General features: G+C 46.3%; 97 protein-coding genes and 3 pseudogenes. 59 read left to right on the top strand and 41 right to left on the bottom strand.

Annotated elements, in window-relative coordinates; genetic code table 11:
- Positions 1-114: 114 nt before the first annotated feature.
- Positions 115-1647: a mercuric reductase gene (locus NC997_RS21570; protein WP_190524941.1), complete on the bottom strand. Its 1533-nt coding sequence runs from the start codon at positions 1645-1647 to the stop codon at positions 115-117.
- 2 nt (positions 1648-1649) lie between these two features.
- Positions 1650-2390, bottom strand: coding sequence for a TVP38/TMEM64 family protein (locus NC997_RS21565; protein WP_190524939.1), 741 nt, complete (start codon positions 2388-2390; stop codon positions 1650-1652).
- A 452-nt stretch (positions 2391-2842) separates the two neighbouring features.
- Between NC997_RS21565 and NC997_RS21560 the strand changes: the two genes are divergently transcribed.
- The 4 genes from NC997_RS21560 to NC997_RS21545 all read left to right on the top strand — a co-directional run bounded on the left by NC997_RS21560 (position 2843) and on the right by NC997_RS21545 (position 5610).
- On the top strand, positions 2843-3064 hold the full coding sequence (locus NC997_RS21560; protein WP_190430834.1) for a hypothetical protein: 222 nt from the start codon (positions 2843-2845) through the stop codon (positions 3062-3064).
- 121 nt (positions 3065-3185) lie between these two features.
- A complete protein-coding gene (locus tag NC997_RS21555) occupies positions 3186-3887 on the top strand; it encodes a class I SAM-dependent methyltransferase (RefSeq protein WP_190524937.1) in 702 nt (233 codons plus the stop codon).
- Between the two features lie 165 nt (positions 3888-4052).
- On the top strand, positions 4053-5366 hold the full coding sequence (locus NC997_RS21550) for a hypothetical protein (RefSeq protein ID WP_190524936.1): 1314 nt from the start codon (positions 4053-4055) through the stop codon (positions 5364-5366).
- Positions 5367-5376: 10 nt separating this feature from the next.
- Positions 5377-5610: a hypothetical protein gene (locus NC997_RS21545; protein ID WP_190524935.1), complete on the top strand. Its 234-nt coding sequence runs from the start codon at positions 5377-5379 to the stop codon at positions 5608-5610.
- Between the two features lie 85 nt (positions 5611-5695).
- Here the strand turns inward: NC997_RS21545 and NC997_RS21540 are convergent, their stop codons facing one another.
- From NC997_RS21540 to NC997_RS21530, 3 genes are all read right to left on the bottom strand, one after another.
- Positions 5696-5971: a hypothetical protein gene (locus NC997_RS21540; RefSeq protein ID WP_190524934.1), complete on the bottom strand. Its 276-nt coding sequence runs from the start codon at positions 5969-5971 to the stop codon at positions 5696-5698.
- Positions 5972-5982: 11 nt separating this feature from the next.
- Positions 5983-6477: an ureidoglycolate lyase gene (locus tag NC997_RS21535; RefSeq protein WP_190524933.1), complete on the bottom strand. Its 495-nt coding sequence runs from the start codon at positions 6475-6477 to the stop codon at positions 5983-5985.
- Between the two features lie 181 nt (positions 6478-6658).
- A complete protein-coding gene (locus tag NC997_RS21530; RefSeq protein WP_190412286.1) occupies positions 6659-7081 on the bottom strand; it encodes a DoxX family protein in 423 nt (140 codons plus the stop codon).
- A 198-nt stretch (positions 7082-7279) separates the two neighbouring features.
- On the opposite strand from NC997_RS21530, the gene NC997_RS21525 reads away from it, so the two are divergent.
- From NC997_RS21525 to NC997_RS21515, 3 genes are all read left to right on the top strand, one after another.
- Positions 7280-8344 carry a BMP family protein gene (locus tag NC997_RS21525; RefSeq protein WP_190524932.1) on the top strand — a complete coding sequence of 355 codons (1065 nt, stop codon included), beginning with the start codon at positions 7280-7282 and terminating at the stop codon, positions 8342-8344.
- 89 nt (positions 8345-8433) lie between these two features.
- Positions 8434-9942 (top strand): ABC transporter ATP-binding protein, encoded by a 1509-nt coding sequence (locus NC997_RS21520; RefSeq protein WP_190524930.1) that lies wholly within the window; start codon positions 8434-8436, stop codon positions 9940-9942.
- 169 nt (positions 9943-10111) lie between these two features.
- Positions 10112-11152 (top strand): ABC transporter permease, encoded by a 1041-nt coding sequence (locus NC997_RS21515; RefSeq protein WP_190524928.1) that lies wholly within the window; start codon positions 10112-10114, stop codon positions 11150-11152.
- Between the two features lie 7 nt (positions 11153-11159).
- Here NC997_RS21515 and NC997_RS21510 read toward each other — a convergent pair whose 3' ends face one another.
- On the bottom strand, positions 11160-12356 hold the full coding sequence (locus tag NC997_RS21510) for a histidine kinase (protein ID WP_190412155.1): 1197 nt from the start codon (positions 12354-12356) through the stop codon (positions 11160-11162).
- A 114-nt stretch (positions 12357-12470) separates the two neighbouring features.
- Between NC997_RS21510 and NC997_RS21505 the strand changes: the two genes are divergently transcribed.
- The 3 genes from NC997_RS21505 to NC997_RS21495 all read left to right on the top strand — a co-directional run bounded on the left by NC997_RS21505 (position 12471) and on the right by NC997_RS21495 (position 15950).
- Positions 12471-14183 carry a DUF2079 domain-containing protein gene (locus NC997_RS21505; protein WP_190524926.1) on the top strand — a complete coding sequence of 571 codons (1713 nt, stop codon included), beginning with the start codon at positions 12471-12473 and terminating at the stop codon, positions 14181-14183.
- Positions 14184-14192: 9 nt separating this feature from the next.
- Positions 14193-14315 carry a hypothetical protein gene (locus NC997_RS21500; protein WP_277877544.1) on the top strand — a complete coding sequence of 41 codons (123 nt, stop codon included), beginning with the start codon at positions 14193-14195 and terminating at the stop codon, positions 14313-14315.
- A 444-nt stretch (positions 14316-14759) separates the two neighbouring features.
- A complete protein-coding gene (locus NC997_RS21495; protein ID WP_190412157.1) occupies positions 14760-15950 on the top strand; it encodes a glycosyltransferase family 4 protein in 1191 nt (396 codons plus the stop codon).
- A 16-nt stretch (positions 15951-15966) separates the two neighbouring features.
- Here NC997_RS21495 and NC997_RS21490 read toward each other — a convergent pair whose 3' ends face one another.
- The 4 genes and pseudogenes from NC997_RS21490 to NC997_RS21475 form a co-directional block, all read right to left on the bottom strand.
- Positions 15967-16119 (bottom strand): hypothetical protein, encoded by a 153-nt coding sequence (locus NC997_RS21490; protein ID WP_190436125.1) that lies wholly within the window; start codon positions 16117-16119, stop codon positions 15967-15969.
- A pseudogene (locus NC997_RS21485) lies at positions 16046-16241 on the bottom strand (serine/threonine protein phosphatase); the annotation flags it as partial. The gene NC997_RS21490 and the pseudogene NC997_RS21485, both read right to left, overlap by 74 nt.
- Before the next feature lie 85 nt (positions 16242-16326).
- The gene (locus tag NC997_RS21480) at positions 16327-19029 is read right to left on the bottom strand and encodes a TIGR03960 family B12-binding radical SAM protein (protein WP_190524924.1); all 2703 of its coding nucleotides are present in this window, start codon (positions 19027-19029) and stop codon (positions 16327-16329) included.
- A gap of 116 nt (positions 19030-19145) precedes the next feature.
- Entirely contained in the window at positions 19146-19484 is a 339-nt protein-coding gene (locus tag NC997_RS21475) for an STAS domain-containing protein (RefSeq protein WP_190412160.1), read from the bottom strand.
- 538 nt (positions 19485-20022) lie between these two features.
- Between NC997_RS21475 and NC997_RS21470 the strand changes: the two genes are divergently transcribed.
- A complete protein-coding gene (locus NC997_RS21470) occupies positions 20023-20217 on the top strand; it encodes a hypothetical protein (protein ID WP_190412161.1) in 195 nt (64 codons plus the stop codon).
- Between the two features lie 157 nt (positions 20218-20374).
- A pseudogene (locus tag NC997_RS21465) lies at positions 20375-21129 on the top strand (aminotransferase class I/II-fold pyridoxal phosphate-dependent enzyme).
- Here NC997_RS21465 and NC997_RS21460 read toward each other — a convergent pair.
- Positions 21117-21500, bottom strand: coding sequence for a hypothetical protein (locus NC997_RS21460; protein WP_190412162.1), 384 nt, complete (start codon positions 21498-21500; stop codon positions 21117-21119). The pseudogene NC997_RS21465 and the gene NC997_RS21460 overlap by 13 nt on opposite strands.
- On the opposite strand from NC997_RS21460, the gene NC997_RS21455 reads away from it, so the two are divergent.
- From NC997_RS21455 to NC997_RS21445, 3 genes and pseudogenes are all read left to right on the top strand, one after another.
- Complete coding sequence (locus NC997_RS21455) at positions 21492-21635, top strand: hypothetical protein (protein WP_190412163.1); 144 nt, start codon at positions 21492-21494, stop codon at positions 21633-21635. The two genes, NC997_RS21460 and NC997_RS21455, sit on opposite strands and share 9 nt — an antisense overlap.
- Positions 21636-21788: 153 nt before the next feature.
- A pseudogene (locus NC997_RS21450) lies at positions 21789-21956 on the top strand (tetratricopeptide repeat protein); the annotation flags it as partial.
- Positions 21957-21966: 10 nt separating this feature from the next.
- On the top strand, positions 21967-22176 hold the full coding sequence (locus NC997_RS21445; RefSeq protein WP_190412164.1) for a hypothetical protein: 210 nt from the start codon (positions 21967-21969) through the stop codon (positions 22174-22176).
- Between the two features lie 122 nt (positions 22177-22298).
- Here the strand turns inward: NC997_RS21445 and mutY are convergent, their stop codons facing one another.
- The 3 genes from mutY to NC997_RS21430 form a co-directional block, all read right to left on the bottom strand.
- On the bottom strand, positions 22299-23423 hold the full coding sequence (gene mutY / locus NC997_RS21440) for an A/G-specific adenine glycosylase (protein WP_190524922.1): 1125 nt from the start codon (positions 23421-23423) through the stop codon (positions 22299-22301).
- Positions 23424-23453: 30 nt separating this feature from the next.
- Entirely contained in the window at positions 23454-23801 is a 348-nt protein-coding gene (locus NC997_RS21435) for a DUF760 domain-containing protein (protein ID WP_190412166.1), read from the bottom strand.
- 383 nt (positions 23802-24184) lie between these two features.
- Positions 24185-25144, bottom strand: a complete 960-nt coding sequence (locus tag NC997_RS21430; protein ID WP_190524920.1) for an RNA polymerase sigma factor, RpoD/SigA family — start codon at positions 25142-25144, stop codon at positions 24185-24187.
- A 494-nt stretch (positions 25145-25638) separates the two neighbouring features.
- On the opposite strand from NC997_RS21430, the gene NC997_RS21425 reads away from it, so the two are divergent.
- Genes NC997_RS21425 through NC997_RS21415 form a run of 3 tightly spaced genes read left to right on the top strand, consistent with a single transcriptional unit; the run spans position 25639 to position 27569 of the window.
- Positions 25639-25827, top strand: coding sequence for a hypothetical protein (locus tag NC997_RS21425; RefSeq protein ID WP_190524918.1), 189 nt, complete (start codon positions 25639-25641; stop codon positions 25825-25827).
- A gap of 46 nt (positions 25828-25873) precedes the next feature.
- Positions 25874-26518 (top strand): histidine phosphatase family protein, encoded by a 645-nt coding sequence (locus NC997_RS21420; RefSeq protein WP_190524915.1) that lies wholly within the window; start codon positions 25874-25876, stop codon positions 26516-26518.
- 4 nt (positions 26519-26522) lie between these two features.
- On the top strand, positions 26523-27569 hold the full coding sequence (locus tag NC997_RS21415; RefSeq protein ID WP_190524913.1) for a glucokinase: 1047 nt from the start codon (positions 26523-26525) through the stop codon (positions 27567-27569).
- An 88-nt stretch (positions 27570-27657) separates the two neighbouring features.
- Here the strand turns inward: NC997_RS21415 and NC997_RS21410 are convergent, their stop codons facing one another.
- On the bottom strand, positions 27658-28992 hold the full coding sequence (locus NC997_RS21410; RefSeq protein WP_190524911.1) for an ABC transporter substrate-binding protein: 1335 nt from the start codon (positions 28990-28992) through the stop codon (positions 27658-27660).
- Between the two features lie 435 nt (positions 28993-29427).
- Here NC997_RS21410 and NC997_RS21405 point away from each other — a divergent pair, with 435 nt between their 5' ends.
- The 3 genes from NC997_RS21405 to NC997_RS21395 all read left to right on the top strand — a co-directional run bounded on the left by NC997_RS21405 (position 29428) and on the right by NC997_RS21395 (position 32601).
- On the top strand, positions 29428-30201 hold the full coding sequence (locus NC997_RS21405; RefSeq protein ID WP_190524909.1) for a YebC/PmpR family DNA-binding transcriptional regulator: 774 nt from the start codon (positions 29428-29430) through the stop codon (positions 30199-30201).
- Positions 30202-30404: 203 nt separating this feature from the next.
- Positions 30405-30860, top strand: coding sequence for an orange carotenoid protein N-terminal domain-containing protein (locus NC997_RS21400; RefSeq protein WP_190412172.1), 456 nt, complete (start codon positions 30405-30407; stop codon positions 30858-30860).
- Positions 30861-31254: 394 nt separating this feature from the next.
- Positions 31255-32601, top strand: coding sequence for an FAD-dependent hydroxylase (locus tag NC997_RS21395; protein WP_190429826.1), 1347 nt, complete (start codon positions 31255-31257; stop codon positions 32599-32601).
- On the opposite strand, the gene NC997_RS21390 is transcribed toward NC997_RS21395, so the two are convergent.
- Positions 32567-33400, bottom strand: a complete 834-nt coding sequence (locus NC997_RS21390) for a slipin family protein (protein ID WP_190429825.1) — start codon at positions 33398-33400, stop codon at positions 32567-32569. The two genes, NC997_RS21395 and NC997_RS21390, sit on opposite strands and share 35 nt — an antisense overlap.
- Before the next feature lie 650 nt (positions 33401-34050).
- Between NC997_RS21390 and NC997_RS21385 the strand changes: the two genes are divergently transcribed.
- A complete protein-coding gene (locus NC997_RS21385) occupies positions 34051-35463 on the top strand; it encodes a hypothetical protein (RefSeq protein ID WP_190524907.1) in 1413 nt (470 codons plus the stop codon).
- A gap of 351 nt (positions 35464-35814) precedes the next feature.
- Positions 35815-37221 carry a CHAT domain-containing protein gene (locus tag NC997_RS21380; protein WP_190524904.1) on the top strand — a complete coding sequence of 469 codons (1407 nt, stop codon included), beginning with the start codon at positions 35815-35817 and terminating at the stop codon, positions 37219-37221.
- Between the two features lie 11 nt (positions 37222-37232).
- On the opposite strand, the gene NC997_RS21375 is transcribed toward NC997_RS21380, so the two are convergent.
- Positions 37233-38822: a glycoside hydrolase family 57 protein gene (locus NC997_RS21375; protein WP_190412177.1), complete on the bottom strand. Its 1590-nt coding sequence runs from the start codon at positions 38820-38822 to the stop codon at positions 37233-37235.
- A gap of 194 nt (positions 38823-39016) precedes the next feature.
- Between NC997_RS21375 and NC997_RS21370 the strand changes: the two genes are divergently transcribed.
- A complete protein-coding gene (locus tag NC997_RS21370) occupies positions 39017-39799 on the top strand; it encodes a hypothetical protein (RefSeq protein ID WP_190436095.1) in 783 nt (260 codons plus the stop codon).
- A 200-nt stretch (positions 39800-39999) separates the two neighbouring features.
- Positions 40000-41238, top strand: coding sequence for an EcsC family protein (locus NC997_RS21365; RefSeq protein ID WP_190524893.1), 1239 nt, complete (start codon positions 40000-40002; stop codon positions 41236-41238).
- A gap of 144 nt (positions 41239-41382) precedes the next feature.
- Here NC997_RS21365 and NC997_RS21360 read toward each other — a convergent pair whose 3' ends face one another.
- Positions 41383-41607, bottom strand: coding sequence for a hypothetical protein (locus NC997_RS21360; protein WP_190412179.1), 225 nt, complete (start codon positions 41605-41607; stop codon positions 41383-41385).
- 245 nt (positions 41608-41852) lie between these two features.
- On the opposite strand from NC997_RS21360, the gene NC997_RS21355 reads away from it, so the two are divergent.
- Complete coding sequence (locus NC997_RS21355) at positions 41853-42644, top strand: cobyrinic acid a,c-diamide synthase (protein WP_190524891.1); 792 nt, start codon at positions 41853-41855, stop codon at positions 42642-42644.
- A 205-nt stretch (positions 42645-42849) separates the two neighbouring features.
- Here NC997_RS21355 and petA read toward each other — a convergent pair whose 3' ends face one another.
- Positions 42850-43839: a cytochrome f gene (gene petA, locus NC997_RS21350; RefSeq protein ID WP_190412181.1), complete on the bottom strand. Its 990-nt coding sequence runs from the start codon at positions 43837-43839 to the stop codon at positions 42850-42852.
- 175 nt (positions 43840-44014) lie between these two features.
- On the bottom strand, positions 44015-44554 hold the full coding sequence (petC, locus tag NC997_RS21345; protein WP_190412182.1) for a cytochrome b6-f complex iron-sulfur subunit: 540 nt from the start codon (positions 44552-44554) through the stop codon (positions 44015-44017).
- A gap of 236 nt (positions 44555-44790) precedes the next feature.
- On the opposite strand from petC, the gene NC997_RS21340 reads away from it, so the two are divergent.
- Both NC997_RS21340 and NC997_RS21335 read left to right on the top strand, forming a co-directional pair.
- Complete coding sequence (locus tag NC997_RS21340; RefSeq protein WP_190412183.1) at positions 44791-45108, top strand: DUF3067 family protein; 318 nt, start codon at positions 44791-44793, stop codon at positions 45106-45108.
- 230 nt (positions 45109-45338) lie between these two features.
- Positions 45339-45677 (top strand): hypothetical protein, encoded by a 339-nt coding sequence (locus tag NC997_RS21335; RefSeq protein WP_190524889.1) that lies wholly within the window; start codon positions 45339-45341, stop codon positions 45675-45677.
- Here NC997_RS21335 and tatC read toward each other — a convergent pair.
- The 6 genes from tatC to NC997_RS21305 all read right to left on the bottom strand — a co-directional run bounded on the left by tatC (position 45658) and on the right by NC997_RS21305 (position 53316).
- Complete coding sequence (tatC, locus tag NC997_RS21330; protein ID WP_190524887.1) at positions 45658-46461, bottom strand: twin-arginine translocase subunit TatC; 804 nt, start codon at positions 46459-46461, stop codon at positions 45658-45660. The two genes, NC997_RS21335 and tatC, sit on opposite strands and share 20 nt — an antisense overlap.
- 242 nt (positions 46462-46703) lie before the next feature.
- Positions 46704-48968 (bottom strand): transglycosylase SLT domain-containing protein, encoded by a 2265-nt coding sequence (locus tag NC997_RS21325; protein ID WP_190524885.1) that lies wholly within the window; start codon positions 48966-48968, stop codon positions 46704-46706.
- Entirely contained in the window at positions 48965-49174 is a 210-nt protein-coding gene (locus tag NC997_RS21320; protein ID WP_190412187.1) for a hypothetical protein, read from the bottom strand. The genes NC997_RS21325 and NC997_RS21320 overlap by 4 nt, the downstream gene beginning before the upstream one ends.
- Before the next feature lie 72 nt (positions 49175-49246).
- Positions 49247-49369 carry a hypothetical protein gene (locus NC997_RS21315; protein WP_277878931.1) on the bottom strand — a complete coding sequence of 41 codons (123 nt, stop codon included), beginning with the start codon at positions 49367-49369 and terminating at the stop codon, positions 49247-49249.
- Between the two features lie 560 nt (positions 49370-49929).
- Positions 49930-52161: a transglycosylase SLT domain-containing protein gene (locus NC997_RS21310; RefSeq protein ID WP_190524883.1), complete on the bottom strand. Its 2232-nt coding sequence runs from the start codon at positions 52159-52161 to the stop codon at positions 49930-49932.
- A gap of 48 nt (positions 52162-52209) precedes the next feature.
- A complete protein-coding gene (locus NC997_RS21305) occupies positions 52210-53316 on the bottom strand; it encodes a class I SAM-dependent methyltransferase (protein ID WP_190524881.1) in 1107 nt (368 codons plus the stop codon).
- Between the two features lie 145 nt (positions 53317-53461).
- On the opposite strand from NC997_RS21305, the gene NC997_RS21300 reads away from it, so the two are divergent.
- On the top strand, positions 53462-54937 hold the full coding sequence (locus tag NC997_RS21300) for a leucyl aminopeptidase (RefSeq protein WP_190524879.1): 1476 nt from the start codon (positions 53462-53464) through the stop codon (positions 54935-54937).
- A gap of 101 nt (positions 54938-55038) precedes the next feature.
- Here the strand turns inward: NC997_RS21300 and NC997_RS21295 are convergent, their stop codons facing one another.
- Positions 55039-55230, bottom strand: a complete 192-nt coding sequence (locus NC997_RS21295; protein ID WP_190428861.1) for a hypothetical protein — start codon at positions 55228-55230, stop codon at positions 55039-55041.
- A 901-nt stretch (positions 55231-56131) separates the two neighbouring features.
- Here NC997_RS21295 and hpsE (NC997_RS21290) point away from each other — a divergent pair.
- From hpsE (NC997_RS21290) to NC997_RS21200, 19 genes are all read left to right on the top strand, one after another.
- A complete protein-coding gene (hpsE, locus tag NC997_RS21290) occupies positions 56132-57160 on the top strand; it encodes a hormogonium polysaccharide biosynthesis glycosyltransferase HpsE (RefSeq protein WP_190412193.1) in 1029 nt (342 codons plus the stop codon).
- A 124-nt stretch (positions 57161-57284) separates the two neighbouring features.
- Complete coding sequence (gene hpsE / locus NC997_RS21285) at positions 57285-58262, top strand: hormogonium polysaccharide biosynthesis glycosyltransferase HpsE (RefSeq protein ID WP_190524877.1); 978 nt, start codon at positions 57285-57287, stop codon at positions 58260-58262.
- A 167-nt stretch (positions 58263-58429) separates the two neighbouring features.
- The gene (locus tag NC997_RS21280) at positions 58430-59617 is read left to right on the top strand and encodes a glycosyltransferase (RefSeq protein ID WP_199306032.1); all 1188 of its coding nucleotides are present in this window, start codon (positions 58430-58432) and stop codon (positions 59615-59617) included.
- A gap of 74 nt (positions 59618-59691) precedes the next feature.
- The gene (locus NC997_RS21275) at positions 59692-60558 is read left to right on the top strand and encodes a glycosyltransferase family A protein (protein WP_190524875.1); all 867 of its coding nucleotides are present in this window, start codon (positions 59692-59694) and stop codon (positions 60556-60558) included.
- A gap of 40 nt (positions 60559-60598) precedes the next feature.
- Complete coding sequence (locus tag NC997_RS21270; RefSeq protein ID WP_190524873.1) at positions 60599-61903, top strand: hypothetical protein; 1305 nt, start codon at positions 60599-60601, stop codon at positions 61901-61903.
- 361 nt (positions 61904-62264) lie between these two features.
- Entirely contained in the window at positions 62265-63467 is a 1203-nt protein-coding gene (locus tag NC997_RS21265) for a glycosyltransferase family 87 protein (protein WP_190524871.1), read from the top strand.
- Positions 63468-64031: 564 nt separating this feature from the next.
- Positions 64032-65012 (top strand): decaprenyl-phosphate phosphoribosyltransferase, encoded by a 981-nt coding sequence (locus NC997_RS21260; RefSeq protein ID WP_190524869.1) that lies wholly within the window; start codon positions 64032-64034, stop codon positions 65010-65012.
- A 67-nt stretch (positions 65013-65079) separates the two neighbouring features.
- Positions 65080-65664, top strand: coding sequence for a YqeG family HAD IIIA-type phosphatase (locus NC997_RS21255; protein WP_190412200.1), 585 nt, complete (start codon positions 65080-65082; stop codon positions 65662-65664).
- 45 nt (positions 65665-65709) lie between these two features.
- Positions 65710-66057 carry an SMR family transporter gene (locus NC997_RS21250; RefSeq protein ID WP_190524867.1) on the top strand — a complete coding sequence of 116 codons (348 nt, stop codon included), beginning with the start codon at positions 65710-65712 and terminating at the stop codon, positions 66055-66057.
- Between the two features lie 308 nt (positions 66058-66365).
- Complete coding sequence (gene rfbF, locus NC997_RS21245) at positions 66366-67139, top strand: glucose-1-phosphate cytidylyltransferase (RefSeq protein ID WP_190412202.1); 774 nt, start codon at positions 66366-66368, stop codon at positions 67137-67139.
- A gap of 53 nt (positions 67140-67192) precedes the next feature.
- Positions 67193-68407: an L-2-hydroxyglutarate oxidase gene (gene lhgO, locus NC997_RS21240; protein WP_190524865.1), complete on the top strand. Its 1215-nt coding sequence runs from the start codon at positions 67193-67195 to the stop codon at positions 68405-68407.
- 11 nt (positions 68408-68418) lie between these two features.
- Positions 68419-69468, top strand: coding sequence for an SDR family oxidoreductase (locus NC997_RS21235; RefSeq protein ID WP_190524863.1), 1050 nt, complete (start codon positions 68419-68421; stop codon positions 69466-69468).
- Complete coding sequence (locus NC997_RS21230) at positions 69455-70696, top strand: class I SAM-dependent methyltransferase (RefSeq protein WP_190524861.1); 1242 nt, start codon at positions 69455-69457, stop codon at positions 70694-70696. The genes NC997_RS21235 and NC997_RS21230 overlap by 14 nt, the downstream gene beginning before the upstream one ends.
- On the top strand, positions 70693-71241 hold the full coding sequence (gene rfbC / locus NC997_RS21225) for a dTDP-4-dehydrorhamnose 3,5-epimerase (RefSeq protein WP_190412206.1): 549 nt from the start codon (positions 70693-70695) through the stop codon (positions 71239-71241). The genes NC997_RS21230 and rfbC overlap by 4 nt, the downstream gene beginning before the upstream one ends.
- A gap of 104 nt (positions 71242-71345) precedes the next feature.
- Positions 71346-72287 (top strand): hypothetical protein, encoded by a 942-nt coding sequence (locus NC997_RS21220; protein WP_190524859.1) that lies wholly within the window; start codon positions 71346-71348, stop codon positions 72285-72287.
- A gap of 313 nt (positions 72288-72600) precedes the next feature.
- Positions 72601-73878 (top strand): DUF4910 domain-containing protein, encoded by a 1278-nt coding sequence (locus NC997_RS21215; RefSeq protein WP_190524947.1) that lies wholly within the window; start codon positions 72601-72603, stop codon positions 73876-73878.
- Between the two features lie 31 nt (positions 73879-73909).
- Entirely contained in the window at positions 73910-74635 is a 726-nt protein-coding gene (locus NC997_RS21210; RefSeq protein ID WP_190524857.1) for an SDR family oxidoreductase, read from the top strand.
- Positions 74636-74799: 164 nt separating this feature from the next.
- Positions 74800-76143, top strand: coding sequence for a glycosyltransferase family 87 protein (locus NC997_RS21205; protein WP_190524855.1), 1344 nt, complete (start codon positions 74800-74802; stop codon positions 76141-76143).
- A 311-nt stretch (positions 76144-76454) separates the two neighbouring features.
- Positions 76455-77000: a hypothetical protein gene (locus NC997_RS21200; protein ID WP_199306031.1), complete on the top strand. Its 546-nt coding sequence runs from the start codon at positions 76455-76457 to the stop codon at positions 76998-77000.
- 44 nt (positions 77001-77044) lie between these two features.
- Here NC997_RS21200 and NC997_RS21195 read toward each other — a convergent pair whose 3' ends face one another.
- The gene (locus NC997_RS21195; protein WP_190524853.1) at positions 77045-77743 is read right to left on the bottom strand and encodes a hypothetical protein; all 699 of its coding nucleotides are present in this window, start codon (positions 77741-77743) and stop codon (positions 77045-77047) included.
- 561 nt (positions 77744-78304) lie between these two features.
- Between NC997_RS21195 and NC997_RS21190 the strand changes: the two genes are divergently transcribed.
- Genes NC997_RS21190 through NC997_RS21180 form a run of 3 tightly spaced genes read left to right on the top strand, consistent with a single transcriptional unit; the run spans position 78305 to position 85211 of the window.
- The gene (locus NC997_RS21190; RefSeq protein WP_190524850.1) at positions 78305-79105 is read left to right on the top strand and encodes an alpha/beta hydrolase; all 801 of its coding nucleotides are present in this window, start codon (positions 78305-78307) and stop codon (positions 79103-79105) included.
- Positions 79090-82821, top strand: coding sequence for a response regulator (locus NC997_RS21185; protein ID WP_242031248.1), 3732 nt, complete (start codon positions 79090-79092; stop codon positions 82819-82821). Before NC997_RS21190 ends, NC997_RS21185 begins: the two co-directional genes overlap by 16 nt.
- 2 nt (positions 82822-82823) lie before the next feature.
- Complete coding sequence (locus NC997_RS21180; protein WP_190524848.1) at positions 82824-85211, top strand: response regulator; 2388 nt, start codon at positions 82824-82826, stop codon at positions 85209-85211.
- A gap of 22 nt (positions 85212-85233) precedes the next feature.
- Here NC997_RS21180 and NC997_RS21175 read toward each other — a convergent pair whose 3' ends face one another.
- Positions 85234-85902 carry a hypothetical protein gene (locus NC997_RS21175; protein ID WP_190412213.1) on the bottom strand — a complete coding sequence of 223 codons (669 nt, stop codon included), beginning with the start codon at positions 85900-85902 and terminating at the stop codon, positions 85234-85236.
- A gap of 62 nt (positions 85903-85964) precedes the next feature.
- Entirely contained in the window at positions 85965-86921 is a 957-nt protein-coding gene (locus tag NC997_RS21170; RefSeq protein WP_190412290.1) for a glycosyltransferase, read from the bottom strand.
- A 471-nt stretch (positions 86922-87392) separates the two neighbouring features.
- Here NC997_RS21170 and NC997_RS21165 point away from each other — a divergent pair, with 471 nt between their 5' ends.
- The 3 genes from NC997_RS21165 to NC997_RS21155 are packed head-to-tail and all read left to right on the top strand — an operon-like array spanning position 87393 to position 91061.
- Positions 87393-88949 carry a serine/threonine-protein kinase gene (locus NC997_RS21165; RefSeq protein WP_242031247.1) on the top strand — a complete coding sequence of 519 codons (1557 nt, stop codon included), beginning with the start codon at positions 87393-87395 and terminating at the stop codon, positions 88947-88949.
- Positions 88930-89064, top strand: coding sequence for a hypothetical protein (locus NC997_RS21160; protein ID WP_277878929.1), 135 nt, complete (start codon positions 88930-88932; stop codon positions 89062-89064). The genes NC997_RS21165 and NC997_RS21160 overlap by 20 nt, the downstream gene beginning before the upstream one ends.
- An 8-nt stretch (positions 89065-89072) precedes the next feature.
- On the top strand, positions 89073-91061 hold the full coding sequence (locus NC997_RS21155) for a pentapeptide repeat-containing protein (RefSeq protein WP_190524846.1): 1989 nt from the start codon (positions 89073-89075) through the stop codon (positions 91059-91061).
- Between the two features lie 25 nt (positions 91062-91086).
- On the opposite strand, the gene NC997_RS21150 is transcribed toward NC997_RS21155, so the two are convergent.
- The 5 genes from NC997_RS21150 to NC997_RS21130 all read right to left on the bottom strand — a co-directional run bounded on the left by NC997_RS21150 (position 91087) and on the right by NC997_RS21130 (position 95229).
- On the bottom strand, positions 91087-92157 hold the full coding sequence (locus tag NC997_RS21150; RefSeq protein ID WP_190412215.1) for an LOG family protein: 1071 nt from the start codon (positions 92155-92157) through the stop codon (positions 91087-91089).
- A 375-nt stretch (positions 92158-92532) separates the two neighbouring features.
- A complete protein-coding gene (trxA, locus tag NC997_RS21145) occupies positions 92533-92856 on the bottom strand; it encodes a thioredoxin (protein WP_190412216.1) in 324 nt (107 codons plus the stop codon).
- Between the two features lie 314 nt (positions 92857-93170).
- Positions 93171-94334: a GuaB3 family IMP dehydrogenase-related protein gene (locus tag NC997_RS21140; protein WP_190412217.1), complete on the bottom strand. Its 1164-nt coding sequence runs from the start codon at positions 94332-94334 to the stop codon at positions 93171-93173.
- A 227-nt stretch (positions 94335-94561) separates the two neighbouring features.
- On the bottom strand, positions 94562-94849 hold the full coding sequence (locus NC997_RS21135) for a hypothetical protein (protein WP_190436022.1): 288 nt from the start codon (positions 94847-94849) through the stop codon (positions 94562-94564).
- 11 nt (positions 94850-94860) lie between these two features.
- Complete coding sequence (locus NC997_RS21130; RefSeq protein ID WP_190436019.1) at positions 94861-95229, bottom strand: hypothetical protein; 369 nt, start codon at positions 95227-95229, stop codon at positions 94861-94863.
- A 951-nt stretch (positions 95230-96180) separates the two neighbouring features.
- Between NC997_RS21130 and NC997_RS21125 the strand changes: the two genes are divergently transcribed.
- A complete protein-coding gene (locus NC997_RS21125; RefSeq protein WP_190436016.1) occupies positions 96181-96744 on the top strand; it encodes a Uma2 family endonuclease in 564 nt (187 codons plus the stop codon).
- Between the two features lie 286 nt (positions 96745-97030).
- Here NC997_RS21125 and NC997_RS21120 read toward each other — a convergent pair whose 3' ends face one another.
- The 3 genes from NC997_RS21120 to NC997_RS21110 all read right to left on the bottom strand — a co-directional run bounded on the left by NC997_RS21120 (position 97031) and on the right by NC997_RS21110 (position 100673).
- A complete protein-coding gene (locus NC997_RS21120) occupies positions 97031-97483 on the bottom strand; it encodes a hypothetical protein (protein WP_190524844.1) in 453 nt (150 codons plus the stop codon).
- 190 nt (positions 97484-97673) lie between these two features.
- Positions 97674-99797: a flotillin domain-containing protein gene (locus NC997_RS21115; RefSeq protein ID WP_190524842.1), complete on the bottom strand. Its 2124-nt coding sequence runs from the start codon at positions 99795-99797 to the stop codon at positions 97674-97676.
- A gap of 171 nt (positions 99798-99968) precedes the next feature.
- The gene (locus NC997_RS21110) at positions 99969-100673 is read right to left on the bottom strand and encodes an OB-fold-containig protein (RefSeq protein WP_190524840.1); all 705 of its coding nucleotides are present in this window, start codon (positions 100671-100673) and stop codon (positions 99969-99971) included.
- A gap of 609 nt (positions 100674-101282) precedes the next feature.
- On the opposite strand from NC997_RS21110, the gene NC997_RS21105 reads away from it, so the two are divergent.
- The 4 genes from NC997_RS21105 to NC997_RS21090 all read left to right on the top strand — a co-directional run bounded on the left by NC997_RS21105 (position 101283) and on the right by NC997_RS21090 (position 106485).
- Complete coding sequence (locus NC997_RS21105) at positions 101283-101522, top strand: hypothetical protein (RefSeq protein WP_190524838.1); 240 nt, start codon at positions 101283-101285, stop codon at positions 101520-101522.
- A gap of 102 nt (positions 101523-101624) precedes the next feature.
- Complete coding sequence (locus tag NC997_RS21100) at positions 101625-104081, top strand: endonuclease MutS2 (RefSeq protein WP_190524836.1); 2457 nt, start codon at positions 101625-101627, stop codon at positions 104079-104081.
- 143 nt (positions 104082-104224) lie between these two features.
- Positions 104225-104815, top strand: a complete 591-nt coding sequence (locus tag NC997_RS21095; protein ID WP_190524834.1) for a DUF3038 domain-containing protein — start codon at positions 104225-104227, stop codon at positions 104813-104815.
- Between the two features lie 41 nt (positions 104816-104856).
- On the top strand, positions 104857-106485 hold the full coding sequence (locus tag NC997_RS21090; protein WP_190524832.1) for a DUF4335 domain-containing protein: 1629 nt from the start codon (positions 104857-104859) through the stop codon (positions 106483-106485).
- A 163-nt stretch (positions 106486-106648) separates the two neighbouring features.
- Here NC997_RS21090 and NC997_RS21085 read toward each other — a convergent pair whose 3' ends face one another.
- The 3 genes from NC997_RS21085 to NC997_RS21075 are packed head-to-tail and all read right to left on the bottom strand — an operon-like array spanning position 106649 to position 107737.
- Entirely contained in the window at positions 106649-107167 is a 519-nt protein-coding gene (locus tag NC997_RS21085; protein WP_347276043.1) for an ISAs1 family transposase, read from the bottom strand.
- A gap of 14 nt (positions 107168-107181) precedes the next feature.
- Positions 107182-107439: a hypothetical protein gene (locus NC997_RS21080; RefSeq protein ID WP_190524830.1), complete on the bottom strand. Its 258-nt coding sequence runs from the start codon at positions 107437-107439 to the stop codon at positions 107182-107184.
- Positions 107414-107737, bottom strand: a complete 324-nt coding sequence (locus NC997_RS21075; RefSeq protein WP_190524827.1) for a transposase family protein — start codon at positions 107735-107737, stop codon at positions 107414-107416. Before NC997_RS21075 ends, NC997_RS21080 begins: the two co-directional genes overlap by 26 nt.
- Positions 107738-108112: the final 375 nt, after the last annotated feature.

Below are 108112 nucleotides of genomic sequence, written 5' to 3'. Positions count from 1 at the left end.
GTGAAATACCAGTGGCTTTCTGATTCCTTGATTGAGGAACTGAAACATCCTTCTATTCCCATGCAACTTGTGTAACTTGTACGCTATATCTAGCGCCTTTGCGTAAGTCCTGAGCTATCTCGTCCAAGCCAACCAATTAGAAAATAACTTCTTCACAAACGGCGTTAGCCGAGTACGGTTATAAGCATCTGCTGCCTTGCGAATCGCTTCGGCTTGCGTGGGATAGGGGTGAATAACCGTGGCAAGAGTTTTCAAGCCAACATTTCCTACCATCGCCAACGTGACTTCGCTAATCATGTCACCTGCGTGTCTCGCCACAATCGTTGCACCTAAAATTTTATCAGTGCCTTTCTTGACGTGAATTTTAGCAAATCCTTCTTCTTCGCCGTCTGCGATCGCGCGATCCACCTCACTCAATGGAATGAAGTAAGTATCCACCTCAATTCCTTTTTCCAACGCCTCTTTCTCGTACATCCCCACATGGGCAATTTCTGGAGCAGTGTAGGTACACCAAGGCATTGTCAGCGTACTAAGTTTTTTGCGCCCAAAAAACAAACTATTCTGAATAACAATCCGGGCAGCGGCATCAGCAGCATGGGTGAATCTCCATTCCATACAGATATCACCAGCAGCATAAATGCGAGGGTTTGTTGTCTGAAGCTTGTCATTGACAATGACCCCTTTTTTGGTGTCATATTGCACGCCTACCGTCTCAAGATTTAAGCCTTCAACATTAGGCGCTCTCCCAACTCCAGCTAGGATTTCATCAACTGTTACTGAAGCTTCTTTTCCATTCGCTTCGTAATAAATAACTTTTCCAGCGCTGCTTGTTTCAACTCGCTTAATTTTGGACTGCAATATTAACTTAATCCCCTCCTGAATAAACGCTTGTTGCACAATTTCGGCTGCATCAGTATCCTCTTTGTCAAGAATATGGGCATTTTTATGTAACACCACTACTTCTGAACCAAGCCGCTGGAACGCCTGAGCCAGTTCGCAGCCGATAGGGCCACCGCCAATTACTGCTAGTCGTTTTGGTCGTTCTGTGAGGGAAAATACGGTTTCGTAAGTGAGATAACCTGCCTCTTGTAACCCTTCAATCGGGAGATTAGCTGCACGCGCACCTGTAGCAATAACTGCTTTTTTAAAACGTAACTTCTTTCCCGCGACTTCGATAGTGTCAGAACTAGAAAACCGAGCATCTCCCAAAAATACATCGATACCCAACTTTTGAAATCTTTCCGCAGAATCGTGATGACTAATCCCGGCACGAATTCGCCGCAGCCGCTCCATCACGGCAGAAAAATCGACTTCTGTACCTTCAGGAATGCGAACACCAAATCTCTCTGCATCCCGAATATCTGCAACAACACGAGAAGAGCGAATCATGCATTTCGAGGGAACGCAACCCACATTGAGGCAATCTCCACCCATCAAATGCTTTTCAATTAATGCGACTTTAGCTCCTAACCCGGCTGCACCTGCCGCTGTCACCAGTCCCGCAGTACCCGCTCCAATTACAACCAAATTGTAACGAGGTGCAGGTTCGGGATTCACCCAATCGGGCGGATGTACGTGAGCCACCAAAGTTTGGTTATAGACATCCATTGGCGACACAGTTACCCGATCAACTCCTAGCTGTGGCATTATCATTCCTCCTGATTAACGCTTTTTTCTAATGCTTTTCGAGCGATGCGCGTAACATAAATCGTCACAGCAACAGTGGCAACAAATCCAACTACACGAACTACCCATTGGGCTATTTCAGTTTCGGTATTTTTGGGCTGTACTGCTCCAATTGTGGCAATACTACCAGCTAAAGAACCGATATAAACATACATAATCGTTCCTGGAATCATGCCGATAGAGGCTAAAAAATAATCTTTCAGGGAAACTTGGGTGATTCCAAAAGAGTAGTTTAAAAGGTTGAAGGGAAAGATAGGTGAAAGCCGAGTTAAAAGAACAATTTTGAATCCTTCCTTGGCAACAGCTTGGTCGATGACTTTAAATTTGGGATTGTTTTCTATTTGCTTGGAAACCCACCCACGAGCCAAATAACGCCCCACGAGGAATGCAGCAGCGGCTCCTAAAGTGGCTCCGATGAAGACGTAAATTGAACCTAAAATTACACCAAAAACCACACCCGCTCCCAAGGTGAGGATGGAGCCGGGGATGAAGAGTACGGTGGCTAGGATGTAGAGGACAATAAAAGTCAGGGGTGCCCAAAATCCCAGGCTGTCAATCCACGCTAAAGCGCTCTTCAACTGTTCCTGGACATTAAAATATTTAGCTGCAAAGATGAGAGCAGGGATAAGAGCAGCAACTAGAAAAAAACCAAAAATCCGTTTTATCTTTGAACTGGAGGGGCTTTGTACTGATTCATTCTCCATAACCTACCTCAATAACACAGATATGGAAGCTGACTCTTAAAGATTAAGCTAATTTTTATAATAAAATTTGGCTGACAAATGATTTTTAGCTGAGAATTGATAATGATTTTATTAAAAAAATGTTAAATTTTTCTAAAAAGAAGCTTAAAATGTCTCGTAAAAACTATTCCTTTAGAAAGATGTGAAAAAGAAAAAGTAGAAATAGACAAAAGCTAGAATGGATGAAAGCTGAGATGTGTGGGGGAGTAAGGAGGCTACAAAATACTAGCTTCACCCAGATGCGATCGCTTGCGTCGGCGATTTAGTTATACCATTTTCATTTTGATGTACTACATGAAGCTCCTCCTAACCACCCAAGAGAATAAACGGAGAACAGATGTGTAGTATCAGCACCTTGAATTGGAATTGACTGTACGTAAAAAATCTAAGATGTTAACCGGAGACCTAAGGACATGGATGAGGAAATCATTAAACAACTAAATATGGAAGTTGAAGCGATGAGCTTCAATGAGTTAAACGAACTTGGCAATAGAGCAGTTAGTTTAGGGCTGATTTTGGGTCACGGCTATCGAAGTAACCAGTACGAAATCCTTCGCAAAAATGAGGTAGTCATGCTAACACCCAAAGAAGCAGCCGCTTATCTAAAAAAATTGATTGGAGAAGTTGGGGGCTAAATGATAATAGGGAATGGGAGTAAAATTGGGGATAGGAAAAGTGCATCTACCATTTACTTCCTAGTAACAGCTATCAATGACCCGAAATTAGCAATTATCAGTTTTTTATAAATTTGCAGACATGACAAATCAGCATGTATTTATTTTCGAGGGAGAACGCGCCGGAAATTATGATAAAGAAATTCTTTTCTGGGTGCCTGGATATGAGCTGATACACGATTTGTTGCAGGCGGTGCTTCAAGTGCGCCTCCCGGAAGAGTCCTCACTGTTAATTTCTGGTTCGGGTTCGGGTAAAGAACTTGAGATTCTGGGTAAGGCAAATTCTTCATGGCGGCTGCTGGGAGTAGATCCGTCTCCGGAGATGATGAATATTGCTAGCGATCGCATCCAGAAAGCCGGACTCCAGGACCGCGTCAGCCTGCATCAAGGCATTGTGTCTGACTTACCTGAAGATATTTTGTATGACGCCGCCACGTTGATTCTAGTCATGCATTTTTTTCCCGATGACGGAACCAAGCTGGCAATGCTTCGCAGTATCACTCAACGGCTCAAGCCAGGTGCTACTTTTCTGCTAGTCGATTCCTACGGGGAGTCGAATTCGGGTCAAGTTGAACGAAAGCTTGAAATCCTGAAGAATTACGTTCTCAAAAAAGGTATTCCTCCAGAACAGGTACAGCAGAGACTCGAAAATATTCCCAGAAATATCCACTTAGTGCCGGAAGAGCGGATCGTTGCGCTGCTTGAAGAGGCTGGTTTTGGGATGGTGGAACGCTTTTATAGTGCCTTACTCGTCGGTGGTTGGATTGCGAAACGTGGGGAATAAATAGCGCGATTGCTCTCGTTGAGAAGTATCGTAGTTAACTTTAGTCATCTGATTAAAAAGATGCTATGAAAGTAAGTGTAGTAGACAAGCAATAACCCTTTGTTCGGTTCGCGGAAAAGATTTTATTTTACAAGTTAATTAAAATTATATTAGGAGTATATACGGGTGAAATTCGGAGCAATTTTGCGATATTTGGGCAATTCTGTGGTCTATTACCCTAATATGGCTAAAGCTACTGGTGGTGTGACAGCTTCTATTTTTTTTTGCAACCTTATTCACCGCCAGTCTCAACTGAGTCATGCAAATGAGTGGATAAAAATAACTTTTAATGAAATTGAAGATGAAACTGGTCTAAGCCGCACTGAGCAGGAACTGGCTCGGATTCAGCTTGTGAAGCGAAATATTCTAAAAGAACGAATGGTTCGTGGTAACAATAATGCAATGGAATTTTTGCCGGATATTGATGCTCTTGAAAAGAGATTGGATGAGTTTTGGCAGGAAGTTTCTAGTGTCTCTTATTTCCCTACAAAAAACACAATTGCTTTACGTCAAACTGGTTCGTCCAAAGTTGACTTTGAAAATAGTTCAAACAATTTAGATTCAGAGCTAACAACAGAAACTCTAACACGTACCCCTGTGGAAGTGATTAAAGGTTCACAGCCTCAAGCTCAAACTAGCAAAACTGATAAATTTTTCCCAGTACAGCGTCAGCAAATTGCTGTGAAAGTTGCACCTAATTACCAATTTAGTGGTCCTTGGAAATCTCCTGAGCAATTCGAGGAGTTTCAAAGAGCTTTATTAGAATATTTCAAGAATCAGGGAGTTCATAACCCTTCTGGATGGGTATTTAAAATTGTAGATGGAATGACAAAAGGTGTGGTGTCACCATTCTGGGATGAATTTGCCACTGGAATTCCATTAGGAGAAAGTCAGAAAATAAAGCGGGACTGGGAAATTGAGCCAGGGGTGCCATATCCAGCTTTTGAGGAAGAGCGTATTCAGTATTACGTCCACAAAGGAGAGCCGCTAGAAGTGGCAGTATCTAAAGCACGTTCTGAACTTAGAGATCCAGTTGTGGGAAAAGATTTATGGGATGGTTTTTTGAGAAAGTGCGATCGCATTGCAGATGAGGCAATAAAAGCGAAAAAATTAGGCGTTGCTACGCCATACCTGCCACCGTCTTTTACAGAGAAACCTCCAATCACAAAACAGAGCGTAATGGATAAGCTAGCGGTGGTTTCTCCTCAATTTTCGCTGGCATCATCTAGTTCCGACAACATTACTAATCTAAGTTTAGAGCAGAAAAATTGTGAGGAGGAAATGCAAAATTTAGGATGCAGCATTCCTACTCTTGCTTCTTTACAAGAAGCTTACGAAACCCCTATGGGTAGAACTCTGGTTGAAAAACAAATTGCCGAACACCCAGAATGGGGTTACGGAATTGTTGATAGTCAAGTGATAGATTTAGTTCCTTTTTAGGGTGGTAAACATGAAACGAATTGGTGAAATTGATGCGTTTTCTTTAGGGCGTCCTTCTCTTTCAGATGAGGAAAGGAAAAACATAAATCGAGCGAAATCTCAGCAACAGAAAGAGGATGGATATCAACATCTTGCTGAACTTTGTCGTTTAGGGGAGTATGACGCAGCAAGGCAACTTGCAAATCGCAATCCTAGCTGGGGTTATGAAATAGTTGGCGGCGAAGTGATGGACAAGAGCGAGTAGTGGAGCTGTTGTCATAGCTATGGAGTATGAGTAGCCGTAATTGGTGTGAAGTTTGCTTATTGAGGGTTGAACAAAAAAAGTAACTTCACTGACACCATTCCAGCAGCTCCCAAAAGTCTAGGTCGCAATTTTCTATCCAAAACCTGGCTGAATCTGCTAGTTTTAGCTGCCGGAGAGAGTCATCAGGTAGAAACCTAGTTTCAAGTTCACTAAGATAAATTTCCCAGTTTTCTTCAAGCCAGGGAACTTGTTTAAGCTTTTCAGCTCTAATTTGTTCAGCCTCCTGGATTTCTGCCAGAGTCCCCACTAACGGAGGGAGGCCTAAACCCATAGAGAAGTTTCTTGCTTCATCTATATTCATTGTTTATTTACCTAGACAATCTCAAACTCTAGCGTATGACTTTCCTGAAAGTTATGGGTGAAATGATCGACTACATTGGTATCGCTGAGTTCAAGATTGTAGAAATCTACAAATTCATGCTCAAAATATGGCCCAGCGTGCCAGGTTCCGACTTCTAACTTGATAAAGCAATTCCCTGGAATGCGGAAAGCGGTAATCTCCTCTAATGCCGGTTGGTCAGTATTATTATTTGGGGGCGCAACCGCGATTAACCAGTCTTTTCCTTCCAGCGAACCCAGGCATTGAGTACATTGGACGTGGCGTGTGATTTTGTGAAACTTGCGACCTTTGTGGTGCAGGCGCATAATGTAAAATCGGGGAATTCCATTTTGCAGGTTTAACTGCGCTTCTTCGGAATCATAAAGTTTGCCGTCAACACTTGCAGAGATTACTTGACCATAACGCCGAAAATTTTCTGGTGTTATCAATTCTGCGTGTAATTGTTGCACTGCTTTTGATGTATTCATATCAAATTTGTTTGTATTTTCATCATCTTAACGGTCATTGTTATCCGAAAAAACTAAGCAAATTACCCACAGACTGGAAGTCTGGGGCTATACAAACTAAGTTCGCCTACGCGGACTCAATTCAGCCTGGGTCGGCAGGCTTTGTTTGTGTAGCCGCGATTTCAATCGCCAGATATTTTGCTTACTCAGTTTTGGGTTTGTATGGAATAATTGAAGCTTGCTTCTCCCCATCACTTGGTCTTGTATACCACCAAGCCCAAGCAATTAAGACTGCTTGGAAGGGAAGTCTTATTGCTTGGAACCAAGGTGAGTTTGGAATAGGATTGAGGTCGATACTATTCACTGCCATATTGATATTTGCAGGGAAAACAAAGATGAAAAGAGTCAGCAGTCCCCAAGCCGCGGCATGACTTACGGGAGGAACTAATAATCCAATCCCACCCAGGATTTCAAAAAAGCCGCTGATATATACCAGTTCCAGAGGGTAAGGAAGTTGCGACGGCACGAGTTTAACAAATGGTGCTGGGATGGCAAAGTGCGCTATGCCGACGCCGATGATACACACACACAGAATCACTCGCAACAGTTCTTTGTTCTTTTTGATGTATTCCATCTCACCCTATACAGACTAACGATTAGAATTTGCTGACAAATTTTGTCGCTTCTTCAGTTTATTCAGTTTGATGTTACTTTGTTTTCAGCCAACAGTTGGAAAAATAGACTGGCGTTAGCATAGCGATCGCGTCACCGAATCGCTCAAAATAAGTAACTACATTAAAACTATTTATCTGAGGGCGATCGCATGATGGAATATAGTCGGCGCAAATTTCTCCTGTATGGTTCAGCTACCTTGGGTACCAGTCTATTGCTGAAGGCTTGCAATAGCAGTCCTACCCCGACAGAAACAGCAGCTAGTGGGGATACTTCTGCTAAAACGGGTAAGGATTTCAAAGTTGCTATCGTTTTGCCAGGGATTATCACAGATAAAGCTTGGAACCAGGCTGGCTATGAAGGCGTGACAACTGCTAAAGAAAAGCTGGGAGTTGAAATTGCTCACGTTGAGAAGGTGGAACAAGCGGATCAGGCAGAAGCTTTGTCAGACTTTGCGCGTCGTGGCTACAACTTAGTGTATGCCCACGGGGGACAATTTGATGCAGCAATTGAGCAGGTAGCAGCGCAATTTCCGAAGACGTTCTTTGTCGGTGTCAATGGTACGGTGAAAGGCGATAACATGGCGTCTTTGCGAATCGATCATTTGCAAACCAGTTATCTGTGCGGCATCATAGGTGCCTTGATGACAAAATCAAATAAAATGGCTTATCTAGCGGCTCAATCTTTTCAAGCAACTGATGAAGAATTGCGGGGATTAGAGTTAGGCGCGAAGTCTGTTAAACCAGATATTAAAATCGCTGCCAGTTATACGGGCGATTGGAATGATGCGGCTAAGGCGAAGGAAGCGACGCAAGCGTTGATTTCTTCAGGCGTTGATGTGATTTATCAGTGGCTGGATAATGCTTCTCCTGCGGTGCTGCAAACCGCCGCTGAGAAGGGAGTTTTTGCTTTCGGCAATACCACAGATCAACTGGATGTTGCGCCAAAGGCAGTATTAACCAGTGCGGTGAAGCGAATTGACTTAGCGATCGCATACTTAGCCGATCTTGCTGTGAAAGGCAATCTAAAAGGTGAGATTTATACAATTGGTTTGGAAAATCCTGAGATTCTCTATCTTGGTAAATTTGGGGCAATGGTGCCAAAAAATGTAGAGGAAAAAGCACTTAATACGAAGCAGGCAATATTAGCTAAGAAAGTTACATTTGAGGCGTGTAAAGAGGGGGGAAAGGATACTCGGTGTGTGAAGCAAGCTTAATTCAGTTGATATCTCTTCGCTTATCACCCGTCGGGGAATCAATTCCCCGGCGGTATATTGGCTAAGCCAATTAGCAAAAAATATTAAAAATGACTTATTTACGTCTTGAAGGTATTACCAAACGCTTTGGCACCTTTATCGCTAATAACAACATAAATTTGAGCGTTAGTTGCGGATCTATTCATGCTCTGCTGGGCGAAAACGGAGCTGGTAAAACTACTTTGATGAATATCCTTTGCGGACTTTATCAGCCAGATTCCGGTCAAATCTACTTGCAAGATAATCTAGTGCAAATTGCTTCAGCAAGTGACGCGATCGCGCATGGAATTGGCATGATTCACCAGCATTTTATGTTGGTGCCGCAACTGTCAGTAACCGAAAATATTATTCTTGGAACTAGCTTCGATTTGCGGCTAGATATAAAAGAGAAAGCGCAGGCGAGCGCGCAACTCGCTCAGTCTTATGGTTTAGATGTAAATCCATTTGCAAAAGTCGGAGATTTACCTGTAGGAGTTCAGCAACGGGTAGAGATTCTCAAGGCACTTTACCGCAACGCAAAGTTGCTGATATTGGATGAACCAACAGCGGTGCTGACGCCGCCAGAGGTAAAGATTTTAGCGTCTATCTTGCGCCAACTTGCTAAAGATGGACATACGATTATTTTTATCAGTCACAAGCTAGAAGAGGTGATGAATCTTTGCGATACTGTCACCGTATTACGCCGAGGTGCAGTGGTGACGACAACTAAAACCGCAGATACGAACACTCAAGAATTAGCACGTTTGATGGTAGGGAGAGAAATCTTACTTCATCTAAATAAATCTGCTCGTTCTTCTAGTGAAGTAGTGCTAGAAGTACAAAAGTTGCAGGTTGAGGATGAGCGGAATTTGCCGGTTGTGAAAGATATATCCTTTCAACTCCACGCAGGCGAAATACTAGGCGTTGCGGGGGTTGATGGCAATGGACAGCGAGAGTTAGCAGATGCGATTGCGGGTTTGCGTACTATTACTTCGGGAACCATCCGGAGATCCCCCTCTAACTCCCCCTTAAAAAGGGGGAGGACAGGAAGAATTACAGCTTATATTCCAGAGGATAGGCAGAAAATGGGTTTGGTGATGGGGTTTAGTATTGCCAGAAATCTCATTCTCAAAGCTTTTATGTTTCTGCCATTTTGCCGCCGTTGGTTCCTCCAGTATGAGGTAATTAATCATCATGCGACTGAGGCGATGGAAAACTTTGATATTCGCGCTGAAAATCCATCGATTAAAGTTAGCCAATTGTCCGGCGGCAATCAACAAAAAGTGGTGTTAGCACGAGAACTTTCTGGCAACCCAGCTTTAATTGTGGCAATGCAACCGACACGCGGTTTAGATGTCGGTGCGACAGAATATGTACAGCAGCGCTTATTAGCTGAACGAGAACGAGGTGCGGCAATTTTATATGTTTCGACAGAATTAGAAGAGATTATGGCAATGAGCGATCGCATTGCCGTCATGTATGAAGGACAATTCGTGGATATCTTAGATGCTGCCACTGCCACAGTGGAACAAGTTGGTTATTTAATGACTGGTGGTATTTCGGCGGGTGTTGAAGGGTAGCGATCGCTGCTAAGTTCAACTGTTGCCTGACGGCTGAAATCGTAGCTACACAAATAAAGACCGCCTGCGCGATCTAAAATACAAAAATTATTCTCAGCCTGCGTAGGCAGGCTTAGTTTGTATAGCCCCAGACTTCAGTCTGTGGGAGTCTTGGCGAAGTCCCACAGTTATGACAACAAATCGGATTCAACCTGTACTTCTGCCACTATTATCGCCGCTTGTCGCGATCGCATCCGCCCTCATCGTCGGCGCTATCCTCATCTTGCTGGCAAAGGCGAACCCCATCACCGCCTACGGCATTCTCTTTAAAGAATCTCTCGCAGACTACTACGGCTTTGCCAATACCATTGCAAAAACCGCACCGTTGCTGTTAGCGAGTTTGGGGGTGCTGGTGCCGTTGAAGGCGGGTTTATTTAATATTGGCGCTGAAGGGCAAATATACATGGGGGGACTCGGTAGCGCCTTGGTGGGGCTGTCTCTGCATGGATTACCCGCATTAATTCACGTACCGCTGGCGCTGCTGGGGGGATTTTTATTGGGGGGAATTTGGGGATTAATTCCGGGTTATCTGAAAGCAGTGCGCGGTGTAAATGAAGTGATTACCACGCTGCTACTCAATTATGTGGCGCTGAACTTTGTCGGATATCTGGTGAATAATCCTTTGAAGGCACCAGGTGCGCCGAGTGCCTTTTCTCCTTTAATCGCAGAATCCGCCCGATTACCGATTATTTTGCCGCAAACTCAAGCTCATGCGGGGATTTTTATCGGATTACTCGCTACAGGAATATTGTGGGTGGTACTGACGCGATCGCCTTTAGGATACCAAATCGAAGCTGTCGGACAAAATCCCACAGCCGCCCGTTACGCCGGGATGTCGGTAGAACGCACTATCATCGCTGTAATGGCATTTGCTGGAGGATTCGCAGGATTAGCGGGTGCGGGTGAAGTCATGGGGCTGAAATATCGACTATTCGACCGTTTTTCACCGGGGTATGGATTTGATGCGATCGCGATCGCACTCCTGAGTCGTGGTAATCTCGCCGGTATCGTCCTTACTTCCCTATTCTTCGGTATCCTCCGCAGCGGCGCAAACGTCATGCAACGCAGCGCCAACGTCCCAGTCACCGTCGTTTACGCCATCCAGGGTTTAACCGTTTTATTCATTGCGATTAGTTTTGCAGTTGAACGTCAAATAAAGCTAAAGAGTTAATTGTTAATTATCTGTAAACTGGCAGCGTGAAGTGAAAAATACTGCCCTTATCGAGATTTGAGTCTACCCAAATCTGCCCATAATGCGCCCGAATAATCCGCTGGCATAAGCCAAGACCAATCCCATACCCGTCTCTTTCTTGGTCTCGCTCTAGGCGATAGCGATCTTCAAAGATGCGCTCTTGATTCTCCGCAGGGATACCAAAACCCGTGTCGCCAACGCTCACCTGAATTTTCTGAGTCGTGCGGTGCAGCATTGCAACTTGAATCTTGCCACCTTCCGGCGTGTACTTAATCGCGTTATCCAGAAGGTTGACTATCACTTGGCGCACCCGTTCTTCATCCGCATAGACATAGGGCAAATCCTGGGGAATATCGGTTTCCAAAGATTGAGATTTCCCCTGACACCGAGCTTTCAGTGAATTAATGACCTCATGACAAAGTGCCCCCAAGTCCAACTTATGCGGTTGAATATGCAATTGGGCACTCGTACCCCTGGCGGCTTGCAGAATATCTGCGATCATCCGATCCATCACGCGGATTTGGGTACGAGCCTGCTTGCTTAACTGCTCGGTCAGTGCTGGTGTTAGCTTGGCGTGTCTGTTGCTATTGTTTGAATTTAAGCTTAATTCCAAGGTTTCCATTGCTAGAGAGGCGGCTGTGAGGGGACTCCGCAGGTCGTGAGCTAACATAGCGAGTACCCGGTCTTTGAACTGTAGCTGCTCTAGCAGTTCTTCTTTTTCTTTCTTGAGGCGAAAAATTTCGTCAGACAGTTGAATCAGTTCTGCGGAATGAGCAACAGACCGAATCGCTGAGGTTTCTGCGGTGGTCGGTGAATCTGTCTCCCGGTCCTGTGCTAAAGTCTCCTGATATTCTTCGGCACACAGCTGCCAGCGAGGCCAACAATTCTTCAATTGAGCGATCAAATTACTCCCAGCTAGCGTCTGTCGGGGTTCCGGATGAATCTTGATCAAAGCTGGGGTTGCCACCAGTTTAAAGTGTTCGGCTAAATACGGCTGCTCTCCGACCTCGACCATCTGAAGTTCAAAAGGAACCTCGGTCTTTAAGCTCTCCAGATACGTTTGGATTTGCTGGATCTGTTTACGCGAACTCGGACGCTCATCGACAAACAGCAGTAGCTGTAGCGATGCTTCAGAATGGGTAGGTTTTTCAAGAGCTGCCTTTATGTAATCTGGTTTCAGCACTGGGAACCAACCGATGACACTTTAATTCTTAGGGGTATTGACTGAGAGTGGACGAGAAGCGAAGATCCGCTTTCAATTTAATATCTATTTAACATTTATAAACGATTGTGAGTGATGTTGTTGAAATTACACAAGCAGCCAGCGTTACGGATGGTGATGGGTGCAGCGATCGCATTTTTTTTGTTTGCTCTCTTTTTGACCCTGCATCGGCACTTCACCTTTTATTCCTCCTACGATCAAGGCATCTTTAACCAAGTTTTCTGGAACGGCATTCACGGTCGCTTCTTTCAGAGTTCCCTTTCTTCGCAGCTTTCTACCAACGTCGTCCACAATGGCGAAGTCCCAGAAGTTTTTTATCACCGCTTAGGGCAACATTTCACCCCAGCCCTTTTGCTGTGGCTACCCTTGTATGCCCTGTTTCCTTCACCCGCAACGCTCACTGTTTTGCAAGTTACGCTCGTAACCGCTGCCGGTTTGGTTCTATACGTCCTTGCTCGACAGCATCTGGAACCGGGGATTTCTGCCCTAATTACTATCAGCTTTTATGGCGCTAACGCCGTTCTTGGCCCTACCTTAGCTAATTTCCACGATATTTGCCAAATTCCCCTCTTTACCTTTGGATTGCTCCTGGCAATGGAAAAGCGCTGGTGGTGGCTATTTTGGGTGCTGGCGGTTTTGATTCTGGCGGTTCGGGAAGATTCGGGTGTGAGCCTGTTTAGTATCGGGTTTTACATGGTTCTGAGCAAACGCTATCCCAAGGCGGGTCTTGCCGTCTGTACTCTCAGCTTTGCTTACATGATTGTCCTCACCAATCTGATCATGCCGCTGTTCTCCGAGGATATTTCTCAGCGGTTTATGATGGAGCGGTTTGGGCAATATGCGGATGGCGAAGAAGCTTCTACGCTGGAAATTATCTGGGGAATGGTAAGTAACCCCTGGCGGCTCATCGTCGAGCTGTTTTCACCCTTCTTTGGCACGATTAAGTATTTATTAGGTCAATGGTTGCCCCTAGCTTTTGTACCAGCAATTTCTCCTGCTTCTTGGATGGTTGCGGGATTTCCCCTCTTGAAACTTTTATTAGGGAAGGGACAGTCGGTTCTCGCCATTAATATTCGCTATGCGATGACAATCGTGCCGGGGCTATTTTACGGGGCGATTCTCTGGTGGGCAGGGCAAAGCGACTTTAGAATTTGGATAAGAGATTTTAAAGGGGGGCGAAAAGCTCAGACATCAGAGAGGGATGAGGCTGAGAGGGATGAGGCTGAGGTTGCAGATAATTATCCCAAATCGGTTTCGCCGTCGTTTCGGCGTTTTTGGATCGTCTGTCTCTGCCTTTCAATATTTTTTACGTTCACTTCAAACCCTAATCGGACTTTTTACTTCCTGATCCCAGAGTCGATTCAGCCTTTGGTTTATATTCCCGTGACGCGGCAGTGGGAACACGTCAGCCAAGTTCGCCCTTTATTGGCTCAGATTCCGCCTGACGCTAGTGTAGCGACTACCACCTATCTTGTACCCCATCTTTCGGGTCGCCGCGAAATCATCCGCTTTCCTTCTTTGCAACTCCGCAATGATGCTGGTGAAGTGGTCAATGTGGATTACATTATTGCTGATTTGTGGCAAGCACAGCAGTATCAAGCTGCTTTCAACGAAGAACGGGGATTATTGCAACAGAGTGTTCCCGCGATCGATCGGCTATCTGGTAGTGGGGAGTATGGCATCATTGACTTCAAAGATGGCGTTATTTTGATGCAAAAAGGAGTTGCCTCGAACGAGCAAGCGATCGCGGCTTGGCAGGCATTTCGCCAACAGATTTCTCTAACTTAAATTCGTCTTTTGTCCCATCTAGCGGCAGACTATGCGATCGCACGTACCGAGCAATTCCATATCAACCCGGCAACATCCGCATTCCCACGGAAGTCAGAGATGTTCCCAAATGGCAATATAGATGGCAAATAATGCCTTCTTTTTCACTATTAAACCAATGGGTAAGAGCATCGTTCTGGGGTGCTTAATTAATCTGAGAATTATTGTGGAAAAACCGGATAGGCAATTGAAGTGTCTTTTAGAGTTTATTTAGGGACAAATTTTGTTATTGAAATTTCTATTTGCCGTACATCAAAAGCTAGCGTTAGGCTGAAAGCGATTGAGGTATAGAGCCAGAAAAGGGATAAATTCTAGGCTTCACATTTCATAATTTATTCTTTTCTTACTTCTTATTGTATTAACTGTTTATCCCTCAAATAAAAGCAACAATAGAAATAGATTGAGTGTTTATGTTTGCTCAGGGTTAAAAGATTATTTAAATCTATCACACCCTCATTGTCCCAACTAGGAGACTATAATTTTTAGAACTATGTCGATCTGTAGCGATTTGTAACTGAATTGAGGGGATTGGGGGAAATGAAGATTCTAGTCCTGACTTGGGAATTTCCGCCGCGCATTGTCGGAGGAATTGCCCGCCATGTAGGGGAGTTATATCCAGAACTGATTAAACTAGGGCATGAAGTCCACTTGCTAACAGTGGAGTTTGGTCACGCGCCGCTGTACGAGGTGGTAGATGGCGTCCACGTGCATCGGGTGCCAGTGGGCTACGGTTATGACTTCTTTCACTGGGTCGTGAATTTGAACCAGAGCATGGGGATTCACGGCGGGAAGCTGATGATGGAAGATGGCCCGTTTGATTTGATCCATGCCCACGATTGGCTGGTGGGAGATGCCGCGATCGCTCTCAAGCACAATTTTAAAGTGCCGCTGATTACTACGATTCACGCCACAGAATTTGGTCGTTACAACGGCATCTACAACGACGACCACCGCTACATTAGCGGCAAAGAAAAACTTCTCGCCTATAACTCTTGGCGGATTATTGTTTGTACCAACTATATGCGCCAAGAAGGAGAACGAGCGCTAGAAACTCCTTGGGACAAAATGGATGTAATTTACAACGGCATCCGACCGGAAAAGAAACCGCGTTGGCACGAGTTTGATGCGTTGAACTTCCGTCGCCAGTTTGCCGACGATCGGGAGAAAATTGTCTACTATGTGGGTCGAATGTCCCACGAAAAGGGCGTTTCCGTGTTGTTGAATGCTGCCCCTAAAGTCCTTTGGGAAATGGGGGGCAATGTCAAATTTGTGATTATTGGCGGCGGCAATACTGACCCCTTGAAGCAGCAAGCTTGGAATTTAGGCATTTGGGACGACTGCTATTTCACCGGCTTTATGTCAGATGCCGACCTAGATAAATTCCAAACGGTTGCCGACTGCGCCGTATTTCCCAGCCTCTACGAACCTTTTGGCATTGTTGCCCTAGAAAGCTTTGCCGCCCGCGTGCCCGTTGTGGTATCGGACACGGGGGGTTTACCGGAAGTCGTGCAACACACGAAGACTGGGGTTGTTACCCAGACGAACAACTGGGATTCTCTCGCCTGGGGCATTTTAGAAGTGCTAAAAAATCCAGGTTACGCCCAGTGGCTAGTTGACAACGCTTATGAAGATTTAGAGCGTCGGTTCAGTTGGTCGAAGATAGCGAAACAAACTGAAGCAGTTTATCAAAGAGTAGTGCAAGAGCGATCGCACACTCACTGGGCTTAATCATCATTGGACTTAATCAAAAGTTGAAGGTTTGTTCTTCGTTCCCAAACTTAGCCAGAGAACCAGAATTTGGATACTCTGGATCGCAACTATCGCTAAAATTCAACAATTCCAGCCATCCGAAGCTGACCGGCTTGATTTGCCTGCCAGACTTTCCCGCTGGTTCCATCCAGGCAAATCAGCCAACCTTCATCGTAAACTCAGGTATCGATACAGACAGATGGCGTAACCGAGATTGACTGGCACGCTACTTCTTTGGCTGGTGTGTCCGCCAGCAACCATCGTTTTGCCAAACGTTCCCAAGAACAACATAAACTCAGGTTGTTCGGATAGCGGTAGGGGAATGTCGCCAATGGCAGGAATCCCGATTCGGCAATCAATCCTTCAGAAGCAGCTGACGTCGGTGAGCGTGCAACATCTGAAACTCCCGCCCCGTCACTTGCTCCAACATCAAGACGATATGCTCTGGTCTTAGTACAGTTCCATCATTTTGACAACTGCCCAAATAACGCAGAACAACGCCTTCTGCCGCTTTTTCTTGGCAAGCTAATGGGATATTACCCTTCGCTCCGCTGGCGCTTCTTTGAGGCTCATTAACCTCCAATTCAAACAAGCGATCGCGCAGATTTATCTGTTTCTTCTTCCCAGACTTCGTCGTTTGCTCAATTAAAATGCTCTCAGTGGCTTTAATCGCCTCTACCCAGCTTTGCCACTCCTCTGGTGACGCAGACTTAACCGCTGCCACCGCAATCAAATACTCGGCTTTTTCCAACAACTGAGTCGCGGAAGGAGCCTTCAAATCAACATCTGCCACCCGATAAACCGGGATATCAGACGGCAACTGGGCAGCTAACTTCTCCTGGAATGTCGCCACATCCATCGCCTGGGTTAGCTCAAAGTCCACAATTTCACCTTCACTGGTTGATCCCAATGACAGCGCACTCGCTGGAGAAATGCGGGGACTGGGATGAAACCCGCCCGTAAAAGCAACTGGCAATGCCGCCCGACGCACAGCACGGTCAAACAGGCGCACCAAATCTAGATGACTCACCAGCGCCATATCGCCCAGCTTACCCAACCAAACCCGCAACCGCTGCACCCTATCTGTATTCGGCGTGAAGTGTCCGGCAAATTCTGGAATCGGCAGCGGCTTGATAACAATATTGTGCCCAAAGTCAGACCCGCAAATGCCACAGTGAGAACAGCCTTCAAACGAGCAATCCGGCACTATCGCAGCTTCTAAAGCCCGTTTCAGGTCAGCGATTAGCCAGTTCTTATCAATTCCCGTATCGATATGATCCCAAGGCAACGGCGCATCGAATTGGGGATTGGGAATTGCGGATTGGGAATCGTCAATGGGTAGCGGTTGATTCCGATTCTCCACCCAGTTCCATTCGCCATTTTCAACAAGGCGGTATTTCCAGGTTAAGCCTGATTCTGCGATCGCGTCTCCCCAAGCCGTAAAAGCCCGCTCCACACTATCAAACCAGGCATCCATCCCCGCACCCAGTTCCCAAGCACGACGCAGCACTGATGCCAGACGCCTATCGCCCCGTCCAATAAAATCTTCCATCGCCGAAAGTCGCACATCGGTGAAGTTTACCTTCACCCCCCTCATCCCGCGAAACTCGTCGCGGAGAAGTTTCTGCTTCTGTTGAAACTCAGTTGTAGACACAGAGTGCCACTGGAAAGGCGTGTGAGGCTTCGGCGTAAAGTTAGAAATCGTCAGGTTGAAATGCAGACGCTTTCTGCCTTCAGTTCGACATTCTTGGTGTAGCCAACGGATAGTTTCGGCAATGCCGACCACATCTACATCCGTCTCTCCAGGCAGACCAATCATAAAATACAGCTTAATTTTTTCCCAGCCCTGCTCGTAGGCGGTTTTCACCCCTCGCAGCAATTCTGCGTTCGTCAACCCCTTGTTGATAATGTCCCGCATCCGCTGGGTTCCCGCTTCCGGCGCGAAAGTCAGCCCACTTTGTCGCGTCCCGCCCAGAATATTCGCGATATCTTCATCAAATCGGTCTACCCGTTGACTGGGTAAAGAGAGAGAAATATTTTCATCTTTGAGGCGATTTTTGATTTCCATCCCCACCGCCGGTAGAGATAGATAATCCGAACAACTCAAGGAGAGTAGGGAAAACTCGTTATATCCCGTCGCCCGCATTCCCTTTTCAATTGCCTCTACGACTTCCTGCGGTTCCACATCCCGCGCCGGACGAGTCAGCATTCCAGGCTGGCAGAAACGACAACCGCGAGTACAGCCACGCCGCACTTCAATGGTCAGTCGGTCGTGGACTGTCTCTACATAAGGCACTAGCCCGATGGAATAAGCTGGCAGGGGGGCAGCAACTCGCCGTAAAATCCGCTGGGGTACATCCGGGCGATTGGGATGGACTGAGCCATCTTCTGCCATGTCGTAGAACTGCGGCACATATACGCCTGGTACTTGTGCCAAATTCAGCAATAGTTGTTCTCGACTGAGGTGAGCTTTTTTGGCTTTTTCCACTACCCAGCCAATCTCTGGTAGCACTTCCTCGCCATCTCCCAGAGCCAAGAAATCGAAAAAGTCTGCGTAAGGTTCGGGATTCGAGGTTGCGGTCTGTCCCCCAGCAAAAATCAGGGGATAATTCCAGAGAAAATCTTCACTTTCCCCTGCGTCTGTGCTGGTGAGCCTTTCTCGCCACGTCAGAGGAATCCCGGCCAAATCAAGCATTTCCAGGATATTGGTGGCTCCTAGCTCGTAGCTGAGACTAAAGCCCAAAATGTCAAAATCTGTAAGACTTCGCCGCGATTCCACGGCAAATAGGGGCGTCTGTGTTTCTCGGAGTTTCGCCGCTAAATCTGGGGCTGGTAGATATGCGCGATCGCACAGCTGCCCCAATTGAGCATTCAATATGTTGTAGAGAATAATATGCCCAAGATTCGATGCACCCACTTCATAGATTTCTGGGTAGGTCAGAACCCACCGTACTGCCGCCGCTTCCCAAGGTTTGTGGACGGCTCCTAGCTCGTTTCCCAAATAACGAGCTGGTTTCTGTATCTCTGCTGTAAGTAGTTTCTCGACTGCGATTGCCACTGCAAAACGCTCCCTGCTTCCAGTGCCTCAGATTCAACCCTAGCACCAATTCAGGATTAGCACTCAGCAACAGCGCTCAACCTCTCAGTTTTTCCTTTAGAAGTATTTCCTTGTTCCTATACTCCAATGTTTGCTTCCAAGGCGGCAGGACTTTCTAAAATTTCAAAGACTCCGTCAAGTTGAGCCAGTTCAAAAATCATCCGAATGGAGGGCGACACTGAAGAGAGGCTAAACCGCCGTCCTAGACTGTGTGCTAAACGGTGAGCCGAAACAAACGCCATCAAGCCAGCACTATCGAGGAACTCTACTTGCGCCATATCAACTAGCACAATGGATTGCTCGGGTGAAGAAACAGCTGCTGTCAGTTGACCTTGGAACTCAACCGCATTCGATGCATTGATATGACCTTGGGGGCGAATAACTGCAACGTTGGGGCGAACTAGCGTATTTTGCATGACAATATCCTGTTTCAACTCTAAACAAAAATTTGTGTAATAGCTTCGACAATAAACGGTAAATATGATATTGCCTACCCCCTTTTAGGTAATTTGCTAAATCTTCATTAGTTACCTCCTTTTATATAAAGTTTTCAATAAGATTGCCTGAGAACGTGTTCTCTAATACGGACTTTCTAGAAGTTCTATATTAAGAAAATCCTTCTATTCATCTTTTACAATCGCTGCATCTAACCAAAGACAGATGTATTCTTTGTATAATCCTATGCGAAGCGCATTTCTGCAAGGCAGGGGCTTAGGTCTTCAAACAGACATCTGCGGCTATTCTTCACAAGATTAAAACTCATCAACGATAATATTATTGCTATAAAGCATCAACTCCGAAGCTTCATGGAGTTGTCGGAAATTATTTAAAAAATCAGCTGCAATTGGGGCGAAACTCACAGTGATTTAGATCACTTTACAGTCTAGTTTTAGATCACTGGTTCATCTATATATTCAAACGATAATTTTTAAATGCGGAGTTCTATCGGTTTTTATGAGAACTACATACGCGATTCGTCAACTGGTAGAAAAAGCTCTCTATATTAAGAAATTAACTCCAGATATAGAGAACGAAATAAATTATGAATTGACCAGAATGGGTCACATTTCTGACGTTGATTATGAGGCACTGGAATTACTCATGTCAGAGATGGATGCCGGTCGAATTCAACTGGTACCAAGTGCATAAAAGACATTAAAAATTCAAGGTAGATTTAGTCGATGGCACGAGACAATATTTGTGCCGTCGGAATCTTTCTAAATCAATCTTCTCATCCGTTTGACTCACCTGGCGGTCAACTGTCTAATTGTTTCCACTTGCTCTTTTTTTCAGTTGTTAAATCGTCGTGCAGTTTGCCAAACGTTTAGAAAAGACCCCGTCCTACCTATTTGCCAAGATTAATCGCAACCAGCATGAAACGGTCACCAAAGGGGTGAACATCATCAACATTGGAGTTGGCGATCCAGACCGTCCGACGCCAGCGCATATTGTCCAGGCGATGCATGAGGCGATTAACGAGCTTTCGACTCATAATTATCCCCCCGATTGGAGAACTAAAGAATACCGCAAAGCTGCTGCGGATTGGATGGAACGCCGCTTTGGTGTCGCTGGCTTAAATATAGAATTTCAAAGTTTATCTAAGTCTTACAAGATGACCGTCGGGCGGGTTGGTTTTGTTGTGGGGAATCCTACCGAAATTAAGGGGCTGGGACAAGTTAACACCAATGTAGATTCTGGCATCTTTAAGGCAATTAACGAGCAGCGATCGCTGCCTATGAAACCTCAGAAGAAGAACGCCAAGCGGTGATGTCAGTTTACCAAAACCGTCGTAATATCATCGTCGAAGGATTGCAATCTTTAGGATGGCCTATTGAGCCTCCCAAAGCAATCCTCTATATTTGGGTACCCGTCCCCAAAGGTTATACTTCAACGGAATTTGTCACCCTGTTACTGGAGAAATGCGGTCCGATCGTGCCCCCTGGAAACGGGTCTGGTGCTGCTGGGGAAAGCTTTTTTCGGATTGCTCTCACCGTGGCAGATGAACGGATGCACGAAGCGATTCAACGCATCAGAGATGCTGAAATTCGCTACGAAGCCTGAAAATCACTCTGATTGGCTTGCCAAACTTGGCGGACAAACCAACTGAGTTGCCGATGGGCCTCAGAGGCGTCCGCTGTCGCATCTGGGGCGTCCAGTTGCATTAACAGGGGAATCACCTCGGTATCCAGTGCTGGTCGAAACAACGTTACAGGCCATACTAAATCGGCACCCTGACGCAAATCGTACAGCGTTGGTAACACGTTGGCATTATCGTCTGAAACGATAGTAAGCATCAAAGGACGCACCCAGCATATCTGCCGTGAATCGACAACTTGTATCACGTCAGCGTACAGACGAGTATTTTCATGGTCTAAACAAACAATCTGACAAGGCTGAAAGTTAGGGGCGGAACCGCTTGAGGCTTGCTTCACAATCAAGAATGGCTAGTGCGAGTTGCTTCTTTATTGTACGAAGTTGGTTGGGTGGTCTCAGAAGCACCGGCGATTATAAATCGCGGCTATACAAACGAAACCCGCCGTCGCGGGTTAAGAGGGCGATCGCTTTGACTTTAGTTCGGTTGATTTACCTCTGAAGGTGATGAGAAAGCCGAACCGTTATACAAGCAAGCATTGGAAATGCGGAAACGCCTGGATGGAGAGAAGCATCCTGATGTAGCTAAAACCCTCAACCACCTAGCTTAGCTCTGCGAATTTCAAGAGCGATATGATGAGGCTGACACCTTTTACAACCAATCCTTAGAGATTTTTGAGGGATGCTTAGGGACAGAGCATCCAAGAACTATTAAGGTGAGTGAAAAGCTGGAACGTTGCCACGCCCAAGCAGATGAGCGATCGCTTCAAAATCCCATAGAAACAACTGAGGATTAAATCAGCCGTTATGGAAGAACTATTAGACCTGAAAGAATTACTGCTAAAGGGTGACATCCAAGGATCGTTAGCGATTGTAGAAGAAGCCTACTTGAATGCTATTGATGAGGCTTCCCTAGAGGTAGAAGAAGGACGTTATGAGCCAGAAGAATTAGAACAACTCATTAATAAAAAAGAGATTCTAAATCGTGCCTTGGCTTTAATCTTACCGCCAGCGTAAAGTCGTCTGGAAGTCAGAATGATACTAAAAATTTTATAAAAAAGATTGAGTGCGATCGCCCTCTTCCCTCTTCTCTTTGCGTCCTTTGCGTCTTTGCGGTTCATAAATCGAATTAGAAATTTCTAAGCCTGCCGCAGAGCATCGATAATTTGGACATTCGCTTTGGGAAAGGGAAACTGATCGATTTCGTCCAGTGTCACCCAGCGGATTTCATCGGATTCGATCGGTTGGGGAATGCCTGTGAGGTGGCGACAGTGATGGACGTTGAGGGTGACGCGGAAGTGGGTATAGGTGTGGTCAATGGTGATGAGATGTTTGCCCACTTCAATTTCAATGCCCAATTCCTCCTGAATTTCTCTTTTAATGCATTCCTCGACGGTTTCACCAGGCTCTAATTTGCCGCCAGGGAATTCCCAAAGACCGCCCAGAAGACCGTTCTGGGGTCTACGATCGATAAGAATTTCTTTCTGCTCGTTCCAGATAACGGCAACGCCAATGTTTTTGTGGGGGATGGGGGAGGAGGTTTCGCGCATGGGTAAAGTTGACTGAATATTCAAATTGTATGCACGACAGTGGGACATCCAGGGACATCTGTTGCAGGCTGGGTTGTGGGGAGTGCAGATAGTGGCTCCCAAATCCATCAGCGCCTGATTAAAATCTCTGGGCTGTTCGGGGTCGAGGAGGCTCTCTGAGAGCTGCCAGAGCGGTTTTGTTGCTTTTGTTGGTGGCATTGGCAATGCTACCAGCCGCGCTAAAACCCGCTTGACGTTGCCATCTAGAATCGCCACGGGTTGATTGAAGGCGGCGCTGAGGATGCCTCCGGCGGTGGTGCGTCCAATCCCGGATAAAGCTAAAACGTCTGATAGGTGGGTGGGAAAAATTCCGTTGTGACGCTGGATAATTTCTTGAGATGCCTTGTGCAGGTTACGGGCGCGGGCATAGTAACCGAGTCCCTGCCAAGCTTTGAGGACTTGCTGCAAGTCAGCGGCGGCGAGGGTTTCAATTGTGGGAAATTGGGCTAACCACCGCTGGTAGTAAGGAATAACTGTTTTTACCTGGGTCTGCTGGAGCATGATTTCCGATACCCAGATGGCGTAGGGGTCGGGGTGGTGACGCCAGGGGAGGTCTCGACCGTTTTGGGAGTACCAGGCTAGAAGCGATCGCCTAAACTCCAAAATAGCAGAACTCGGCAGACTGACTTCCCAGTCTGCCGAGCCGCTTTGTTGCTGCAATTGCAGTACAATCATCGGAACTGGCGCTGATGCCGCTCAACTTGCCTATTCAGCATCAGATACATTGACTTCAGTAGCACCTGTCAAGGCATTTTCAAAGGTCATTCTTTGTTCGGCGTTCCGCAAGAAATAGCCGCTAATCATCGCCGAAGCCAGCATACGCCCTAAGTTTTCACGATTGGTGGTGATCGTTACACCAAAATGTTCTGGTGGTAGGTGCCCCAACAGCCCAACAATATTGCGTTCCATCACCTGAAATACTTCCTGAGACGCGGGTTTGGAAAGCTGAGTAATCGTCTCTGGACTCATGGATTGGACGTATTGCCAAAGCAAGTTGCCGCCTTCCGACTCACCTTCAAAGAACTCTGAGACTCGATTTGACGGGTTGTTCACTTGGTTTCTCCGTACTTTCTAGAGGCAGCTACTCTCAGATCCTTGTACCAGGGTAGATCGCTGCTCAATACTTGTTCTATCGATCGACTCGGAAACGGGTTCCGAGAGGTGTAAATCCTTCTAATACCCTTAATTTAGCAGGCTCCTTCCGGGGTCACAGTGGGCAGAACCGAACTTTAAACGGCGGATTCTTTTACCTTTATTAAGTGCTGAGAAAGTTCATACTCAAAACTTAAAACTGGCTACTCAGTCCTCAGCCCTAACTCCTCAGCCCTGACTCCTAATCCCTGACTCCTCAGTCCTCAGTCCTCAGCCCTCAGTCCTCAGTCCTAACTCCTCAGTCCTCAGTCCTCAGTCCTAACTCCTCAGTCCTGACTCCTCAATTAGCTAGCCGCAATATATTCCCGCATATCGGCTTTGCGCTTGCGAAGCTTGGAGAGGGCTTCCCGTTCGATTTGCCGTACTCGTTCCCGACTGATATTGAGAAGTTCGCCAATTTTTGCCAGCGTCATGGCTTGTCCATCGGCTAAACCAAACCGCAGCGCTAATACCTCGCGTTGTTGAGGCGTTAAGTCTGACATTAGTTTTTCTAAGTCAACTTGGAGGGAAGATTGAGTTGCGAAGTCTTCTGGGGAAGGGCCGGTGTCTTCCAGTAGTTCTACCAGTTCTGTATCCTGATTATCTCCGACACGCAGATCCAAAGAAAGGGGCTGACGCGCCCGCTCTAGGTACTCCCGAACTTGCTTGGGGGTCAATTCTAGTTCGGCGGCGAGTTCGCTGACTGTAGCAGCTCGTCCCAGGTTTTGAGCAAGTTGGCGCTGAGCTTTCTTAATTTTGTTGAGTTTTTCGGTGATGTGAATGGGGAGGCGAATGGTGCGTCCTTTTTCTGCGATCGCGCGAGTAATCGCCTGCCGAATCCACCAATAAGCATAAGTGGAAAATCGGTAGCCTTTGGTGGGATCAAATTTTTCGACGCCCCGTTGCATTCCCATTGTGCCTTCCTGGATCAAGTCCAAGAGGTCTACGTTACGTTTGATGTACTTTTTGGCAACCGAGACGACGAGCCGCAAGTTGGCTTCGACCATCTTGCGCTTGGCGATTTCACCCACTGCGATCGCCTGCTGTAACTCTTTCTCTGACAACCCAGTTGAAGAAGCCCACGCCTCGTCGGTTGGCTCGTGTCCTAACTGCAACAAGAGTGAATTTTTTACTTCCTGCAAGGTGGCTAAGCGCTGTACTTGTTTTCCATAAAGGATTTCCTGCTCGTGAGTAAGCAGGGGAACGCGCCCAATTTCTCGCAAGTAAGCACGGACGGTATCTGTAGAGGTCTGAGCAGTTTTCATAGCGCTGAGTCTTGAATCAGAGCGATAATTTAAAGCGATCGCAATTGTAAACTATTGTAACCTTTCTGAAAGATGCTGTGTCTATCCCAAGAGGGGGGTTCCCGTGCCGTTTCCTTCAACATCAGCTAGTAAAAGGGTACCCACGAATCCATCGGATAATTGCATCTTGAGAAACAAAATGAGAAAAATCTTGCAGATGCTTACTGACACTCAGCGACATTGATAGGTGGGGGTAGGACGATGCTCGCGGCACCTTGGTCTCCAGGAAAAAGTATTACGAAGCGTTAGCAACTCCAATTGAGCAATTGCTCTCATCAGTGAGGGACGCGATCGCGGTATTACATTATTGCACCAGGTCTGAGAGCGAAAAGCCGAAAAATAGGGATTTTCTTAAGCAAAAGGATGACTTTCTGGGCGCAAAGTGCCAGAAAACCTGGTAATCGCAGTTTGAGGAGAATCCGGTCTGTCTATTCCGCTTGGAAAACTTGGGAGAAATGACTGAGATTGATTTTGCAGAGTATATTAAATTGGCAGCTTGCTCAAGAGGCTGCGATCGCCATCGCCTTATACCATTTTGGATTTTAGATTATAGAAGACGAGCTAGCGATAGCGAAGCGCTGACTTGTCAGTTCGCGTCTGAAGCCAGCAGCCACTTCCAACAATTGATTGGCGGCGGCCTTTAGGTAAAATCGTATCCGGCTTGCTCTTTGCTCATTATTTCCTAAACCCATGACCCAAACCGTCTGGATTGCAAGACACGCCAACCGCCTCGACTTCGTGAACCCCGACTGGTTCTTAACCGCCGAACGTCCCTACGATCCACCCCTGTCTGAGGACGGCGTGGAACAAGCCAAACAACTCGCGCAGCGCCTGAAGGGAGAAAAGATTGCCCATATTTTTGCCTCGCCCTTCCTGCGAACGGTACAAACGGCGCACCAAGTTGCACAAGTGCTGAATTTACCAATTAAACTTGAGTCTGGCTTAAGCGAATGGTTAAATCCTCACTGGATGCCAGCGATGCCAGAAAGATTGTCAATAGAAGCATTACACGAGCAATTTCCCCAAATTGACCTGAGTTACACTTCTCGCGTAATCGCGAATTATCCCGAAACTGGGGAAGAAGTAATGGAACGCTCTGGGGAAGTCGCAAGACGCCTTGCATCTGAGTTTTCCGAAGATATCTTATTGGTGGGTCACGGTGCATCAGTGCTGGGTGCAACTCTCGGTATCCGGGGGGGTACAGCCGAAACTGAAGTAAACGCCGCGCTGTGTTGTTTGGTTAAGCTGGTGCGCGATGGTGAAGAATGGGTGATGGAACTCAATGGAGATGTTTCTCACTTGAGTCAAACTGAAAAAGTCATCCGGTTTAATTAAGGTCATGGGATTGTTATTAGCAGGGGATATCGGGGGTACTAAGACGATTCTGCGCTTGGTAGAAGCGTCTGATTCTGGGGAATTATTGCAGACTCTGTATGAGGAGATTTTCCCCAGTGGCAATTTTCCCGATTTGGTGCCAATGGTGCGGCAGTTTTTGATGGCGGCGGCTGGACAACTCGGCGAGACACCGAAACCGGAAAAAGCTTGTTTTGCGATCGCGGGTCCTGTTGTCAACAACACCTCTATCCTGACCAATCTATCTTGGTCGCTTGATAGCAAACGGCTGGAGCAACAATTGGGAATCGCTGCGGTTGGTTTAATCAACGATTTCGCCGCAGTTGGCTATGGTGTCTTGGGTTTAACTGAATCAGACTTGTACACTTTGCAAGCTGGCAAGCATCAGGAAGACGCCCCGATTGGCGTGATTGGTGCGGGTACCGGCTTAGGACAAGGGTTTTTAATCCGCTTAGCATCCAACGCCCATAAAGTGTTCCCCTCGGAAGGCGGACACGCTGACTTTGCACCTCGCTCGGAGTTAGAATTTCAGCTGTTGAAATATCTGCTCGATAAGCACAATATTCAGCGAATTTCAGTCGAGCGAGTGGTTTCCGGTCTAGGCATCGTCTCAATTTACCAGTTCCTAAGAGATCGGAAAATTGCTGAGGAATCGTCAGAAATTGGGCAGATGATTAGAAACTGGGAACAAGAGATCGGGCAGAAAGACAAGACGATCGATCCCGCTGCGATTATTGGTAAAGCTGCTTTGGAAAAGCGCGATCGCTTGTGCGAACAAACGATGCAAATCTTTGTGGAAGCTTACGGTGCCGAAGCCGGGAATCTTGCCATCAAACTATTACCTTATGGCGGTCTTTACGTTGCTGGTGGCATCGCCGCCAAAATTCTGCCGTTGATTCAAGAAGGCAGTTTCCTCCATGCCTTTCTGAACAAAGGTCGCGTGAGTCCGTTACTCGAAAGAATGCCGGTGCATATTGTGCTAAATCCGCGAGTGGGACTGATTGGAGCCGCCGTCTGTGCTGCTAGATTGTAGCCAGTGTCAATAATGGGAAACGCTTTCGGATTGCCAAGAGGGGATACTTTGGCGTCTTGACAAATTTGCTGTACCGAAAGCGTTTAAATTACTTAAAAATCAAATCTAGCCGCTGCTGGGCGTTTTTGAGTGCTTCCTGGGGCGAACTTTTGCCGAGTAAGACAGATTCCAGCGCTCTGCCGACATTTTCGGAAACCCGATTATAACCCGTGAAGATAGGACGCGATCGCCCAAACTTTGCTTGCTCTAAAAACACTTTCACTGCCGGTTGTTCCGCGACAAAGGCTTGATATTTGGCACTTTGCCGCGCCTTCAGATTTACGGGTAGGTAGCCGGTACCGAGTGCCCATTCGGTCTGAAATTCCTCTCCCGCAACATATTCAGCAAACGTCCATGCCGCTTTTTCTCGGTCTGGGGTTGTTTTTAAAATAAACAGATTCTCGCCCCCCGTCGCCGTAGCTTGTTCTTTTTGTGCTGGGATGGGGAAAACGCCAAAATCAACGCCAGTGGCTTTCAGTTGCCCCAGCGTCCAAGGGCCAGTCAGTTGCATTGCGACCTTTCCGGCAAGGAAGTTATCGGTTTCATAGCCTCGTTCTGGTAGAGACAGAATGGTTGAGCCGTCTTCAATTAAATTGCGCCAAAATTGAAGGGCAGCGATCGCGCCTTGATTGTTGGCTAAAGCGATCGCAGAAGCTTCTTGCCCTTGAGCATTTCCCAACTCACCGCCGCCACTCCACATAAATGGCAACCAAAGGAATACTGCAAATTCTCCCTTTCCTAAGGGCAAAAACATCCCGTGTTGGTCGATGCGCTTGTCGCCATTTGTATCGCGGGTTAAAGTACGAGCAACTTGCCGCAATTCGTCCCAAGTTTTGGGCAACTCGGTGATTCCCGCTGCCTTAAACAAACTGGGACGATAAAAAACTCCGACATTATTCGTCCCAAACGGCACTGACCAAGTATGGCCTGCGTACTGCATTGATTCAAACAACGCGGGGTCAATTTCGTCGCGGACGGGGGATTGCGCCAGCCAATTTTCCATAGGCGCGATCGCATCCAATTCTACTAACTGACCCGTCAGCGTTGCGTTAAACCACAACAGATCCGGCGGCGCATTTCCCACTACCGCTGCCAAAATCTTCGGTAACTGCTGATCCGCTTGTCCCACATAAAGGGATTCCACCTGAATCTTCGGATGCGCCTGATTGAACTTGTCCACCAGCGACTGCAACACATCCCGATTCGGCGGCGGATTCACCCCTTGCCACAACGTCAGTCGGATGACATCCGCGGCTTCCGAACGCCCCGACTGTAGCTGACATCCTGCCAATCCTAACAGAACAATGCTTAATAGCAACCCCCGGCTCAAAAAACTCCACAGGTTTTGGAAAAAATTACTAGACCCGTTAAATCCAACTGACATAATTGAATGCCCAATTTTGAACCGAAACAGCTTTAAAATACTCATCATCAGCGACTAAAAGCCATCTTTTTGCTTAAAAACAATTGGTTTTTGCAAATATTTTTTACACTTATAATTTTCTTGCTTAAACTAAAACATCTGCTTGATTGATTTAAAGTAAAGCTTTAGCTATTGGCTACGCAGGGTATAGAAACAAGATTAAGAGGATGTCTGAGAAGTGTCAAAAGTTGATTTTATCCTCCCAGTCCCCCTTAAAAAGAAGGGATAAGTTTCTCAAAGACCCCCAATTTATCGGGAGATTTAGGGGGATCTCTACCGTTTAAGCGTCTCGATTATGACTTTTCAGGCATCCTCCTAAGCGGATAGGCTTGGTATGAAGTACGGTTGATTTTTGTTTATCCTATGTTTGGACGATCGTATAAATAATTTCAGTCTATGGCTGGACATAGTAAGTGGGCAAATATTAAGCGTCAGAAGGCGAGAGTGGATGCAGTGAAGGGCAAAACCTTCACTCAGCTAGCTCGCGCGATTATTGTGGCAGCTCGCAGTGGTATACCAGACCCAGCAGGTAATTTTCAACTCCGCACGGCGATTGATAAGGCGAAGGCGGCTGGGATTCCGAATGAGAATATTGAACGAGCGATCGCAAAAGGTGCGGGGACTTGGGGAGCGGATGGCGCTCAGCTAGAAGAAATTCGCTACGAAGGTTATGGTTCCGGCGGCGTGGCAATTTTGGTGGAAGCGCTCACCGATAATCGCAATCGTACTGCCGCTGATTTGAGAGCGGCTTTTAGCAAAAATGGCGGTAATCTCGGTGAAACCGGCTGCGTCTCGTGGATGTTTGAGCAGAAAGGTGTCTGTATCCTGCAAGGAGTGGTTGACGAAGAGGAGCTATTGGAGACGTCCCTGGAAGGGGGTGCTGAGTCCTACGAACTGACACAGGAGGAGGATACGGAGGGAGCCGACGTGTTTACCTCTGTGGCAAATTTGGAGAACCTAGAGCGAACCTTAAAGGAGAAAGGCTTTAAAGTCACCGAGGTGGAACTGCGCTGGATTCCTAACAATACGGTGGAAGTTGGCGATTCACAGCAGGCGCGATCGCTCCTCAAATTGATTGACACCCTAGAAGGACTCGATGATGTGCAAAACGTTACCGCTAACTTCGAGATGGCGGATGAGCTGATGTCTCTGAGTTTAGTGAATGGCTAATTGATGGGAATTCTGTTTTCCCTGCCTTAAGAGCGATCGCGTGTCTCTACATCCGTCTTCAGGCGCGATCGCTATCTCTGTCTTAAGCGAGGTTAATCTCCGGTCGCCAGCTTATTAAATCTTAATATTGAGGCAAAACGAACTTGTTTCAGCGGCTCAGTTCCCTGAGCTGTCATTAAAGCAAAACAATCGGAGATTCATAAATGACATTTACTACCAACGACACCAGCAAACAAGCCTTACAAAAGTTTCAGGGCTTTGATGTAGATACTCAGCTTGCCATCCTGTGGTTCGGCTACCTTGACATCAAAGACCAACTGACACCAGCAAATGCCACTTCTGCCCAAGAAGAAGCTGCCGCCTTATACCATGCAATCCTGGCAATGCCCAAGGAAGAACAGCTACAGGCGCAACGCGACATCGCTTCACGAGCCGATACTGATATTAGCCGTGCCTATAAAGCTGTAAGTTCTAGCTCTAAGCTGGATGTGTGGCTCCGGTTAGCACAAGGCATGGACAAAGGTGAAATCATTACGGTGCCTTCTGACTATCAACTGCCCGAAGAAACCAACGATTTTGTTGCTCAAATCAAGCAACTGGACTTTGAAGAGCGGATTAATTTCACCCGCAGTGCTGTAATCGAAATGGGTGCTAAGTAGTCTGAAGTTGTGCCCTTTGAGAGTATGAAATCAGTCTTAAACATTGCACCGATTTTCAAAACACCTCTTCTAGAGACCGCTAATAAGAAAGAGGAAGCTTCTTCAGATGCCTAACCTTTAGCAAGCTTCCTCATTATGCATCCCCCACTAATTGTTTTGCAATTAGTGGGGTAATTTTTTATTCTACCAAACTGCATCCAGAGCATCGGTGTGTTGTCCTCTCCCTAACCCAATACTTGTTGGCGTCCAAAAACCGAATCCCCAGCCACCAAGGGCAAGGAAAGAGCCTGGGGATTCGGTTGTTTACTAGACATCGCGCTTCTCAACTTGATTGCTCCATCTGTTCGCGTCACAATAGTAAATATTCTTATTGTTTTGACTAATTTTGTTAACAATGGCGCTGGAACAGACCGTTCAAACAATTTCGTCGCCGCAGACATCGGCAGCCCAGCAAGGCTTTGACTACGACTTAGCAATTGTGGGCGGTGGAATTATTGGGGCAACTCTCGCTTGTGCCTTAAAAGATTCTGGGCTGCGGGTAGCGTTAATTGAGCGATCGCCCCAGTCTGCTGCTGTTGCCATCGGACGCGCTTATGCCATCTCCCTCATGTCGGGGCGCATTTTCGAGGGTATGGGGGTTTGGGATAAAATACTGCCTCAAATCAATGCATTTCAACAAATTCGCTTATCTGACGCCGATTATCCTGGCATCGTACAATTTTCTCCCCAAGATTTAGGGACAGAAAGGCTAGGGTATGGGGCGGAACATCGGGTGCTGCTGACGGCTTTGCAGGATAGCTTGAGAGATTGCCCGAATGTGTCTTGGTTGTGTCCGGCGGAAGTGGTAAGTGCAGACTATCAAGCTGACGCGGTAGAGATCGAAATTGCTGTCAGAGGGGAGATCCCCCACTCTAAAATTCAATCTTCTCAAGCCTCGGAGATCCCCCCCAATCCCCCCTCAAACAGCGGGGGCGATCAGGGGAAGCAAACATCCAAAATCAGAACGCGCTTGCTGGTAGCGGCGGATGGGGCGCGATCGCCCATCCGCGAAGCCGCTGGTATCCGCACTCAAGGATGGCATTACTGGCAATCCTGTGTGGTGGCAACGATTAAACCGGAAAAACCCCACCAGAATATCGCCTACGAACGCTTTTGGCCGAGTGGCCCGATGGGGGTTCTACCGCTACCGGGGAACCGCTGTCAGGTTGTTTGGACTGCCCCGCATACAGAAGCGAAAGCTTTGAAGGAAATTGACGAAAAAGAGTTTTTGGCGGAACTGGAACGACGCACTGCTGGACTGTTGGGGCGTCTAGAACTAGAAGGCGATCGCTATGTTTTCCCGGTGCAATTGATGCAAAGCGATCGCTACACGCTTCCCCGACTCGCCCTGATTGGCGATGCTGCCCATTGTTGCCATCCGGTAGCGGGACAAGGCATGAATTTGGGGATTCGGGATGCAGCAGCGATCGCTCAAGTTTTAAAATCTGCCCATAATTTAGGGGAAGATATCGGGGATATACAGGTACTTAAACGTTACGAACACTGGCGTAAACAAGAAAACCTGACCATTTTAGGTTTTACCGATTTCCTCGATCGGATGTTTTCTAATAATTGGTTGCCAGTCGTGGCAATTCGCCGCTTGGGTTTATGGATGCTGCGGCGAATTCGTCCCGTTAAGACCTTTGCTTTGCAGCTAATGACAGGGCTTAGAGGGCGTCATCCGGAACTGGCTTCTCGGTAAAAATGACCTCTGGTTGAAAAGGACGTACCTCGGCTTGATTGCCATTCGAGATTCCAGTGGTCAAATTCTTTGCTGCTTGAATGATATCGGACGGCATCATAATCACTGTCGTCGTATTATTTTCTGCCCCAATTTCTGTCAGCATTTGTAGACGTCGCAGCTCCAATACAGCGGGGTTCTTCATAATCATTTGCGAAGCTTCTGCTAGCTTAATTGAAGCTTCCTGTTCCGCCGCCGCTTTAATGAGCCTGGCTCGTTTTTCTCGAATAGCTTCCGCTTCTTTTGCCATTGCCCGTTGCATCGCTAGGGGAATTTCCACGTCTTTCATTTCCACCCGTTCAATCACAATCCCCCAAGGTTCTGTGATTTCATCGACTATTTCTTGGACTTTGGTGTTAATCTTATCGCGGCTTTGTAAGACATCATCCAGGATATTTTGACCTACCACATTCCGTAAAGTCGTCAAAGCGATTTGGTAAACCGCCATATTGTAATCTTCAACCCGATTGATCGCCTTTGACGGGTCAAGAATTCGGTAATAAAGAACAGCATTCACTTTAATCGTCACGCTGTCCGCCGTAACAGTTTCTTGGGGTTCAATATTCACCGTTTTGGTACGGACATCGATCTGCATTTTTTGATCGATCCAGGGAATAATCCAATACATCCCCGGCCCCATAACGCCCTTTGTTCGACCCAGTCGAAAGATGACGCCGCGTTCGTATTCTCGATCTAGTTTAAGTCCAGAAGCTGCTAGAACGAAAAAGAAAACTAAAAGTGTGCCTAGAGTGGTGCCCATATTTGGCAAAAGGAAATCGTTACTAAGCCCATTCTAGACTCGCTGACAGAGTTATAGCAGGATACTGATTACCAGCCGGATCTGGCAAACCAAAGCAGCAGTATGGATGCCACGCACAAAGTAATAAATTGCAAAACAATTATTTGAACTAACCACCGAATTGTTAAGATAATTTTCATAGCCTTCCCCTCACTTATAACTGGCTGAAAAATCGCGGATGTCTTCAATATTAGCGATTGATTAATGGAGATTTGTGATGAAAGGGTTGCCCAAATGTGACAACGTTTGTCCAGGTTTGTGATGAGTGTCACTTCCGCCTCGTCTCAGACGCTGAATTTGGCTGTGTCGAAAACTGGAATAACCAAAAACAGAATCATTGTGGCATACCGTTTCATGCGAACAGCCCTTCCGTACACTATCGCTGAATCATAACCATACTCTTTTTTAACACGATGCTGGAGGTTTCCCCTAACCCCCCAATCATCTCGGATTTATGAGGAATTCTAAGTATAATAAAGCCCGATGAACCGGATTCATCTTGCCTGATGGCAGCCAAAGTATTACCAATTCGTCAACTTTCTTAGTATAGATTGCGAGTTTTTCGAGAGAATTCCATACTTTTTTAAGGAATAGACTCACTGTACAGATTTATGCAATTAACATTCGCGATGAGAAAGCCTCCAGTCCGCCGCCACCGCTGGTTTGAAAGATTGATGGCAATCATTGCCACGATCAACTTTGTTTTAGTGTTGTTTGACCTCAGTTATATACCCTGGCGTGATTTCTACCTTCGGGAAATCCCCAGTCTGATTCAGGTGTACGATCCAATTAAAGGAATTGAACCGCATCGAGAAACACAGGCTTATCTCAATCGGGTGAACGAACTGGAACAGCAAGTGATGCAGACTGGGCTAGAGTCAGCAGAGGTAGAAAGCTTGCTACAGGACTTGCGTAGCCGCAGTAATGAAATGATTGAGGATAATCCATTTGCGCTGGCGAAGAAAAGCGGTGCTTTAGAAAAAATTAAGAATCAAGTGCGCGATCGCGTGGGTAAGGAATCTGCACATCAAGCCTTTAATGAATTTTGGAGTCAAGCTTATCTTTCCCAAGCCGGTTGGCAGCAAGAACTCAACTTCTTTAATACAGAAACTCGCCCCCTGATTCAGACTAACTACTATCGCAGTTTGGGAATCAATGGGAAATTTTTTGATGAATTTTGGTTGCTTGACTTACCGTTTACAATTTTATTCGCTCTAGAATTTTTGGTTCGCACTTTCTATATCAGACGCCAATATCCTAACTTTAGCTGGCTACAGGGAATGCTGCGGCGATGGTATGACCTGTTTTTGCTGCTACCCTTGTGGCGGTGGCTGCGAGTCATTCCGGTAATGGTTCGCCTCTATCAATCTGAATTACTAAATTTTGAGCCTGTACGGCAGCAAATTAACCATGATTTTGTAGCTAACTTCGCTGAAGAATTGACTGAAATTATGGGGATACAGGTAATTAACCAAATGCAAGGAGCGATTCAACGCGGCGATCTCGCACGCAGGCTGTTTCATCCGGGGAATAGCCGCCCCTATATTAATATCAATAACACTAATGAGGTGCAAGCGATCGCAACCCGCCTGATTAACCTCAGTGTCCATAATGTTCTCCCCAAAATTCAGCCTGATTTAGAAGCTTTAGTACATCACAGTCTAGAAAGTAGTCTCAAGCAATTTCCGGTTTTTCAGCAATTCCAAAATGTTCCGGGTTTGAGCCGTTTACCTAGCCAGATTAGTGAAAATCTCGCTAAAAATTTATCTCAAACTGCTTACAGCAACGCCCTGAAAGCAGTTGAAGATCCAGTCGGGACAGAATTAACAACTCGGTTAATTGATAGCTTTGGAAAGGCATTAGAGGTGGAATTACAGAAAAAAGACAACTTTAAGGAAATCGAATCTTTACTTGTAGATATGTTAGAAGAAATCAAAATTAACTACGTCAAAGGCATTGCCGAAGCCGGAATGGATAAAATCTTAGATGAAGTGGAACAATTGCACCAAATTGTTCGGCGATAGATTAAGAATCTACACAGTTTTTTTTTACTTAGCCTGGAACGAACTAGGGACACGGTATTGTCGTGTCCCGGAGAGTAGCATCTACGCAACTGAGATGTTGCTATATTTCTTATATTCCCTCCGGAAAACGAGAGAATAGTAAAGATAAGGGGAGGGGAAAATCCTATTTGCGATGCTTAAAGAGAAGATAGAAACCCTTCTATGTAAATTTTTACAATTGAAATGCTCCCAAATAGTAGAATTTTGGCTGCCTTTGCTGTTACTCGAGAAAATATGCGCTAACACTATCTATTAGTGAAGTGCATCGCCTAAGCTTAATCTTCCAGTCATCTCAAAATTAGCGAGGCTGCTATGAAATTAATCGTGAGTAGTGTTAGCTTATTGCTAGCAGTACTACACCTGGTAGCAATCAGCACAGAACAAGTGCAGGCACAAGTAATCATTCCAGCACCCAATACTACTGCCACCGTATCTAGTGCGGAAGGGAAGATTCTTCTGGCACAAGCTGCTACCCCCACCAAATTAGACAATGCTTTCGACCGAGAAAATTTAACGGAGATAGTACCGCAAATTGAGCAAACGTGGGAAAAACAATATGAAGATTACTTTCGGCTCAATTTCTCCGACGAGTCAATTACAGCAAAGGATGTCGCCGATACTCTAGGCAAAATCGCGGTTCAAACGGGTCAAAAGCCTGCTCTAATTTATGTAGTGCCTAGAGCAAAACAACTAGAACTGGTGTTGATTACTCCGGGGAATCAACCGATTCACAAGCGCATCCCACAAGCGAAGAGTGAAATCCTGCTCAAAGAAGCGGCAAAGTTTAGAGAAAATATCGTAGATCCCAGACATCGGAATAGTACCCGCTATCTGCCAGCAGCGCAGCAGTTATATCAGTGGATTATTGCGCCACTGGAGGCAGATTTAAAAACAAATAAGATAGACACGCTAATCTTTTGTGTGGGTGCTGGTCTGCGGACGATACCGCTGGCAGCTTTCCATGATGGGCAAAAGTTTCTGGTGGAAAAGTATAATATTGGGCGCATTCCTGCCTTCAAATTGACAGATACCCTCTATGTCTCTCTAAAGAATTCGCAAGTTCTGGCGATGGGTGCGTCAAAATTCAAGGAGCAAACTCCCTTGCCTGCGGTGCCAGTGGAGTTATCTGCGATCGCGCAAAAGCTATGGCAGGGTAAATTCTTCTTAAACCAACAATTCACCCTGGCGAATCTGCAATCGCAACGCGCCTCAGAACCTTATAAAATTATTCACTTGGCGACTCATGCTTTCTTCGAGCCGGGAGACCCGAGCAACTCCTACGTTCAGTTATGGGACGCGAAACTAACACTGGATAAGATGCGGCAATTACGGTGGAACTCTCCACCCGTGGAACTGTTAGTCCTGAGTGCTTGTAGAACTGCTCTCGGCGATAAACAAGCAGAATTAGGCTTTGCGGGGTTAGCCGTTAACTCTGGAGCGAAGTCTGCTGTCGCCAGTTTGTGGTCTGTTAGCGATGAAGGAACCTTAGCGCTGATGACAGAGTTTTATCGGCAACTGAAAGCTGCGCCGATTAAAGCAGAGGCGCTCAGGCAAGCTCAGATAGGGATGTTGCAAGGGAAAGTACGCTGGCAAGATGGTCAGTTGCACAGTTCTAGAGGGGAGATATCCCTGCCGCCAGAACTGGCAGGAATTCAGAACGTGAATCTATCGCACCCCTACTATTGGGCTGCCTTTACCTTAGTCGGCAGCCCCTGGTAATTTTTGATGAATTAGAGAGGTCGATAGACGCGATAGTTGATTTCGGGGAAGATGTTGTCTATTTCCTCGACTTTTTCTAGCCAACCGCTGTCGATTTTGCCATCTTTGATTTCGTCGTAGAGCTTGTGGAAGCGCATCAAGTGCGATCGCGTTCTTCTCACCGCATAAGGCACCATCGTTCCGGTTCGCATAATAAACGCCCAGTCAGAAGATTGTGCTAGCAGCACTTCCCGCGCCGCTTGATTAAGCGCTTTCCACTCCAGCTCATCCGCTGGTTCCCGCCGCGCCAGCTCGATCATCCGCTCTGCTGCCTTATGCAAGTGCGGGTAAATCCATGCGTTCGTTTCATTCAGCCAATACTCGTGGAAGCCTTTATAACCCCAACTCGACTGAGAAGGACGGCAGACTTGCTGCGTAGGATTCTCTTGTAAATAATCAGCCAAATGCGTCATCCGATACGTGCCTTGGTCATACCAAGACTTGCGGAACAGATAATCGATAAACCAAGGACCTTCGTACCACCAGTGACCAAACAATTCCGCATCGTAAGGCGAAACAATGATTGGCGGACGCTGCATAATGTGGTGCAAATGCTCAACTTGCCGCTCTCGGTTATAGGTAAAGTTAGCAGCGTGTTCAGCAGCCTTTTCCCGCGCCCAATAAGGGTCATAAAGTTGCTTATCGCCCAACCCTAAACCGCGCCCAGTAATCTTGTGATATTTGATGCCCGTATTCTTCCGCTGACCGTTTGGCATGATGTAGGGCTTAATGTATTCGTATTCCGCTTCCCAGCCCAAATCTTTGTAAAATTCCCGATATTCCGCCGCACCGGGATAGCCGACTTCCGAAGACCACACCTGTTGCGAAGACTCGTGATCTCGACCAAAGGCAGCCACTCCGGTTTCTGTAAAGATAGGCGCATAAGAGCCAAAGCGGGGACGGGGACGGGCGTAGAGAATACCATGTCCATCCGTCAGGAAGTAGCGCAATCCCGCATCAGCGAGCATCCGCTCTAACCCTTCATAATAGGCGCATTCCGGCAACCAAATCCCTTTAGGAGGACGCCCAAAGTTTTGCTCGTAGTGTTCTACTGCGACCTGAATTTGTGCCCAGACTGCCTGAGGATACATCTTCATCAGCGGCAGGTAGCCGTGCGTTGCGCCGCAGGTGATGATCTCCAGGTTGTTACTATCTAAAAATTGCTTAAACGCCGTTACCAAGTCGCCGTCATAGCGTTCCCAGGTTTGACGAATCTCGCTAAATTCATGAACGTAATGTTCGGCAAGATAGCGAATATGACCGTTATTCGCATTATGCTCAACTTCTAGTTCAACGAGTTCTTCCAGTTTCGCTAAGTGGTCATCGTAGCGCTCTTGCAGTAGCGGATCGCGCAGCATCGACACCAAAGGCGGTGTCATGCTCATGGTGATCTTGAAGTCAATGCCGTCCCGCTTTAAGCCTTCAAATACGTGCAGCAGAGGAATGTAGGTTTCGGTGATGGCTTCAAACAGCCACTCTTCTTCCAGAACGTAGTCACTTTCAGGATGCCGCACGAAGGGCAGGTGGGCATGGAGAACAAGAGCAAGATAGCCGATGGGCATAGTAATTCTGGGGTCTTAGATGGACATGAAATTGAAGCAGGCTGGGCAAAATTGAATTTATTTTAAGATTTTACGGCGAAAGCGAGTCAGCATTCGGCGGGGATTCCCAATAAGTTCCGGTGGTGGTTCGCCTATCCTGGTAATTGACGATCGATTTGCCTGCTCTGTTTTGAAATCAGCGTAAAGTTCAACCTGTGCTAAAAAAAGTAACTTTGACACTTAGCCTGTTAACCGGCGCTCTTTGCGTTGGTGGCTCTTTTCAATCTACGTTCGCCACTCCCCTTATTGTTGCCCAAGAAGCACCTGTCCAAACACCCGCCCCAGAACCAAAAGTCGCTCCATCCGCACCAGCTTCAGAAGCCTCCCCGGCAGCCTCCCCAGCACCGACCACTCAACCAGCGTCGTCTGAGGTAAAGCTGACTTTAGAAGATTTGCCTGCTGGGTTTCAGGAACTCCCACCGGATGTAGCCGTTGAGATTGCCTCCAAATTGGATGTTCTCAGACAACAGCTTACGCAAGCGAACATGAAGCCGGAGAACTTCTTTGCTTTCGTTAATCCGGAGAACTACCAAATCGTTTTGGGCTTCACTGGAAATATGCCAAATCAGCCCGAACAAGCTAATTTTGATGCGGGTCTGCAAGAAATGCAGAACCCTCAGAAGCAACAACAGATGTTGAGCCTACTGCGGGAGAGACTCAAAGCATACCAGGGACTAGAAGTTGTAGAATACAAACCCCTGCCGGAACTGAATAACTTGGGGAATGCTTCTAGTGGGATGACGCTGGCTCTGAAGATACAACAGCAACCTGTGCGGATGGATATCGCTGCTTTTCGCCGAAATTCGACAGGAGCGCTAACAGCGGTGATGTACGTCAATGGGAAAAAGCCCGCGGTGCAGGTAGGAGATGTGGTTCGCAAGCTAGACAGCCGGATTTTGCAGGTGTCTCCTGCTGCCAATCTGCCTCGCGCCCGCTAAAGATCGATAGAAGGCGATCGCGCTGAGCTTTCTCTCTTATGCGATAGAAGGCGATCGCGTTGCCCAACCAGATTTAAATCCCTTTCGGGGACTTAAATCTGGTTGAAAGCTCGCGGTTTTTCTTTCCCCCGATACAGGCGGAATCGAATTTGAGTGAGATATGCTCGCAGATAAACCCACCGGGCAATAGGAATTAAACGATGGATGACAAGCCGGGAATCGTGTCTGAAGAGACAGAAGCAAACTCCTCAACTTCTGACTCAAAAACAGACCATGCGGAATCTTTAACGCAATCCACGGATGTCAAGAAGCCATCGTTCTTCGATTCAGTTGCGACTGCTGGGCAAGCAGTGGCGAAAACAGTAGCCGGAGTCGGCATGGCAGTTGGTAACACTGCCTTCCAGACAGGGAAAGCTGTGGCGACAACGACGACTGGGGTAGCCCAAGCGGCGGGAAAACAAGCGCAAAAATTGCTCGAACAAACCACACAAGGCGCAGGGCGTGCAGTGACTTTTGTGGGCGACAACTCATTTTTGCGGCACGTCACAAAGGCGTTACCTACGAATTGGTTGCTGGGGATTATCAATCAAGTTGATGTCGTAAAAGCTGAAGCGGATGTTAAAAAGCTACAGCAAAAGTATCCCGACGAAAAACCGAATCAGATTGCCCATCGTCTGATGATGGAGAAAGCGGTTTATGGAGGCGGGATGGGACTGGCGACTAGCTTGTTGCCGGGAGCAGCATTGGCGTTGCTGACGGTTGATTTGGCAGCAACGACGCTATTGCAGTCAGAGATGGTTTATCAGATTGCGGCGGCTTATGGATTAGATTTGAAAGATCCCGCGCGTAAGGGTGAAGTGCTGGGAATCTTTGGTTTGTCTTTGGGCGGTTCTCGTGCAATTAAGGCGGGTTTGGGTTTGTTAAAAGCGACGCCAGTGGCGGGTGCTGCAATCGGTGCTAGCGCGAATGCGACGATGATCTATGCGCTGGGGTATGCGGCTTGTCGCTTTTATGAGGTACAGTTGCATTCTGAGGCATCGACGGAAAAGCTGGTAGAGTCTCAGGCAGCAAGCGAGAAGTATTTAGAAACTGCGATCGCGCAACAAGCGATTATGGATCGGATTCTGGTTCATATCATCGTGGCGAGTCATCCAGGCAAATCTTGGGAAGATATCTTACCGTCGTTACAAGCTGCCAAACTTAGCCCTGCTTCTCTAGAAGCGATCGCCAATAACATCAATCAACAACAGCCTTTAGATACGCTTCTAGATCAACTCAATCGGGACTATGCGTTGCCGCTGTTAGCTCAGTGCCATACAATCTCCCAACTAGATAGCGCAGTGACACCAGCAGAATCCCAAGTCATTGAAAAAATTACCCAAAAATTTGATGTTGACGTAGAAGCAATTAAAAAAATTGCCAGTTCGATACAAGGCTGACAGACTCTACTAACGCTTGTGCGCGATCGCTCTAATCACTCCAGTCTGCTTCAAAAAGCGAAGATTGGGGAACGAATCTAGTGCGTTTTTGTCTTTTGAGTGTTAGTCAGGCTTTTGATCTGGGAATCCTAGGAGGGAGACGAACTAAATTTCTCTCCTGCGATCGCTGCTAGCCATGACGAAACAGTGGAATTTTCGAGAACAAACCAGCGCCGGGGAAGAAGCACGCACTAGCGTTGCAGCTTTGATGAACAACAAGGCGTGCAACCAGGGGTACGACTTCTCTGCTCGGACTGGATTCTGTAGCGCTACGTCAGCATCAATAAGTTTAAGTTTGATTGCCTCATCTCTTGCATCTGAAAAACTCACCCCTCAGCTTCTTTCCCTTGTAATCAAAGCAGAGAATTACTTCTCTTTCCTGGCAGGATAAACGTTGCAGGAAACGTTTCCTGGTACAAGAGACGAGATTCATGAAAATTAGGAACTCCAAGTAACTAAATAGGCAGGTAAAAATAAATTTAAAAAATTAATTTTTAACTCAACTTAAGAATTGTTCGGTTGTTTGAATTTCTTGATGATTAGGTTTGTATACTTACTGATAACTCTTTCTGGTTATGACTGAACAAATCTCTCAAATAGCGGCGATGTTTGAACTTGGAGAATCAGAAAGTATTCTTGATAAACTCCCGCCCGAAGCCAAAAAATGGGCCGAAAGCTTGCCTTGGAGCCAGCGCCGTTATGTGCTGTCATTGTGTCATCTAATGTGTGCGGCTACTCCAGAAATGCAAGCCGAATTTCTGGATGATTATACGGCTACTGGCTTAGTTGCCAAAAGACTTCAAGACAAAAATACTCAGCAACGGGTCCAAGACTATTTAACACAATTTCACCTTAAGTTAGACTTAAATGAATCAGTTTTAAGAAGTTATATTAGACAGTTTTATATTCATTCAGCTCAAGATGTAAGTAGGCAGCCTGAATTGTACTTAGAATCAGCTCTGCGGCTAGTTCTAAGTTCAGAAGAACGCAACAACGTATTTAACTACATCTTGGGGTTTGAACTGATTAAAATGATGTTTAAAATGAGCTGGTTGCAGCATGAAAGACTATACCAGCTACAAATTAATCAAGAAGAGTTTTTAAATACTTATATAAAACCCATTCAACATGCTCATCGAATTAATGCAATCGTTGTTCCTAGCCCTAAAAGTCGATTTTTTGACAAACGTAATTATTTCGTACAAAAACCTGTGATTAGTGAGAAGAAGTTAATACAGCTAGTCATCGCTACTTTTAATACGGATTTAGTTACTCATTTTGGTTTTACAATTATTCGACATCTCAACTCTTTAGTTTTTGACTATGAATATATCTTTGAAGATGAACAAGAAGGTGTATTTAAATAATCCTAATTTGCTTTGGGCTGAAAACTTTATTAGGTTGATCGCCTTAGCCAAGCACAGGGTATGCAGTGCTATAGCCTGGGATGACCGAAACCTCCCTACTCCATAAAGTTGCAAAGGTAGAGGAGGCTTGCAAGTACGTTATTTTTGAGCGCAAAAAAAGACAGGCATTTTGCCTGTCTCATAATGATTCAGTACAACGCCAAACTTAGAAATTCATCTCAGCAGCTTGCACTCTTTCAACTTGCTTCTTCTTCAGGACTAGCAAGACTTGACACAACATGATTGCAGCAATAAATGCCATCAACCACTTGATCCGGGTGGGGCTTTGCAAAACGATTTCGGCGTCCATTTGACCAAATCCACCGACGTTCGGATTGGAGGTCAGCGCTTCGCCAGCTTTGACTTCCTGCCCTTCGGAGACAACTAGCTCTGGACCGGCGGGAATTGTATCAACAACTGCATTGCCTTCTGCTGGTTGAATGGTGACTTCAGAGCCACCTTCTTCAGCTTGGGTAATGGAAGTGATGCGACCCGCTACGGAAGCGCTATAGACGGAATTGTTGCTCTTTTCACCTGTGGGGTAAACCTGACCGCGACCCCGGTTGCCACCCACGTGAATCGCGTATTTACCGAAGAAAACTTTCTTATCGGTCTGTGGATTGGGAGACAGAACGGGGAAGATAATTTCCTGATATTGATCGCCTGGAATGGGACCAACAATGACAATATTTTCTTTGTCTTCGCTGTAGGGTTGGTAGTAGAGTTCCCCAATTTTTTCCTTCATTTCTTCAGGAATTCTATCTTCGGGGGCAATTTTGAAGCCTTCTGGCAACATTAACACAGCACCCACGTTCAAGGGACCTTTGCTACCATCCGCTTGCACTTGCTGCGTGTTGGTGTCGTAAGGAACTTTTACGACGGCTTCAAAGACGGTGTCTGGGAGAACCGATTGAGGAACTTCGATTTGTGTGGGTTTGGCACCGAGGTGACAGTTAGCACACACAATCCGCCCCGTTGCTTCGCGAGGGGTTTCAGGATAGGTTTGCTGTGCCCAGAAGGGATAGGCACTGGCTGATTGGGGAAGGACTAGATCGCTGGCGAGGAATATTGACACGGTGGCGATCGCAACCAGGACGGTTTTGCAAATCGCCTGTTTGCCTATTTTGGATATCGCCGATAAAGAAACTTTTCTCATCTCTCAAGAAGGGATTCTGGGTCGAATTTCAAACAATATCTATCAGTTCTTTGTCCTTAGGTTTCGTTCTTAGTTTTTTGTCCTTTTCATCCTTCGTTTTTGGTCGGTTACAAATAACCGATGACCCATGACGACTAACTGATGACTGATAACTAAGCACCGATGACTAATGACCTTATGTCCACCAAGGATTTTCGCCGGTACGGAAGTCGGTTTCCGTCCAAGGCGTTAATGTAACCTTGTCCTCCGCCACGGTAGCGTGAACCAGTGCCAGAGACAGCGGTGCTGGTCCCCGTACCACCTTGCCGGTGCTGTCATACTGGGAACCGTGGCAGGGACACATAAACTTGTTCTCACCAGAATTCCAAGGAACAACGCAACCCAAGTGGGTGCAGACGGCGTTTAAGCCGTAATTGTCAATGGTTTTCTCCTCGGTCACGACAATGTAGGTGGGGTCGCCTCTGAAGCCTTGAACCAAGGTGCGATCGCCTGGATTATGATTAGCTAAAAAATCACTCACAATGACATCGTTGCCGATGGCATCTTTGGCAGTTAGACCACCACCCGTTCCACCACTCGAAGGGGGGACAAAATACTTAATAACGGGATACAGTGCCCCCAGAGCTGTTCCTGTAATGGTCCCAAAAGTGAGCAAATTCATAAATTGACGACGCCCCATATCGGGAACGTCTGACGAGCTAGAAAGTTGAGCCATGAGTAACGTCTGAGTGTATAGCTATGTGAACAACCCTGGGCTAAGTCCCAGATTTTGTTAAAACTTGCCCAATAAATATATACCAAGCAAGTCGCAAGCCTGTTCGCCACAAACCCTTTTGTAGAAAGGTTTACAGCCTTGCTAAGGGTATTATTACATTCTTTTGCACCGTATCATTAATTTAAGAAGCGCTCCATTTATGACGAAATGTAAAGAAAAGTAATTGCGATAAAACTATGACAGGACAAGACCTTCGCCAACTCCTGATCGACAAGTGGGGACGCTCATACGATATCCAGATCAGGCGGACTCAGGGCAAAATTTTCCTCCAGGTAATGTGGAAATACTTAGAACAGGCGTCTTTTCCGCTGTCGGAGGCAGACTACATAGCGCACTTGGAGACTGTCGCCGAGTATCTTCATGCTTGGGGTGGAGCTGACCAAGTACAACATTATATTGAACAAACGCGCGATCGCCCTCGACTCGGTAAAGCAGTCAGCATCCCCCTAGACCTGGGCGAGCGAGCCTCGGAGTGGATGCTCGAACAGTTTTAGGAGCCGTGCGTGCGATTCTCACTCAATAGAACGACAGCTTCCTGTTGCCACTATTGTCGCATTCACTGCATACCTAAACTATCTTTTGATTCGCAATAGCGACACCTGTTGTCAAGTGCTTTGTCAATTATTTTTTAAAAGATTTTGATGTATGAGGGTTTTTGGGTTGGGAAGCTCCTACTTCTCAAATCAACGTTGACGAACTCATTGCAGAATGGGTAAATTTCTGAATGGAAATTTACCGCAGCACCACAATTATCCCAGGGCAAGGTGTAAGACGAACCCTCTTGCAAGCTCGCTTCAGCCAAGACAAGGCAAAGCAAAGGGTTTCAATTCGCCCTCGGCTTTGTAAGGTATTTTCATCTGAAAATGTTTCTGAAGACAAGATTGAAAATGTTCAGCTCAGCCATTTCACCCTTGAGGTTCGTCGAGTGCAGCTATTCAGGGCGATTCCCAATACAGCAGCACTCCAGAGAGCCGAAGATGAGGCAGTTCAAAAATTAACCCGTCCAGGTTGCATAGTCCAGGTTGCATCGTATTTTGCCGATCTCAGCGCCCTACGAGCTTAACTAAGCCAATCCCGCTGTAGTAGAGTCCCAAGACGGCACCCGCGAGGAGGCTTTGGGTGAGGGGGTCGGTGGAAGGCGTCAGGATGGCACCCAAAATTGCTGCTCCCAGGATCACAAACCGCCAGCCAGATAGCATTTGCCCAGAAGAGACAATTCCCAAAAAGCCGAGTAGCAGCTGAACGATCGGAATTTGAAATGCCAATCCGGTGCTAAACATCAGCAGCAACACGAATTCAAAATATCGGTCAATTGACCACAGCTGCTCGACGACATCTGCCCCGTAACTGATGAAGAAATTCAGAGCGGCTGGAATTAATGCTACATAGGCAAATGCCAGTCCCCCCACAAACAAGACACCCGACCCTAAAACAACGGGTCCTACTAAGCGGCGTTCGCGGCGAGTGAGTCCTGGGAGAACAAACAGGATGAGCTGGTACAGGATAAAGGGGCTGGCTACGAGCAAGCCACTGTAACCAGCAACTTTAATGGAGACAAAGAAGTATTCTCCCGGTGCCAGCTGGAGGAACTTGACTCCCTGCGCCGGTACTTCCAGCAGCTGGACAATTGGCTTGACAAACAGGAAGCAGCCAATAACACCTAAGGCAACTGCAATCAGCGCATAGAAAATCCGCCGCCGCAACTCCTCCAGATGGTCGAATAGAGACATCTCGATCTCAGCGGGCAGCTCATCAAGGTATTCATCTTCTAGATTGCGGTTCGCTGATTCCGGCTCCAGGTCTGGATTTAGCTGGGATGCGGTATCGACTTCTGAAGGAAGCGTCATCGGTCAAGTTTGATTTGAAGATTTCTTGACTATTGTATCCGGGTCATCCGTACCGTGCGATCGCGCATGGCTCACCGACCCTTAAAAATTGAACAAAGCACACAAATGGAAATCAACGCCACTCTTAAAAGCTGGTAATGGGGAATCGGTCATCGAAAATGGGTTTTTACCAATTTCCAATTCCCAATTCCCGATTCCCTAAAAAGCGATCTTTAATCGCGCCTAAGTGCAAATTCCAATTTTTAATTTTTGAATGCGGTTGGCTGACCTTCGGAGTATTTTGCTACCTGCTGGGAGATTTTCGGATTGTACAGGCGTAAGTAATTCCAGTAGTTGCCAAATACATTTTTGACATAACCCTGCGTTTCATCAAAGGGAATGGCTTCGACGAATTCATCTGGATCGCTGACTTTTTTGCCTTGGAGCCACTTTGACAGATTACCAGAACCGGCATTGTAACTTGCGATCGCTAACATGGAGTTATTTTTGTAGCGATCGTGAATTTCATCCAGATACCAGGTGCCTAATTTAACGTTGTCGTTAGGATTTTCCAGGCTATATTTCTTGAGGCCAATGTTTTCGGCAACCCATTTACTGGTTTCCGGCATCACCTGCATTAAGCCAACCGCACCGGCAGTGGAACGGATTTTTGGCTCAAAGCGGGATTCCTGTCGGATGACAGAGATCACGAGCAAGGGATTGAGTTGACGTTGTTGAGACCAGTTTTCAATCGCTTCGACATAAAGCGTCGGATACAAAGCCTGCCAGTAAGCAATTTGTTGTGTTAGAGCTTTGTACTGTGCTTGCTCCTCCGGGTTCTCACGGTCTTCTAAGCTGGAGATTTTAGCAATTCCTTGCAAGTGGTCTCCCATATTGAGCCGAAGCAAACCATCGGTAAATTGTTCTGCCACCGTTGGGTTGACCCGGTTTTCAAACTCCGCTTGCCAGAGCCTCCAGGCATCTTTGCCTTGACCCATTTGGTAAAGTTCTTGTAAAGCAGCAGAACCCACGGGCAATGACGGTCGCTTGGCAGGCCATTCTACTTTAGGATCTCGCTGACGCACGCTGTTAAAGTCTCCCACATCCCAGCCCAGCATGACGGCAGACCGCCAAGCATAGTAAGACTGGGGATACTTCGCCACGACGTTCTCAAAAGCTGCTTTCGCCTCCTGCTTGCGTCCCAGCTTGTTTGACCATTTACCCACCCAAAAAGCCGCCCGACGAGCTAATTCGCTATCAGGATTCTGAGTGGCGATCGGCTTGGCGATTTGCAGCGCCTCTTGGTAATTTCCACCCCGCGCCTTCGATTGAGCTAATTTCCACCGATATTCTGCCGCGGCATCGGTATTGCCATACTTGGTGAGTAATGATTGACGCGCTTCGGCTGCGGACTCAGAACTTTTAAGACTATCGAGAATTTTCGCTTCTAATAGGATGGCTTCGCCAGCTCGGTCGGGGAATTGACTGATAACTTGGTCGAGATAAGGAACCGCCTCGATAGCGGGACCGATTTTGGCGATCTGGATGAGCGCGGTTGCACTTTCGTTCGCATTGGGGAAGTCTTGCACCACCTCTTTATAAGCGCGGAGGGCTTTTACTTTCTTTTCAGCGAGATCGAGTCCCCTCGCGACCCGGTAAGCGTTGTGAGGGGTGCGGGGGGCTTTGGCATAAGCAGTACTGGCTTGACCGTATTTCCGGTTTCCCCAGTAGCCTAAAGCGATCGCTTCCCATACTTCTGGCTTGAGTTGCTCTGCTGGCAAACCTATCAACTTATCTAGCACTGAAGTAATTCCTGGAGTGTCAAAGGCATACTTTGCCAGCGACACCATCAATTTTGCTTGGTTAGGATTGTCTTTGAGTAAGGCGTGGGCGATTTCCAGGCTGCGGGGATGACTGGGAAATTTCTCAACGGCTTCTTCCCAATATTTCGGTTCCGTCTTCCCCAGCACATATAAAGCTTCGACTGACACGGGATCTTGAGAATGGTGTTTTAACAAACCTTCCCAAGCTGCCTTGGCTTTTCGGGTGTTGCCGGTGAGTTCGTAAGCTTGCGCTCTCCGAAGAGCAATGTGTCCGTCTAGGACGCGATATTCAAACTCTAATCCTTTTAACCATTCCAGTGCTTTTTCTCCCTGTTTGGAGGCAATCAGATCGCTTGCCAGGAGATAACGGGCGCGGCTGCGGTCGAGGGATCTTGGCCCTGTAGCGATCGCTTCTAGTTGTGATGCCCGCTTTTGTGGGGGTAGCGAGATTAAAGACACAATCGCAGAGTTGTCGATCTGATTTCCCGACATCAAGAAACTGCCGTACCCATGCATCGGCACCCAGCCAACTACTTTTTCCAGCCAGACGCCATACTTAGTTGGTAAAAAGGTGGCTCCCAAAAGGATTGCGCTTAGTCCCACACCCGCAGCGATCGCGACTTTGTTTCCCCGTCTAGATTGATAGGGGCGAGAAAAACTAAACTGTGACTTTCTCCGAGCAAAAATCGAGCGTGACTTCCTCATGTAACCTCCTGGCGGCGGACATTGCTCCCTCCATCTGGCATTTCAGTAACGTCGATTTCGTTATTTGCTTTTTCCAGATGGAAGACCAAACTGGTCGTATTATTGACAAGCCATCCTTCTAATAACTGGCGGCTCGTTGACTCTTTATCGCTAATAGGTAAAAATCCTTTAGAGAAAAAAGAATGGAAGGAAAGCGTGACTGACACGCCGCGTTTGCACTTGAGGGAGATCCCCTGGCATTTGGATGATTTAAGGAAGCGATGGAATTGACCAGCATTCTAAATTTGAGCGATGAGAAGATCGCGAGTATTTTGCAGCCCCTGATTTGAGAGCCTAATTTTAAAGTTGGTAGCCGTGCCATCATACGCTTGGGTTCCGGTAGCCTGATTCGCGGTCATCATGCTTATGGAACTAAACAATAAACGTTGAAATTAGACAGCTCTTACAAAGCAGCCGCGGCTTGTGCCCGATTAATGAATGAAGCACAAGCGCAAAACTCTTTGAATTCGCTGGTTATTGGGTGATACAAGCTCCCGCGCTGACTGCTTTACTCAGCAGCCATTGACATGGAACTCTATCTAAACCAGGATAATCGATTTAAGCGAACAGCCGAAGATTAGTGATCCCCGTCAGTGGGCGCGAGGAAATTTTAGGCAGCAAGCGATCGCTTCTATGAGAACAACAGTGTTCAAAATTGATTAACACAAATTCATGAAAAATTTATATTATCCCCTCACATCTGGGAGAAAATCCCCCAACAGAGAGTAGACACGCGGATGTTTCAGCAATCACTGGATAGCCGCAGATATTACCTGCTAGAAGCTGCCCAGAAATGCTTAAAAATTCTTCAAGTTTTCAGGATATATGAAACTTCTTGCAAAAATGACAAAGCCAGACGAGAGCAGGCTAAATAAAATTGTGCTTTTACACGATTTAAAAGATTTTTGCAAGAAGTCTTTGATTAATTTTTGAGTGCAGTTGGCTGACCATCCGAATATTTGGCGACCAACTGGGCAACCTGTGGATTGTACAATCTAAGGTAATTCCAGTAGTTCCCAAACACCTGTCTGACGTAGCCTTTAGTTTCCTCAAAGGGAATTTCTTCGACAAATTCATCAGGATCGATAGATGGCCCTTTCTCTTTTAGCCATTTCGATACATTACCGGGACCCGCATTGTAACTGGCAACCGCTAACAAGGAATTATTGTTGTATTCCTTGTGGGTAAAATCTAAAAACCAGGTACCCAGCTTCACGTTATCGTTGGGATTTTCGGTGTTAAATTGCTTGACGCCAATTTTATCCGCCACCCATTTGCCGGTTCCGGGCATGACCTGCATTAAGCCAACTGCACCCGCAACCGAACGAATTTTTGGCTCAAATCGGGACTCTTGCCGAATCAGGGCGGTGACAAGCAGGGGATTGAGCTGGCGCTGTTGCGACCAGTTTTCGATAATTTCCAAGAACGGGAACGGATACAAGGTGTGCCAGTAAACTGGTTGTTTGCGGATTGCTTTGTATTCAGCTTGCTCTTCGGGTGTTTCTCGGTCTTCTAGAGTCGAGACCAGGTTCATTCCTTTCAGGTGGTTGCCCAATCCCACCTGCATGATGCCGTTAGTAAATTGTTCGGCAACGGTTGGCTGCATCCGGTTCTGAAATTCTGCCTGCCAGAGCGTCCAAGCATCCCATTTTTGACCGAGCTGGTACAATTCCTTCAACGTTTCAGACCCAGAGGGTAAGATGGGATGCTCGTCGGGTCGCACCACTTGCGGGGACAATTGACGGACGGTGGTAAAGTCTCCAACGTCCCAGCCCAACAAGACGGCAGATCGCCATGCATAGTAAGACTGGGGGTATTTTGCCAGGACGTGTTCGTAAGCGGCTTTTGCATCCTGCTGACGCCCTAGTTTGGCAGCCCATTTGCCGACCCAAAAGCCAGCTCTGGGAGCCAATATATGATTGGGGTTTTGGTTGGCGATTGGTTGCGCCCATTGCCAAGCCCCTAAGAAATCCCCTAGAGTCGCCTTGGCTTGGGCGACTTTCCAGCGGTATTCTGCCGCGACATCGGAACTGCCATGTTTAGTCAGGAGCAATTGACGAGCTTCTGCGGCTGATTTGTCGCTGTTGAGACGATCGAGGATTTCGGCTTTGGCGAGGAGTGCCTCACCGGCTTCGTCGGGAAATTTGCGGATGACGATGTCGAGATAGGCGATCGCTTCCGGTGGCTGGGATGATAAAGAAGCCAGACGCCTCAAAGCGAGTCCGGTTTCTTTGGCATCGGGAAATTGCTGAATCATCTGTTGATAAGCAATTTTCGCTTCGGTTCGTTTCTCGCCCAGATGGAGTCCGCGCCCAATGCGGTAGGCGTGGAGGGAGGTGCGGGGGGCTTTGGCGTAGGCTTGTCCGGCTTTGCGGTACTGACCGTTTTCCCAATAGCTATAAGCGATCGCTTGCCAATCTTCTGGCTTGAGTAGCCCTGTACCTTGCTGTTTGAGCGCCGCTTCATGAGAAGTCACCAGCCGATCCAGAATCGGGAGAATGCCAGGGTCGCTTGGAGCATTTTTGGCTAAATGTAAGAGTAATCTGGGTTGATTGGGATTCTTACTCAGGGAAGAACGCACAATTTCCAGGGTGCGCGGATGGCTTTTGAACTGAGCGATCGCTTGTTCTCGATACTTCGGATTCGTTTGCCCCAGCACAAACAACGCTTCTGCGGCGACGGGATTATCGGGATAACTTTCGAGTAAATTCTGCCAAGCTGCGGTAGCTTTTGCTTTGTCCCCGGCAAGTTGGTAAGCTTGGGCGCGTTTCAGGGCGATGTAAGGGGCAAGAACCGGATAGTCTGCCTCCAATCCTTCCAAAGACGCGATCGCTTTTTTAGGCTGCTGTTGTTGGAGCGAATCGTTCGCCAACAGATAGCGGGCGCGATTGCGTTCTGGGGATGGGGTGCCATTGGCGATCGCTTCGAGTTGTGCGGCCCGCTGTGCCGCCGGTAGCGACGCCAATGGCAAAACAGAATTCTTGGATTGGCTCCCCGGATTCAAAAGGGTTTTATCGGGGGACTGACCGTTCGGGGTTAATTTCTCCAGCCAACTGGTTAATTGCGGGACTGACAGCGTTGCTCCAGCGACTAGCGCTAGTAGTCCGGCTCCAACACTTAGCAAAATTTTATTTTTCTGTGCAAGCTTTAGCATCGATCCTTATCCTTACCAACCCAAAAAGGGCAACAACCTTGTATTCCGTTAGTACCGTCTACAGAGAATCCAACGCAGCTCCATCGGAGGGGTTTCTTGGATGGGAAACACGTCACGTCCGCTCGTCCAGGATACAAACCAATTAGTTGGGGGCCATGCCTCTTGCGGAAGGTGAGCGCGCTCATAATCAAGCACAGACTCATCTGACAGCATTTCCAGAGGTAAGTCCTCCATCGCTCGCTTCAGCTCCGATCGCGTCATGATATACGATGCCGCTACCTGTGACATTTCCCGCACCCGATCGTTTGGCTCATATCCATCCACAGCTAAGAAGAGGTTGAACAGCAACAGACCGCTACCTTGGATAACATCGCACATTTTCGCCAAGAGTAAGCGGACTTGATCGTTATCCCGGAAGTGAGACACCACTTCCGCCACAATTGCGAATTTGTAATAAGCGGGTCGCATTCTCACGAGGGGATCGAGGATATCACCCTGGATGACTCGAATCGGTAAATTTTCCGCAACTGCCGCATTTAGCAGTTGTTCCGCCAAACCGGGAGTCAATTCTAAAGCATCAACCGGATGGCCTTTTCGCGCCAAGGGAAGGCTATTGCGACCTGTTCCTGCTCCCACATCAAGAATTGGGTTCCGAGCCGGATCTCTAAATTGGGCAGCCGTTGCCATGACTTTCGCGTCTGGGTGACTACCAAATAGGGGCGGCTCTCGGTTCTGAATCCACTGCTGGTACTCCTGGGCAACCGATAAAATCCTGGTTGAGACGTTACAGGTGAGGCTATTTAAGGAAGTAGGATCGGGTTGGTACTGAATGACTAATCGAGCATGAGGAGAAGCCAGAAAACCTTCTTGAATATTAGATGCAATCAAATCGCGCAATTTTTGCAGTTCTTCAGGAGAGAGTTGGCGACCAATCGCCTCAAACAGCCGCACTAGCCGATTGAGTGCATAATCTAGCATTGATGGCACGCAGGGCATCGTCAGTTCACCGCGGGCAGAGGAATGATGATTAAACTGTCTCTGGAGATCTTGCTGTAGCACGCTCGGATCGGGGCGGGCTACCGACTGGTTGCTAGGAACTGGCGCATTGGATGGCGACGAAAGAGGTTGAGGTTCTCCCCTAGCTTTTGAAACCATCAATCCGCTCCTAAGTCCAATCGGAAAAAGTGTATTCCTATAAAGTGTATCTACAGGGGACAAGTTACGCGGGTGGGCAGACGAGTCTTGTTGATGATTTTTGAGCAATACTGTTACAGGTAGTGCTTTAAGGTAAGAGCCGGGGATGGATATTCGAGCGATTGATACGCCGCGTTTGGACTGGGCTGGGGACGCTCTCGCCCTTGGTTTTTTTGAGGATGCGGTAGAGGTGACAGACGATTTAGCGGTGCTGGATGAGAAGTTTGCCGGTACGCTGAACGAACTGATTGCAGAAACAGAATTTAAGGGAAAAGAAGGGAGTAGTGCCGTCACCCGCGTGGGTGCGGGTAGCCCGGTTCGGAAAATTATTCTGGTAGGACTGGGGAAAGCAGAGGCGTTTCAACCGGATACTCTGCGGCGAATTGGTGCGGCGATCGCGCGGTTAGCGAAGAAGGAAAAGAGTAAAATCCTGGGGATTAGCCTGCCGGTGTGGAATCAGGCACCCGATGCAACGGCTGGCGCGATCGCTGAAGGGATACTGCTAGCTCTTCATAAGGATAATCGCTTTAAGTCAGAACCGGAGGATAAGGAGCCGCAGCTAGAGCGGGTGGATTTACTCGGATTGGCAGGTCAGGAAGAAGCCATTAATCGCGCTCAATTCCTATCTTCGGGGGTGATTCTGGCGCGGGAACTGGTTGCTGCACCGCCGAATGAATGCACTCCCATAACGATGGCTCAAACCGCACAAGCGATCGCGTCTAACCACAACCTCCAGTTGGAAATTCTGGAACAAGAAGAGTGCGAAAAATTGGGCATGGGGGCGTTCCTCGGTGTTGCCAAAGCTTCCGATATGCCCCCTAAATTCATCCATCTCACTTACAAGCCAGAAGGAACACCCCGCCGGAAAGTGGCTATCATCGGCAAGGGTCTGACTTTCGATTCGGGTGGTCTGAACATTAAGGGCGCGGGTAGCGGCATCGAAACCATGAAAATGGACATGGGAGGTGCTGCGGCTACCTTCGGTGCGGCGAAGGCGATTGGTCAACTCAAACCAGATGTTGAAGTTCACTTTATCTCAGCCGTCACTGAGAATATGATCAGCGGTCACGCCATGCACCCAGGCGACATCCTCAAGGCATCCAATGGCAAAACGATTGAAGTGAACAACACGGATGCGGAAGGTCGATTGACTTTAGCCGATGCGCTGGTATTTGCGGAAAAGCTCGGCGTTGATGCCATTGTCGATTTAGCCACCCTGACGGGTGCTTGCGTCATTGCCCTAGGCGATGATATTGCTGGGTTGTTTACCCCCGATGACACAGTTGCTCAAGAGTTGCTGCAAGCATCAGAAAAGGCAGGGGAAAAGCTGTGGCGGATGCCGATGGAAGAGAAATACTTTGAAGGCATCAAGTCTCCGATTGCCGATCTGAAAAATACCGGCCCTCGTCCGGGTGGTTCGATTACGGCTGCCTTATTCCTAAAGCAGTTCGTCCAAGAGACACCTTGGGCACACCTCGACATTGCCGGTCCTGTCTGGGCGGATAAAGAGAACGGTGTCAACAATTCCGGTGCTACGGGTTACGGTGTCCGCACTCTCGTTAACTGGGTCCTGAGCCACTGATATCTCAGAGACATCCCGATTATCCAAGGCTTGGTAATCGGGAATGGTGAGTTGTCGTAGGGACACAGGCAATGCCTGTGTCCCTACTTTTCCTCAATCACTCATTCGTTCCCGTCTTTTGTTTTTTGCTTTTCACCCTCAACAGCTTGTTGAACAGCAGGGCTATCGAGAATCTCTTTTGCCATATTCATAAATTTCAGGCTGTCTGGATGAACGGTGCGCTTGAGCTGCGGCACTGGTTCTGGCTGCGACTGAGATTGTTCCGGTGTAAATTTGCGGTTTTCTGAATTCATCAAATACTTGCGCGACCTACACCCCAGTTTGTTCGGGATTGAGAACTGAGCCAAGCAAGAGAATGCTCAATACTCAGCACATTTTGAGGGGAGAAGCCGCACCCTCCAACTCAAAGACATTAAAGATTTACTTTTCCAAATATTTTAACGGAACGAGCCTAATTAGGTCGTGTCTCCCGCCAGGGTGAAGTAGACGGCTTGCCGTGTCCCACGTCCAGGGATTCGCTAATTTCTGCTGTACCCTTGGAGTCGGTCACTGCTGAACCCAGACTCACTGCCAGAGGATGCCTGCGGGCTACCCCCAACACCACGAGAATTTAGGCAATTTATCTGCTCGCTCGCCACGGTGAAGTATATGGGTATACCCAAAGGCTCGATTGCCGAATCCCATTTATGTCTTATTACAGATGATATTACGTGCGCATCTCTTCTAAGATATGGACTAACGATAAAAGTCGTTTTTGGCGAGCCTTTTAATCTAACTTTATCTAAACTTCACAAGAGTCCCCACAAAACCCGGAAATTTAAAGCTTGAGTAAAGATACTTAACCCATGTGTAGATGAGTTCCTAAGTATTGGGTAAAATCTTATGAAGCTTTAAGAAAGTTTTCCGTAAAAACCCCGATCCAATGGTGTAGATTTAACCAAGATAACTGAGGTTGACTGCAACGAGAGAGCGATCGCTCAACCCAGCAACCGCTTCGCTGTCAGTCTACTTAAGCATTATCGCGGGGAAGATTTAGTAGGCCTTCTACAAAGCTCGACGTACCCCACGCCATTCAGGGGAAAGTGCAAGAGCAGTAGGTACTACTAATCTGCATCGTTTTGAAGTTGGTGTTCTCACCCAAGCTCTACTAACACAACATCGGCATCTATCTACTCAAAAAACCGGTCAAAACTTATGGTTGACGTTACAGTAGCCATTCCCACCTTTAATAGTGAAAAGCGTTTACCCGAAGTTCTCGATCGACTCAGAGAGCAGATCAACACCGAACACTTTTCGTGGGAAATTATTGTTGTTGATAACAACAGCACCGACAAAACCGCAAAAATTGTTCAAGAATATCAAGCCAACTGGTCAGAAGTTGCTCCGCTACACTACACGTTGGAAGTTGAGCAAGGAGCTGCATTTGCTCGCCAACGGGCTGTTGAAGAAGCCAGAGGCACTTTAATTGGCTTTTTAGATGATGACAATCTGCCTGACTCTAACTGGGTTGCTGCTGCTTATGCCTTCGGTCAAGCGCATCCAGAAGCGGGTGCCTACGGTAGCCAAATCCAAGGAAATTTTGAAATCGAGCCACCTGAAAATTTTAAAAAAATTGCTTGTTTCTTGGCATTAGTGGATCGAGGTGCGGAAGCCAGCCTTTACGAACCACGCAAGAAGATCCTGCCTCCAGGGGCAGGATTAGTGGTTCGCAAGCAAGCTTGGCTTGCGAACGTGCCTAAGCGCCTCGTCCTCAATCACAAGGGGAGAGAAGCTAAGTTAGCCAGCGAAGATTTGGAAGCCACATTGCATATTCAGCGCGCGGGTTGGGAAATCTGGTACAATCCCGAAATGCGTGTTTACCATCAAATTCCCCGCTGGCGATTGGAAAAAGATTACCTAATTTCTCTCATCCGTTGCGTGGGTTTAAGTCGGTACCACATACGGATGCTCGGTCTGAAGAACTGGCAAAGACCTGTAGCTTTTCCAGCTTACCTGCTCAACGATCTCCGCAGACTAATGCTCCATCTGATTAAATATCGAGGAGATCAAAGAGATTTGATTGCGGCTTGCGAGCGGGAACTACTGTTATCTAGCTTGATTAGTCCCTTTTTCCTTTTCAAAAATAAATACTTAGAACTTGGACAAGCTAAAATATTTGGCTTGAGAGAAGACATTAATTCTTTACCGGGACTGGTAGATCGCAAAGTATCTACTGCCCCATAAGAAAGGTTGGTTAAATTTAAAATTGGACTGGAGACAACAATTAGCCGTGGGGGTTGACGCTAGCTCAATCCACGGCTACTCTGAAGGCAACTTCTGAACCCCAATCAGGGCTGGGCTTATAGATATGTCTAAGGTAGACTTTACTGTAGCAATTCGCACTTACAACGGGGAAAAGCTTCTACCAGCCGTTTTGGAGCGATTGCGATCGCAGGTAGGCACCGAGCAGATTTCTTGGGAAGTGGTTGTCGTCGATAACAATAGCACTGACAACACCGCCAAAATCATTCAAGAATATCAATCTAACTGGCCTCAAGCATATCCGCTCATGTATTACTTTGAGCCACAGCAAGGCGCAGTGTTTGCAAGATTACGCGCCATTAAGGAAGCAAGAGGTACTTTTATTGGTTTTTTGGATGATGATAATTTTCCGAACCCAAATTGGGTAGCAGCAGCCTACTCCTTCGGGAAATCTCATCCAAAAGCAGGTGCTTTTGGAGGTCAGATAAAAGGCGAATTTGAAGTTTATCCGCCAGAAAACTTTGAAAGAATTCAATCTTTTTTGGCACTGAAAGAAAGAGGTTCAAAACCTAATCTATACGACCCGGAGAATTTAAGCCTTCCTCCAGGAGCCGGATTAGTTGTCCAAAAGCAAGTGTGGCTAGACAACGTTCCCGCTCAACTTGTTCTTCAGGGACCAGTTGGGTCATCCTTGGCAGCCAAAGGAGAAGATTTTGAAGCGCTACTCTACATCGGACGCGCTGGTTGGGAAATTTGGTACAACCCCGAAATGTGTATTTATCATCAAATTCCCAAGTGGCGGCTAGAGAAAGATTACTTAATAACCCTGATTCGAGGGGTAGGCTTAAGTATTTGTCAGCTACGCATGATTAATGCTAATAATTGGCAAAAGCCAATTATTATTACCAGAATCCTTTTAGGAAACCTGCGTAGAGCCATTCTTCAACTAATTAAATATAGAGGTAAGTTAAAAACTGACCTGGTTGCTGCTTGCGAAATGGAATTTTTCTTGAGCAGTTTAGTGAGTCCATTTTATTTTTTGAAAAAAAGTATGCAAATGAAATTTCTAACGGGGAAAAATTAGTAAAAATACAAGAATTACAACTAAGTAGTTCGAGGAATTTTGTTAATTGATTTTATTAAGCTCATAACCGTTGACTTTTAATAAGGTTCAATTAATCAAACGAACGTCTATTGAACTAAACTTGACATAGACGTGCTAAGTTTCGCCTGGTTGAACTGGTTTTTTAAATGGTAGCTGCATCAACCATGTCAATTTTCAAGAAAAAAATCAAGGTTTTGCTCTATGGAAATGTACATGGAGCTTATCGTTGCGAAAATTTGCTCAAGTTTTTGTTGGATTCTGGATACTATGTTTCCTTCGTCTATCCAGATTTTTACCTCCGAGGAAGAGGAAGACAAACCTTTTTTACTCAATTTATTCGCAAAGTTTTCTCTAAATTTTATCTTATAGAGCTTTTTGTAAAAGCTGCTTTGGCAGACGTAATCTACGTATTGCCAATGAGCGCTAATTTTATTCAAAGTGCTTTGTGGGTGTCAAAAATCTTTAAAAATAAAGTGGTCATAGAACCATACATATCGATGTATGACACTTATGTAAGAAATAAAGATGACATCCAAGAAGGAAGTAAAGCAGCCAAAGAAATATTGAAGAAAGATATCCTAGCGTTTACAAAAACAGATTATATTATTCACCTGTCTGCTTATGAACTTGCTTACTGGGCAAAAGTTTTAGACGTTGAACTCGATACAAACAAAGTTTTTATTGCTCCTTTATTTACCGAATCTAGACTAAGCCTTAAAAGACAATTTATGGAGGATGGTATCCTAAATATCTGCTGGTGGGGAACAATTCTTCCTTTACACGGAGTAGATAATATATTACAAGCCATGAAAATTTTAAAGGAAAAAGAGATACCGTTTACTTGCAATTTATTTGGTGCTTATGGATCTGGATATGCAGAACGGTTTCATGCCTACGAAAAGAAAATCAAGGAAGAGGAACTAAGCGATCGCGTTTTTCTTAGAAAAGATTTAAAGTTTTCTGATGGATCTCTACCTAAATATTTAGTAGAAAATTGCGACCTAGCCCTAGGTGTATTTGGTAATAACGAAAGGGCGCGTAATAGTGCAACCCCCAATAAATTAGTCGAATCCCTTGCAATGGGAATACCAACCTTGAATATGAACTTTCCTGGTTTAAAAGAATTCTTCGACCCAGAAGTGGACTTTTGGACTTGCGAACCAACAGGTGAATCAATCGCCCAAACAATTCTTGCGATTGTCAATGGTACAACTCCTCCTGTGGATTGGGAACAGACTCGCATGAAAGCGTTGAATACTTTTAGCCTAACTCGATATCAGGAGGTTGTGACTAAAGTCTTAGATAAAGTTGAAGATGACTTGCAAAGAGAATAAGTGTCAAATATATTAAGTAGCTAGTACATAAAATTACTTAATATAGCTATGGGTGCGAAGCGGAAGATTGATTTATGAAGTTAAGTATTATTATTCCCTGTTTTAATGCAGCAGATACCCTTGCAATTCAACTTGAAGCATTGGCAAACCAAGACTACTTTAACTCATGGGAATTAATTATCTCCGATAACGGCTCCACTGACGATTCATTAGCAATTGTGGAACAATATAAAGAACGGTTACCCAATCTCCGCATCGTTGATTCATCTAAACAGCAAGGGCGTTCCTATGCACGGAATACTGCTGCAAAAGCGGCGACTGGCGACGCACTGGTGTTCTGCGATGCTGACGACGAAGTGGCTCCTGGATGGGTTGCTGCTATGGGGGAAGCGCTCTCGAAGTATGAATTTGTAGCAGGTCGCCTTGAATATCAAAAGCTTAACGAACCTTGGGTACAAAAAGTTTATACACTTAAGCAGCGAAATGAGCTTCTTGAATACAAATATCCTCCTTATCTGCCTTTTGCAGGTAGCTGCAATCTTGGTGTTAAACGCTCGCTGCACGAATCTATCGGCGGTTTTGATGAAAACATGATCCGGCTGCAAGATGTAGACTATTGTTGGCGGCTCCAACTTGCCGGGGTAAAACTTCACTTTGTAAAAGACGCAGTCGTTCATTACCGGCTCCGCAGCACTCTGAACGGTATGTACAAGCAGGCACGCCTGTGGGGAGAGTATGATGTTTTTCTATATAAAAAGTATCAACCCTTGGGTATGCCCCAGCTTTCATGGAAGACCAGTGGAAAAGCTTGGTTGCACTTGTTAAAGCGCCTTCCAAAAGAAGTATTCACTAAGGAAACCCGTAGTAAATGGGTAAAAGATTTGGCTTGGCGTATAGGACGTTTACAAGGTTGCGTTAAGTACCGAATTTTAGCCTTCTAAGAATTGCAATTATTGTCTGAGATACAGGACAGAATCTTAAATGTTTTCAAGAATTAGAGTTGGAACATTTCTAACCTTTTGGATACTTTACCTTTTCTCCAGTTTGTCTCTTTTTTTTACCGGAGTACTTGGAGTCAAGCGTTCCGACTTACTATTTCATTCAGATTATCATCGAGTTATTACTCAACTAACCACGTATAAAATTAATTTTTGGCGCACTCATACTCATCCTTTATTTATTCTTGTCTTTAATCCTCTAGGATTTTTACTCAAAAAAATAATTGGTTCTGGGGAAATTGTTGGCATACTATTTAGTACCTTTTTTGGAGCTGTTTGCGTTGTTTTAACCTTAGTTTTTTTCCAAAAACTGGGGTTTAAGCCTTTTCACGCCATTCTCTACTCGGCTATCTTAGGATTATCTACATCTCATATATTTTTCAGTTCGGTTCCCGATACGTTTATTTTCGCTGCCTGTAGTCTGATTATTATTTATTTGCTGGCAGTTGCTTACCCAGGCAGCTTAATCTACATGGTTCCAGCAACTATTTTTGCGCTCGGCATGGTAATAAGTAACGTAGTGCAGGGGATTATTGCCTATTTTTTCAGCATCTATCAGGGTAGCTTTAATAAAAAAGTTTTTACAAAACTGATTATTTTCATCGGGTTAGTTTTGTCTGGTGCTATTGCTTTGAACCTCTTGCAGAAGTTGATATATCCAAGTGTCGATCTATTTTTTATTCCAGGAAGTTATTACTCTAAAGAGGGAGATTATGTAAATTTGCCCGCTCAATCTAGCAGTATTTTTTCGAGAATCCTAAAATTGCTAGGATATATTTTTATATTCAATTTTATTGCCATTAAGCCGCATATATGGAGAACTATTGAAGATAACCCACCTTCTTGGGTAAAACTTAATTCTGCACCTGCACCTTGGGTGAACTTCGATCCTCCATCTATTACAGCACTTTACATACCAGGCATTATCGCTTTTTTGCTGTGGACAGTTTTACTCCTTTGGAGTCTTTATGCCTTTATTAAGTTTCGCGCCGATAAAATGCCGATAATGAGGAGTTTAATTTTTTGTATTTTATTTAATTTTTTACTACATAATATTTATGGAAAAGACTATGAGCTGTTCTTGTTTACTCCGAATTGGACTTTTTTAGTATTGAGTTGGGTGGCTCTTTCTCTAAAATTCTATAGTCATGCAGAAGGGATTAGCTCAAAAGTATTAAATGCCTTGTTATTACTGTTTGTAATCACCCAACTTTTAAACAATGCACAATTCGTTGACACGTTAGTTTCCTTGTATCAACAATCAAATTTAAGCTTGAACAAAGTATAACGAGTTTCGTAGTCAAGATAGGGCATGTTTAAGTATTGCGAATTTGCCGTAAGCTAGCTTGAACTGATTAAAGGAGTTGATAGGGCTAAAAAAGCGAACTAACAAAAATCTCAAATTCAAATCTAATCAAGGAGTATAGAAGAAGCATATGTATTTTTCGCTTATTTTAGTCAATTTACTGAACTATTGGCGAAGATTAAATCCTTTAACTCGAAACCTCTTGCTCTTTACGTTTGCTAATGTTGTCGTCGTTAATTTTATATTAATAACCCTGTTTTCTACAGAGTGGAAAGACCTAGGATTATCTAGAACTGAAATCTTCTTGCGGTACGGGCGAACCATCAATGATTCATGGGAACCCATGCTAGAAGCGTTCAACTATATTCAATCCGAGCATCAGCAATTATTATACTCTAAGGTTTTTTTTGAAGAACAAACAAAATTTCAGTATCCCCCTACCTCTCTGCTGGTCTTCTATTTTCTAAAAATAAATGTAGTTGAGGGATTTCTAAGAAATATTGGATTATCTATATTTAATACTTTAAAATTTATTTCATGGAATTTTATTATCCTAACGATTTTTTTTGTTATTCAAATATTTAATTTAAGTTTAAAAAAGCACAAATGGAAAGAAAACGGAGCAATACCGAGATTCGAGCGAATTGCTATCAATTTTTTCCTAGTTTGTTTAAGTTTGAGTTTTTACCCGGTAGTGAAAGCCTATACATTAGGGCAGATTCAGTGTTGGCTTAATGCTTTGTTTGCTGTGCTTTTTTGGTGTTGGATGACAGATAGGAAAAAAATCGCAGGCATTTTAGGAGGAATAATGTGCCTGATTAAGCCCCAGTATGCTCTGATTTTGATATGGGGAATTTTGCGTAAGCAATGGAGCTTTACTCTGGGATTTATCGCCACAAGCTCGCTTGGATTGATAGTTTCAATATCCTTAATTGGCTTTGCAGATCATGTTAACTACTTAAGCGTATTATCATTTATTTCCAAGCACGGCGAAACTTTTTTTACAAACCAATCAATTAATGGTGTTTTAAATAGATGGTTATTTAACGATCCCATTCTTAACTTTAATCATAATTCTTTCCCGCCCTATAACCCTTGGGTTTACTTGGGAACAGTACTAAGTTCAATCGCTTTAATTTCAGCAGCTCTATTCTTGCCAATGCTAACGAGTGAGAAAGGAAGTATCACGGATTTCTCTATTATTGCATTAACCTCCACAATTGCTTCTCCAATTGCTTGGGAACATCATTATGGGATTCTTTTGCCAATTTATGCTTTTTTACTTCCTTATTTATTAACCAAAAAAGTATTAGGAAAGTTTACGATTTATTTCCTGGCTATAAGTTATTTCTTAACCAGTAATTATTTTGCGATCGCTAAGGATTTAGCGTACAAAAAAATAGCTTTTCTCCCCCTAAACATTTTTCTGTCTTATTTACTGGCTGGCGGTTTAATGGTTTTAGTATGTCTATACATTTTAAGGGGTACGAAATATGAGATAAATGAGGGTAACGATAACCCTCAAAATAACGTAGCTATTGAGTAGTAACAATTAGTGGCGATTTGCTGCAAATAACCTTTGAAATTATCAGAGCTTACTTAAAATCCTGGTTATCAACGATTGTGCAACTTACCTGGGTATTTTTTTTGAATGCTCTTACGAAATTAGGGAGCTACGTGAGAAATTGCCTGCTTTGCCAAATCTTTATATAAAAGAATGCATATTTATGGAGTCTTGATAGTTTATTAACGATTTTTCGACTAAAATCATTACGGAATAAGCGATTAAATTTTTTCTTATTTAATCTCGGCTTAAACTGGTACATCTAGATAAAAAAGCTACTCTCTGTGAGAATTACGAAGTTATTGCATGAAAGCAGCGCTGCTTACTGGAGGACTTGGTACTTAGGAGAGTAAAGTGGGTATTGAGTCCTAAAGTCGGAAATCATTGACTACATACAGATGCATCCACAGATTGGGAATAAAAGTCATTTAAACCGTGGTGTTGTTGACTGTAGTATTTACTACAAGCTGGGTTACTTTAAAACGAAGTTTTGCAGTGAATCTGCCTAAAAAAATTATTTCTATCAGAAAAAAGGTTTAAAAGCAAATGAAAATTCCCGGATTTCCTAGTGATAAACAAAATTCAACTAAGCTAGCTGATAATTCTATAAAATTTCCTTATATTAAAGCTTTAAGACCACGCCAGTGGACAAAAAATCTGATTGTTTTTGCAGCGCCCTTGTTTGCTTTCAGTATTAATCTGGAATCTTTGCTAGGCTCTTTACTGGCGTTTGCTTTGTTCTGTTTGACTTCGAGTAGCTTCTATCTACTCAATGACATTGCAGATGTAGAAGCTGACCGTCTACATCCAGTCAAGAGTAAGCGACCCATTGCCGCAGGCTTAGTCAGCGTACCAGTGGCGATGGTAATGGCAGTCTGTTTGCTGGGTACTGGTTTAATTGTCGGCTGGTTGCGATCGCCCTACTTGGGAGCAACCATCACCGCATACGCACTGCTGCAAATTGCCTACAACCTGCGGCTGAAGCGGACTGTGATTTTGGATATTATTGCGATCGCAATGGGTTTTGTCTTGCGAGCCTATGCAGGTGCTGCTGCAACAAACATTGTTTTATCCCCCTGGTTTCTCCTGTGTACTGCTATGCTGGCTTTGTTTCTGGGTGTGGAAAAGCGCAAAGCAGAACTGCGGCTATTGTCAATTAGAGGTGGCAAGACCCGGTCTGTATTGAAGCGCTACTCGTTGCCTCTACTCAGCCGCATGGAAAATACAGTGACAACCGGCGCAGTCATGACCTACGCGATCTGGAGTTCCGGACCTCAAGTTCGTGGAGCATCAACACCTTGGATGTTACTTACATTACCCTTTGTTGTATACGGGGTTTTCCGCTATCAGCTACTGAGCGATCCGCAAGAAATCGCTCGGAGAAGCGATATCGATGACGAAGGAGGACAGACTGAGCGTCCGGAGGAAATTTTATTAAAAGACGTGCCGATTCTCCTGACGGTACTCTCTTGGATCGTTACCAGCTTTGTCATTCTATTCCTGAAACGTCAAGGGCTAATCGAGTAATTTTTGAGTTGTTAGTCTCTGAACTTGTTGTGGCTGAACTTGTTGTGGCTGTGAGTGAAATGACCAAATGTTAAACCGAGTGTCTCTGTTCTTTTCCCGCTCTGTTAAACAAAAATCTAAAAAACCGGCTGTCAACCAGGGGCCTTACAGTTTTCCGAGAGAGGCGTACAGCTTGGCAGCCATAGAGCTTGACTGGCTAAAGCTTTGCGGAATTCAAGGGATTATTATCGATTTAGACAACACCATTGTTTCTGAAGACGATCGCTACGTGTCTCCTGGTGCCGAAGCTTGGATCGAACAGGCAAAATTACAAGGATTTCAATTTTTCATTCTCTCGAATGGCAAGCGCCGGTATCGGGTAAAGGCTTGGTCCCATCGTCTAGAGATTCCAGCAATCAACCCAGCCAAGAAACCCTTTCCTTTTGCCTTCCGTAAAGCCATCAAATATATGCGGCTTAAACCAAAACAAGTTGTCGTTATTGGTGATAGCCGTCATACAGATGTGTTAGGGGCATGGCTAAGCGGCTGTGCGAGCATCCAAGTTGCCACGCTTCCTCATCCCTTTCGATGGTGGGAAAAACTCCTGGGAAAACGAGTCCAAACACCGTGGCCTAACGACCGCGAGCTTTGGGATTTTGATTCTTTTTATTAAGCGATGGCTTAAGCAAGCTGAATATCCAAGAAAGTGTCGTTGTTTATGTTAGCTAATCTTCTATTTCCTTTTTTAATCTTGCTGACCGTTGGCTTAAATACTCTCGCACAAACATTGTTAAAATTGGGAGCCGGTCAAAATCCCTTAAATCTTTACTTGCTGGGTGGGATTTTAGTTTATGGTCTCAGTACAGTTTTCTATATTTTAGTTTTGGGGAAGTTTAATTTATCAGTTGCTTATCCAGTGGTGATTGGCTTAACGGTGGTAGCAACGACGATTGCCGGAGCAGTTATTCTCAGGGAGAAAGTTTCTCCGGTTGATTGGGTGGGAGTGGGATTGATGCTCAGTGGAATTTGCGCGATCGCTTTTGGCAGATTGTCTTCAATAACATAGTTAGTATTCTATCGGCAACCTTCTAAGCTACTGCTCTAGCCTACAAGCTTGAATCGCAAAATTAGTCGATTTTGCGATTTTTTTGCTGTTTTTATGAGTTAAAAATTTAAAACTACTAGAGGCTCAACTTTTTAAAGTTTTAATAAAGACCCTCTATTTGTTTACTGTATCTTTACAGATATCTCAGTATTTTCCGCTTAGAATATTTAATTAGAGAAAATTGATTTTTTCGACTAAGAATACATTTCTATTATACATGAATCTATCTAAAGGTATAGATTCATTTTCATGAAAAAAGAGGCGATCGCATGAAAGCAGTGATACTGGCTGGAGGCCTTGGAACTCGACTCACGGAAGAAACCACAATCAAACCAAAGCCGATGGTGGAAATTGGTGGACGACCTGTGCTGTGGCATATTATGAAAATTTACGCAGCTTATGGAATCAACGATTTCATTATCTGCTGTGGTTATAAAGGCTACGTAATTAAGGAGTATTTTGCCAACTACTTCTTACATATGTCCGATGTCACGTTTGATATGCGGTTTAACCAAATGAATGTGCATTGTGGCTATGCCGAACCCTGGCGAGTCACGTTGGTAGATACCGGAGATCAAACGATGACCGGAGGACGCTTAAAGCGAGTTAGAGAGCATATTGGGAATCAAACCTTTTGCTTTACTTATGGAGATGGCGTAGCGAATGTCAATATTCAAGAGCTAATAGACTTTCATCGAGAGCAAAAGTGTTTGGCAACCTTGACTGCAACTCAGCCACCGGGACGTTTTGGAGCGATTTCTTTAGAACCCGATCAACATAAAATTACCACTTTTCGGGAGAAGCCTGAAGGGGATGGTGCTTGGATTAATGGGGGTTACTTTGTTCTAGAGCCGGAAGTCATTGATTATATTGAAGATGACTCCACAATTTGGGAGCAAGAACCCCTGAAAAAATTATCTCAAGATGGACATCTGGCTGCTTACAGACATCCTGGTTTTTGGCAACCAATGGATACTTTACGAGATAAGAACTACCTAGAAGAACTTTGGAAGAGTGGGAATGCTCCTTGGAAAGTTTGGTAACAAATTTTTAGGATAAACACTCATCCATTTCAGTTGCAGGGGCAAGAACTCTTATGTATGATTTTGCAATTATTGGCGGCGGGATTGTTGGACTTTCTACAGCAATGGCTTTGGGCAAACGCTATCCCTCTGCCCGTATAGTGGTGCTGGAAAAAGAGAGCCAGTGGGCTTATCACCAAACTGGCAATAATAGTGGCGTGATTCACGCTGGCATTTATTACAAACCAGGAAGTTTCAAAGCTAAATTTTGCCGAGAAGGAAGCCGCTCAATGGTAGAATTCTGCCGAGAGCATGGCATTGCACACGAAGTCTGCGGCAAAGTAATTGTGGCAACGGAGGAAAAAGAGCTGCCACGATTAGAAAGCCTCTATCAACGCGGCTTGGAAAATGGGTTAAAAATTAGCAAGATTAGTGCAGAGGAAGTCAAAGAAATTGAACCTCATGTCGCCTGTATCGCGGGTATTCGGGTGTACGCAACCGGGATTGCCGATTACAAGCAGGTGGCTCGGAAATATGCTGAGCTAGTTGAAGCCCAAGGTGGAGAACTTCGCCTCAATACCAAAGTTGAGAAAATTGTTGGAACGGGGGAGAATCAGGTACTTGAGACAAATAACGGCACGTTTGAAACGCGCTTTGTCATCAATTGTGCCGGACTGCATAGCGATCGCGTTGCCAAATTAGGAAACGTCGATCCACAAGCGAAAATCGTCCCTTTCCGGGGAGAATACTACGAACTCACGCCAGAAAAACGCTATCTCGTCAAAACCCTGATTTATCCGGTTCCTAACCCAGATTTTCCTTTCCTGGGCGTTCACTTCACCCGGATGATTGATGGAAGCGTCCACGCAGGACCCAATGCCGTTCTCAGCCTCAAGCGTGAAGGCTACAAAAAGACAGACTTTAATCTGCGAGATTTTGCTGAAGTGATGACCTATCCCGGTTTTTGGAAACTAGCGGCAAAACACGCCGACGAAGGCATTCAGGAAATCATTCGCTCCTTCAGTAAAGCCGCCTTTGTGCGGAGCTTGCAAAGACTGATTCCGGAAGTGCAGTCAGATGACCTAATTCCCACCCACGCCGGGGTTCGCGCTCAAGCTTTGATGAACGATGGCAAGTTAGTGGACGACTTTTTAATTGTCAAAGGCGATCGCTCCGTCCACGTTTGCAATGCGCCTTCCCCCGCGGCTACCTCTTCCCTGGAAATTGGCAAAGCAATCGTAGAGCAAATTCCGGAACCCCAACCCCTACAAACAACTGTTAGCGTTTAGGAATTGAACGAATGAAAGTATTAGTAACCGGAACAGAAGGCTATCTTGGCTCGTTACTCGCCCCCCTTTTGATGAAACGCGGACACGAAACGATCGGGGTAGACACCGGCTTCTACAAAGTAGGTTGGCTGTATAACGCCACCGATTTAACTGCCAAAACCCTCAACAAAGATTTGCGGCACATCACACCAGAAGACTTAGAGGGGGTCGAGGCAATTGTTCACATGGCAGAACTTTCCAACGATCCCGCCGGACAACTCTCACCCAATATCACCTACGACATTAACCATAAAGGTTCAGTTCGCCTTGCCAATCTAGCGAAGGCAGCGGGTGTGCGGCGCTTCGTTTATATGTCTTCTTGCAGCGTCTACGGCGTCGCCACAAAAGATGATGTGACGGAAGAATCTCCCGTCAACCCCCAAACTGCTTATGCAGAATGTAAAACCTTCGTAGAAAGAGATGTCAAGCCACTCGCCGATGACGATTTTTCTCCGACCTTTCTGCGAAATGCCACTGCTTTTGGGGCATCTCCCAGAATGCGGTTTGATATTGTTTTAAACAACTTGGCGGGCTTAGCTTGGACAACGAAAGAAATCAAAATGACCAGCGACGGAACTCCCTGGCGTCCGTTGGTTCACGCCCTTGATATCTGTAAGGCAATTATCTGCACCTTAGAAGCGCCCCGTGACATCGTTCACAACCAAATTTTCAACGTCGGAGACACCGCTCATAACTATCGAGTGAAAGAAATTGCGGAAATTATTGCCTCAGTCTTCCAAGGATGCCAGTTAACTTTTGGAGAAAACGGTTCGGACAACCGCAGCTATCGAGTTTCTTTCGAGAAAATTAACAAAACCCTACCGGGATTTAAGTGTGAATGGGATGCCCGACGGGGTGCCCAGCAGTTATTCGATTTGTTCAAGCAAATTGATATGACTGAAGATATCTTCTTGTTCCGAGGTTTCACTCGCTTGAAGCAGCTAGAGTACCTAATTCGCACCCAACAAATTGATCGAGATTTTTTCTGGAGTAAGGAGTTATTAAATCATGGCGATCGCTAAGTGTCGTTTTTGCAGCAAATCCCTTGAGCACACCTTTGCCGATCTAGGGATGTCACCCATTGCCAATGACTACCTAACACCAGAACAGCTGCGTCGGGCAGAAAAAAGTTACCCACTTCATGCCTATGTTTGCGAAAGTTGCCTTTTGGTGCAGCTAGAAGAGTTTGAATCTCCCGATCATATCTTTGGGGATGGAGACTACGCTTACTTTTCTTCTTACTCAGACAGTTGGTTGCGTCATGCCAAAGCTTACACGGACTTGATGGTAGAAAGGTTTGGGTTTGACAAAAATCATCAAGTCATTGAAATTGCTAGTAATGACGGCTACCTGTTGCAGTATTTCCATGAAAAGGGAATCCCGGTTTTAGGAATCGAACCAGCGGCAAATGTAGCAAAAGTCGCAGAGGAAAAAGGAATTCCCAGCTTAGTCAAGTTCTTTGGGGTGGAAACAGCTAAGGAACTGGCAGCAGAGGGGAAGCAAGCCAATCTGTTGTTGGGCAACAACGTCCTCGCCCACGTTCCGGATGTGAATGATTTTGTAGCGGGAATGAAGATAGCCTTGAAGCCAGATGGCATCTTGACAATGGAATTTCCCCATTTGTTACAGCTGATGCAGCAAAATCAGTTTGACACAATTTATCATGAGCATTTTTCCTACTTCTCCTTCTTAACCGTCGAAAAAATCTTTGCAGCTCACGGTTTGACCTTATTTGATGTCGAAGAAATCCCGACTCACGGCGGTTCGCTGCGAATTTACGGCAAGCATGACAATGCGGCTGAGCCAGCCATGAGCGATCGCGTCAATCAATTAAAATCCAAGGAAACCCAGGCAGGCTTAGATAAGATAGACACCTATCTGACCTTTGGAGAAAAAGTCAAAGAAACCAAGCGCAAGCTACTGACTTTTTTGATTGAAGCGAAACAACAGGGGAAAGCGATCGCAGGGTATGGTGCCCCAGCCAAAGGCAATACCCTCCTAAATTATTGTGGAGTTCGCACAGACTTTGTTGATTTTACGGTAGATCGCAGCCCTCACAAGCAAGGAACCTTTCTACCCGGCACTCATATCCCCGTCCTCAACCCCGACGAAATCCGCGAAAGACAGCCTGACTACCTGCTAATTTTGCCTTGGAACCTCAAAGAGGAAATTATGCAGCAGATGGCATTTATTCGAGAGTGGGGAGGCAAATTTGTAGTCCCAATTCCAGAAGTGCAAGTTTACCTATGATATTCACCGAAACCAAACTCAAGGGTGCCTTTATTATTGACATAGAGCAACGAGAAGATAATCGAGGATTATTTGCTCGGACTTTTTGTGCCAATGAATTTGCAGATCGTGGATTAAAGCCAAACGTTGCCCAATGCAACCTATCCGTGAACTACAAAAAAGGGACGTTGCGGGGTATGCATTATCAAGCAGCCCCCGCCAGCGAAACAAAATTAGTTCGCTGTACCCGTGGTGCCATATACGATGCAATCGTCGATATGCGTCCAGAATCGCCCACGTATTTGTGTCATGTTGGCATCGAACTAACCGCTGAAAACCGGCGTGCCCTGTATATTCCTGAAATGTTTGCCCACGGTTTCCAAACCCTAACCGATGACGCCGAAGTGGTATATCAGATGAGCGAGTTTTATACACCAGGGTATGAGCGCGGGCTGCACTATGACGACCCCATCCTGGGGATTGAATGGCCCTTACCCGTCAGTGAAATTTCCGAAAAAGATTTATCCTGGCCTTTGTTCAGCTCTTATGTTCTTGTCGGGGCATAATTTTTTTCTAACTATTGAGCGAGTTGTTCGATACAGAACTACCCGCTCAATGTTTGGATAATGTAGAGTGAATTGAGCGCTACAACCCTTAAGGAAATAGCAAAGTGAACACAATCTTTTTCGATTCTGATGTTAACGATGAGGTGAGGCGAAAACATCTTTTCAACGGACAGATTTTTGTCTTCTCACCCCGTCCAAGTGCGATCGCGCTGTGCGAATTAGCTCGCGAACTTACCCAAGAAGCGTTTGGTTCTCTAGATCCACGAGAAGCACAATTTAGCCTCCCCGTCGAAAAGTTTGTGGAGATTGTCGCTCCGCTCAAGCCCAGATTTATCCATCACCCCAAGTCAAAGCAGCTGATTCGGGAACTGCTAGAGGATCTTGGCTGCGAAATGAACAAAACCTATTTCGACGTTCCGCGCATGAGGGTTGTGTGTGATGGCACCTACCTCAACGCAGGGGTTGCTTATCCGCTGCACCCGCATCGTGACACCTGGTACGCCGCTCCCCTCTGCCAGATGAACTGGTGGCTTCCCATCTACGACTATGAATCCGAGAGTTCGATGGCATTTCAGCCCCGCTACTGGAGCCAGCCAGTAAAAAATGGCTCTAGCGAGTACAACCACTATGAGTGGAACCGGGAGGGGCGGAAAAACGCCGCCCAGCATATCAAGAAAGATACCCGGAAGCAACCCCGCCCATTAGAACACGTCGATCTCGATCCGCAGATCCGAGTCGTTACCAAACCAGGCGGAATCATCCTCTTCTCTGGCGCACAGCTGCATTGGACAGTGCCCAACACCTCCGGACGCACGCGCTTTAGCATCGACTTCAGAACTGTACACCTCGACGATGTTATCGCTAAGGGCGGCGCACCGAATCTCGACTCCGCGCCTCAGGGCACTACGCTCAGAGAACTCATGCGGGGTAGCGATCTCACTCGCATTCCTGATGACATCATTGCGCTCTACGAAAACGAGCCACCACCCAGTGAGGAGGGGCTTGTGTTCCAACCTCCGGCGGAAGTCCTAAACTCTGTTCGTTAGAAGTTAACGAGCATTCAGCAAACACTTCCAGCTCCAGATGATGCCCTCTTCGGTTTAGGATCTCCCCCAATCCCTTTTTAAAAGGCAATTGGGGGGATCTCCGAGAGCTGAAATGACCGACTCAGATGTATTGCCATCTGATGCAGCAACTAACAATCCTGTAAAGGTCGCTAAAATCAGTGCTAACTTTACGGGTGCTGAAGCTAGTATTAAGGACGTTCGAGTTGCCCTTGATTTTTTGCAAAAGAGGCTTAAAGTTGTGAACCTCACCGATCTGAAGAGAGTTCTTAACCCTAATGAGATTGGCAACGAGATGTACCAGGTGATCTCAAAGCTATATCCGATTTGCCGCAGTATTACGGGAAATGGCTTTCGAGAAACTCTCAAAATTATTCAAGAACTCATTCCCTTAGAAATTCACGAGGTACCGACGGGAACAGAAGTGTTTGACTGGACGGTTCCGAAAGAGTGGAATATTAAAGATGCCTACATCAAAAATTCTCAGGGTGAGCGAGTCGTAGACTTCCAAAAATCTAACTTGCACGTTGTCAATTACAGCGTGCCGGTTCGGAAAAAAATGCCCTTGCAGGAACTGAAAGAACACCTGTTTACCCTACCAGATACTCCTGAGTGGATTCCTTATCGGACTTCTTATTATAAAGAAACTTGGGGCTTTTGTTTGAGCCACAAGGAATTTTTAGAACTAAAAGATGAAGAGTATGAAGTCTGCATTGATTCATCTTTAGAACCGGGAAGCCTGACTTATGGCGAGTATTACATTAAAGGAGAAAGCCCAGACGAAGTTTTAATCTCCTGCCATGCTTGTCATCCATCTCTGTGTGATGATAATCTATCGGGCATCGCTCTAAGTGCCTATTTAGCAAAACATCTCAGCTCGATTTCTCTGAGAAACTCTTACCGATTTCTATTTATTCCAGGAACGATTGGTTCCATTACTTGGCTGTGTTTAAATGAAGCCCAAGCCCAAAAAATTAAACACGGATTGGTCGTAACGTGTGTGGGAGATCCAGGCAAAGTTACTTATAAGAGAAGCCGCCAAGGCGATGCCCAAATCGATAGAGCCAGCCTTCACGTTTTAAAGCATTCGGGGCAAGAGCATGAGATTATAGATTTCTTCCCCTATGGCTACGATGAGCGGCAGTATTGTTCGCCGGGGTTCAATCTGGCTGTGGGTTGTTTTATGCGATCGCAGCACGGTGAGTTTCCCGAATACCACACATCGGCAGATAATCTAGATTTTGTACAACCGCAATATCTGGCTGACTCATTCTCTAAATGTTTGTCAATTTTCCACGTTTTGGAAGGCAATGGGACTTACTTAAATCAAAATCCTAAATGCGAGCCGAGACTGGGAAAAAGGGGTCTATATAAAGGAATTGGCGGGCAGAAAGAGGGGGCACTGAATGAAATGGCAATTTTGTGGGTTTTGAATTTAGCCGATGGCAATCATACCTTGCTAGACATAGCAGACAGGTCGGGTTTAGCATTTGATGAGATTAAAAGAGCAGCAGATGCTTTACTAGAACATGATTTATTGAAAGAGTGTTTGAAATCAGCAGCCGTCGGCTGAGATTAATCTAAATCCTTGCATCCAAAATTGAATGTCAACCTTAAAAGACAAAATTGCAGTTGTAACGGGAGCGAGTAGCGGAATTGGCAAAGCGATCGCTCTCGGTTTGGCAGAGCAAGGAGTAACGCTTTGCCTAGTGGGACGTAATTTAGAAGCTCTAGAGGCAGTTGCCGAAACTGCCAGAGCAACTGCATCCAAAGTTCTGCTTTATCAAGTTGATCTGACGCTAGACGAAGACATTCAGCAGCTAAAAACTCGGCTTGAGCAAGATGTAGGAGATGTTGATCTGCTTGTTCATAGTGCTGGTGTCATCACTTTAGGACACATGAAAACCGCCTCCCTGGAAGACTTTGACTGGCAGTACCGCGTCAATGTTCGCGCTCCTTATGCGCTGACACAAGCTTTGCTCAGTGCGATCGCACTTCGTCAGGGTCAGATCGCGTTCATCAACTCGACCGTGGGTTTGAATGCGAGAGGCGGTGTGGGACAATATGCTGCAACCAAGCACGCACTGAAGGCGATCGCTGACAGTCTGCGAGAAGAAGTCAACGCAGATGGCGTGCGCGTTCTCAGCATCTACCCCGGACGCACCGCTAGTCCCATGCAAGCATCGGTTCAAGAGATAGAGGGTCGAGAATACCAGCCAGATCGCTTGCTGCAACCAGAAGATGTAGCCGCCGTGGTACTCAATGCCCTCAGTTTGCCCCGCACCGCCGAAGTAACTGACATCAACATTCGACCTTTGAGAAAAGCTTAAATTTCCTTGAGGTTCATAGAATCAAAGACACATTTGGGTAATAACCAAAGGCTTAATAGGCGTCATAATCCTCAACTTTATGTTTTCACGAGCTGAGATATCATTTGTCTGACCTTATCTTCAGAACTTTTTATAGCATTTATAGGAGTTAAATCAGGTTTTCTATGAAAAATTACTTGATTTTCATTCTTTTAATCTTAGGGGCAGTTGGGCTAAATAGCCTTGCTGATAAATACTTAAAAAAGCAATGGAATTTATGGTTAGGCTATGGATTCCCTGTCTTACTTATGATGCTATTTTTATGGAATATTTCTAATCCACCTGCACAAAATTTATTTGCTGACTTTGACAAAGCTTATTACCCAGCGGGTCGTCTTGTACTAGAAAATCCCCCAGATTTATACCTACCAGATAAAAATTGCTTAGGACAACCTGATTGTCCGGCTGGGACTTTTGTAAATATTCCAATAATTGCCTATTTATTTACTCCTTTTTCATTGTTAAGTAAGCAAAATGCCCACATTTTGCTGATGTTTTTAAGTGGCATTGCGATTCTCTTCACTTACTATTTACTAATCAAGCTAGGCGAACTAACAACCGAAAAACAAAAAATCGCCCTACTCGGACTATTTGCGATCAATGGTCCTCTTTATTACAATTTGCGAGAAGGAAATTCGACTCATTTTGTCTTGTTGTTGCTAATCGCAGCTTTTTTTTGCATCCAGGCTAAACGCGAAATTTGGACGGGTGCGCTCTTAGCGATCGCTGCTTTGATTAAAATTCCCTTGTTCCTTTTTGGTGTTTACTTTGTAATGAGAAGTCGATGGCGAGTAGTGGCGGGGTTTAGTGCAGCGCTACTGGCAATTGTCGGAGCATCAATCCTTTTGTTCGGTTTCGATTTACATCAGACTTGGTTTGAGATGTGCATTCAGCCTTACGCTGGAAAGCCAATCGCCGCCTACAACAGTCAGTCACTTGATAGCTTCTTAGCTCGTTTGCTAACTGACGGTGGTCTTACTAAGTGGCTGCCTCTAGAGGTAGGATTGGGGTTCAAACTGGTGCGGTACGCATTGCTCTCACTGCTGTTTGGTGCGACTATTTGGATTTGCTGGCGCTCAAAAAAACCTGTCACATTAGAAGAAGAAAATTTAGAGCTTTCTGTTGTCCTTTGTTTAGCACTGCTTACAAGTCCTATCTCTTGGACTCACTACTATCTCTTGTTGCTACTACCTTTATCTCTCTATCTAGGCAACAAATTAGCAGTCCCTAATAAACAGCTTTGGTCTAGCCTAATAATATTAGGCATTTTATTGATATCGTTGCCTGTTACCTATACTCTGGCTTACTTCAAACCAGGAAATGCTCAATTTCTGAGTTATTTAGTATCCAGGGTGTTTATCTCTCATTACTTCTTCGGCGGCATCTTACTACTGGGAGTCTTGTTGGCTGCTCGATGGCAGAATTCAAAACGCTTTCAGCAATCTCAAAGTAGTCTTGGTTCTCTGTAACCCTGCTTTGTGACCATGCTTTATGGCATTAATTCTTAAGGTGTCAGTATGATTGTTTTTGTTATACCGCTCAGAAGTCAGCAATCTTCAAATTCTTGGGAGCGCGTTTTTAAGTTATTTGAAAGATGTATCAAGTCAATCTGCAATCAAACTTCACCAGATTTTAGGGTGATTTTTGTTAGTCACAAAAACCAAAATATTGAGTTGAATCATCCTCACATTACCTACATTGAAGTAGATTTACTACCGCCAGGTCCAGCTTTAAAAACTGCGGCTATGGAGAAATAGACAGCTCCTGATTTGGCTGATAAGTGTTTAGACAAGTTGCAAAAAATGATGGCAGGTTTCATCTATGCTCAACAGCTAAAACCCTCTCATATAATGCTGTTGATGCCGATGACTGTGTAAGTAAGCATTTGGCAGAATTTGTCAATCAGCATCCTCAATCTAATGGATGGTTTGTAGATAAGGGCTATGTATATCAGGAGGGTAGCCAACTCATATATTACAAAAAATATGCTTTCAATAGATCGTGTGGAAGCTGCCGAATTGTCCGGTACGATTTGTATAATTTGCCTGAAAAGATGGAAGATGCCAAGCTAACTTCTCTTATTCGCCTTGATTCTCATAAATTAACCGAGATCAAGCAGGGAGAAAGACTTAAGCAATTACCCTTTGAAGGTGCTGTTTATATTATCGGAAATGGAGAAAATATTTATCAGACAGGTTTCGACACCTTCTTTGGTGCTAAGGCGGGAATCACGTTAAGCCTTCGCTCTTGGATAAGAGAAGCCTTCAATTATCGATTTATAACGAAATCAATTCGTAGCGAATTTGGCTTATATAAACTGAACTAGCAATTCTAAATAAGCCTTACAAGGAAAAATAGTTATAAAGCAGTTCATTCATTTGATAGGTTGCGCGATCGCATTACTTCTTTTTCGCATACGTCCCAAAAATAGAGAATAATATTCACTAAGCCTAATATCTTGCTTCCGTCTTCTAAAATAACTGGAGTTCCTTCACCCTTAATAGGCAATAAGTCCGCCATACCAGAGATTATAAATAAACTAAACCCGACTAGCAACAGAATATAGGGCGTTGATAATATTCTGCGCCAAAATGCAACGATATAGCTCACTAAACCAAGACCGTATAGGGAATACATAATTACCTTTGGGATACCCACTAATAAATCCAGCGTCAACGTGAGCCGAAATATATCATCCAGTAGAAAGATAGTCAGCGCAATCGCAGAGAAGAAGATAAATGGATCGCCTTTGTGACTATGACGAATTCTTTTTAGTAAGGTAAAGCTAAATAAACAGATCGTTAAAGAGATGCACCAGAGGATTTCTGAAAAGTGAGTGAAAAGAGCCAGGTAAGGGATGTCTTTACGAAAAGGTTCAGCAAATAGAAGTTTTATGAAATTAACTCTGGCATAGTAGTCTGAACCGTAGTAGGTGCCTGCCATTTTGACATAGACTGTCATTCCCAGAAACAGTAACAGCACTAGACCATTAAAAACGAGAACGGAGCGGTCTTCTAGGATTTGCTTTTTGATGTCTTGCCAGATTTTTTTTATTTTTAAATTACGCATTTTTATTCAGCTTGTTCTATTAATTTTATACTGGAAAAATGCAATCAACTTAAACACTTAATTTATTGTACATTTTTATGTACTTGAGTATAAATAATTTTGAGCGAACAAGTCTAGAGAACCGGGTAATCTCTTTAATTTATCCCCGGACTGAAGCTTTCTGTACTTCAAGGAATACAGCAGACGAATAGATAGCTTAAGCAGCTAAAAAGAGTTGGAGCCACAAAGGGTTAGGGAGACAATCAAGCGAAATTCTGTAATCTAGTCATTGGGTCAGCTTAAGTTATGTTCGTTTTATCGTTACTGTTTATTTTTGCATTAGGCTTAGTATGCCTCAACCTAAAATATTTAAAGGATCGTTAGGTTATTGTCTTTAGTTCCGGCTTGGAACCGTGTTAAGAAAGTCGGTATAGTAATTGACAGCTTCTCGCATGGCTGCTGTTACATATCTGAGCTTTTAGGGAACGCTAAAATATAACCTCAATGAGGTAAGTCTTTTAGTTTGGTTTCGGTACAGTTTTTGTCTTGGATTAAGGTAATAAAGAGAAGGAGTAACTACCTATGGCAACAAGCATCATGCAGCGTAATAATGTCCAGATGCTGGGTGATGGCAGCCAGACAATCATCTTTGCCCACGGTTTTGGCTCGGATCAGACTGCTTGGAGACATCAGGTAGCAGCCTTCGCGCCCGATTTTCGCATTGTACTGTTCGACCACGTAGGGGGGGGTAAGTCAGATTTTTCTGCCTATAGTCCGCGCCGCTACAGCAGCTTGTATAGCTATGCTGAGGATTTGCTGGATTTATGTGCCGAGTTAAAGTTAACCAAGAGCATCCTGGTGGGGCACTCGGTCAGCGGGATGGTTAGTTTGCTGGCAGCATTAGTCGAGCCTGATTGCTTTAGCCAACTGATCTTTCTAGATGCGTCCCCCCGTTATCTCAACGATGACGGATATGTTGGTGGCTTCGAGCAGTCTGACTTAGATACACTCTATGCAGCCATGTCAACCAACTACTATGCTTGGGCTAGCGGTTTTGCGCCGATCGCAATGGCTACTCAGGATAAACCTGAATTGGCAGCGGAGTTTGCTAATACGCTAGCCGCTATCCGTCCAGATATCGCGCAAGCGGTCGCTAAAGTGATTTTCCAGTCTGACCACCGAGATGATTTACCGCGATTGAATGTGCCGACTGTGATTTTACAGGCAAGCGATGATATTGCCGTACCGCCTGAAGTTGGTCAGTACATGGCAGATAAAATTCCTCAAGGTAAGCTGATGAATATCGCTGCTAGAGGACACTTACCGCATATCAGCGCTCCCGACGTGGTAACGAGTGCAATTGCCCAATGTATCGCCGCTTAAACTTAAATCTTCTTCGATCGCGGTTGCTGCTTTGTCCTCCTGACCGACTACCGACATTTAGAGCCGTCCTAATCTGGCTAACCCTCTTTTTCGTAGGACTGGGCGTGCTGGATGGATGGAAGCCTATGCAGATGGTCGCCCCAGTCATCTTGATAATATGCACGCTTCTGCCCCTACCAGCGGTGCAAGTCGCACCCGCCGCAGGTCTTTGCATTCTCTTCTTGGGACTGCTGCATGGTGATTGGCGGCTAACCCGCCAGTCACTTGAGCTGGGCAGTGTGGCTGTGTTCGGAACGCTTGTAGGCTCTTTCCTGCGGGGAATCGAGTGGCGGTTGGCGTCCCAATCGGTGCTGAGTACTCTTACCAATACCGATACCAGAAATTCTCCCGATATACCGATCCGGCAAGCCCTGATCTTACTGCGAGAGTTTGTTTGTGCCGATGCAGCGATCGCGCTACGCCAACTTGATGATGTCACCGCTGAAGCCTTGGTGTGTATTCCCCAGCAGGCGCTGCCAGATCAATTGACAACGCCCACCTTGTTTGAGAAAGCGATCGCTCAAAATCGCTGTCTCTACTATCCAAACTACCCCGCTACTCCCGGTGCTTCTCATGTCTTGGTCGCTAAAGGGACTCAATCCCTCGCCATCCTTCCATTTCAGTATCCCGGTAGGGGCACGACTTTATCAGCGCCCCATAGCGGTGCAATTTTGCTGATCTGGCATCGCCAGACCAGTATCTCCCCACGTCTGCGCCAATTTATTGAGTCGCTACTTGGCGAGTTACGCACCCTTCTACAGTTCAGCGATACCACCTTGCGGCTGGAGAATCTACAAGCCCGCTTCGGTGCCATGTTAGAGACAATCCATCAGGGAGTGGTATTTGTAGATGAAAGTGGGGAGCAAGGGTGGATCAATCAAGCCGCTGCCGAGCAACTGGGACTCACCCCAGGGGCTGTAGAACCCCCCGTGCTAGCTCAGGCGATGGCATTGCTACGCACTAGCGCTGATAATCAACAGGAAATCGTGGCGCAGGCAGCAAAGTTTTTTTCCCAACCTCAAGCAGTCATTCGCAACTGGATCTGGGTGTTCAAAGGCGACACGCCAAAAACCCTGAGTATCTCTAGCACAGCGACGCGGGTACACGACGTGCCCGGTCGCCTCTGGATATTCGATGATATTACCGAGCGGTATTTCGCGCAACTGGCGCTTGTCGAGCGTACTCAGGAATTATCCCAGGCGAATCTGGAACTGGAAAAGGCAAAAGCAGCTGCTGAAGCAGCGACTCGCATTAAGAGTCAATTCCTCGCCAATATGAGCCACGAAATCCGCACCCCGATGAATGCAATTATCGGCATGACGGGACTGCTACTCAATACTGAGCTAACCTCCCAGCAGCGAGATTTTGTAGAAACAACCCAAAGCAGTGGCGATGCATTGCTAACGCTAATCAACGATATTCTTGACCTTTCTAAAATTGAGTCAGGCAAGCTGGAATTAGAAAAGCATTCTTTTAATTTGCGAGTTTGTGTTGAAGAAGCCCTGGATTTATTAGCTTTCAAAGCAGCCGAAAAAAATCTGGAATTAGCATATTTAATTCATCCAGGAACCCCACTCTCGATTGTGGGAGATGCCAGCCGGTTGCGCCAAATTTTAGTGAATTTGCTCAGTAATGCGGTCAAGTTTACTCAAACTGGCGAAGTGATTGTATCGGTCAGTGCAAAAGAGGCGATCGCTCAGGAAGAATCGGAAATCGGTCATGAGCAAACCCACTCATTGCCCGATTACCAAATCCAATTTGCGGTTAAAGACACCGGCATTGGGATTCCCGCCAACCGGATAGACCGCCTGTTCAAGTCTTTCAGCCAGGTCGATGCTTCTACAACTCGCCAGTATGGGGGCACCGGGTTAGGACTCGCGATTAGCAATCATCTGAGCGAAATGATGGGCGGTCAGATGTGGGTCGAGAGCCTGGGAGCGATCGCGGGAAATCCTCCTTCTAACTGGCAACCTACAATCAAAAAAGATCCGGGTGCAAGGAACAACCCTGAATTTCATTCTCCCCTTCCTCCTCCCCTTCAAGAAGGCGAAAGCGTTGCGGCGGTAAAGCCGCTAGGACCGACATCCCTTGCTACGCTCTCGGTCGCGAACAGCCCTCATCCAGACGTAGGCGCTACTTTTTATTTCACCATTGTTGCGGCATCAGCTCCCAATGTCTCTGCGATCGCTTCTCAAAATCCTCAACCTCAGTTAGATGAAAAGCGGCTCCTAATCGTGGATGATAACGCTACAAATCGCCAAATATTGACGCTACAAGCCCAATCTTGGGGAATGCTGACTTGGGCGGCTGAATCTGGTTTTGAAGCCCTCGACTGGTTGAACTTAGGGGAACCGTTTGATATCGCCATTCTGGATATGCAAATGCCACACATGGATGGTCTGACTTTAGCGGCTAAAATCCGTCAGCTGCCTAACTATGAAAAATTACCCTTAATTGTGTTGACCTCCATCGACAGGCCAGAAAGGAGTCATGATGTCCAAGCCGTCGATTTCGCGGCATTCCTCACCAAACCCGTTAAACAATCCCATCTCTATAATGTCTTGAGCCATATCTTGGGCGAACAGCCGATCCCGGTGAAACCCTCGCGCCCAAATCTACCGGCAATCAATCCCCAACGAGGGGTACAATTTCCCCTGCGGATTCTGTTAGCAGAAGACAATATTGTGAATCAAAAGGTAGCCTTGTATTTACTATCACAGATGGGCTATCGAGCAGATATTGCCAGTAATGGATTAGAAGTGCTAGAAGCTCTACATCGCCAATCCTATGACGTGGTACTGATGGATGTGCAGATGCCAGAAATGGATGGATTGACAGCGACTCGCCGCATCATTGGGGAATGGTTGCCTGCTTCTCGTCCCCGCATCATTGCCATGACAGCGAATGCGATGCAAGGAGATCGAGAAGAATGTCTCAAGGCAGGCATGGATGACTACCTAAGCAAACCGATCCGAACCGAGGAACTCATCCAAGCTTTGAGCAAGTGTCAGCCTTTAAGCGAGGCTGAGAAACCAGGATTGTTAGCGAAGCAGCACGTTAGCGAAGCCAAGAGCGATCGCGCCTTAGTCCAGACTGAGGCAGAAATAGACAGTTTAGTGCAGACTGAGGCAGAAATAGACAGTAGAAGAATTCCCCCCGTCATCCCGTCACCCCCTCACCCCTCTCTTCCGACTCCCCAACTCAGTCCTCAGTCCTCTGTCCTCAGTCCTTCTATCGACAGTGGGAGAATTCCCCCCGTCATCCCGTCACCCCCTCACCCCTCCCTTCCGACTCCCCAACTCAGTCCTCAGCCCTCTGTCCTCAGCACTTCTATTGATGCCAAAGTGTTGCAATCATTTCGCAAAATGGTCGGTGAAGATGCCGAGGCGATTTTAGGAGAGATGATCGATTGCTACCTCGACGATGCGCCAAAACTCTTAGAAGCGATCGCGATCGCAGTTGCCCAAGCAAATGCACCCCAGTTGCAACGCACCGCTCACACCCTCAAGTCAAGCAGTGCCACCCTAGGTGCCACAACCCTCGCCCAACTCTGTAAAGAGTTAGAAATCATGGCTCGGACTGGAAATATTAAAAATGCATTAGACAAATTGCCGCAGCTTGAAGCTGAGTATGAACAAGTTAAGGCGGATTTGCACTCTCAACGCCAGCCAAATTAGCTATGAACACCACCGACGCTAATCAACATACTCCCCTCATCCTCGTTGTAGATGACGACAAATTCATGCGGCTTCAACTTCGCCGAGCGATGGAACAAGCCGGATACGAGGTAGCAGAAGCAAGCGACGGAGAGGAAGGTTTAGCCGCCTACACGCGCCTACACCCAGATATTGTGCTGCTGGATGCCATGATGCCAGTGATGGATGGTTTTACCTGCTGTCATCTATTGCGTACCCTTCCAGAGGGTGATTCTCGTGGAGAGAAGTTTGGCGATTCTCCTACAGCGACGGGAACTGCTGAAAAAAGTCGCCCCCCTAGAGGATCGCGGAACACACCCGTATTGATGATTACGGCTCTTGAAGATCAAGAATCGGTCGATCAAGCATTTGAGGCAGGTGCCATCGATTACATTACCAAGCCGATTCACTGGGCAGTTCTGCGCCAGCGCGTGCGTCGTGTCCTCCAAGCTAGCCAAGCAACAGAGGAATTGCGACAGCAAACTGAGCGGGCACAAATGAGCGAGGAGCGACTAAGGTTAGCCCTAGAAGCTGCCCACATGGGCACCTGGGACTGGAATATCCATAACGGCAAAGTTGTTTTCTCCGCAACCGCAGAAGCGAATTTTGGTCTTCCCCCAGGTTCCTTTGACGGCACCTATCAAAGCTTCCTCACCAAAATCCATCCTCAAGACCTAGAATTAGTCACTCAAGCTTTAGTACGCCCCGTGGAAGAAGGGGCGGACTATGACATCGAATACCGGATTATTTGGTCGGATGGTAGCGTTCATTGGATAGCCAGCAAAGGTCAAGTTTATTACGACCAAACCGGCAAACCCATCCGTGTGAACGGCATCAACATGGACATCACCGAGCGCAAGCACTCGGAACAAAAAATTTGCGAACAAGCGGCTCTACTGGATATCGCCACAGATGCAATTCTGGTTCAAAATCTAGACAACCAAATCTTATTTTGGAACCAAGGTGCGGAACGTCTCTATGGCTGGAAGCAAGAAGAAGCCCTCGGCAATAACACTGCTGAGCTGTTGCATAAGCAAATTTCACTAAAACTTCGAGCCGCCCAAAAAACTCTCATCGAGGAAGGAGAGTGGTATGGGGAGTTGTATCAAATGACCAAATCTGGTCGAGAAATCATTGTTGAAAGTCGCTGGACGCTCGTGCGCGATGAGGCGGAAAACCCAAAAGCAATTCTGATTGTCAACACCAATATAACCGAAAAAAAACAACTAGAAAGGCAGTTTCTCCGCGCTCAGCGTATGGAAAGCTTAGGAACGCTGGCTAGCGGCATTGCCCACGATTTAAACAATGTGCTAGCGCCTATTTTGATGTCAGTTCAACTTCTGCAAATCAAGATCCAGGATCGCCAGAGTCAACAGCTGCTTTCCATCCTCGAAACGAATGCCAAACGTGGAGCTGATTTAGTTAAACAGGTGCTTTCTTTTGCGCGAGGCATGGAAGGCGAACGGACAAATCTCCAAGTCGGGCACCTAATTTACGAGATTGCGAAGATCGCAAATGAAACTTTCCCTAAATCAATCGAGATTCATACGCATATCCAGACAAGAGAGCTGTGGCCTGTTTCTGGCGATGCTACTCAACTACATCAGGTACTGATCAATCTTTGCGTCAATGCTCGTGATGCCATGCCAGATGGCGGGACGTTGAAGATTTCCGCCGACAATACAGTAATTGATGAAAACTATGCCAGGATGAACTCAGGTGCAAAAGTGGGTTCCCATATTGTGATTAGTGTCTCTGATAGTGGAGTGGGAATGCCTACTGAGATGCTTGATAGAATCTTTGAGCCATTTTTCACAACTAAAGAAATTGGCAAAGGTACGGGTCTGGGTCTTTCAACTGTTCTTGGCATCATCAAAAGCCACGGTGGTTTTTTGAATGTATATAGCGAAGTGGGAAAAGGCACAGAATTTAAGATCTACTTGCCAGCAATCGAGGGAGAATTAACATCGCAAGCTCTAAAAAAACCATCTAATCTGTTAACTGGAAACGGCGAGTGTATTCTGGTTGTTGATGACGAAGCTTCAATTTCTCAAGTGACTCAAGCATCTCTAGAAACTTATGGCTATAAAGTTTTAACTGCGAGCGATGGGATTGAGGCAGTCGTACTGTATGCCCAGCATAAAACGGAAATTAGTGTTGTACTCCTCGATATGATGATGCCGTCTATGGACGGGCCAACAACGATTCGCACGCTACAAAAAATTAACCCGCAAGTTAAAATTATTGCGGTTAGCGGACTCTTATCTAACGATAGGGTGAGTGAGCTGGCTCGCGCTGGGGTCACAACCGTTTTGTCAAAACCCTACACTACAGAAGAGTTGTTGAAAGCCTTACATGAGATAATTATCTAATGCAAGACTTAACAGCAACTGCTCAACTGATGCCATACTTCCTCTGCATGACTTCCTGACGACAAACGTGCCAAAAGTAAAATGCGATATTGAGGATTCCCAGTAACTTCGTGCCATCTTCTAGCATTGCCGGAGTACCATTTCCTTTGATGTGCAAGATGTCCACTAAGCCAGAAATGCCAAATAAGATACCCGCAATTATCAGCAATACATAAGGCGTTGATAAAAGTTTGCGCCAGAAGCATAAACCATAAGCGATCGCGCCAGTACCGTATACTAAGTACATCACCCCTTTGGGCACCTTAGCTACATCTCTCAAAATTAAGGTAATCCGAAATAAATCGTCGGCTAATAAAACAAAAATCCCAATCGCAGAACATAAGATAAATAGATTTGCTTTGCGATTGGGAGAAATTATGTTTAGCAAGCTAAAGCTAAACAAACAAACTGTACCTGAAAGGCACCATAACACTTCAGAGACACTCGTTAATAAGCCGTAGTAGGGTCGTCGGATTGAGAAGGGATCTGCAAAAAGAAATTCAATCCCTTGACCTTTTCCCAGAAATTTTGCGTAAACTGACAGCGCCAAAAATACTAATACAGTTCCGCCATTCAAGAAGAGGATCAGGCGATCGGCTTCTATTTGCTTCTTACTTTCTTGCAAGATTTTATTAAATACGTGAAGCTGCATTCTTATTCAAATCAGTTATCACCTATTTAACATAGCTGATAACTGATTGTACCGGCTACAGTTTAAATAGAAGCCGTTCTGTAGGTTACAACTTCTTGAGGCACGGTAGGAGCCTGAGTATTGATTTTTCTGGAATAAGTAACTCTCGCTAAAGAAATCCAAGCGGCAAGCGAAAACATGGCTGGATATGCCATCTTGAGTGCCATTAAGATTTTTCCTTGCTTGAGTCCTACCAAACTCCAATGCAGTTTGAGAAACGCCTTAATTTCCTCAAGTTTCGGAATAGACGAGCGATATTTTTCATGCACTAACGGGTAGATTCTTTCCTTGATTAAGATATTGGTTTCTAACCGTTTTTGCAGTGAAAACTTCTGATTGCATCCACCCGGCCATAATGTCCGGAAGGTAAGGTACTGATTAACAAATGCGGCATCCCCATATTGGGCAATTTTAACCCAAGAGTCGATGTCATCGCAGTTACCATCTAAAGCCGAATCCCAACCGCCTGACTTGATAAAGGCATCTTTTTTGAAAGCAACTTGAACGGGTGTCCCAAAAGGAACCACTTCCATCAACATCCCGTAGTGGATATCCTCTTGTTTCACGTAAAATAGTTTGCCAGGACCGCTCGGCTTGGTGCGGGTAACTTCTTCACCGTTGACATCAACTTGAACGGCTTGACACGAGCAAATCGCTGCTTGAGGACGTTGAGCGATCGCTTTTACCATTTCCCAGACACAGTTGGGTGCCAGATAGTCATCATCATCCAGCGGTTTGATCCAGTCTCCGGTTGCCACGGCAACCCCAGCATTTACGGTAGCGGAGTGACCGCTATTGACTGGGTTGCGGTAGTAAACTACGCGATCGCCCAAGCTGCGGACGTATTCTTCGGTACCGTCCGTGGAACAGTCATCTGCTACTACCACTTCGCAGGGCAAAGTTTGCGCGAGCGCTGATTCAATCGCCCGCCGCAGCAGCGGTAAACGATTATAGGTTGTAATTACGATGCTAAATTTCAGCATATAGAGCAGCTCCTGAGCCGTTATAAAGTTATTTGTTATCAGCGCAGCTTTCTACTTAAGCCACAAAAGTCAGGTACTTTTTCAATCCATTAGTTTACTTTTTCAGCCTTTAGGGGGATGAATTAGCCGATTTTACTTACGTAAGTACACTAACATCTACCCGTAGATAGAGAATAGACTTGCAAAATTTATCCGTATAAACACTTATCTTAAGCAATTTTTTTGAAGAAAGCATCAAGATAAGGTGAAGAAAATGTATATCCCGGATAATCTTCTTAAAGTTTTCGTAAAGATATCGGCAACCCGCTATCAATTCATCGGTTTGTATCATTAAATACAAACAAATTTCACAAAAGACGCGATCGCTCGAAAACCCGATTTTACAGTATCAACTATAAACTCACCGTGCTTTTAAGGATGATAACTTCGGCAGGTTTTGGGGAACTCAGTTAAGGAAAGAAGTTTCTATTGCTGTTAGAGACGCTGCCGCCAGTGAGTCGGAGCGATGTCCCATCATCTGCTTTTACAGGCAGCTATAGTGGGAAAAGTGCCAAAGCCTACAGCACGCTGCGCTTACCGCGTAGCGATACTTGTAGGGGTTATCGTCGCCTAACCATCATGAGCGAATTCCCAGATTTTTCCGATTTAGGCTATCAAATCGAAAGAGAGCTAGGGCACAACCCTTGCGGGGGTCGAGTTACTTACCTGGCAAGCCGTACCAATACACAGCAGCGCGTCGTTATCAAGCAATTTCAGTTTGCCCATTCGGGTGCCCGCTGGTCAGACTATCAAGCTTATGAGCAAGAAATTAAGGTGCTACAGCAGCTGAACTCACCCAGCATTCCCCAGTACCTCGATTCCTTTGAAACTCCCACTGGCTTTTGCCTGGTTCAAGAATATAAACCGGCTCCCTGTGTCTCTACATCGCGTCACTTTACCCCAGAGGAAGTCAAGCAAATTGCGGTTGCCCTGTTAGAAGTTTTAGTCTACTTACAACAGCAAAATCCCCCGATTATTCATCGAGATATTAAGCCGGAAAATATCTTAGTGGATGAACAATTGAAGGTTTACCTGGTAGATTTTGGCTTGGCTCGCATCGGAGGTGGGGAAGTCGCCGCCAGCAGTACCGTCAAAGGCACGTTGGGATTTATGCCGCCAGAACAGGTGTTCAATCGTCAGCTAACCCAAGCATCTGACTTATATAGTCTCGGCGCGACGCTGATTTGCTTGCTCACCCAAACCAAATCTACTGGAATTGGCAATTTAGTTGATGAAGCTTATCGGATCGATTTTAAGCAGATGGTGCCGCATCTGAGTCGGCAATTTGTAGACTGGCTCTCAAAAATGACGGCACCCAGCCTCAAAAATCGCTTCGAGCGTGCAGCGGATGCCCTAGAAGCTCTGAGGTCGATTGATGTTCGCCGCCGCGTACTCAAGCCAAGTGATATTGTCCGCTATGCCAAGGCATTCGGAACTCTAGACCGTCCCACAAAAACTAAGATTCTTGCCGCTGGATTAGTGTTAACATCCCTGGGGTTTGCCACGGTCAAAGACAGGCCCAGTTTAGTTAAAGCGGATCTCGTCAGGCAGTTGTTGGAAACTAACCACTGTGACAGATGCGACTTAAGCTATGTTCATCTGAGTCGAGCCGATTTGAGTAACGCCTATCTAACGGGTGCCAACCTTCGGGATGCCTATCTCAGGGGTGCCAACCTCATCGGTGCCGACTTGACGGGTGCCGACCTCAGGAATGCTTACTTGGCAGTTGCCGATTTAACCATTGTTAAGTTCAGGGGTGCCAACCTCGAAGGTGCCGACCTCCAGGATGCTTACTTGGGGAGTGCCGACCTTAGAGGAGTCAAACTCAGGGATGCCAATCTGGAAGCGGCTGACCTTGAAGGTGCCGACTTGACGGGTGCTGACCTCAGGGGAGCGAACCTCAAAGATGCCAACTTAGAGGGTGTCACGATAACCGGAGCCAAGCTGACAGACACCATCATGCCCGATGGCTCGGTTCATCGATAGCTTAATGCAAGTGGTTCCAACGAGCAATCTGGATGATAGCAAAAACAGAGCGATCGCATCCGTTACTTTTGCAGCCATCTGTTATAAAAGACTCACCACCTACATCTATCGATAGGTAGGCTCATGGGTAATTTAGCAGACTTTTCTAGCCAAGGCTATCAAGTAGAACGAGAGCTAGGACAAAATCGCGCTGGGGGTCGAGTCACTTACCTGGCAACGAGTCTGGCAACGAGTACAAAAACCCAGCAGCACGTTGTGATTAAGCAGTTCCAGTTTGCCCAATCCGGTGCTACTTGGTCGGATTATGATGCTTACGAGCAAGAAATTCAACTATTGCGCTGTCTGAATCATTCCAGCATTCCCCAGTACCTCGATTCCTTTGAAACTCCCACTGGCTTTTGCCTGGTTCAAGAATATAAACCGGCTCCCTGTGTCTCTACATCGCGTCACTTTACCCCAGAGGAAATTCAGCAAATTGCTGTTTCCCTATTACAAGTTTTAGTCTACTTACAACAGCAAAATCCCCCAATTATCCATCGAGATATTAAGCCGGAAAATATCTTAGTGGATGAACAATTGAAGGTTTACCTGGTAGATTTTGGCTTGGCTCGCATCGGAGGTGGGGAAGTCGCCGCCAGCAGTACCGTCAAAGGCACGTTGGGATTTATGCCGCCAGAACAGGTGTTCAATCGTCAGCTAACCCAAGCATCTGACTTATATAGTCTCGGCGCGACGCTGATTTGCTTGCTCACCCAAACCAAATCTACGGAAATTGGCAATTTAGTTGATGAAGCTTATCGGATCGATTTTAAGCAGATGGTGCCAAAACTGAATCCACAGTTTATCCGCTGGTTGGAAAAAATGACGGCACCCAACTGTAAAAATCGCTATCCCAATGCGGTCACTGCTCTGGAAGCACTCAAGCCGATTGATGTAGTCCGCCGTACCACAATTCCCAAGATTCTCCTGCGTCCTACAAAACAAGGGGTGCTGGCAGCTGTAGCATTGCTAACCCTAAGTTTTGTCACTCTCAACACCGTGACTCGTCTATTCCAAGAACATCAAATCACGCAGTTGAGAAAACAGCACCTTCGGCAGTTGCTCAAAACAAAACAGTGTCGAGGATGCGATTTAAGCGGTGCCAACTTAGCTGGAGCAAGTCTGAATGGTGCCGACTTAAGCGAAGCCAAGTTGATAAAAGCGAACCTGAAGGGTGCTGAACTCAGAAATGCGACGTTGAATCAGGCAAACCTCGCGGGTGTATCCCTAAGCAGTGCTGACCTGAGAGGAGCCAGTTTAGTTGAAGTGCAGTCAAGTTCGGGTCAATCAAGCCGAAGTGATTGTGCCGATTTTAAAGATGCCAACCTGAGCCAAGCTAACTTAAGTGAAGCCAATCTGGGATGTGCCTCCCTATACAATGCCAACCTGAGCAGTGCTGAACTCAGCAGTGCAGATTTAACAGGAGTTGACCTGAGGCATGGCAATTTGAGAGGAGCAACTCTGAAACTGGTGCGCCTCAACACTGCCAATCTAGGCAGTGCCAGCCTCATAGATGCTAACTTAAGCGGTGCTGACTTAGGGGGTGCTAACTTAAGGAACGCTAACTTAAGTAGTGCCAATCTCAATGATGCAGCTTTAGTGGGTGCAAGCTTATATGGTGCCGACCTCAGTGATGCCAATCTTAGTCATGCCAACCTCAGCACAGCGAATCTGAAGGAGGTCAACCTCAGTGGTGCCAACCTCAGCGGTGCCAATCTCAAAGATGCAAACTTCAGCTTGAGTCAGCTATTGGGTGCCAATTTAATCGGTGTAAACCTAGAGTCGGCTGATTTGAGTTTTGCTAAGCTGAGTGACACCAACCTCAGCCGCGCCAACCTAAAGTTCGCTAATTTGAGTTATGCCACTTTAACGCAGGCCAATCTGAGGGGTGCCAATCTCAACCAAGTGAATCTGAGTCAGGCGAACCTGAGCCAAGCGAACCTGGAGTATGCTGACCTGAGTTACGCTAACTTAAAACACACTAACTTGAGCCGTGCCAACTTGAACCAGACCAAGCTGCACCAGACTGACCTGACAAACACAAGAATGCCCGATGGTAGCATTCACAAGTAATCAACATTTAAGTTGACTGAACCCATTACTTAAGCTCTGGATGCGCTGCTACAGAGGGTGGCGGAGTTACCATCTGGTTAATCGTAGAAATCATCTGGTACAAGCGCCCCAAATCCCGTTGGTTGAAGTACAAAACCAGACGAGGCAAATCCAATGTTTCATCGACTGCTTCTTGGGGTAATGCCTGAGTTTTTTCAATTCTTCCCTTCACCAAGATGTCGCTGAAATCAGCATTCAGCTGTTCAACCGCTGCATCCGATATTTCCGACTTAAGACGCAGAACAAATTTATCCTCAACATAACGGCTGGAGTGATAAACCCGGTAAAAGCGATTGATCGCTTCACAAGCGACATCTAAGTTATCTGTAATGGTATACAGGTTTGGATCGTCATGACTCACTAAACCGGGTTCGACTAAATGCTTGCGAACATAAGCATCCCAGGACGACCAGTAATCGCCGCCAGGACGGTCAATTAAGACCATCGGCACAGGACCATATCTTCCCGTCTGGCAAAGCGTCAAACACTCCAAGGCTTCATCCTGCGTGCCAAAGCCACCGGGAAAGAGAGCGATCGCATCGCTTTCTCGCAGGAAAAACAGCTTCCGGGTGAAAAAATACTTAAAAGGAATCAGCTTGGGGTCGCCTTCAATAAACGGGTTTGCTCCCTGCTCAAAAGGTAGCTGAATATTCAAACCAAACGATTTTTCAGCTCCCGCGCCTTCGTTTCCCGCCTGCATAATCCCCCCACCGGCACCCGTCATCACCATATAACCGAGCTGGGTGACACGGCGAGCAAACTCAACCGCCATGAGGTATTCGGGACTATCAGACGCAAGGCGAGCCGAACCAAAAATCGTTACTTTGCGGACGTGTCGATAAGGATAAAAAACTTGAAATGCCCGCTCCATATCTTGCATAGAAGCGCTCAAGATTTTCCAGTCCAGCCGGTCGATTTCCTCCCCAGCCAGTCGCACCAGCACTGACAGCGCCCGTTGTATCCATTTTCCGTGTTTCAGGTTCGGTAGCTGGTGAATTAGATCGGCTACGTCTGATTGCAGTGACTCAAGGGCATTAGAAGGAGGAGTGATGGTCATAATTTATGCAAGCACCAGCGGCACTCTATTCTAACGGGATTCGCCCCAGCATCGCCGCTACTGGTATCATCCTATACGATTTTCTCCCCAACCGGCTTTCAGCGCCTGTCTAACAGAAAGGTTGAAGCTTCCATTAAGGGGGCGGAACTCCTCAAAAAAACCCGTTTTCTACAAGAAAACGGGTTTTTTCAGATCGTGCATATCTTTCGTTATTTAAAACAACCTACTGAATGGTTCAAGAAGGCGAGTAAAAAAGACAAATGACAAGCAGAACTGTCAACTCAACTTAGAGAGTCTGGGTTGATAAGCAGCGATTTCCCGCAAAAATAGGTAACTATGCTGACGGTTTATCCATTCTTGCTGGGAAAAAGTTGGTTAGAGATACTTTTCCAAAGTATTTGCCAAAGTGGTTTTGGGAACCGCTCCCACCACCATATCCACCCGTTGACCGCCTTTAAAAATCATGAGCGTGGGAATGCTGCGAATCCCATACTGGCTGGCAACGTTAGGGTTTTCATCGGTATTGAGTTTGACTACTTTTACTTGACCGTCGTACTGCTGGGCAATTTCATCCACCACAGGCGCAACCATCCGGCAAGGTCCGCACCAGGGTGCCCAGAAATCTACTAGAACGGGAACTTCACTGTCAAGTACTTCTTGTTTAAACGAAGCGTCTGTAACTTGTGCGGCTGATGACATGCCTAGAAATCCTTAAGCGTAACAGTTTCTAATTTTTAGCAAATTCTACCATAGGCAAAACAGACATTTTCTGACTCAAAAGGTATACATTTAGACATAATTGACGAGTCAGTGGGTTTGACTGCTGGCTGGCTGGCGGTGATTTTAACCCCAAAAAAGGAACCGCCCGAACAGTAGTCCGGGCGGAGTGTGGTGTGAGGAGTGAACGGAAACATTCGTCTCCGCTTTCTCTATTCTAAGCGACAGCTTTAGATTTTCCAGCCCTCTAAGCAGGAGTCCGGAATTTCTTAAGGAACGCAAATGAGTCAGTGAGTTTATTTACCCATTCCCAACTGCTGTGCTTTCTGGTAGACCTTCCCTTCGGTCAGCAAAGAGGGTGCGATAACGACTTCAACTTGCTGCATCTCCTTGATATCTTTGGCTCCCAGCGTGCCCATACTGGTTCTCAAGGCTCCCAGCAGGTTATGGGTGCCATCATCCAGACCAGCGGGGCCGCGCAGGATTTGTTCGCACGTTCCCGTCGTGCCGACGCGAATGCGTGTACCACGAGGGAGAACGGGGCTAGGTGTTGCCATCCCCCAATGATACCCCCGTCCGGGTGCTTCTTTGGCTCTGGCAAACGGAGAACCAATCATCACGCCGTCAGCACCGCAGGCAAGCGACTTGCAGATATCGCCGCCAGTGATTAAACCGCCATCGGCAATCACGGGGACATAGTTGCCGGTTTCGTGGAAATAGTCATCGCGAGCGGCTGCACAGTCGGCAACCGCGGTTGCTTGGGGAATCCCTACTCCCAAAACGCCGCGAGAGGTACAAGCGGCACCGGGACCAATCCCCACCAGCACGCCAGCCGCACCCGCCTTCATTAAGTTCAGCGTCACGTCGTAGGTGACGCAGTTCCCTAAAATGACCGGGATGGGCATTTCTTGACAGAAGTGAGCCAAATCCAGGGGGGTCACTGACTCAGGCGAGAGGTGAGCGGTGGAAACCACCGTCGCTTGCACAAAGAACAAGTCTGCACCCGCTTTTGCCACCGCTGCGCCGTACTTTGTCGCTCCCGCTGGTGTGGCGCTGACGGCTGCGATGCCGCCTTGTTGCTTAATTTCTTGAATCCGTCGTTCGATTAATTCTTCCTTAACGGGTTCTGCATAGAGTTCTTGCATCAGCGCGACAAACTCTTCTTTGCCCACAGAGGCGATGCGATCTAAAATCGGCTCTGGGTTTTCATAGCGAGTTTGAATTCCTTCTAAGTTGAGGACGCCTAATGCCCCCAGTTGAGAGAGTAAAACTGCCATGCGGACATCTACTACCCCATCCATCGCACTGGCAATAATCGGTATTTCTCGCTCGATGCCGCCGATGCGCCAGCGGGTATCTGCCAAACTGGGGTCTAGTGTCCGATTTCCAGGCACTAGCGCGATTTCATCGATGCCATAAGCTCGGCGAGCTGTCTTACCCCGCCCAATTTGAATGTCCACTCTTAACTTCCCGTTCCCAAGACTATTTAAGTTAGAGTATCAAATTCAATGAGGAATTTGTTCTGGGCGGAGGGTCAAGTTAGGTTGGGCGAGCGCGATCACAGCTAGACAAACGAAATCCGACGAGAGCGGGCTGTGGGAGCGATCGCATCTTTGAGCAAGGATTAAAGGAAGTAGGGGCGAGCGCATCCTTGGCTCAGGTTCAGTTGCAGCGGGGCGTGATCGCATCAGATTTTTTGCAAATGTTTGAAAATTCTTTCCCTTAGCTCAGGATTCTCACACTCAATAGAAATTCCTGCCATAGAATCCCAGGCTATTATCAGTAAATTGTCCTCAATCTTGAGGTCAATATAGATTTGATCGAGTCCAACTAATTCGTCAGTTTTTATAGCGGAAAAAGTTGCCACAATAGTTGCTTCTATTTTAGCAAGGCAGGAAACGTTTTCATCTTCATCGACGACTATTATAATTACATCATCAGACCTTATGTAATGTGTAACTTGTCTAACCTTCATAGTATTAAATTTTATTCTAAACCAAATTTTTTATTGTATTCGGCATTTGTTTTTGTGGCACTTTCGATGATTTTTTCCCAAGTTTTATTTTGTACGGTTCGGAAATAGTCGATAGTTGGACCCAACTCGTCACCATACAGTTGAAGGTTTCGCCTGTAAATTTCTTCTCGTTCTTTAGGGGGTGTTAGCTTTTTATATTTTACCCCTATTTCTCGCCGTCGCCTATGTACCTCAATAGCTATTTCTTCGTTAGTTCTGCCAGCCGCCTGAAGTTCTTCTACTATCGATGATAGAGCCTGCACTTCCCCTACGTAAGCGGATCGAAGCTGCCTAAGTTCTGATTCATCAGGCTCTTGGCTATTGGAAGAGTCATTAGTCATGATGGTATTCTTTGATTCCAGCATAAGTTTAGTTAGTAGCGATGACTAAGAGAGCGCCATGGTCATTGAAATTGGGGCTATAGAAAGAAAACCCGGACGGTATGCGGGTTAGGAAGATGAGGGTGCGAGCACGTTATTGAGCATTCCAAATAAGAAATTGATCGCAGGCTCTTGTTAGGTAGTCATAGGTAATTTACTTTTTCGTTATTTTCTCTTTGCCTCACTCTCGGTTTGGTGGGGCAATTTATTTTATTATCTGCACACATTTCCTTGGCATGGGTAAAATTAGATCACTTCTTCATTAATTTTGTAATTTCTTTGGGATCACTGCAAATAAAGTCGGTTTTGGTTACAATCTTCATGTTTTAGGAGACTGTAAAAAGAGAGAATAATTGCTGTATCCAGTAATATTGGTAGAGTCTTCACACTCTAGAAAATAAGTAAACGTTGAAAAAAACAACCATAAAACCGTAGATTTTAGGTCAACAAGTGTTAAAAAAAGCGAAATTTTAGAAGAGGTTAAATCAACGAAAATGTTGCAAGATTTGGGGAACAGTTGACTGCATCACCTCAAAATTTTTCACTAATGGCTGAAATAATTTCAGCCACTGATGATTCTAAAAAAATATTCACTTTCCTGAAGATAAGTCAATATCTACAATACGACTGTCAAAAAGTCTGACTAATATTGCCTAAAAGTAAGGGGATTGTCGGAATTAATCAATAGCAAAGATTTTTATTTACTACGGGTGAAGTGGTTAGCACTCAAAAGGTTTTACAAAGTTTTAACGTGGCGGTTGATGAATTATTGGCTTGAGGTGATGGAACGCGATAGCGAAGCGCTGACTTGTCAGTTCGCATCTCTCCACAAAAGCGCGAGCGCTCCTCTATGGAGAGTCATTAGTAGGGAAGAGTCAAGTTATACTTAAAAATAAAGGAAGATGAACTAAAATGATAAGTTCAATCATTGAATCAACCGAGGCAAAAGTTAGCGAATCTACCCACATTTCTCTAGAGGAATGGATGCAAAGTCCACCTGATAATACAGAATGGGTGGATGGGCAATTAATAGAGAAAAAGGGCATAACAGCAAAGACTGGGCGGATTCAATCAAGACTCTCTTTTTACTGGAGAAGTTACATAATTTCCAACGGACAAGGCGGAGAAGTTTACACAGAAACATCTTGCCGTACTGTAGGACGAGGGCGTTGTCCTGATGTCTCCTACCTGATACCAGAACTTGTCGTACAATTTGGCGAATTTACCGTACTCCCCCAGAGTTTCTCGCTAATTGCTGAAATAATCTCTCCTACTGATGATGCTGAAGAAGTATTTACGAAGGTAAATGAATATCTACAATCCGGTTGTCAAGAAGTCTGGCTAGTATTACCTGAAAGTAAGTGGATTGTCGTAATTACTCAAGAGCAAAGATTTTTATTTACCACGGGTGAAGTGGTTAGCACTCAAAAGGTTTTACAAGGTTTTAACGTGGCGGTTGATGAATTATTGGCTTGAGGTGATGGAACGCGATCGCGCTCACGCGAAGCGAGGCGTTAGCCTAGCGCTGACTTGTCAGTTCGCGCTTTTGTGGAGAGATGCGAACTGACAAGTCAGCGCTTCGCTATCGCATTCTCAAAAAAGCCCTTAGCACCGATTATTTTGTTCAAAATTCACATCATTAATGCGCCGCAGTATTTTGTCATTTTTACCCAGTACCCGCATTTGGCAAGAATGATTAGCTCCTGGTGATATTAGGACAAAAACACCGTTAGTGGCTTCGTCGCGCAGAATCTTCCCGTTATCAAAGGTTATATTCGACAGCAGCAACTTTTGGCGAGAGTAGCTTACCGTAAGTGAGGGCGTAAGTCTCACCTTTATTATTCGAGTAGTTGCTGCTTCCATACCACACCAGTTCCTCTGGCGGTAACTGTGGGCGGTCCGTAAAGAATTCAGCGCTGTCATTACCAATCTGTTCCCAGCCACTTCCTTTACTGACAAGCACGCTGTAACCAAATATCTGTGGCGGCGCTTGCTTGCGATCGCTACTGGGGCAGATGGCGCTATAGAGTACCACTACACCCTGCGACCATTGGCGGGTACCCAGCACGCGAAACTCCTGAGCTTGGGTTGTGGGAGAGGGACAGAGGTTGTTTTGGCGTATAACTTGTTCTGGGGTGGCTGCCACACGCTCAGAACTACAGCTAGAGGCGAAAAGCGCCAGCAACCCTATTAGGGGGAGGATTAACCGTCTCATTGTCGTGTGGCTGGATTCGCCTGAGTAAGAATTCCATTCAAACTTGGCTCAGCCGTGAGTGAGTGGCATCTCCCCAAAGTAGGGTGGCTATGCCAATACTTCTCAGACAAGAAGACCTAAACGCCTTCCCAATTACGGAAAAGAGACGCGATATATCGCGTCTCTACAGGAGAGGGGTTGGAAAGACGGGTTAACTAATTTGCATACCGTCTTGGTTGTTATTTTGGCTTGGCTTTTCTACTGAGGAAATCATGGCAGTGAGAGCTTCTGGCGGAATGCTGCCGTTGTTGCTGCGAACCAAATTACTAACTTGACCAATTAATGAGCCTAATTTGCCATCTTCAAGCAAGGTGTTAATTAAGGCTAAACCGCTGGTGGATAGTAACATTTTGTTAATGTCACCGGCACCGTTGCCGTTGCTGCCATTTGCGCCGGGGAAGGAGTAAATTCGGGCATCGCCGATAACTCCTGGTTGAGGTGCCAGTGCCTTAACAATTTCTGGTAGTTTATCGGCTAGATCGGGCCAAATTGTGGTGATAATCTTGGCAGTGAGGTTAGCGTCGCTAATTGTATTTTGGGCAGAAATTTGGGCTTGAATCCCTTCAGCTTCGGCTAAAGCTTTGTCGCGGTTGGCATCGGCTAGGGTGCGAATTGCTTCGGCTTCTAGTTCCGCTGCTTGTTGGGCGATTTCTGCTTGTCGTCTGCGTCGGAACGCATCAATTTCGACAACGTTGCGATCGCTAATACTCTTCTCTTGGGCTTCTCGTTCGGCGGCAATAATTGAAAGCTGTTTATCCCGTTCGGCTTTTTCAATCGCGCTTGCAGTCGTTACAGATGCCTCTGCTCTCGCTTGTTGTGCTTCGGCGACAAAGCTTTCGCGTTTTTTGTTGGCGACTGCGATCGCTACCTCTTCTTGGGCAATTCTTGACAGTTTTTCAGACTCCGCTACCTGCACTTGCGCTTGCAATTTCGAGGATTCTACTGTCTGTAGACGAATAATTTCCGCCATTTCTGCTTCTTGTTTTTGCAGTGTTTGCGCCACTTTGAGTTGTTTATTGCGTTCCTCTAGGGAAATATCCGCCTCAATTTGGCTTTGTTGTACTGCCAGTTTTTTGTTAATTTCTTCCTCCTGAATGATGCGTTGACGGGTTATTTCCGCAACTTCCGCTTCTTGTTTTTGCAGTGCTTGCGCCACCTTGAGTTGTTTATTGCGTTCCTCTAGGGAAATATCTGCCTCAATTTGGCTTTGTTGCACCCCCAATTTCTTGCGAATTTCTTCTTCTTCAACGGATTTAAGCTGCAAAATCTTGGTACGCTGCACGGTTGCAGCTTCTCTGTCTTTCGATTCTTGTATTTCCCGCTGTTTTTGAGCTTTGAGTGCTTCTACTTGTAACTGTTGCTCTTGTTTGGCGTTTTCTTTTTCTTGCTCGATTTGGAGCGATCGCTTTTGGGCATCCAGTTCTTTCTGCTCAATGGTAACTTGAGTCGTTAATTCAACTTCTCGTTTTTGTTGAATCGAGCGTTGAATTGTTTCAGTCCGCAGTCGCACGCCTTGAGCATCGAAGAAGTTATTCGTATCGTAGGTATCGCTTTCTTCTATTTCTGAAATGGCAATATTGTTCAGCGTCAAACCGACTTTCTTCAAATCTTGCTGAACCAGGTTTAAAACAGCATCAGCAAACCCAATCTTGTCTGAATCAATTTCGGCTAGACTCTTATTTTTTGCTGCTGCCCGAATCGCATCGTCCGCCCGTTTTTCTAGGGCATCTTTAATATCTTCCGGCGTAATTTTTCCTGCTCTAGACAGCCTAGCCGCCGCTGTTAAAACATCTTGTTCGTCGGCATTAATGCAGACATAGAATGTTACCCGCATATTTGCCCGGAGGTAATCTTGGGTACGAACAGCCAGCTTCCCGGTGCGCTCAACGTCAATCGAAATTTCTCGCAAAGGGACGCGGGTAAGCTGATGAAAGCCAGGTAAGACAACGCAACCGCCATAGAGAATGACGGATTTACTTTTAATGAAAACGCCGCCTGTTCTCACAAAAGCTTCGTTGTTGGGTGTAACAACATAAACTCGCGTATACGCCCAAATGCTAAATAGCAGTAATAAAACTAAAGCCCCAATAATTCCTGGGAAGACAATCCCGCTTCCCAGTTGGGCAATCGTTGGTTGTATCGGGGCAGGAAGGGTTTGAGCGATTAAAGTAGACTCATTTTTGGGTAAACTCGCCTCGGTTTGCCATTGTTGCTCCGAGAGTTCAGATGTGGTAGCAATTGGTAATGATTGGATGAAGGTAAGCCAAAATAGCATAATTTTGAAGAAATTGGTTGTTAGCTGTTAGTTTCTCTAGCAATTGAAAGTTGCGGCTATACAGATGAAACCTATCTACCTAGGCAAGTTGAAATTCTAAATTCAGGGTTAGCGTAAGCGCGTAGATAGACTTTGCTTGAATCGCGGTGAATCCTATTTTTTAGAGATTTCCTACTTGATTTTGTGTGCATTTTCTAGCCAATGTTCTTGATCGGGACTATCTTTGGCGACGACTAAATAGTGGTGTTCCAAACGTTCAATGACTAAGACTTTTTCATTGCGACGCGGGAGAACAGTTGCCCAATCAGGTAAAGTGGCGCTGATGGTGACTAGATTGCGCGCTGAATCGATGACATCTACCTGACCAATTTTGCCTCTGTGTTTATGGGGAATAAAGGCAGAACTTACCGTACCGAAACAACCAATTAAGCGATCGCTACTGGCATCTTCCCCAAAGGCAGCAAAGATTTTTCCCAGAGGTCGAGAAATCAACCCCCCTAGAAACAAGCTGATTGCCATTGAACTTAATAACACCACTCCCCCTAACCCAAAAAAACGGTAGGGGATGCCACCTGTGAGGCTACCAACCCAAACATTGAGCATCCAGCCGATGACACCCCATAGGCTAAAGTCAGTTCCTAATAATAGGATTAGCGGCGCTTTGCCAATGCCTAACCATCCCAAAATTTCCAAGGAGTTGAAGCTACCAGCCGTGTCGGTGTCTACGTCGATAACATCTACGTCGGTATCTATGTCAGCGTCTATGTCGGCATCTACGTCGGAGTCTCCTCCACCGGAAACAATCACCAATAGGAATAAAAGGACTCCCATCCCTAGAAACATCCAGTAGGGTAGGTTGGCTGAATGAAACAGCATGAATGCCTAGTGTCCTTAATTGAGTTGAGTTGGAAATTCCATCGTTTCAAGACTTACGCAAGAAAGCCCTTAATGAAGAAGTTCGTCTTTGCGCTTCATCGATTAATTAAGCTGACTGCACTTCGATCGTCTCAGAGCGGTATTGGCGATTCAGCTCACTTTTTGGCTCACTTTTTAGCTCAGTCCGCCTGAAGCTGAAACTATAGGTTTCACCAAATGTAAGTTGTAACCAGCCCAATATGGTTCGCTAAGAATAGTTGTCACCTCTTGACTTTTAAGACAATCGCTACGCAAGTTTTGGATTGTTTGCTTTAAGGGAACCGTATTGATGATAAGCCTCGCTCAAACGGCTGTCTTAAAGTTGTACATTGGGCGATCTGAGATAAAACATCACCAGCCTAGCCGCAATTCCTGAAAAACAAAAAAAACGATAACTTTTTTTTAATTTGTATTCTCTATAAAAAGAATTTAGGGGTTAAATCAAAGTAATTTTATAAATAACATCTCCCTAAAGGAAGATTTTAAGAGCAATAAACTTCACTAAAGGGATAGAGGTAGGTAGCCCAAGCCTGTTTTAGGTTGAAACAATTATCTTCATCAGGAACGCAAATGTCTGCATCTACCAACAAGTCAGCGCTGGCTTGCTATTTCACAGTGATGCAAATGCCGATGAGGCAGCGCGACTTGCAAGCACTCACTGAAATATTTGATGATTTTGACACAGAGGAGCTGATGCACTTGGAAGCGATCGCTCCCTTAGAGTCAGCCGGAGTTCTGGAACCTTGGGAGGAAACCGGGTGGGAGACACTTACCGAAAGCCAGTATGAGATGGAAGGTGCCTTTGCCTAAAGAAAGCGGCGCTGGCGGATGTTTGTTCTCGTGCGGTCAGTTAATCAGAGCTTAAAATTAATATAGATAAGCACTTGAATATTTAGATATAGCTTTTAAGCTTTGATTCAATCTGAGACCTTAGAATTACTCGAATGGCCCCGCCTGTGTCAGCATTTGTCTACCTTTGCTGCCACGAAGTTGGGCGCGATCGCTGCCAATCATCTGCAAATCCCAGCGACTCAGCCAGAGAGCCTGCAACTGATCGCCCAAACTCAGGAAATTTACCAGTTGGAGAATCGTATTTCTCCAGGGTTGAGTTTTGAAGGAATTCAGGATATCGGAGATTCTCTGGAACGGGCGGAACTTCAGGGAATTTTAGCGGGGGAAGAGTTGCTAGCGATCGCGACCACTCTGGCTGGAGTCAGGCGTCTGCGGCGCATTATTGACGATCAAGAAGACGTGCCAGTGCTGAAAGCGCTGGTTGCCGATATCCGCACCTATCCAGAATTAGAGCAGGAAATTAACCACTGTATCGATGAGCGGGGAGACGTAGCCGATAGGGCGAGTGCCAAACTTGGCGGAATTCGCATCCAACTGCGACAGCTGCGCGCTCGCATTCATCAGATATTACAGGGGATTTTGCAGCGCCAAGCGAATGCAGTGCAGGAACAGACGATCAAACAACGGGGCGATCGCTTCGTGATCCCCGTCAAAGCACCTCAAAAAGACGCCATTCCCGGCATCGTCCACGACACTTCCGGTAGCGGCGCGACGCTATTTATCGAACCGAATGCGATCGTGCAATTGGGAAATCAATTGCGGCAGGTACGGCGTCAAGAACAAGTGGAAGAAGAAGCCATCCGCCAAGCGTTGACGGTACAAGTGGCAGCTGTGAAGCCAGATTTAGAGCAGTTGTTGGCAGTGGCGACCACTTTGGATTTGGCAACCGCTAGGGCACGATACAGCTATTGGTTAGAAGCGAATCCTCCTAGATTTATCGAACGCACTGCGCCAGAGGGGCAGGGGAACCGGGAAGAGGAGTCTGAAGAATCCCCAGCCGAGAATCAAAAATCGAAAATCGAAAATTCGATCACCCTGCGCCAGTTGCGCCATCCTTTATTGGTCTGGCAGCAGCGGCACGAAAACGGGGGTGCAGTCATACCCGTAGATTTACTGATTCAGCCGGAAATTCGGGTCGTAACGATAACAGGGCCGAATACCGGCGGCAAAACTGTTACCCTAAAAACCCTGGGATTAGCCGCACTAATGGCAAAGGTGGGGTTATTTGTTCCGGCGCGGGAGCCGGTAGAATTGCCTTGGTTTGATTTGGTGCTGGCAGATATTGGTGACGAACAATCTTTAGAGCAGAGTTTATCGACTTTTTCTGGGCATATTCGTCGCATCAGCCGAATTACCGAGGGAATGACCCCAAATTCCCTTGTTTTGCTAGATGAAGTGGGAGCGGGAACCGATCCGGCAGAAGGGAGTGCTTTAGCGATCGCGCTTTTACAATATCTCGCTGACCATGCCAATCTCAGCATTGCCACCACTCACTTCGGCGAACTCAAAGCGCTCAAATATGAAGACGAACGCTTTGAAAATGCCTCGGTAGAATTTGACGATCGAACCCTCAGCCCCACTTATCGCCTGTTGTGGGGAATTCCAGGACGTTCTAACGCCCTGACGATTGCGCGACGCTTGGGATTGAAGGGGGAAATTGTCGAACAAGCGCAAACTTATGTGGGTGGTGCTTCAGAAGACATCAACCAAGTGATTGCTGGACTGGAAGCCCAACGGCGCAATCAAGAAACTAAAGCCCAAGAAGCCAGTCAGTTGTTGCAGCAAGCAGAGCGTTTTTATCAGGAGGTATCGAGAAAAGCCGCCGCTTTGCAGGAACGGGAACAGCAGCTCAAACTGTCCCAGGAACGCGCTGTGCAGGAAGCCCTGATTCAAGCCAAAGGAGAAATCGCCCAAGTCATTCGGCGGTTACAGCAAGGTCCAGCTACCGCTCAAGATGCCCAAAGTGCAACCAACGCCTTGAATGAAATTGCCGAACGTCATCTTTTGCCCTCGCCGCCCCCCAAACCCAAGCCGGGATTTAAACCAAAAACAGGCGATCGCGTCCGGATTCCCCGCCTAGGACAAACCGCCGAAGTGCTGAGCAATCCCGACGCAGAGGGTCAGATGAGCGTGCGATTTGGGTTAATGAAAATGACCGTCTCCCTCGAAGATATCGAATCTTTGGACGGTCAAAAACCCGATCCCATCGCCAAAGCCAAACCGGCGGCGACTCCAAAAGAGCCACCCGCACCTCCCAAACCACAACCGACAATTCGCACCTCCAAAAATACCGTCGATATTCGGGGGAGTCGAGTGCCGGATGCCGAGATGGCATTAGAGAAAGCGATCGCGCAAGCGATGGATGCGGGCTGTTTGTGGATTATCCACGGAAAGGGAACCGGACGGCTGCGAGATGGTGTCCACGAATTCTTGAAACAGCATCCTCTCATCGAGCGTTTTGAATTAGCTGGCACTCCAGAAGGTGGCACGGGGGTCACAATCGCCTATATTAAGTAGCGAATTACTAATGGCGAATTGTTTAAAAACAGTCAGCCATTCGCCATGAGCGACGACAGGAAACTTACTTAAAACCGCGATAGTCTGGTTTCAAGACTCGTAACGGCGAAGTTATTACCAGTTGCGTCACCTAAGCTAAAAATATGCCCTCCATCGTGAAGACACCAACGACGCCAACCCCCCGCTGGGAGGATTTACCCCTTGCTTCCGCGCCAGATCCCGTACAGTTGGACAATATCAAAGCCCAACTGGATTTAATTTTATTGGCGCTCGAAGCATTGGCAGGCATCGGTTCCGACGCGATACTCCAAGCCGCAGCTCAATTGAATTTAGAGTCAATGGTGGCAGATCGGGTGGCTTTGTGGCGATTGCGCCAGTCTAACCCCATGCGGAAGAGTTCGGGAGGGCGGAAAAAGTTAGATGTGGAGGAAGCGCGATCGCTTGTTTTAATCATCTGTCACCTTGCCGGACAGCAGCAAGAGCTAATCCGACGTGCCGTTGCCTTGCTCGAACAGCTAGCCGAGCAAAACCGGGAACCCCACGAAGCTTCTTTACTAGGAGATTATCTTGATGCCTTCAGCAACACTTACCAGGAACGCATGGAGGAAGAAGAAAATGTATCGTCCGACGCTTTGAGCCACTTGGCATTGAAACTTCTGATCGATCTCCTGTTCTACAGTAGCCCCAATGGTCATCGGCGTCTCTGGTTAGCACTTTTGGATCGCGCCCGCTAGCAATTCACACTTAGCAATTAGCAATCCTCTGAATTAGCAAAATGGTTTTGCGACGCTTTACACCCCCCACCTGCACGTTGGAAATCCAGGCGAAAGATTCGCCCCTGTCTCGCTGGGCAGGACAACCCGTGCTGAAGCATCTACGATTTGAGCTAAGCTTTGACGATCCGCGACAGCCAGAAGATCGACGAGTGACGATCCGCGGAAATCGCGCTCAATTAGAAAGCCTTTGCGAAGCTGTTAGCGTTTACGTGCAGGACTTCCTTCAGCAATCCCCGCGATCGCAGCCGGTGGCGCATCAAATGCCCGTAGGCGAGCCGATGATGGCTGCTGCTGCCCCCGCCCAAGCGGCAACCATTCTTTCGCCGCCTGAATCCTCCACTCCTCAAACCTTTGTCCCTTATATACAACCGAGGGGACTTTTGTCCCACGACCTATTTTTGGGGCATTTGGCGACGGAAGAAACGGGACCTGTGGTAACGCTGAGTGCGCTGCAACTGTTCGACTTAGCCACGGCTTTGGATGAATACAATGCTGAATTGGTGGCATTGCCTCCCCTCAAACGCACCCAGTGGTTGAAAAATCCACCCATCTGGACTCGAACGGCAGCCATCTTTCTGTTGGGGGTGGGGATAACAGCAGCCACGCTGAAGCTAATGCAGCCTAGTCCCACTATCATCTCCTCTGCACCGGCACCCACACCATTACCCAGTACCCCGGCACCAGTGCCCGGTACCGAGGTGTTGCCGGTTCCGACAACACCGCCAACAACGGGAGTGCCGACGCCTCCTGCTTTGTCTTCCCCATCGCCGACTCCGACGGGGTCTCCTTCGTCAATTTTGTTATCTCCGGCTCCTGTGACCACGCCGACACCTTTCAGTGCTAGAAGCCCAGGAGTCGTCGTTGTTCCTCGGAATCCGCCTGGAAATTCCAACCCCGTTTTCAGCAATCTGCCCCCGATTCAACAACGTTCTGCCCCAGAGGGAAGAGCCATTTTCCAGCCCCCTCCTCCCAGTAACTTCCCGCCCATCCCCAAACCCCCGGCTGAACAGCCAAAATCGGCGATTCGCAATAATCTCCCGTTCGAGCCGATCCCCAGTAGCGGTGGGGTGAGTGCGCCCCGAATCGGGCAATCAGCTCCTGCTCCTGGTTCCATCGCCTCAAGTTCTGAGGGTGCAAACCAGTCTGCATCCCCCAATGCCCCCGGCATTCCTGCCGCGCCTCCCCCGCTTCCCAATCTGCCGTCGCTTGCCAGCCTTCCTGCGGAAAGCTCGGCTGCAAATAACAGCGATCTGAGTCCCGGTGCGACTCGCGGCAGCGTTGCCCCACCGGCAGCGAAACGCGGCAGCGAATCTGGAAGCGATCGCGCCCAGAATGACCGGCTATTTGACACGATTCCTCAAGTCGCACAAGTGCGGGACTATTTCCAACAGCAATGGAAACCGCCCGCCGATCTGACACAGCCGCTGCAATACTATCTCCGGCTGAATCCGGATGGCTCCATCGAACGCATTCGCCCCTTAGGAGAAGCGTCAGTCAAGTATATTGACCGTACCGGGATGCCAGTACCGGGGAAACCGTTTGTTTCTCCCATCGAAGGTGAGCGTAACGCCCACATCCGGGTAGTTCTTAGCCCTGATGGCAAAGTGGAAACGTTTCAGGAACCTTAAGCGGGTTGTCGAGCGAGAAAATAGAATAAAATTCTTGAGAAACCGGGTTTTTTAAAACCTGGTTTTTTTGTTTTCCAGCAAATTAATCTAGCAGTTCTCGATGAGAGGCAGTAGGGTTTGACCCCACCCCTGCCCCTCCCTGTTCACGGGTAGCAGGATGGTTTCATACAAGGAGAGAAAAAACACGGTGGAGTTGGTTGGCTAGAGTGCGTTGTGCCTGTGGAATCGTTCGGAAACCGAGATATCTGGCCATCGTGATGAAAAAGGTGTGTAAAATCGCCCAGTTAACCGGAGCATTGCCACCACGTCGGGGTGGAAAATCTTCCGAGAAAGTCACGTCTTTCACCCAATGCAGTCGGTTTTCAATTCCCCAATGTCCGACGGTGTCGGCAAGCAAGTGTTGGGCAGATAAAGACTGGCTACAAATATAGAACTGACGCTCGTGAAATGGCTGACCATCACGTTTGCCCTCTCGTTCAATAACGACAAAGGTTTTAATTCCAGTCCATGTTTGCTGTAGTTGTTGGGGAACGGCGAAAACCTTGCACTCGCGTTGCACTTGTCGAGAATGAATATCTTCTACAGTTGTAGCACTACTGAGTGGGATATCTCGTTGTGATTGGCGTTGAGCCATTTTATATAGGGTGGGTTGATTGTCTTTTAATCCAATCAGGTAGTCAATGCCACTGTTGATAATTAGCGATACTGTTTTTTTTGGCAGTGTAAAGCATCAAGAGTGAAAATCACCTGTTGACCACAAAATTCAGAGATTAATTGCTGTACGATAGCCACCTCACTCATGTGCTTATTTGACATCGGTTGCGTTCTCAGAACAATGCCCCGTTGGTGACTGTAAACCGATACTGTACTGATAAAGTTTTGATAAGACTCGGTGTAATCTGTAACCGTGCAGCGAATGCTTTTCCCATCAATTGCCAGCCGTTCTCCAGGCATCGGTGGAACAAAAGCGGCTGCCCAAGTAAAGAATTAAGTCTGTTAAAGGCTGAAAATCTACTGTTTTGAGGACTCGTCGGAACGTTGAGTACGAGGGAAACTTGCTCGTCCTATCCAGGTCTAAAAGTTCTATCAAGCTGTGTCTGTGAACACGGGTAAAGTCTTCCAGTGGTCGGTAGCCCCAATACCCGGTCATTGCTCCCAATAATATCAGCAACAATACCAACCATAATTCATGTCTTCTTCCCCGAAGGTGACGGTAGTCTGGGACTTGCTGCAATTGTCCGATCAGATTCATACTTTTTAGCTATCCGTTTTCTGGCATCCTCTAAAAAGTATTCTGATTTTTCTACCGCTGTATGAAACCACCCTGCCCTCCCTGTTCACGGGGAGGGGTTCAATACCAGGACTTACGCAAGTCCGCTATAGGTAGGGTCTAGCTAATCCAAAGAATAACCAGTACAGTAGCTCCATTGCTGGCAGCGCTCGACCGTCTCATGACCTTTAGCAAACTGGATTATACAGGACTTACGCAAGTCCGCTATAGGTAGGGTCTAGCTAATCCAAAGAATAACCAGTACAGTAGCTCCATTGCTGGCAGCGCTCGACCGTCTCATGACCTTTAGCAAACTGGATTATTGTCAATACTTGCTCAGTAGTCAGACGAACTTCA

The sequence above is a fragment of the Trichocoleus sp. DQ-A2 genome (assembly GCF_039961915.1).
In the GTDB taxonomy this organism is placed as follows: domain Bacteria; phylum Cyanobacteriota; class Cyanobacteriia; order Cyanobacteriales; family FACHB-T130; genus FACHB-T130.
This window is presented reverse-complemented; position numbering and strand designations above follow the sequence as displayed.

Excerpts from the sequence above, each read along its gene's own strand:
- NC997_RS21570 (WP_190524941.1), bottom strand. The coding sequence starts at position 1,647 with ATGCCACAGCTAGGAGTTGATCGGGTAACTGTGTCGCCAATGGATGTC.
- NC997_RS21565 (WP_190524939.1), bottom strand. The coding sequence starts at position 2,390 with ATGGAGAATGAATCAGTACAAAGCCCCTCCAGTTCAAAGATAAAACGG.
- NC997_RS21560 (WP_190430834.1), top strand. The coding sequence starts at position 2,843 with ATGGATGAGGAAATCATTAAACAACTAAATATGGAAGTTGAAGCGATG.
- NC997_RS21555 (WP_190524937.1), top strand. The coding sequence starts at position 3,186 with ATGACAAATCAGCATGTATTTATTTTCGAGGGAGAACGCGCCGGAAAT.
- NC997_RS21545 (WP_190524935.1), top strand. The coding sequence starts at position 5,377 with ATGAAACGAATTGGTGAAATTGATGCGTTTTCTTTAGGGCGTCCTTCT.
- NC997_RS21540 (WP_190524934.1), bottom strand. The coding sequence starts at position 5,971 with ATGAATATAGATGAAGCAAGAAACTTCTCTATGGGTTTAGGCCTCCCT.
- NC997_RS21535 (WP_190524933.1), bottom strand. The coding sequence starts at position 6,477 with ATGAATACATCAAAAGCAGTGCAACAATTACACGCAGAATTGATAACA.
- NC997_RS21525 (WP_190524932.1), top strand. The coding sequence starts at position 7,280 with ATGATGGAATATAGTCGGCGCAAATTTCTCCTGTATGGTTCAGCTACC.
- NC997_RS21520 (WP_190524930.1), top strand. The coding sequence starts at position 8,434 with ATGACTTATTTACGTCTTGAAGGTATTACCAAACGCTTTGGCACCTTT.
- NC997_RS21515 (WP_190524928.1), top strand. The coding sequence starts at position 10,112 with ATGACAACAAATCGGATTCAACCTGTACTTCTGCCACTATTATCGCCG.
- NC997_RS21505 (WP_190524926.1), top strand. The coding sequence starts at position 12,471 with ATGTTGTTGAAATTACACAAGCAGCCAGCGTTACGGATGGTGATGGGT.
- NC997_RS21495 (WP_190412157.1), top strand. The coding sequence starts at position 14,760 with ATGAAGATTCTAGTCCTGACTTGGGAATTTCCGCCGCGCATTGTCGGA.
- NC997_RS21490 (WP_190436125.1), bottom strand. The coding sequence starts at position 16,119 with ATGGAACCAGCGGGAAAGTCTGGCAGGCAAATCAAGCCGGTCAGCTTC.
- NC997_RS21475 (WP_190412160.1), bottom strand. The coding sequence starts at position 19,484 with ATGCAAAATACGCTAGTTCGCCCCAACGTTGCAGTTATTCGCCCCCAA.
- NC997_RS21470 (WP_190412161.1), top strand. The coding sequence starts at position 20,023 with ATGAGAACTACATACGCGATTCGTCAACTGGTAGAAAAAGCTCTCTAT.
- NC997_RS21445 (WP_190412164.1), top strand. The coding sequence starts at position 21,967 with ATGGAAGAACTATTAGACCTGAAAGAATTACTGCTAAAGGGTGACATC.
- mutY (WP_190524922.1), bottom strand. The coding sequence starts at position 23,423 with ATGATTGTACTGCAATTGCAGCAACAAAGCGGCTCGGCAGACTGGGAA.
- NC997_RS21430 (WP_190524920.1), bottom strand. The coding sequence starts at position 25,144 with ATGAAAACTGCTCAGACCTCTACAGATACCGTCCGTGCTTACTTGCGA.
- NC997_RS21425 (WP_190524918.1), top strand. The coding sequence starts at position 25,639 with ATGACTGAGATTGATTTTGCAGAGTATATTAAATTGGCAGCTTGCTCA.
- NC997_RS21420 (WP_190524915.1), top strand. The coding sequence starts at position 25,874 with ATGACCCAAACCGTCTGGATTGCAAGACACGCCAACCGCCTCGACTTC.
- NC997_RS21415 (WP_190524913.1), top strand. The coding sequence starts at position 26,523 with ATGGGATTGTTATTAGCAGGGGATATCGGGGGTACTAAGACGATTCTG.
- NC997_RS21410 (WP_190524911.1), bottom strand. The coding sequence starts at position 28,992 with ATGTCAGTTGGATTTAACGGGTCTAGTAATTTTTTCCAAAACCTGTGG.
- NC997_RS21405 (WP_190524909.1), top strand. The coding sequence starts at position 29,428 with ATGGCTGGACATAGTAAGTGGGCAAATATTAAGCGTCAGAAGGCGAGA.
- NC997_RS21400 (WP_190412172.1), top strand. The coding sequence starts at position 30,405 with ATGACATTTACTACCAACGACACCAGCAAACAAGCCTTACAAAAGTTT.
- NC997_RS21395 (WP_190429826.1), top strand. The coding sequence starts at position 31,255 with ATGGCGCTGGAACAGACCGTTCAAACAATTTCGTCGCCGCAGACATCG.
- NC997_RS21390 (WP_190429825.1), bottom strand. The coding sequence starts at position 33,400 with ATGGGCACCACTCTAGGCACACTTTTAGTTTTCTTTTTCGTTCTAGCA.
- NC997_RS21385 (WP_190524907.1), top strand. The coding sequence starts at position 34,051 with ATGCAATTAACATTCGCGATGAGAAAGCCTCCAGTCCGCCGCCACCGC.
- NC997_RS21380 (WP_190524904.1), top strand. The coding sequence starts at position 35,815 with ATGAAATTAATCGTGAGTAGTGTTAGCTTATTGCTAGCAGTACTACAC.
- NC997_RS21375 (WP_190412177.1), bottom strand. The coding sequence starts at position 38,822 with ATGCCCATCGGCTATCTTGCTCTTGTTCTCCATGCCCACCTGCCCTTC.
- NC997_RS21365 (WP_190524893.1), top strand. The coding sequence starts at position 40,000 with ATGGATGACAAGCCGGGAATCGTGTCTGAAGAGACAGAAGCAAACTCC.
- NC997_RS21355 (WP_190524891.1), top strand. The coding sequence starts at position 41,853 with ATGACTGAACAAATCTCTCAAATAGCGGCGATGTTTGAACTTGGAGAA.
- petA (WP_190412181.1), bottom strand. The coding sequence starts at position 43,839 with ATGAGAAAAGTTTCTTTATCGGCGATATCCAAAATAGGCAAACAGGCG.
- petC (WP_190412182.1), bottom strand. The coding sequence starts at position 44,554 with ATGGCTCAACTTTCTAGCTCGTCAGACGTTCCCGATATGGGGCGTCGT.
- NC997_RS21340 (WP_190412183.1), top strand. The coding sequence starts at position 44,791 with ATGACAGGACAAGACCTTCGCCAACTCCTGATCGACAAGTGGGGACGC.
- NC997_RS21335 (WP_190524889.1), top strand. The coding sequence starts at position 45,339 with ATGGAAATTTACCGCAGCACCACAATTATCCCAGGGCAAGGTGTAAGA.
- tatC (WP_190524887.1), bottom strand. The coding sequence starts at position 46,461 with ATGACGCTTCCTTCAGAAGTCGATACCGCATCCCAGCTAAATCCAGAC.
- NC997_RS21325 (WP_190524885.1), bottom strand. The coding sequence starts at position 48,968 with ATGAGGAAGTCACGCTCGATTTTTGCTCGGAGAAAGTCACAGTTTAGT.
- NC997_RS21315 (WP_277878931.1), bottom strand. The coding sequence starts at position 49,369 with ATGATGACCGCGAATCAGGCTACCGGAACCCAAGCGTATGATGGCACG.
- NC997_RS21310 (WP_190524883.1), bottom strand. The coding sequence starts at position 52,161 with ATGCTAAAGCTTGCACAGAAAAATAAAATTTTGCTAAGTGTTGGAGCC.
- NC997_RS21305 (WP_190524881.1), bottom strand. The coding sequence starts at position 53,316 with ATGGTTTCAAAAGCTAGGGGAGAACCTCAACCTCTTTCGTCGCCATCC.
- NC997_RS21300 (WP_190524879.1), top strand. The coding sequence starts at position 53,462 with ATGGATATTCGAGCGATTGATACGCCGCGTTTGGACTGGGCTGGGGAC.
- NC997_RS21295 (WP_190428861.1), bottom strand. The coding sequence starts at position 55,230 with ATGAATTCAGAAAACCGCAAATTTACACCGGAACAATCTCAGTCGCAG.
- hpsE (WP_190412193.1), top strand. The coding sequence starts at position 56,132 with ATGGTTGACGTTACAGTAGCCATTCCCACCTTTAATAGTGAAAAGCGT.
- hpsE (WP_190524877.1), top strand. The coding sequence starts at position 57,285 with ATGTCTAAGGTAGACTTTACTGTAGCAATTCGCACTTACAACGGGGAA.
- NC997_RS21280 (WP_199306032.1), top strand. The coding sequence starts at position 58,430 with ATGGTAGCTGCATCAACCATGTCAATTTTCAAGAAAAAAATCAAGGTT.
- NC997_RS21275 (WP_190524875.1), top strand. The coding sequence starts at position 59,692 with ATGAAGTTAAGTATTATTATTCCCTGTTTTAATGCAGCAGATACCCTT.
- NC997_RS21270 (WP_190524873.1), top strand. The coding sequence starts at position 60,599 with ATGTTTTCAAGAATTAGAGTTGGAACATTTCTAACCTTTTGGATACTT.
- NC997_RS21265 (WP_190524871.1), top strand. The coding sequence starts at position 62,265 with ATGCTAGAAGCGTTCAACTATATTCAATCCGAGCATCAGCAATTATTA.
- NC997_RS21260 (WP_190524869.1), top strand. The coding sequence starts at position 64,032 with ATGAAAATTCCCGGATTTCCTAGTGATAAACAAAATTCAACTAAGCTA.
- NC997_RS21255 (WP_190412200.1), top strand. The coding sequence starts at position 65,080 with ATGTTAAACCGAGTGTCTCTGTTCTTTTCCCGCTCTGTTAAACAAAAA.
- NC997_RS21250 (WP_190524867.1), top strand. The coding sequence starts at position 65,710 with ATGTTAGCTAATCTTCTATTTCCTTTTTTAATCTTGCTGACCGTTGGC.
- rfbF (WP_190412202.1), top strand. The coding sequence starts at position 66,366 with ATGAAAGCAGTGATACTGGCTGGAGGCCTTGGAACTCGACTCACGGAA.
- lhgO (WP_190524865.1), top strand. The coding sequence starts at position 67,193 with ATGTATGATTTTGCAATTATTGGCGGCGGGATTGTTGGACTTTCTACA.
- NC997_RS21235 (WP_190524863.1), top strand. The coding sequence starts at position 68,419 with ATGAAAGTATTAGTAACCGGAACAGAAGGCTATCTTGGCTCGTTACTC.
- NC997_RS21230 (WP_190524861.1), top strand. The coding sequence starts at position 69,455 with ATGGCGATCGCTAAGTGTCGTTTTTGCAGCAAATCCCTTGAGCACACC.
- rfbC (WP_190412206.1), top strand. The coding sequence starts at position 70,693 with ATGATATTCACCGAAACCAAACTCAAGGGTGCCTTTATTATTGACATA.
- NC997_RS21215 (WP_190524947.1), top strand. The coding sequence starts at position 72,601 with ATGTACCAGGTGATCTCAAAGCTATATCCGATTTGCCGCAGTATTACG.
- NC997_RS21210 (WP_190524857.1), top strand. The coding sequence starts at position 73,910 with ATGTCAACCTTAAAAGACAAAATTGCAGTTGTAACGGGAGCGAGTAGC.
- NC997_RS21205 (WP_190524855.1), top strand. The coding sequence starts at position 74,800 with ATGAAAAATTACTTGATTTTCATTCTTTTAATCTTAGGGGCAGTTGGG.
- NC997_RS21195 (WP_190524853.1), bottom strand. The coding sequence starts at position 77,743 with ATGCGTAATTTAAAAATAAAAAAAATCTGGCAAGACATCAAAAAGCAA.
- NC997_RS21190 (WP_190524850.1), top strand. The coding sequence starts at position 78,305 with ATGGCAACAAGCATCATGCAGCGTAATAATGTCCAGATGCTGGGTGAT.
- NC997_RS21185 (WP_242031248.1), top strand. The coding sequence starts at position 79,090 with ATGTATCGCCGCTTAAACTTAAATCTTCTTCGATCGCGGTTGCTGCTT.
- NC997_RS21180 (WP_190524848.1), top strand. The coding sequence starts at position 82,824 with ATGAACACCACCGACGCTAATCAACATACTCCCCTCATCCTCGTTGTA.
- NC997_RS21175 (WP_190412213.1), bottom strand. The coding sequence starts at position 85,902 with ATGCAGCTTCACGTATTTAATAAAATCTTGCAAGAAAGTAAGAAGCAA.
- NC997_RS21160 (WP_277878929.1), top strand. The coding sequence starts at position 88,930 with ATGGCTCGGTTCATCGATAGCTTAATGCAAGTGGTTCCAACGAGCAAT.
- NC997_RS21155 (WP_190524846.1), top strand. The coding sequence starts at position 89,073 with ATGGGTAATTTAGCAGACTTTTCTAGCCAAGGCTATCAAGTAGAACGA.
- NC997_RS21150 (WP_190412215.1), bottom strand. The coding sequence starts at position 92,157 with ATGACCATCACTCCTCCTTCTAATGCCCTTGAGTCACTGCAATCAGAC.
- trxA (WP_190412216.1), bottom strand. The coding sequence starts at position 92,856 with ATGTCATCAGCCGCACAAGTTACAGACGCTTCGTTTAAACAAGAAGTA.
- NC997_RS21135 (WP_190436022.1), bottom strand. The coding sequence starts at position 94,849 with ATGAAGGTTAGACAAGTTACACATTACATAAGGTCTGATGATGTAATT.
- NC997_RS21130 (WP_190436019.1), bottom strand. The coding sequence starts at position 95,229 with ATGACTAATGACTCTTCCAATAGCCAAGAGCCTGATGAATCAGAACTT.
- NC997_RS21125 (WP_190436016.1), top strand. The coding sequence starts at position 96,181 with ATGATAAGTTCAATCATTGAATCAACCGAGGCAAAAGTTAGCGAATCT.
- NC997_RS21120 (WP_190524844.1), bottom strand. The coding sequence starts at position 97,483 with ATGAGACGGTTAATCCTCCCCCTAATAGGGTTGCTGGCGCTTTTCGCC.
- NC997_RS21115 (WP_190524842.1), bottom strand. The coding sequence starts at position 99,797 with ATGCTATTTTGGCTTACCTTCATCCAATCATTACCAATTGCTACCACA.
- NC997_RS21110 (WP_190524840.1), bottom strand. The coding sequence starts at position 100,673 with ATGCTGTTTCATTCAGCCAACCTACCCTACTGGATGTTTCTAGGGATG.
- NC997_RS21105 (WP_190524838.1), top strand. The coding sequence starts at position 101,283 with ATGTCTGCATCTACCAACAAGTCAGCGCTGGCTTGCTATTTCACAGTG.
- NC997_RS21095 (WP_190524834.1), top strand. The coding sequence starts at position 104,225 with ATGCCCTCCATCGTGAAGACACCAACGACGCCAACCCCCCGCTGGGAG.
- NC997_RS21090 (WP_190524832.1), top strand. The coding sequence starts at position 104,857 with ATGGTTTTGCGACGCTTTACACCCCCCACCTGCACGTTGGAAATCCAG.
- NC997_RS21080 (WP_190524830.1), bottom strand. The coding sequence starts at position 107,439 with ATGCCTGGAGAACGGCTGGCAATTGATGGGAAAAGCATTCGCTGCACG.
- NC997_RS21075 (WP_190524827.1), bottom strand. The coding sequence starts at position 107,737 with ATGAATCTGATCGGACAATTGCAGCAAGTCCCAGACTACCGTCACCTT.